General features: G+C 67.5%; 100 protein-coding genes, 4 tRNA genes and 2 pseudogenes. 51 read left to right on the top strand and 55 right to left on the bottom strand.

The annotated features are described in order from the left end of the window. Window positions 1–33: 33 nt before the first annotated feature. Window positions 34–504 (bottom strand): redox-sensitive transcriptional activator SoxR, encoded by a 471-nt coding sequence (gene soxR, locus EV278_RS07880; RefSeq protein ID WP_132089033.1) that lies wholly within the window; start codon window positions 502–504, stop codon window positions 34–36. 76 nt (window positions 505–580) lie between these two features. Here soxR and EV278_RS07875 point away from each other — a divergent pair, with 76 nt between their 5' ends. Continuing rightward, on the top strand, window positions 581–937 hold the full coding sequence (locus EV278_RS07875; RefSeq protein WP_132089030.1) for an antibiotic biosynthesis monooxygenase: 357 nt from the start codon (window positions 581–583) through the stop codon (window positions 935–937). Here EV278_RS07875 and phaC read toward each other — a convergent pair whose 3' ends face one another. Next, entirely contained in the window at window positions 938–2944 is a 2007-nt protein-coding gene (phaC, locus tag EV278_RS07870; protein ID WP_165916562.1) for a class I poly(R)-hydroxyalkanoic acid synthase, read from the bottom strand. A 94-nt stretch (window positions 2945–3038) separates the two neighbouring features. On the opposite strand from phaC, the gene EV278_RS07865 reads away from it, so the two are divergent. The 13 genes from EV278_RS07865 (at window position 3039) to EV278_RS07805 (ending at window position 12633) form a co-directional block, all read left to right on the top strand. After that, the gene (locus EV278_RS07865) at window positions 3039–3512 is read left to right on the top strand and encodes a hypothetical protein (protein WP_132089027.1); all 474 of its coding nucleotides are present in this window, start codon (window positions 3039–3041) and stop codon (window positions 3510–3512) included. Between the two features lie 109 nt (window positions 3513–3621). Beyond that, entirely contained in the window at window positions 3622–4842 is a 1221-nt protein-coding gene (locus EV278_RS07860) for an LL-diaminopimelate aminotransferase (RefSeq protein WP_056760040.1), read from the top strand. A gap of 43 nt (window positions 4843–4885) precedes the next feature. Next, entirely contained in the window at window positions 4886–6175 is a 1290-nt protein-coding gene (locus EV278_RS07855; RefSeq protein WP_132089024.1) for a homoserine dehydrogenase, read from the top strand. A 52-nt stretch (window positions 6176–6227) separates the two neighbouring features. Beyond that, window positions 6228–7181 (top strand): class II fructose-bisphosphatase, encoded by a 954-nt coding sequence (glpX, locus tag EV278_RS07850; RefSeq protein ID WP_132089021.1) that lies wholly within the window; start codon window positions 6228–6230, stop codon window positions 7179–7181. Between the two features lie 146 nt (window positions 7182–7327). Beyond that, entirely contained in the window at window positions 7328–8305 is a 978-nt protein-coding gene (locus tag EV278_RS07845; RefSeq protein WP_132089019.1) for a class 1 fructose-bisphosphatase, read from the top strand. A gap of 243 nt (window positions 8306–8548) precedes the next feature. Next, window positions 8549–10363, top strand: a complete 1815-nt coding sequence (gene recJ, locus EV278_RS07840) for a single-stranded-DNA-specific exonuclease RecJ (protein ID WP_132089016.1) — start codon at window positions 8549–8551, stop codon at window positions 10361–10363. A gap of 69 nt (window positions 10364–10432) precedes the next feature. Next, window positions 10433–10507: transfer RNA gene (locus EV278_RS07835), tRNA-Glu, on the top strand. 54 nt (window positions 10508–10561) lie between these two features. Continuing rightward, window positions 10562–10636 (top strand) — tRNA-Glu (locus EV278_RS07830). A gap of 173 nt (window positions 10637–10809) precedes the next feature. Beyond that, window positions 10810–11412 carry a stationary phase survival cold shock domain protein CspD gene (cspD, locus tag EV278_RS07825; protein ID WP_132089013.1) on the top strand — a complete coding sequence of 201 codons (603 nt, stop codon included), beginning with the start codon at window positions 10810–10812 and terminating at the stop codon, window positions 11410–11412. Between the two features lie 92 nt (window positions 11413–11504). Further along, window positions 11505–12017: a DUF192 domain-containing protein gene (locus tag EV278_RS07820; protein WP_132089010.1), complete on the top strand. Its 513-nt coding sequence runs from the start codon at window positions 11505–11507 to the stop codon at window positions 12015–12017. 76 nt (window positions 12018–12093) lie between these two features. Further along, a tRNA-Pro gene (locus EV278_RS07815) sits at window positions 12094–12170 on the top strand. 47 nt (window positions 12171–12217) lie between these two features. Continuing rightward, window positions 12218–12523: an ETC complex I subunit gene (locus EV278_RS07810; protein WP_132089007.1), complete on the top strand. Its 306-nt coding sequence runs from the start codon at window positions 12218–12220 to the stop codon at window positions 12521–12523. A 33-nt stretch (window positions 12524–12556) separates the two neighbouring features. Next, window positions 12557–12633: transfer RNA gene (locus EV278_RS07805), tRNA-Arg, on the top strand. Between the two features lie 300 nt (window positions 12634–12933). Here the strand turns inward: EV278_RS07805 and EV278_RS07800 are convergent. Further along, window positions 12934–13581 carry a glutathione S-transferase family protein gene (locus EV278_RS07800; protein ID WP_132089005.1) on the bottom strand — a complete coding sequence of 216 codons (648 nt, stop codon included), beginning with the start codon at window positions 13579–13581 and terminating at the stop codon, window positions 12934–12936. Between the two features lie 7 nt (window positions 13582–13588). Next, a complete protein-coding gene (locus EV278_RS07795) occupies window positions 13589–14344 on the bottom strand; it encodes an ABC transporter ATP-binding protein (RefSeq protein ID WP_347812821.1) in 756 nt (251 codons plus the stop codon). A 410-nt stretch (window positions 14345–14754) separates the two neighbouring features. Here EV278_RS07795 and EV278_RS07790 point away from each other — a divergent pair, with 410 nt between their 5' ends. Continuing rightward, complete coding sequence (locus EV278_RS07790) at window positions 14755–15630, top strand: fatty acid desaturase (protein ID WP_207905458.1); 876 nt, start codon at window positions 14755–14757, stop codon at window positions 15628–15630. Window positions 15631–15701: 71 nt separating this feature from the next. Next, window positions 15702–16487 (top strand): PhnD/SsuA/transferrin family substrate-binding protein, encoded by a 786-nt coding sequence (locus EV278_RS07785; RefSeq protein WP_165916561.1) that lies wholly within the window; start codon window positions 15702–15704, stop codon window positions 16485–16487. A gap of 6 nt (window positions 16488–16493) precedes the next feature. On the opposite strand, the gene EV278_RS07780 is transcribed toward EV278_RS07785, so the two are convergent. From EV278_RS07780 to EV278_RS07725, 12 genes are all read right to left on the bottom strand, one after another. Continuing rightward, window positions 16494–17096: an alpha/beta hydrolase gene (locus tag EV278_RS07780; protein ID WP_132089000.1), complete on the bottom strand. Its 603-nt coding sequence runs from the start codon at window positions 17094–17096 to the stop codon at window positions 16494–16496. Window positions 17097–17098: 2 nt separating this feature from the next. After that, window positions 17099–18049 carry an NAD(P)-dependent oxidoreductase gene (locus EV278_RS07775; RefSeq protein ID WP_132088997.1) on the bottom strand — a complete coding sequence of 317 codons (951 nt, stop codon included), beginning with the start codon at window positions 18047–18049 and terminating at the stop codon, window positions 17099–17101. Continuing rightward, window positions 18046–19239: an acyl-CoA dehydrogenase family protein gene (locus tag EV278_RS07770; protein WP_132088994.1), complete on the bottom strand. Its 1194-nt coding sequence runs from the start codon at window positions 19237–19239 to the stop codon at window positions 18046–18048. The genes EV278_RS07775 and EV278_RS07770 overlap by 4 nt, the downstream gene beginning before the upstream one ends. A 5-nt stretch (window positions 19240–19244) precedes the next feature. Further along, window positions 19245–20279 carry an ABC transporter substrate-binding protein gene (locus EV278_RS07765; protein WP_132088992.1) on the bottom strand — a complete coding sequence of 345 codons (1035 nt, stop codon included), beginning with the start codon at window positions 20277–20279 and terminating at the stop codon, window positions 19245–19247. Then, entirely contained in the window at window positions 20276–21361 is a 1086-nt protein-coding gene (locus EV278_RS07760) for an alkene reductase (protein WP_132088989.1), read from the bottom strand. The genes EV278_RS07765 and EV278_RS07760 overlap by 4 nt, the downstream gene beginning before the upstream one ends. Before the next feature lie 10 nt (window positions 21362–21371). After that, window positions 21372–22715 (bottom strand): LLM class flavin-dependent oxidoreductase, encoded by a 1344-nt coding sequence (locus EV278_RS07755; protein ID WP_132088986.1) that lies wholly within the window; start codon window positions 22713–22715, stop codon window positions 21372–21374. Window positions 22716–22903: 188 nt separating this feature from the next. Then, window positions 22904–23923: an NAD-dependent epimerase/dehydratase family protein gene (locus EV278_RS07750; protein WP_207905457.1), complete on the bottom strand. Its 1020-nt coding sequence runs from the start codon at window positions 23921–23923 to the stop codon at window positions 22904–22906. 26 nt (window positions 23924–23949) lie between these two features. After that, entirely contained in the window at window positions 23950–24708 is a 759-nt protein-coding gene (locus EV278_RS07745) for an SDR family NAD(P)-dependent oxidoreductase (protein ID WP_132088984.1), read from the bottom strand. Further along, complete coding sequence (locus EV278_RS07740; RefSeq protein ID WP_132088981.1) at window positions 24620–25711, bottom strand: FAD-dependent oxidoreductase; 1092 nt, start codon at window positions 25709–25711, stop codon at window positions 24620–24622. Before EV278_RS07740 ends, EV278_RS07745 begins: the two co-directional genes overlap by 89 nt. A 401-nt stretch (window positions 25712–26112) precedes the next feature. Beyond that, window positions 26113–27333 (bottom strand): membrane dipeptidase, encoded by a 1221-nt coding sequence (locus EV278_RS07735; RefSeq protein WP_132088978.1) that lies wholly within the window; start codon window positions 27331–27333, stop codon window positions 26113–26115. 24 nt (window positions 27334–27357) lie between these two features. Continuing rightward, window positions 27358–28044, bottom strand: coding sequence for a DOPA 4,5-dioxygenase family protein (locus EV278_RS07730; RefSeq protein WP_132088975.1), 687 nt, complete (start codon window positions 28042–28044; stop codon window positions 27358–27360). Between the two features lie 167 nt (window positions 28045–28211). After that, complete coding sequence (locus EV278_RS07725) at window positions 28212–29165, bottom strand: ABC transporter substrate-binding protein (RefSeq protein WP_207905456.1); 954 nt, start codon at window positions 29163–29165, stop codon at window positions 28212–28214. Between the two features lie 311 nt (window positions 29166–29476). Here EV278_RS07725 and EV278_RS07720 point away from each other — a divergent pair, with 311 nt between their 5' ends. After that, entirely contained in the window at window positions 29477–30271 is a 795-nt protein-coding gene (locus EV278_RS07720; protein ID WP_132088969.1) for a class II aldolase/adducin family protein, read from the top strand. A 375-nt stretch (window positions 30272–30646) separates the two neighbouring features. After that, entirely contained in the window at window positions 30647–33187 is a 2541-nt protein-coding gene (locus tag EV278_RS07715; protein WP_165916560.1) for a TonB-dependent receptor, read from the top strand. A gap of 478 nt (window positions 33188–33665) precedes the next feature. Here EV278_RS07715 and EV278_RS07710 read toward each other — a convergent pair whose 3' ends face one another. Continuing rightward, on the bottom strand, window positions 33666–34328 hold the full coding sequence (locus EV278_RS07710) for a peroxiredoxin (protein WP_132088963.1): 663 nt from the start codon (window positions 34326–34328) through the stop codon (window positions 33666–33668). Window positions 34329–34400: 72 nt separating this feature from the next. Continuing rightward, window positions 34401–35738, bottom strand: a complete 1338-nt coding sequence (locus tag EV278_RS07705; protein WP_132088960.1) for an LLM class flavin-dependent oxidoreductase — start codon at window positions 35736–35738, stop codon at window positions 34401–34403. A gap of 270 nt (window positions 35739–36008) precedes the next feature. Between EV278_RS07705 and EV278_RS07700 the strand changes: the two genes are divergently transcribed. Continuing rightward, window positions 36009–36866: a TauD/TfdA family dioxygenase gene (locus EV278_RS07700; RefSeq protein WP_132088958.1), complete on the top strand. Its 858-nt coding sequence runs from the start codon at window positions 36009–36011 to the stop codon at window positions 36864–36866. A gap of 167 nt (window positions 36867–37033) precedes the next feature. Here EV278_RS07700 and EV278_RS07695 read toward each other — a convergent pair whose 3' ends face one another. From EV278_RS07695 to EV278_RS07675, 5 genes are read right to left on the bottom strand one after another with little or no spacing between them, the layout of a single operon-like run. Then, window positions 37034–38572 carry an AMP-binding protein gene (locus EV278_RS07695; protein WP_132089525.1) on the bottom strand — a complete coding sequence of 513 codons (1539 nt, stop codon included), beginning with the start codon at window positions 38570–38572 and terminating at the stop codon, window positions 37034–37036. Further along, a complete protein-coding gene (locus EV278_RS07690) occupies window positions 38550–39344 on the bottom strand; it encodes an SDR family oxidoreductase (RefSeq protein WP_132088955.1) in 795 nt (264 codons plus the stop codon). The genes EV278_RS07695 and EV278_RS07690 overlap by 23 nt, the downstream gene beginning before the upstream one ends. Beyond that, complete coding sequence (locus EV278_RS07685) at window positions 39337–39630, bottom strand: EthD domain-containing protein (protein ID WP_207905454.1); 294 nt, start codon at window positions 39628–39630, stop codon at window positions 39337–39339. The genes EV278_RS07690 and EV278_RS07685 overlap by 8 nt, the downstream gene beginning before the upstream one ends. Window positions 39631–39674: 44 nt before the next feature. Beyond that, entirely contained in the window at window positions 39675–40472 is a 798-nt protein-coding gene (locus tag EV278_RS07680; protein ID WP_035075128.1) for an enoyl-CoA hydratase/isomerase family protein, read from the bottom strand. Window positions 40473–40514: 42 nt separating this feature from the next. After that, on the bottom strand, window positions 40515–41195 hold the full coding sequence (locus EV278_RS07675; RefSeq protein ID WP_207905453.1) for a carboxymuconolactone decarboxylase family protein: 681 nt from the start codon (window positions 41193–41195) through the stop codon (window positions 40515–40517). 208 nt (window positions 41196–41403) lie between these two features. On the opposite strand from EV278_RS07675, the gene EV278_RS07670 reads away from it, so the two are divergent. From EV278_RS07670 to EV278_RS07645, 6 genes are all read left to right on the top strand, one after another. Then, window positions 41404–42642: an acyl-CoA dehydrogenase family protein gene (locus EV278_RS07670; protein WP_132088947.1), complete on the top strand. Its 1239-nt coding sequence runs from the start codon at window positions 41404–41406 to the stop codon at window positions 42640–42642. Further along, on the top strand, window positions 42639–43721 hold the full coding sequence (locus tag EV278_RS07665) for a phosphotransferase family protein (protein WP_132088944.1): 1083 nt from the start codon (window positions 42639–42641) through the stop codon (window positions 43719–43721). Before EV278_RS07670 ends, EV278_RS07665 begins: the two co-directional genes overlap by 4 nt. 88 nt (window positions 43722–43809) lie before the next feature. Then, window positions 43810–46245, top strand: coding sequence for a TonB-dependent receptor (locus EV278_RS07660; RefSeq protein ID WP_132088941.1), 2436 nt, complete (start codon window positions 43810–43812; stop codon window positions 46243–46245). A gap of 9 nt (window positions 46246–46254) precedes the next feature. Then, window positions 46255–47589 carry an FAD-dependent oxidoreductase gene (locus EV278_RS07655; RefSeq protein ID WP_132088938.1) on the top strand — a complete coding sequence of 445 codons (1335 nt, stop codon included), beginning with the start codon at window positions 46255–46257 and terminating at the stop codon, window positions 47587–47589. Further along, the gene (locus tag EV278_RS07650; RefSeq protein ID WP_207905452.1) at window positions 47586–48902 is read left to right on the top strand and encodes an MFS transporter; all 1317 of its coding nucleotides are present in this window, start codon (window positions 47586–47588) and stop codon (window positions 48900–48902) included. Before EV278_RS07655 ends, EV278_RS07650 begins: the two co-directional genes overlap by 4 nt. Further along, a complete protein-coding gene (locus EV278_RS07645; protein ID WP_132088936.1) occupies window positions 48895–49782 on the top strand; it encodes an SDR family NAD(P)-dependent oxidoreductase in 888 nt (295 codons plus the stop codon). Before EV278_RS07650 ends, EV278_RS07645 begins: the two co-directional genes overlap by 8 nt. Before the next feature lie 30 nt (window positions 49783–49812). Here EV278_RS07645 and EV278_RS07640 read toward each other — a convergent pair whose 3' ends face one another. From EV278_RS07640 to EV278_RS07600, 9 genes are all read right to left on the bottom strand, one after another. After that, the gene (locus tag EV278_RS07640) at window positions 49813–50838 is read right to left on the bottom strand and encodes an NADP-dependent oxidoreductase (protein WP_207905451.1); all 1026 of its coding nucleotides are present in this window, start codon (window positions 50836–50838) and stop codon (window positions 49813–49815) included. Then, window positions 50835–51884 carry an acyl-CoA dehydrogenase gene (locus EV278_RS07635; protein ID WP_132088933.1) on the bottom strand — a complete coding sequence of 350 codons (1050 nt, stop codon included), beginning with the start codon at window positions 51882–51884 and terminating at the stop codon, window positions 50835–50837. Before EV278_RS07635 ends, EV278_RS07640 begins: the two co-directional genes overlap by 4 nt. 3 nt (window positions 51885–51887) lie before the next feature. Next, window positions 51888–53060: an acetyl-CoA C-acetyltransferase gene (locus tag EV278_RS07630; protein ID WP_132088930.1), complete on the bottom strand. Its 1173-nt coding sequence runs from the start codon at window positions 53058–53060 to the stop codon at window positions 51888–51890. A 15-nt stretch (window positions 53061–53075) separates the two neighbouring features. Continuing rightward, on the bottom strand, window positions 53076–54254 hold the full coding sequence (locus EV278_RS07625; RefSeq protein ID WP_132088927.1) for an acyl-CoA dehydrogenase family protein: 1179 nt from the start codon (window positions 54252–54254) through the stop codon (window positions 53076–53078). Between the two features lie 2 nt (window positions 54255–54256). Then, entirely contained in the window at window positions 54257–55402 is a 1146-nt protein-coding gene (locus tag EV278_RS07620; protein ID WP_132088924.1) for a thiolase family protein, read from the bottom strand. Beyond that, complete coding sequence (locus tag EV278_RS07615) at window positions 55399–55815, bottom strand: OB-fold domain-containing protein (protein ID WP_132088921.1); 417 nt, start codon at window positions 55813–55815, stop codon at window positions 55399–55401. Before EV278_RS07615 ends, EV278_RS07620 begins: the two co-directional genes overlap by 4 nt. Window positions 55816–55873: 58 nt before the next feature. Then, the gene (locus EV278_RS07610; protein WP_132088918.1) at window positions 55874–56647 is read right to left on the bottom strand and encodes a helix-turn-helix transcriptional regulator; all 774 of its coding nucleotides are present in this window, start codon (window positions 56645–56647) and stop codon (window positions 55874–55876) included. Window positions 56648–56658: 11 nt separating this feature from the next. Continuing rightward, entirely contained in the window at window positions 56659–57279 is a 621-nt protein-coding gene (locus EV278_RS07605; protein ID WP_207905450.1) for a TetR/AcrR family transcriptional regulator, read from the bottom strand. A 69-nt stretch (window positions 57280–57348) separates the two neighbouring features. After that, window positions 57349–58104 (bottom strand): glucose 1-dehydrogenase, encoded by a 756-nt coding sequence (locus tag EV278_RS07600; RefSeq protein ID WP_132088912.1) that lies wholly within the window; start codon window positions 58102–58104, stop codon window positions 57349–57351. 80 nt (window positions 58105–58184) lie between these two features. Between EV278_RS07600 and EV278_RS07595 the strand changes: the two genes are divergently transcribed. Further along, a complete protein-coding gene (locus EV278_RS07595) occupies window positions 58185–58940 on the top strand; it encodes an SDR family NAD(P)-dependent oxidoreductase (protein ID WP_132088909.1) in 756 nt (251 codons plus the stop codon). A 6-nt stretch (window positions 58941–58946) separates the two neighbouring features. Here the strand turns inward: EV278_RS07595 and EV278_RS07590 are convergent, their stop codons facing one another. Next, on the bottom strand, window positions 58947–59636 hold the full coding sequence (locus EV278_RS07590; protein ID WP_132088906.1) for a carboxymuconolactone decarboxylase family protein: 690 nt from the start codon (window positions 59634–59636) through the stop codon (window positions 58947–58949). A 121-nt stretch (window positions 59637–59757) separates the two neighbouring features. Here EV278_RS07590 and EV278_RS07585 point away from each other — a divergent pair, with 121 nt between their 5' ends. From EV278_RS07585 to EV278_RS07570, 4 genes are read left to right on the top strand one after another with little or no spacing between them, the layout of a single operon-like run. Continuing rightward, window positions 59758–60510, top strand: coding sequence for a glucose 1-dehydrogenase (locus EV278_RS07585; protein WP_132088904.1), 753 nt, complete (start codon window positions 59758–59760; stop codon window positions 60508–60510). Further along, entirely contained in the window at window positions 60507–61697 is a 1191-nt protein-coding gene (locus tag EV278_RS07580) for an acyl-CoA dehydrogenase family protein (protein ID WP_165916559.1), read from the top strand. The genes EV278_RS07585 and EV278_RS07580 overlap by 4 nt, the downstream gene beginning before the upstream one ends. Next, window positions 61697–62770, top strand: coding sequence for a phosphotransferase (locus EV278_RS07575; RefSeq protein ID WP_132088901.1), 1074 nt, complete (start codon window positions 61697–61699; stop codon window positions 62768–62770). The genes EV278_RS07580 and EV278_RS07575 overlap by 1 nt, the downstream gene beginning before the upstream one ends. Next, on the top strand, window positions 62767–63567 hold the full coding sequence (locus EV278_RS07570) for an enoyl-CoA hydratase-related protein (protein ID WP_132088898.1): 801 nt from the start codon (window positions 62767–62769) through the stop codon (window positions 63565–63567). The genes EV278_RS07575 and EV278_RS07570 overlap by 4 nt, the downstream gene beginning before the upstream one ends. A gap of 13 nt (window positions 63568–63580) precedes the next feature. Here EV278_RS07570 and EV278_RS07565 read toward each other — a convergent pair whose 3' ends face one another. From EV278_RS07565 to EV278_RS07540, 6 genes are all read right to left on the bottom strand, one after another. Further along, window positions 63581–64369, bottom strand: coding sequence for an enoyl-CoA hydratase-related protein (locus tag EV278_RS07565; protein ID WP_132088895.1), 789 nt, complete (start codon window positions 64367–64369; stop codon window positions 63581–63583). 38 nt (window positions 64370–64407) lie between these two features. Further along, window positions 64408–65304: a 3-hydroxyisobutyrate dehydrogenase gene (gene mmsB, locus EV278_RS07560; RefSeq protein ID WP_132088892.1), complete on the bottom strand. Its 897-nt coding sequence runs from the start codon at window positions 65302–65304 to the stop codon at window positions 64408–64410. Then, window positions 65301–66371, bottom strand: coding sequence for an enoyl-CoA hydratase/isomerase family protein (locus EV278_RS07555; RefSeq protein ID WP_132088889.1), 1071 nt, complete (start codon window positions 66369–66371; stop codon window positions 65301–65303). Before EV278_RS07555 ends, mmsB begins: the two co-directional genes overlap by 4 nt. Further along, window positions 66368–67114, bottom strand: coding sequence for an SDR family NAD(P)-dependent oxidoreductase (locus tag EV278_RS07550; RefSeq protein ID WP_132088886.1), 747 nt, complete (start codon window positions 67112–67114; stop codon window positions 66368–66370). Before EV278_RS07550 ends, EV278_RS07555 begins: the two co-directional genes overlap by 4 nt. 51 nt (window positions 67115–67165) lie before the next feature. Beyond that, window positions 67166–68302, bottom strand: coding sequence for an isobutyryl-CoA dehydrogenase (locus EV278_RS07545; protein WP_132088883.1), 1137 nt, complete (start codon window positions 68300–68302; stop codon window positions 67166–67168). Window positions 68303–68389: 87 nt separating this feature from the next. After that, window positions 68390–69886, bottom strand: coding sequence for a CoA-acylating methylmalonate-semialdehyde dehydrogenase (locus EV278_RS07540; protein ID WP_132088880.1), 1497 nt, complete (start codon window positions 69884–69886; stop codon window positions 68390–68392). A 91-nt stretch (window positions 69887–69977) separates the two neighbouring features. Between EV278_RS07540 and EV278_RS07535 the strand changes: the two genes are divergently transcribed. Next, entirely contained in the window at window positions 69978–70856 is an 879-nt protein-coding gene (locus EV278_RS07535) for a LysR family transcriptional regulator (protein WP_132088877.1), read from the top strand. A 47-nt stretch (window positions 70857–70903) separates the two neighbouring features. Then, window positions 70904–71049: pseudogene (locus EV278_RS07530) on the top strand (IS3 family transposase); the annotation flags it as partial. Window positions 71050–71217: 168 nt separating this feature from the next. Here EV278_RS07530 and EV278_RS07525 read toward each other — a convergent pair. From EV278_RS07525 to EV278_RS07510, 4 genes are all read right to left on the bottom strand, one after another. After that, the gene (locus tag EV278_RS07525) at window positions 71218–72186 is read right to left on the bottom strand and encodes a nucleoside hydrolase (protein ID WP_132088874.1); all 969 of its coding nucleotides are present in this window, start codon (window positions 72184–72186) and stop codon (window positions 71218–71220) included. A 7-nt stretch (window positions 72187–72193) separates the two neighbouring features. After that, window positions 72194–72862, bottom strand: coding sequence for a phosphoribosylanthranilate isomerase (locus tag EV278_RS07520; protein ID WP_132088871.1), 669 nt, complete (start codon window positions 72860–72862; stop codon window positions 72194–72196). A gap of 425 nt (window positions 72863–73287) precedes the next feature. After that, entirely contained in the window at window positions 73288–74310 is a 1023-nt protein-coding gene (locus EV278_RS07515) for an esterase-like activity of phytase family protein (RefSeq protein ID WP_165916558.1), read from the bottom strand. Window positions 74311–74406: 96 nt separating this feature from the next. Next, window positions 74407–75405, bottom strand: coding sequence for a LacI family DNA-binding transcriptional regulator (locus EV278_RS07510; protein ID WP_243692125.1), 999 nt, complete (start codon window positions 75403–75405; stop codon window positions 74407–74409). A gap of 255 nt (window positions 75406–75660) precedes the next feature. Between EV278_RS07510 and EV278_RS07505 the strand changes: the two genes are divergently transcribed. Together EV278_RS07505 and EV278_RS07500 are read left to right on the top strand one after the other, a co-directional pair. Beyond that, on the top strand, window positions 75661–78030 hold the full coding sequence (locus tag EV278_RS07505; protein WP_132088861.1) for a TonB-dependent receptor: 2370 nt from the start codon (window positions 75661–75663) through the stop codon (window positions 78028–78030). A gap of 101 nt (window positions 78031–78131) precedes the next feature. Further along, window positions 78132–78992, top strand: coding sequence for a carbohydrate kinase family protein (locus EV278_RS07500; protein WP_132088858.1), 861 nt, complete (start codon window positions 78132–78134; stop codon window positions 78990–78992). Window positions 78993–79054: 62 nt separating this feature from the next. Here EV278_RS07500 and EV278_RS07495 read toward each other — a convergent pair whose 3' ends face one another. Continuing rightward, on the bottom strand, window positions 79055–80272 hold the full coding sequence (locus tag EV278_RS07495) for a nucleoside transporter C-terminal domain-containing protein (RefSeq protein ID WP_243692124.1): 1218 nt from the start codon (window positions 80270–80272) through the stop codon (window positions 79055–79057). A gap of 144 nt (window positions 80273–80416) precedes the next feature. Here EV278_RS07495 and fsa point away from each other — a divergent pair, with 144 nt between their 5' ends. Both fsa and EV278_RS07485 read left to right on the top strand, forming a co-directional pair. Next, window positions 80417–81067 (top strand): fructose-6-phosphate aldolase, encoded by a 651-nt coding sequence (gene fsa / locus EV278_RS07490; protein WP_132088852.1) that lies wholly within the window; start codon window positions 80417–80419, stop codon window positions 81065–81067. Window positions 81068–81075: 8 nt separating this feature from the next. Continuing rightward, a complete protein-coding gene (locus EV278_RS07485; RefSeq protein WP_132088849.1) occupies window positions 81076–82101 on the top strand; it encodes an adenosine deaminase in 1026 nt (341 codons plus the stop codon). 62 nt (window positions 82102–82163) lie between these two features. Here the strand turns inward: EV278_RS07485 and EV278_RS07480 are convergent, their stop codons facing one another. Continuing rightward, on the bottom strand, window positions 82164–84344 hold the full coding sequence (locus EV278_RS07480; RefSeq protein WP_165916556.1) for a TonB-dependent receptor: 2181 nt from the start codon (window positions 84342–84344) through the stop codon (window positions 82164–82166). 848 nt (window positions 84345–85192) lie between these two features. Here EV278_RS07480 and EV278_RS07475 point away from each other — a divergent pair. Beyond that, window positions 85193–86509 (top strand): PLP-dependent transferase, encoded by a 1317-nt coding sequence (locus tag EV278_RS07475; protein WP_132088844.1) that lies wholly within the window; start codon window positions 85193–85195, stop codon window positions 86507–86509. A 16-nt stretch (window positions 86510–86525) separates the two neighbouring features. After that, complete coding sequence (locus tag EV278_RS07470; RefSeq protein ID WP_165916555.1) at window positions 86526–87020, top strand: RES family NAD+ phosphorylase; 495 nt, start codon at window positions 86526–86528, stop codon at window positions 87018–87020. A 101-nt stretch (window positions 87021–87121) separates the two neighbouring features. Here EV278_RS07470 and EV278_RS07465 read toward each other — a convergent pair whose 3' ends face one another. Both EV278_RS07465 and EV278_RS23935 read right to left on the bottom strand, forming a co-directional pair. Beyond that, a complete protein-coding gene (locus EV278_RS07465) occupies window positions 87122–89566 on the bottom strand; it encodes a TonB-dependent receptor (protein ID WP_207905449.1) in 2445 nt (814 codons plus the stop codon). Window positions 89567–89675: 109 nt separating this feature from the next. Continuing rightward, window positions 89676–89945 (bottom strand): hypothetical protein, encoded by a 270-nt coding sequence (locus EV278_RS23935; RefSeq protein WP_165916552.1) that lies wholly within the window; start codon window positions 89943–89945, stop codon window positions 89676–89678. A 1-nt stretch (window position 89946) separates the two neighbouring features. Here EV278_RS23935 and EV278_RS07460 point away from each other — a divergent pair, with 1 nt between their 5' ends. Genes EV278_RS07460 through EV278_RS07450 form a run of 3 tightly spaced genes read left to right on the top strand, consistent with a single transcriptional unit; the run spans window position 89947 to window position 92721 of the window. Then, entirely contained in the window at window positions 89947–91563 is a 1617-nt protein-coding gene (locus tag EV278_RS07460) for a sulfatase-like hydrolase/transferase (RefSeq protein WP_243692123.1), read from the top strand. Further along, window positions 91563–92465 carry a formylglycine-generating enzyme family protein gene (locus tag EV278_RS07455; protein ID WP_132088839.1) on the top strand — a complete coding sequence of 301 codons (903 nt, stop codon included), beginning with the start codon at window positions 91563–91565 and terminating at the stop codon, window positions 92463–92465. Before EV278_RS07460 ends, EV278_RS07455 begins: the two co-directional genes overlap by 1 nt. A 7-nt stretch (window positions 92466–92472) precedes the next feature. After that, on the top strand, window positions 92473–92721 hold the full coding sequence (locus EV278_RS07450) for a hypothetical protein (protein WP_207905448.1): 249 nt from the start codon (window positions 92473–92475) through the stop codon (window positions 92719–92721). Between the two features lie 145 nt (window positions 92722–92866). Here EV278_RS07450 and EV278_RS07445 read toward each other — a convergent pair whose 3' ends face one another. After that, a complete protein-coding gene (locus tag EV278_RS07445) occupies window positions 92867–94207 on the bottom strand; it encodes a M20/M25/M40 family metallo-hydrolase (RefSeq protein ID WP_132088836.1) in 1341 nt (446 codons plus the stop codon). A 34-nt stretch (window positions 94208–94241) separates the two neighbouring features. Beyond that, on the bottom strand, window positions 94242–96533 hold the full coding sequence (locus tag EV278_RS07440; protein ID WP_132088834.1) for a TonB-dependent receptor: 2292 nt from the start codon (window positions 96531–96533) through the stop codon (window positions 94242–94244). A gap of 247 nt (window positions 96534–96780) precedes the next feature. Here EV278_RS07440 and EV278_RS07435 point away from each other — a divergent pair, with 247 nt between their 5' ends. Genes EV278_RS07435 through EV278_RS07425 form a run of 3 tightly spaced genes read left to right on the top strand, consistent with a single transcriptional unit; the run spans window position 96781 to window position 100896 of the window. Next, the gene (locus EV278_RS07435; protein WP_165916554.1) at window positions 96781–97305 is read left to right on the top strand and encodes a sigma-70 family RNA polymerase sigma factor; all 525 of its coding nucleotides are present in this window, start codon (window positions 96781–96783) and stop codon (window positions 97303–97305) included. Beyond that, on the top strand, window positions 97302–98339 hold the full coding sequence (locus EV278_RS07430; RefSeq protein WP_132088828.1) for a FecR domain-containing protein: 1038 nt from the start codon (window positions 97302–97304) through the stop codon (window positions 98337–98339). The genes EV278_RS07435 and EV278_RS07430 overlap by 4 nt, the downstream gene beginning before the upstream one ends. Beyond that, window positions 98323–100896 (top strand): TonB-dependent receptor, encoded by a 2574-nt coding sequence (locus tag EV278_RS07425; RefSeq protein WP_132088826.1) that lies wholly within the window; start codon window positions 98323–98325, stop codon window positions 100894–100896. Before EV278_RS07430 ends, EV278_RS07425 begins: the two co-directional genes overlap by 17 nt. A gap of 406 nt (window positions 100897–101302) precedes the next feature. On the opposite strand, the gene EV278_RS07415 is transcribed toward EV278_RS07425, so the two are convergent. From EV278_RS07415 to EV278_RS07400, 4 genes are read right to left on the bottom strand one after another with little or no spacing between them, the layout of a single operon-like run. Next, entirely contained in the window at window positions 101303–102805 is a 1503-nt protein-coding gene (locus tag EV278_RS07415) for an aldehyde dehydrogenase family protein (protein ID WP_132088823.1), read from the bottom strand. A 29-nt stretch (window positions 102806–102834) separates the two neighbouring features. Then, window positions 102835–104460: a GMC family oxidoreductase N-terminal domain-containing protein gene (locus tag EV278_RS07410; protein WP_132088821.1), complete on the bottom strand. Its 1626-nt coding sequence runs from the start codon at window positions 104458–104460 to the stop codon at window positions 102835–102837. A gap of 5 nt (window positions 104461–104465) precedes the next feature. After that, the gene (locus EV278_RS07405; RefSeq protein ID WP_132088818.1) at window positions 104466–105668 is read right to left on the bottom strand and encodes a cytochrome P450; all 1203 of its coding nucleotides are present in this window, start codon (window positions 105666–105668) and stop codon (window positions 104466–104468) included. 4 nt (window positions 105669–105672) lie between these two features. Then, the gene (locus EV278_RS07400) at window positions 105673–108009 is read right to left on the bottom strand and encodes a TonB-dependent receptor (RefSeq protein WP_132088815.1); all 2337 of its coding nucleotides are present in this window, start codon (window positions 108007–108009) and stop codon (window positions 105673–105675) included. Window positions 108010–108155: 146 nt separating this feature from the next. Here EV278_RS07400 and EV278_RS07395 point away from each other — a divergent pair, with 146 nt between their 5' ends. Beyond that, window positions 108156–108845 (top strand): TetR/AcrR family transcriptional regulator, encoded by a 690-nt coding sequence (locus EV278_RS07395; RefSeq protein ID WP_132088813.1) that lies wholly within the window; start codon window positions 108156–108158, stop codon window positions 108843–108845. Window positions 108846–109122: 277 nt separating this feature from the next. Here the strand turns inward: EV278_RS07395 and EV278_RS07390 are convergent, their stop codons facing one another. After that, complete coding sequence (locus EV278_RS07390) at window positions 109123–109743, bottom strand: TetR/AcrR family transcriptional regulator (RefSeq protein WP_132088810.1); 621 nt, start codon at window positions 109741–109743, stop codon at window positions 109123–109125. Between the two features lie 141 nt (window positions 109744–109884). Here EV278_RS07390 and EV278_RS07385 point away from each other — a divergent pair, with 141 nt between their 5' ends. Genes EV278_RS07385 through EV278_RS07370 form a run of 4 tightly spaced genes read left to right on the top strand, consistent with a single transcriptional unit; the run spans window position 109885 to window position 113736 of the window. Next, complete coding sequence (locus EV278_RS07385) at window positions 109885–110889, top strand: phosphotransferase family protein (RefSeq protein WP_207905447.1); 1005 nt, start codon at window positions 109885–109887, stop codon at window positions 110887–110889. An 11-nt stretch (window positions 110890–110900) separates the two neighbouring features. Further along, window positions 110901–112199 (top strand): acyl-CoA dehydrogenase family protein, encoded by a 1299-nt coding sequence (locus EV278_RS07380; RefSeq protein WP_132088805.1) that lies wholly within the window; start codon window positions 110901–110903, stop codon window positions 112197–112199. Beyond that, entirely contained in the window at window positions 112196–112963 is a 768-nt protein-coding gene (locus EV278_RS07375; protein ID WP_132088802.1) for a glucose 1-dehydrogenase, read from the top strand. The genes EV278_RS07380 and EV278_RS07375 overlap by 4 nt, the downstream gene beginning before the upstream one ends. Then, entirely contained in the window at window positions 112960–113736 is a 777-nt protein-coding gene (locus EV278_RS07370) for an SDR family oxidoreductase (protein ID WP_132088800.1), read from the top strand. The genes EV278_RS07375 and EV278_RS07370 overlap by 4 nt, the downstream gene beginning before the upstream one ends. Here the strand turns inward: EV278_RS07370 and EV278_RS07365 are convergent. Beyond that, window positions 113712–114278 (bottom strand): MarR family winged helix-turn-helix transcriptional regulator, encoded by a 567-nt coding sequence (locus EV278_RS07365; RefSeq protein ID WP_165916553.1) that lies wholly within the window; start codon window positions 114276–114278, stop codon window positions 113712–113714. The genes EV278_RS07370 and EV278_RS07365 overlap by 25 nt on opposite strands. A 128-nt stretch (window positions 114279–114406) precedes the next feature. On the opposite strand from EV278_RS07365, the gene cysQ reads away from it, so the two are divergent. Continuing rightward, window positions 114407–115216, top strand: a complete 810-nt coding sequence (cysQ, locus tag EV278_RS07360) for a 3'(2'),5'-bisphosphate nucleotidase CysQ (protein ID WP_132088795.1) — start codon at window positions 114407–114409, stop codon at window positions 115214–115216. Further along, a pseudogene (locus tag EV278_RS24340) lies at window positions 115213–115343 on the top strand (hypothetical protein); the annotation flags it as partial. The gene cysQ and the pseudogene EV278_RS24340, both read left to right, overlap by 4 nt.

Here is a 115343-nt window from a genome sequence, read left to right as displayed (position 1 = left end):
TGTGGAGGCGCCGCCGAGCCGGCGTGCAAGAGCCTAGCCGGCTTCGGGTTCCAGAAGGCGAGGGCCCGCGCCCTGGCTGGCCAGGACGTCCCGCGGATTGCGAAGCGGGCAGGCCTTCAGCGACAGGCACCCGCAGCCGATGCAGTCGTCTAACTGGTCGCGCAGCTGGGTGAGGCGGAGGATGCGCTCGTCCAGCTCGGCCCGCCAGGCCCGCGACAGCGCCGCCCAATCCTCCGCCGTGGGCGCGCGGCCGTCGGGCAGGCGGGCGAGGGCGGCTTGGATGGAGGCGAGGGGGATGCCGGTGCGCTGGGCGACCTTGATCACCGCCACCCGGCGCAGGATCCCGCGCGGATAGCGCCGCTGGTTGCCCTCGGTGCGCAGGCTGCGGATCAGGCCCTTGGCCTCGTAGAAGTGCAGGGTCGAGACCGCCACGCCGCTGCGCCTGGCCACCTCGCCGACGCTCAGCGCGCCACCGGGAAAGACAGGTTCATCGGGCTTGGACATTCGCGCTTGACCTCAACTTTGGTTGAGGTTCTACACGGGAGGCTCCTCTCACGGCAACGCCTTTCCAGGAGCCTTCATGGCCACGCTCACCGTTCCCGATCGCGCCACGGTCGCCGCCGCTCTGTCTGATCCGCCGGTCTTCAGCATCAGCATCATCCAGGCCAAGCCCGGCAAGTTCGACGAGTTCGTCGCCCTGCAGCACGCCCAGTTCATGCGGGTGCGCGGTCAGGTCCAGGGCGTGCGCGGCAGCCGGATGCTGAAGTCGCCGGCCACGGGCGTGGTGGTGCTGATCTCGTCGTTCGAGACGGCCCAGGACGCCGAGCGTTTCCGCCGGGACCCACGGTTCACCGAGCATCTGGAGCGCGTGCAGCCGCTGATCGACCGCGCCGAGGCGATGCCGGTCGAGCTGGCCTACGAGGTGGGACTGATCTAGCTAACCCGCCGGGGTCGAGCGCACCCGGACATAGCTGCCTGGGGCGTCTTCAAGCGGCTTCAGCGGTCCCTTGGCCGGGTCGCGGGCGGGGACCTGCTTGCCGGACTTGGCTTTCAGCCAGGCCGCCCAGTGCGGCCACCACGAGCCGGGATGCTCGACCGCGCCGGCCCGCCAGCCCTCGACCGAGCCGGGCAGATGCTCGTTGGTCCAGTGCTGGTACTTGTTGGCGTCCGGATGGTTGATCACCCCGGCGATGTGGCCCGAGCCGGCCATGGTGAAGGTCACCGGCCCGCCGAACGCCCGCGCGCCACGATAGACGCTGCGGTAGGGCGCGATGTGGTCGTCCTTGGACGACTGGACGTAGATCGGGATCTTGACCTTCGACAGGTCCAGCGTCTCGCCGCCCAGGGTCAGGCGGCCCTGGGTCAGGGCGTTGTCCTTGTAGAAGTTGCGCAGGTAGTAGAGGTGCAGCACCTTGGGCATGCGGGTCTGATCGGCGTTCCAGAACAGCAGGTCGAACGGCCGCGGCTCCTTGCCCATCAGGTAGTTGTTGATGAAGAACGACCAGATCAGGTCGTTGCCGCGCAGGCTGTTGAAGGTGTCGGCCATCGACTGGCTGGGCAGGTAGCCGCCCTGGCGGTCGATCTGCTCCTCGATGGTCTTGATCCAGGCCTCGTCGGTGAACAGCAGCAGGTCGCCGGCCTCGGAGAAGTCCTGCTGGGCGGCGAAGAAGGTGGCCGAATTGATCCGCTTGTCGCCCTTGGCCGCCATGTGGGCCAGGGCGCAGGACAGCAGGGTGCCGCCGATGCAGTAGCCGACGGTGTTGACCCGGTCGACGCCGGTCTGGGTCATCACCTGCTGGCTGGCGTCGTAGATCCCCTCGAACATGTAGTCCTCGAAGGTCTTGTCGGCCTGGCGGCTGTCGGGATTGACCCACGAGGCGACGAACACCGTGAACCCCTGGCCGGTCAGCCAGCGGATCATCGAGTTCTCCGGGCGCAGGTCCAGGATGTAGAACTTGTTGATCCACGGCGGGAAGATCAGCAGCGGGATCTCATGCACCGTCTCGGTGGTCGGGGTGAACTGCAGCAGCTGCAGGATGTCGTTCTGGTAGACCACCTTGCCCGGCGCGGTGGCGACGTTCTCGCCCACCTTGAACTTGGCCAGGTCGGTCTGGCTGATCGCCAGCTGGCCGCCGCCGCGTTCCAGGTCGGCGGCGAAGTTCTCCATGCCGCGCACCAGGCTCTCGCCCTTGCTCTGCATCACCTCGCGCAGGGCGGCGGGGTTGGAGATCAGGAAGTTCGACGGCGAGAAGGCGTCGGTCAGCATCTTGGTGAAGAACTCGACCCGACGCTTGGCGCTGGGATCGACGCCTTCGGCCTGCGAGACCAGGTCGTTCAGCCAGTTCGACGACAGCAGGTAGCTCTGCTTCATCATGTCGAACATCGGGTTGGAGGCCCAGTCGGGATCGCTGAAGCGCTTGTCACCGTGGGCGGGGGCGACCACGGGCTGGGTCGGCTCGCCGGTCATCTTGCGGGCCGCCGACTGCCAGAGGTCCATGTAGCGGCTGAACAGGTCGGCCTGGGCTCGCAGCAGGCGGTCGGGCTGGGCGGCCAGACTGGTCATCACCTCGTTGAAGGCCGGGCCGACGTGGAAGGGATCGGGGCTGAGGGCGGCGGGACGGTCGGCCTGGCGCAGGGCGGCCTCGGCGATCGCGCCCTGGGCCGTGACGGCGGCCCGGGCCAGGTTGGCCGACAGCGTCTCCAGCATCTGGCGCTGGTCGGGCGACAGGAAGGCCTCGAAGTCGGGCAAGGCGCTGGCGGCGGGCGGCGGATCCGGCCGTTCGGGCCGCGCGACCGATTCGGCCGCCTTGGCGCGGGAGTCCGGAGCGGAATTTGGCGAGGCCTTCGGCGCGGCCTTGCCGCCAGCCTTGCCGGCGGACGGCGCCGCATCCGCCTTGGCCGCCGGCTTTTTGCGCGTTTTGGGGGAGGTTTCGGTCGTGGCCATGGACTTCCTTCCGCCGTCTTGTCGTGAGCCATCTCGCCTTGGCGCGCGGATGGCCTTTCGCTCGACGCGATCATCGCATAAGACCTGAGACAAGATGAACGACGAAACCGGTAAAATCGTACGTCTTGGCGTACTCTTTCGCGGCGCGGCTCTGGTGGGCCTGCTAGCGGGACTGACCGCGTGCGCCTCGTCGATCTCGCCGTTCAATCCGCCGCCGGCTGATCCCAGCTCGCCGGTGGCCGCCGCGGCCAACGCCGCCGCCAGAGATTCCAAGGACGCCGTCGCGCCGCGTTTCATCGACATCCCGGCGATCCCGACCGACGTGCGCACGCCCGTCCAGTTCAAGAAGGCCGTGGGCGCCGAAAAGATCGCCGCCGACAAGCTGAAGCGCGAGACCGCGCCCAGCACCTGGACCCTGTCGGACACTGAAGGCTATGCGGCCAAGGCCCGCAAGATCGGCAAGGCGCCGCCCAGCGACATCCCCACCGACGCCGATCGCGCCGCGACCGAAGCCTTCGCCAAGGCGGCGCGCGAGCGAGCTACCGCGCCTCCGTCCAAGCCCCAATAGGGCGACGGAGGCATAAAATCCCCATAACTGGCTTGGCTAGGCCCCGCCCGGGGTCTATCCATGCCCGACATCCGCTCCCGGCGCGCCGCTGTGGCGCAATGAGCATTTCATGACCTCCGATTTCCATCGCATCCGTCGCCTGCCGCCCTACGTCTTCGAAGAAGTCAACAAGATCAAGGCGCGGCTCCGCGCCGAGGGCACCGACATCATCGACTTCGGCATGGGCAATCCCGACATGCCCACGCCCAAGCACATCGTCGACAAGCTGATCGAGACCGCGCGCGACCCCAAGGCCGGCCGCTATTCGGCGTCCAAGGGCATCGCCGGACTGCGCAAGGCCATGGCCGGCTATTACGGCCGGCGGTTCGGCGTGAAGCTGAATCCCGACACCGAGGTGATCGCCACCCTGGGCTCCAAGGAAGGCTTCGCCAACCTGGCCCAGGCCCTGACCGCGCCGGGCGACGTGATCATCTGCCCCAACCCGGCCTATCCGATCCACGCCTTCGGCTTCATCATGGCCGGCGGCGTGATCCGCCACGTGCCGGCGCTGTCGCCCGAGCAGTACCTGTCCAACATCAGCCGCGCGGCCAAGCATTCGGTGCCCCCGGCCAGCGTGCTGATCCTGTCCTATCCGTCCAACCCGACGGCCCAGTGGGTGGACCTGGACTTCTACAAGGACGCCGTGGCCCTGGCCAAGAAGCACGAGCTGCTGGTGATCAGCGACGTGGCCTATGGCGAGATCTATTTCGACAACAACCCGCCGCCCTCGATCCTGCAGGTCGACGGGGCCAAGGACATCGCCGTCGAGGTCAATTCGCTGTCGAAGACCTACGCCATGGCCGGCTGGCGCGTGGGCATGGTGGTCGGCAACGCTCGCATCTGCGCCGCCCTGGCGCGGGTGAAGTCCTATCTGGACTATGGCGCCTACACCCCCGTGCAGGTGGCCGCCGCCGCCGCCCTGAACGGCCCGCAGGACTGCGTCGACGAGATCCGCGGCATCTACAAGAGCCGTCGCGACACCCTGGTGTCGTCGATGAAGCGCGCCGGCTGGGACATTCCCAACCCGCCGGCCTCGATGTTCGCCTGGGCCAAGATCCCCGAACAGTTCGAGGCCGCCGGCTCGATGCTGTTCTCGCGCCTGCTGATCGAGGAGGCCGGCGTCGCCGTCGCCCCGGGCATCGGCTTTGGCGAATACGGCGAGGGCTATGTCCGCATCGGCCTGGTCGAGAACGAACAGCGGATCAAGCAGGCCGCCCGCAACGTCAAGAAGTTCATCGCCAACGCCGATACGATCCTGGCCAAGGCGCACAACAAGATGGAACAGGTCTAGGGCGCGGACGCGCTGCCCGGCCGCAGAGTTTAGGAACGCGAACATGACCCAGAAGACCTGGCGCGTCGGCGTCGCCGGCCTCGGCACCGTCGGCGGGGGGCTGTTGCAGTTCCTGGCCGAGCAGCCCGACTTCGCCCCGGCCGGCGACCGGGCCGTGGTGACGGCGGTTTCGGCCCGGTCGAAGTCGCGGCCGCGCACGGTCGATATCTCTGGTCTGGCTTGGTTCGACGACCCGGTCGCCCTGGCCTCGTCGCCGGACGTCGACCTGTTCGTCGAGTTGGTCGGCGGCAGCGACGGTCCGGCCAAGGCCGCGGTCGAAGCGGCTCTGAAGCTGGGCAAGCCGGTGGTCACCGCCAACAAGGCGCTGATCGCCGAGCACGGCGCCGAGCTGGCCGCCCTGGCCGAGGCCAATCAGGCCCCGCTGCTGTTCGAAGCCGCCGTGATGGGCGGCACGCCAGCGGTGAAGATGCTACGCGAGGCCATGGTCGGCGACGAGGTGGTCGGCGTGGCCGGCATCCTCAACGGCACCTGCAACTTCATCCTCAGCGAGATGGAGAAGACCGGCCGCGACTTCGCCGACGTGCTGCGCGAGGCGCAGGGGCTGGGCTACGCCGAGGCCGACCCGACCATGGACGTCGGCGGCTTCGACGCCGGCCACAAGATCAGCATCCTGGCCGCCCTGGCCTTCGGCTGCGCGCCCAAGTTCGACGCCGCCGAGATCGAGGGCATCAGCGATGTCGAGCTGCTCGACATCAAGCTGGCCAAGGACCTGGGCTACCGCATCAAGCTGGTGGCCAGCGCCGCGAAGACCGCCGATGGCGTGGCCGTGAAGGTCCATCCCAGCCTGGCCTCGCTGGAGCATCCCCTGGCCCAGGCGGGCGGGGCGCTCAACGCCCTGTTCATCGAAGGCAAGCGCATCGGTCGGATCTTCATCCAGGGGCCGGGCGCGGGGGCGGGCCCGACCGCCGCCGCCGTGGCCGCCGACATCGCCGACGTGATGACCGGCGCCCGGCGCCCGGTGTTCCAGGCCCCAGCAGGCCAGCTGAAGCCGTTCGTCGCCGTCGATCCGGCCCGCTCGGTGGGCAAGGCCTATCTGCGGATCATGGTCCGCGACGAGCCGGGCGCCATCGCCGCCATCTCCGAGACCCTGGCCGAGTGCGCCGTGTCGATCGACAGCTTCCTGCAGAAGCCCGTCGAGGGGGCAGGGGGCGTGCCGATCGTGCTCGTCACCCACGCGACACCCGAATCCAATCTCCTGGACGCGATTAGTCGCATCGAAAAGCTGCACGCCGTGCTAGAGCGTCCCCGCCTTTTGCGCGTCGCGCGCATCTGAGAACCGTGCAAAGGGGTCGGACCAAAAGCCTCGCATAGGCTGGGAGACGTTGATGAGTTCGAAGACCCTGGACCGCGCTCTGGTTCTGGACGCGGTCCGCGTGACCGAAGCCGCCGCCATCGCCTCGTGGACCATGGTGGGCCGGGGCGACGAAAAGGCCGCCGACCAGGCCGCGGTCGACGCCATGCGCAACACGCTCAACGAACTGGCCATCGACGGCGAGATCGTGATCGGCGAGGGCGAGCGCGACGAAGCGCCCATGCTCTATATCGGCGAGAAGGTCGGCACCGGGCAGGGCCCCGCCATCGACATCGCGCTGGACCCGCTGGAAGGCACCACCCTGACGGCCAAGGCCATGCCCAACGCCCTGGCGGTGATGGCCTGGGCGCCCAAGGGCAGCCTGCTGAACGCCCCCGACACCTATATGGACAAGATCGCCTGCGGCCCGGGCCTGCCGGCCGGGGTGATCGACCTGGACAAGTCGCCCGCCGACAACATCCGGGCCTTGGCCGCGGCCAAGGGCGTCGCGCCCGAACAGATCACCGTCTGCGTGCTGGATCGGCCGCGCCATGCCGAGATCATCGCCAGCGTCCGTTCGGTCGGCGCGCGGGTCAACCTGATCACCGACGGCGACGTGGCCGGGGTGATCGCCACCACCGATCCGTCCACCGGCATCGACCTCTATGTCGGATCCGGCGGCGCGCCCGAGGGCGTGCTGGCCTGCGCGGCCCTGAAATGCGTCGGCGGTCAGTTCCAGGGCCGCCTGCTGTTCCGCAACGGCGACGAGCGCGCCCGCGCCGCCAAGTGGGGCATCACCGAGCTGGACAAGAAGTACGACCTGCACGAGATCGTCCGCGCCGACGCCATCTTCGCGGCCACCGGGGTCACCTGGGGCAACCTGCTGGACGGCGTGACCTTCAAGGACGGCTTCGTCCACACCCACACGCTGGTGATGAACTCGTCGACCGGCACGGTGCGCGAAGTGTGGATGAAGCGGAAGGCTTAGACCTTCCGACCAAGGCCGACGCCGATCCACCGCCGCAAAATGCGTCACGACAACATCCTAGAGCAGGGCGGCGATCCAACCGGATCGGAAAATGCTCCGCGCGCGCTAAGGTCGCGCCGAATCCCTTCCGTAGTACGAGGCTCTTCATGACCACGCTGACCGATCTGGCCGGATGGCTCGCCAACGAACCGGCGAGCGACGATGTGAAAGCCGTCGTGGCCGTGGTCGCCGGCGCCTGCGCCCAGATCAGCAAGGTGGTGGCGTCCGGCGCGATCTCGGGCAGCCTGGGCGCGGCCGGCCAGGTCAATGTCCAGGACGAAGAGCAGAAGAAGCTGGACATCATCACCAACGACATCCTGCGTGACGCGCTGAACGGCTGCCCGCTGGTGGCCGGCCTGGCGTCCGAGGAGCTGGAGGTGATCGAGACCACCGGCGCGGTCGGGGGCTATCTGGTCACCTTCGACCCGCTGGACGGGTCCAGCAACATCGACGTCAACGTGTCGGTCGGCACGATCTTCTCGATCCTGCCCGCGCCAGCCGGGGTGGCGCCCAGCGAGGCGGACTTCCTGTTGCCCGGCCGCCGCCAGGTCGCCGCCGGCTATGCGGTCTACGGCCCGCAGACCATGCTGGTGCTGACCCTGTCGAGCGGCGTCGTCGGCTTCACGCTGGACGCAGACGGCGTTTGGCGGCTGACTCACCCGACGATCGCCATTCCGGCTGACACCGCCGAGTTCGCGATCAACATGTCCAACCAGCGCCACTGGGCCGAGCCGGTGCGGCGCTATATCGACGGCTGCCTGCAGGGCAAGGCCGGCCCGCGCGGCAAGAACTTCAACATGCGCTGGGTGGCCTCGATGGTGGCCGACGTCCACCGCATCCTGATGCGCGGCGGGATCTTCCTTTATCCGTGGGACGCCCGCGAACCCGACAAGCCGGGCAAGCTGCGCCTGCTGTACGAGGCCAACCCGATGTCGCTGATCGTCGAGCGGGCGGGCGGCAAGTCGACCGACGGCGTGACCCCGATCCTCGACCTGCAGCCGACCAAGCTGCACCAGCGCGTGCCGGTGGTGCTGGGCTCGGCCAATGAGGTGGCGCTGGTGGCGGAATTGTCGGCGGCAAACTGAACTGCGCCGGGGACACGCCCTTGCGGCGAGTCCCCATGAACAAGCGCCGTGCCCGTCGGTGGGGACACGCCGCAAGGGCACGTCCCCGTTTTGGTGTTGGCGTCCGCTTCTGACGCATGCGGATCCCATCTTCCAATCTCGCGCCACATGGAGCGAATCCGCCGAAGCGCGTAGGCTTGGGAGATGACCACGACAGCCAAGTTCCGTATTGCGGGCGCCTCCGCCACCGAGGAGGGCTGAACGATGGCCGATGGACACGCACCGCTGGCCACCAGCCACTTTCTCGACGTCTCCCGCTCGATCAGCGGCCGGGCCTGGCGCGAGCGGCCGGGCGACGCGACGGTCGCCCGCAGCCATCAACTGGCTCACGGTCTGTCCGAGCCCCTGGCCCGGGCTCTGGCCTCGCGCGGTGTCGGCGTCGATCACGTCGAGCACTATCTGCGTCCCACCCTGAAGGCGCTGTTTCCCGATCCCTCCAGCTTCACCGACATGGACCGGGCGGCCGAGATCCTGATCGACGCGCTGGAAAGCGGCCGGCCGACCATGGTGTTCGCCGACTATGACGTCGATGGCGCCACCAGCGCCGCCCAGCTGGTGCGGTGGTTCCGTTACATGGGCGTCGAGCTGCCCATCTACATTCCCGACCGTTTGACCGAAGGCTATGGCCCCAGCCCGGCGGCGTTCAAGACCATCCGCGACGGCGGGGCCGAGCTGGTCGTGACCCTGGACTGCGGGGCGGCGGCTTATGACGCCATCGCCAGCGCCGCGACCATCGGGCTGGAGGTGGTCGTGATCGACCACCACCTGATGCGCGAGGACCCGCCGGCCGCCGCCGCCGTGGTCAATCCCAACCGTCCGGGCTGCCAGAGCGGGCAGGGGGTGCTGGCCGCCGCCGGCGTGACCTTCGTCCTGCTCGCCGCCCTGAACCGCGAGGCCCGCAAGCGCGGCCTGTTCAGCGACGAACGCCCGCAGCCCGACCTGCGCCAATGGCTGGACCTGGTGGCCATGGGCGAGGTCTGCGACGTCACCCAGCTGGTCGGCTTCAACCGGGCCCTGACGACGCTCGGCCTGCGGACGATGTCCAGCTGGGGCAATCCGGGCCTGAAGGCCCTGTTCGAGGTCGGCAAGGGTTCGGGGCCCGCCTCGGTGTTCCACGCCGGCTTCATCCTGGGGCCGCGGATCAACGCCGGCGGACGGATCGGCCGCTCGGACCTGGGCGCGCGCCTGCTGTCCACCGACGATCCGCTGGAGGCCCGGGCCCTGGCCGAGGAGCTGGACGGCCTGAACACCGAGCGCAAGGCGGTCGAGGCCGCCGTGGTCGAGGAAGCCGCCGCCATGCTCGAGCGCGGCAGCAACTTCAATCCCGACGCCCCCGTGATCGTGGTGGCTGGGGACGGGTGGCACCCCGGGGTGATCGGCATCGTCGCCGGCCGCCTGCGCGAGCGCTACCGCAAGCCGGTGGTGGTGATCGGCGTCGATCGCGCCGCCAATGTCGGCAAGGGCTCGGGCCGTTCGCAGCCTGGCGTCAACCTGGGCGCGGCGATCCAGGCGGCCTTCGAGGCCGGCCTGCTGATGGCCGGCGGCGGCCACGCCATGGCGGCGGGCCTGTCGATCCGTCCCGATTCGATCCCCGAGTTCCGCGCCTTCCTGGAGGAGCGTCTGGCCGGCGAGATGGAGGCTGTGGGCGTCGAGGGGGTCGATATCGACGCCCTGGTTCAGCCGCGCGCCGCCAACCGCGCCCTGTGGAGCGAGTTCCAGCAGTTGGCGCCGTTCGGTCCCGGCAATCCCGAGCCGATGTTCGCCCTGGCCGGCGTGCGCCCCGAGCGAATGATGGCGATGAGGGGCGGCCACGTGCGGGTCGACCTGGTCGGGCCGTCGGGCGATCGAATCAAGGCGATCTCCTGGCGCTCGGCCGAGACCCCGCTGGGCGAGCGCCTGCTGGCGGGCGGCGGCGCGCTGCACGTGGTCGGTCGTCTGAAACCGGACGATTACATGGGCCGCGAAGGCGTCCAGCTGGAGATCGAGGACGTCGCTGACCCCCGCATGCGCACGACCTGAAAAAACTGCTCTTCGTCGCTTGCGCCCCGGGGGGAAGCTTTGTATATCGCCTGCTCTTCGCGGCCACGTGGTCCCTTCGTCTATCGGTTAGGACGCCAGATTTTCATTCTGGAGAGAGGGGTTCGACTCCCCTAGGGACTACCACCGCGAAGCGTACTTGGACTTTACATGCGAATACCCGCCTAATGCAGGCGCCGTGGTCCCTTCGTCTATCGGTTAGGACGCCAGATTTTCATTCTGGAGAGAGGGGTTCGACTCCCCTAGGGACTGCCACCCACCACGGACATTTCAGGTTGATATCGGTCTAGCTGCTGCGACGAAATGTCGCGCTGTGGTTATGGCCGTCCCGCGCCGTCAATTGGTTATTGACGGCGCTCGCCTCGCGAGAACAGTGTTATTCTGTGGTGCTCGCCCCCTGGGCTGTCTGGGCGAGCCAGAGGGGCGGAATGTCTGGTTTCGATTTCGAGGACTCGGGATCGCATGAGGAATTCGTGCGTATCAGCGGTCGCGTAAAGTGGTTTGATACGGGCAAGGGGTACGGCTTCATCGTCCCCGACGATCCGGGCCAGACGGGCCTGAAGGACGTGCTGCTGCACGTCACCTCCCTGCGCAACTGTGGTCGGGAGACGGCGCTGGAGGGCGCGATCATCGTCTGCGACGTCGTCAAGCGTCCCAAGGGCTGGCAGGTTTCCGAGGTGGTGGATCTCGACGAAAGCGCCGCCAGCGTCCCCGTGGAACGGCCCAGGCGCTCATTCGGCGACGGCGGCATGGGGCTGCGTCGCGATGGATTCCGGTCCGGAATCGACAGCGGCCGCCAGGCGCTGGAGCCGATGGGGCCAGCCGAGCGCGCCAAGGTGAAGTGGTTCAATCGCACCAAGGGCTACGGCTTCGTCGTCCGCGACGGACAGCCGGGCGACATCTTCGTGCATATCGAGACCCTGCGTCGCGGCGGTCTGGAAGACCTGCAGCCGGGCGAGGACGTGATGGTGCGCTTCGCCGAGGGCCCCAAGGGACTGGTCGTCGCCGAGATCACGCCCGGCGACGACTGAGAATCGCAGGCCGGCTTTCGCCCCTGCATCACGACGTCGTAGGATCCCTGCGGGGCGGATGCAGCGACGATGATGAGGCGCGAGTGACCTTGATGACGACGATCGGAGGGCAAGCCCGAGCTTTCGCCGCCCTGGTGCTAGCTGCGGGCCTCCTGGCGGCAGCCCCAGCCCAGGCGTGGCAGGCACGAGCCAAGCCGACCGCTGTCGCCTCCACGCCATCGAGCAAGCTCGACACGGTCGAGATCCTGACCAGCCGGGGACGGGTCAAGTTCACGGTCGAGCTGGCCGTGACCAGGGCCGAGCAGGCCAGGGGCCTGATGTTCCGCAAGGCCCTGGCCCCGGACCGCGGCATGCTGTTCCCCTACAAGCCGCCCCAGCGGGCGGCGTTCTGGATGAAGAACACCCTGATCCCGCTGGACATCCTCTACATCGCGCCGGATGGCCGGGTGCTATCGATCGCCCGCAACGCCGTGCCGCACGACGAGACGCCGATCCCCTCGGGCGGCGTCGTCGGCGGCGTGCTGGAGATTCCCGGCGGCCGCGCCGCGCAACTGGGCATCCTGCCGGGCGACCGGGTGCTCAACAAAATCTTCCCGAAGGGCTGACTTCATTTTCGGGTTTTGGGCGCCCGTTCCGTTTGCTCCCGGCGACGAAGCCCTGTAGAGCAGCCGCTCGGTGTTTCGGAGCGTAGCGCAGTCTGGTAGCGCATCTGGTTTGGGACCAGAGGGTCGCAGGTTCAAATCCTGCCGCTCCGACCACCTAGGTCCCCTTTCGAGGGGGCGATGATCGACCTGGAGAGGCTTTCATGCTCGCGCGCATCTACCGCCCCGCCAAGACCGCCATGCAGTCCGGCAAGGCCAAGACCAAGGACTGGGTGCTGGAGTTCGAGCCGGCCTCGGCCAGACGTCCCGACCCGCTGATGGGCTGGACCCAGTCGAGCGACATGAAGGGCCAGGTGCGCCTGAGCTTCGAGACCCGCGACGAAGCCGTCGCCTACGCCCAGCGCCACGAAATCTCGTTCCAGCTGTTCGAACCCAAGACGCCCAAGCGGATCATCAAGGCCTACGCCGACAACTTCGCCGCCGGCCGCAAGCAGCCCTGGACCCACTAGGGTTTCCACCTCAAGCTCCCCAAACGGGGTTGCGCGCCCTTAGCTCAGCTGGATAGAGCACTCGCCTTCTAAGCGAGCGGTCGCTGGTTCGAATCCAGCAGGGCGCGCCAACGGCTTCTCCTGAGGTTTTGTGGTTTCTAGGAGCTTGAACGGTAAGGATAAATCGGCGGTTCGAAAGCCTTCCAAACGGCTGTAGCGCGAAGCGCTTGCAAAGATATTTGCCGAAACACGTGCGGAGGCGGACGGACCTCATCGAGGGCTGGACCTTTTCGGCGGCCGTTGCTCGCAAGTGGCGCTTTCCGCCTGACGACGAGGTCGACAGCGCCAGCTGAGGCTTGATGTCGAGCCGACACCACGTCTCGCGCGCCAACGTCACGCGCGGGGTCTGACCTTCTGAACCCTTGGTCCGGTCACGCGACGGGCGTCAGGCTCTCCTGGCGCAGGGCGCGCTGAACCGAGGGGCGGGCCAGGGCGCGGGCGGTCTTGGCGCTCCAGGCCCGATAGGCGGTCGTGTCGATCTTGCGACGCTCCGCCCAGCGCCAGATGACCAGGGCGTAGGCGTCGACGGCGCTGAAGGTCTCGCCCAGCAGCCAAAGGCCGGGCCCCTGGGCCCGGCGCTCGATGTCGGACAGGGTGCGGTGGAACCGCGCCTCGCCCGCGGCGGCCAGGGCGGCCTTGACGTCGTCGTCGTCGGCGAAGCGCTCGGGGCGGGCGATCTGCGAGAAGGCCACATGCACCGTGCTGGCGAACCAGCTCATCACCTCATAGGCGTGGGCCAGCTTCAGCGGGTCGGCCAGGGGGAGAAGCTCGCTGTGAGGGTAGGCGTGGGCCAGGTAGGTGAGGATCGCCAGCACCTCGGTGACAGGCTCGCCGTCCACGACCAGGGTCGGCACCCGACCACGCGGATTGACCTTCAGATAGGCCGGCTGGCGTTGCTCGCCGGCCGCCAGATCGACGCGGTGGACGTCATAGGCAACGCCCAGTTCTTCCAGGGCGATCAGGGGCGCGAAAGCCGAGGAGCCAGGCGCGAAGTAGAGTTCGGGTCGTGTCGCGGGCATGAGCGTCCTAGTTGACGGTCACGCCGATCGGGAAGGCGATCAGCGCGCCTGGATGCGGACCAGGGCTCGGCGTTGCGCCCTGCGTCGACGCGATCTCGACGCCGAGCTTGCCCAGCAAGCGGCGGCGAATGGCGTGGAAGGCGGCGTCGACCTGACGAGGGCGGCTCAGGGGGATGCGCTCCTCGGCGGCGATCTTGCCCTTGTCCAGCACCAGCACGCGGTCGGCCAAGGCGATGGCCTCATCGACGTCGTGGGTGACCAGCAGAACCGACGGTCGGTGCTCGCGCCACAGCGACAGCACCAGGTCGTGCATCTTCAGCCGGGTCAGGGCGTCCAGGGCCGCGAACGGCTCGTCGAGCAGCAGCAAGGCCGGTTCGCGCACCAGGGCGCGGGCGAGCGCCGTCCGCTGGGCCTCGCCGCCCGACAGGGTGGCGGGCCAGGCGTCGAGGCGATGGCCCAGGCCCACCTCCTTCAGCGCCGCCTGCGCACGGGCGCGGACCTCCGCTCCGTCCAATCCCAGGGCGATATTGCGCCAGACCTTCTTCCAGGGCAGCAGGCGCGCGTCCTGGAACACCACGGCCCGGGCCTGCGGCGTGGTGACGTCCTGGCCGGCCGCGGAATCGAGGCCCGCCAACGTGCGTAGCAGGGTGGTCTTGCCCGAGCCGCTGGCGCCCAGAAGGGCGACGAACTCGCCGGGCGCGATGGTCAAATCCAGGCTGTCGATGACCACGTTGTCGCCAAAACGCCGGGTGAAGCCCTTCAGCCGGACGGTCGGTGGGGCAGGCGCGGCCGGTTCGGCGACGCGAGAGGCTGTTTGCGATGGCGCGCGCGAGGTCCGAGACGATCGAGCCGGTGGTTCCTGCAAGGACAAGGTCGATCCTCCTCTGCGACGCCCGACGCCAGCCACAAAGCGCCGGGCGTCAGCCGCGCTCAATGGATTAATCCTCAGGCGCCATATGAGCGCCGCTGAAGGGAGAGGATTTGCGTGCGGCGCGGCGTCGCAAGGCGCCAGTTTATCTTAATTCCTACCGATTTGATCTGAATTGATCGCGGCGCGGAGGCCCGGCTTGATCACAGTCGGGGGCCGGCTTGCGCGTCAGTGGATCGGATCGACTATTGGTGGACTTGAACTTTGGGGCCGCAACCGAGCGGCGGAGGGGTCTGGCGGGTGGCGTGGAATGGCCGACCCTTTGCTTGGCGGGGGTGATCTACGGTCTGTGGACCGCGGCGACCTTCTTCCATGACCGGCTGCCCTGGCCGTTGCTGGGCTTGGTCGGGGGCTGGATCATCGCCTGGCAAGGGTCCCTGCAACACGAAATCATCCATGGCCATCCGACCCGCTCGCGACGGCTCAACACCTTGATCGGCTTTGCGCCCCTGTCTCTGTGGCTGCCCTTCGAGGTCTATCGCCAGTCGCACCTGGCCCATCACGCCACCGAGCACCTGACCGATCCGCTCTACGATCCAGAAGCGCGCTACCTTCCCGCCGCCGCGCCGCTTGCCCGGCGTTGGGCGGCGGCGCTGCAAGCCACCTTGCTGGGGCGTCTGGTCCTGGGTCCGTTCATCGAGATCGGCGTCTTCTGCCTGGAGGAGGTCGGCCGGATCATTCGCCGGGAACCTGGTCGCCTGCGGCTGTGGGCCTGGCATGGCCTGGCGGCGGCGCTTATTGTCGGGTGGCTTGTCCTCATGTGCCACATGTCCCTGTGGCTCTATCTGGGCTGCTTCGTCTATCCGGGCGCGGCCCTGTCGCTGCTGCGCTCCTATGCCGAGCACCGAGCCGACCCCACGCCCCAGCATCGGGTCGCCGTCGTCGAGCGCGCCCCGATTTTGGGCCTGCTCTTTCTAAACAACAATCTGCATGCCGCTCATCATGACCAGCCAGGCGTGTCCTGGCGCCATTTGCCGACGCTCTATGCGCGCGATCGCGAGCGCCTGCTGTGCGCCAACGGCGGCCTTGTCTATGACGGCTATGGCGAGATTGTACGGCGGTTTCTGCTCAAGCCCCACGACCACCCCATCTATCCCTCGACGGGCGGAGTCGCCCCATGAGCGCCCGGTCCTCGCCGCGTGGCGCTCCGGTCCGACCCGCGGAGCGGGGGCTACGCAAGGCGGCCTTGTCGATGTACGACCTGCCCGAACTGCAGGACGCCAATGACGCTTTGTGGGCGGCGATCGTTGATCGGCTCCGCGCCCGCAACCTTTTCGACGTGCCTGATCAGCTGACGCGCGATGTCGCGCCGGAAGTGCTGTGGACCGACCCGGATCTGCTCTTGGCCCAGACCTGCGGCCTGCCGCTGGCCACGCGGCTGGAGGGAAAGGTGCGCGTGGTGGCTACGCCGCGTTATCGCGCTCGGGGCTGTGACGGCGTCGACTATCGCAGCGCCGTGGTCGTGCGGGCCGATAGCGCCGTCAACTCGCTTCACGACCTGCGCAGCGGCCGCTGTGCGGTCAATGACCTAGCGTCCAACAGCGGCATGAACCTGCTGCGCGCGGAGATCGCGCCCCTCGCGGCGGGCAAGGCCTTTTTCAAATCGGTGCTGGTCACCGGCAGCCACTTGGCCAGCGCCGAGGCCATTGTCCAGGACGAGGCCGACGTCGCGGCGCTCGATTGCGTCACATGGGCCCATCTGCAGCGCTGGCGGCCGAGCCTGACTGATCATCTGCGGGTCTTGACCTGGAGCGTTCGCAGTCCGGGGCTGCCCTTGATTACCAGCTTGGGAACCAGTTCGAGCCAATTGGCCGCGCTACGCGCCGTCCTCAACGAGGTGGCGGCCGATCAGAGTCTGCGAGAGGTTCGCCAGGTCCTTTTGCTCGAGGGCTTTAGCCTGACGTCGGCCGAGCACTATCGCGCCGCGCTGCGCTTGCAGGACATCGCCGTGGGTCTGGGCTATCCCAACCTGGCGTGAAGGCGCTCAGCCCAAGGGCGTGCGTTCGTCCTTCGTCGCGCGGGCGATCAACCGACGAAGCAAGACTTGGCCGCCGACCCAGGGGCCATAACCCGACTCGACATTGATGTGCCCAGCGCGGCCAAGGTCCACGAAATCCGCGCCCCAGCCTTGGGCGAAGGCGTGAGCCCGGTCGATCTCGACATAAGGATCGTCGCGGCTGGCGACCACGAGGCTGGGAAACGGCAGGCGTTGGCGCGGTAGCGGCGAGAAACCTTCAAGCAGACGGCCGACCGGGCCTTGGCGATTGACATCGGCGGGCGCGACCAGCAACGCGCCGGCTATGCCCCGGTCGCCGCGAATGCCGGCCAGGTGCGCGATCAGCGCGCAGCCCAAGCTGTGACCGACCAGGATTGCGCCGGGGCGTCGCCGGACGGCCTCCATCAGGCTGGCGGTCCAGTCGCCGAGCGTGGGCCTTTGCCAGTCGGACTGTTCGACCCGCTCGGCGGTCGGCAGCGCTCGTTGCCAATGGCTCTGCCAGTGCTCCGGCCCAGAATTGAACAGGCCTGGCACGATCAGGATTGGCGGGTCGCGCCGAGCGCGCGCGGGCTGGCGCCCCGTCCCGACCACGGTTAGTATCCCAGGGCCCGATCGACGAGATCGGTCAGGCTGTCGCCACGCGCGAAGCGGTCGAGATTGGCCGAGACCTTGCCCAGGAGGACATCGCGCACCAGCGTGTGGTTGGAGGCGACGTGCGGGGTTAGACGCACCCGGGGATGGGTCCAGAGACGATGGCCGGCCGGCAGGGGCTCGGGTTCGGTCACATCGAGGGTGGCGAAACCCAGGGCGCCGGCGTCGAGCGCCGCGACCAGGGCGTCGTGATCGAGCACGGAGCCACGTCCGACATTGATCAGGTGCGCGGTCGGCTTAGCCTTGGCCAGCACCGTCGCATCGATCAGGCCCCGAGTCTGGTTCGTGCCGGGCAGGGCCAGCACCAGATGATCGGCGCTGGCGACGACCTCGTCCAAGGTATCGAGCAGATCGACGCCGGGTACGGCGCTGGGCAGGTCGCGCCGCCGTCGCGCCGCTGTCACTCGCGCGCCCAGGGCCAGGGCCCGGCGGGCGACGGCCTGGCCGATCGCCCCAAAACCGGCCAAGCCAATCGTGCTGCCGGCGACGCGGCCGAGCGGGACGTTGATCCATTCGGCGGGCGAGCGCGCACGCACCGCCTCCAGGTCCTTGGCTTGAAGGAAGATGGCGGCGATCACGTAGTCGGCGATCTCCTCGGAGGCCACCCCGCGGCCACAGGTGACGATCGGCGCTTCCAGCAGCCAGGGTGGATAGAAGTCCACCCCCGCCGAGGCGCTGTAGACCCACTTCAAGCGTCCGGGCCAACCGAGCGGCCTGGGCTGGGTCTTGGCGCCGCGCCAAGCGGGACTGGGCCGCGCGATCAGCACGTCGGCGTCGGCCGCCGTGCTCCACGGCTCGACTTCGGGCGCGACGACCAGGGTGGGGCCAAGAGGATGGAGGCGAAGCTGGGCGTTGAAGCCCTCTTCCATCTGGCTGGCGATAACCAGGCTCATGCCGAAACTCCAAGGCCGGCGCGGCCGGCGGCGACCAGGATGGTGTCGTTCTGCGGGGAATGAATCCGGCTGCACAGCACGTCGCGATAGTGGCGTTCCAGCGGATTCTTGCGGCTGATCCCGGGATTGCCGGTCAGTTCCAGGCCGATTTCCACCGCCTTGATGGCGTTTCCCGTGGCGACGAACTTGATCAGGTTGGTCTGCACGGCGCTCAAGCCCTGGCCCGCGTCGGCCCGGGCGGCCGCGTCGCCGATCAGGGCGGCGTTGACCTGCAGCAGGGCCTCGATCTCGCCGAACTTCTCCTGGGTACGGGCCAGGGTGGCCAGCGATGCGCCCAGGTTGGTGGGCACGCGCTCCTTGAGCCAGCCGGCCAGCCAGTCGCGCGCGGCGCGGGCGACGCCGTCATAGATCGTCGCGATGGCCAGGGCGTTCCAGGTCCCTTGGACGTTGTCGCCAGGCTTGGGCGCCCAATCGGCCGGCGCACGCACGTCGACCGCATGATCGGAGGGTGTGGGCGTATCTTGGAACACCACTTCGTGGCTCACCGTGGCGCGCATGCCCAGGTGATCCCAGGCGGGCAGGATGGTGACGCCGGGGCTGTCGGCGGCGACCAGGAAGTTGCCCACCCTGGGCGTTTCCTCGTCGGTCTTGGCCCAGACGGAGAACCAGTCCAGACCCGTCGAGCCGGTCGAATAGATCTTGGTCCCGCTGATCGACCATCCGTCGGCGGTGCGTCGCGCGATGGTCTTGGGTAGGCCGCCGCGAACCGGCGTGCCAAGTTCTGGTTCCACCCGCAGGCCGCCGATCAGGCCGCCGCCGGCCGCGGCCTGCCGCGCCAGGCGTCCGTAGATATGGGCGGGCCAGGAGCGGCCCCGGTCGGTTTGGGCGTGATAGGCGTAGGTCATGAACAGGATCAGGGCCGTCGACGGCTCGCCCTTGGCCACCGCGCCCAGGACCCTCAAGGCCTCGGCCAGGCCCGCGCCGCCGCCGCCGTGCTCCGGCGCGACGGTCAGGCCGATAAGGCCCTCGGTCGCCAGCAGGTCGAAGTTGGCGCGAGGAAACTCGGCGCTGCGGTCATAGGCCTCGGCGGTCTGCGCCAGTCGCCGCGTCAGATCGTCGAGGCGATCCTGGTCGATCGGCCCAATCGAGCCAGGGGTCGAACGCGGAGCCGGCGCAAGCGCTGCGGGCATGGCGGTTACGCCTTTCGTTGGAGAATGGCGTTGAAGCGATCGTCCCAGAGCGGACGCACATCGACCGCCCTGGGGATCAGGCCGGCGCTGGCGAAGACGTCGGCGACTTCCTGCTGCGAGGCGATGGCCGCCGCATCGACCGGGCGTAGCGCGTAGCTGGCGCTCTTGCGCGCGAACTGGTCGCGGACATAGGCCAGAGGCACGCCAATCTCCTGGGCGATCGCCGCGGTCCACTCGTCCTGATGGCTGGTCGCCCAGGCGTAGGCCTGGCGGGTGACCTGCAAGTACCGGCCGATCAGCTCGGACGTCTTGGGATCGGCCAGGGCGTCAACGTGCGCCGAGATGATGTAGTTGCCGGACAGGAAGCCGAGCGCCGTCTTGAGGATCCGTGCGCCTTGGGTGGCCAGGGCCCGCTGGATGGGAAAGCCGTAGATCGCCCAGGCGTCCAAGGCTCCGCTCGAGAAGGCGGCCGCGCCGTCCGAGACGCCCATCGCCACGGGCGTGATGTCCTTCCAGTCCAGGCCCACCGAGCGGAGCATCCGAATCAGGAAGTACTGCGAGGTGGTGGCGCGGACATAGCCGATCCGCTTGCCCTTCAAGTCCGCCAGGGTCTGGATGGGCGAACCCTTGGGAACCAACACGACCTGATTGTTGACGTCGCCATGCAGCACGGCGATCTGGCGGAAGCTTTGAGTGGTCGAGGCTGCGGCGAAGATCGGTGGGATCTCGCTCATGCTCCCATAGTCGAGAGCGCGGCTGTTGAGCGCCTCGATGACCAGGTGGCCAGATTCGAAATGGGCGAAGCTGACCTTGAAGCCAGGGGTGGTGAGGCCCGCCAGTTGCTGCAGCCGTTCCTGATCGCCCTCGCCCTTGCCGGTGATCGAGACACGGAGCGTCGGCTCGGGGACTTGCTCATGTCGACCACAGCCGCTGAGCAGCAGGCCGCCCCCAAGGGTCAGGCCGGCGCCCAGCAGCAGGCGTCGGTTCCAGCGCGGCTCCGGCTCCCCGACGGCCCAGGCCTGTCGTTCCTGATCGGTCACGATACCGCCTCCGCCACCGGCGCTAGCACAGGGTAGTCGACATAGCCGGCCGCCCCGCCGCTGTAGAAGGTGCTGGGGTCGGGCGCATTCCAGGGCGCGTCGCGCCGGAGCCGTTCGACGAGGTCGGGATTGGCGATGAAGCCCGCCCCGAAGGCGATCAGGTCGGCGCGGCCCTCGGCCAGGGCGCTCTCGCCCGAAGCCTTGTCGAAGCCGCCGCAGAGGATCAGTGGTCCGGCGAAGGCTTGCCGAACAACCGGGGCGATACGGTCGGCCGGCGCGATGGTCGCCGGCTCGACCAGATGCAGATAGGCCAGGTCTCGGGCGGCCAGCCGCTCGGCGACATAGCGATAGAGGCGGCGAGGCGCGGCGTCCTGCGTGCCGTCGGGATGCGGGTGCGGCGACAGGCGCACGCCGACCCGGTCGGCGCCCCAGTGCGGCGTCACCGCCTCGACGACCTCAAGCAGGAAGCGCGCGCGGCCCTCGACGTCGCCGCCATAACGGTCGTGACGCAAGTTGGAGCCATCGCGCAAGAACTGGTCGATCAGGTAGCCATTGGCGCCATGGATCTCCACGCCGTCGAAGCCGGCGCGGCGGGCGTTGGCGGCCGCCAGGCCGAAGGCCTCGACGATGCGCGCGATGTCGTCATGTTCCAGGGCGCGCGGCACGGGGAAGGGCTTGGGGCCCTGGGGCGTGGCGAACTCGGCGCGCGCGGCGATCGCCGAAGGCGCGAGCGGCCAGGCGCCGGTCGGAAGCAGGGCAGGGTCGGCCTTGCGGCCCAGGTGGAAGAGTTGCTGGACGATCCGGCCGCCGGCCTCGTGCACGGCGTCGGTGACCTTGCGCCAGGCCGCGACCTGGCCTTCGGTATGGATCGCCGTGGTGCCGCGCCGGCTGACCGTGTCGGCGGAGACGTGGGTGGCTTCGGAGACGATCAGACCGGCGCTGGCGCGCTGGACATAATATTGGGCGACCAGCGCCGTGGGCTCGCGCGAGGCCGGCGTGCCGCGCGCGCGGCCCAGCGGCGCCATCACGATCCGATTGGACAAGGTGAGCGCGCCCAGCTTTTGGGGTTGGAACAGCGACATCGGCGCGGGGCTATTCGGCGGCGATCTGATCGGAGCGCTCGGCCCAGCGGTGCTGGGGAACCGGCAGGCCCAGGTGGCCGCGCAGGGTGTCGTGCTCGTATTCGGTGCGGAACAGGCCCTTGGCCTGCAGCAACGGCACCACCTTGTCCCGGAACTGGGCGAAGACGCCGGGCCGGTCGACACGCAGGATGAATCCGTCCACGGCTCGGCCGACGAACCAGCGTTCGATCTCGTCGGCGATGGTCTGGGGCGAGCCGACGAAGTTCGAACGCCAGCGGCCGAACCGCTCCGCGGTCTGGCGCAGGGTCAGGGCCTCGGCCTTGGCGACGGCGACGATCCGCTCGGCTCGGCCCTTGTAGCTGTTCAGGCTCAGCTCGCTGACGTCCGGGAAGGGGCCGTCGAGCGGATACTTGCGGAAGTCGTGGTAATTGAACGCCCGTCCCAGTTCGACCAGGGCCTTGTCGATTTCGCGCGCGCCGGCCTGGGCCTCGGCGACGGCCCGGGCCTCCTCGTCGGTGTCCGCGATGATCGGGGCCAGACCCGGCAGGACGCTGATGTGGTCGGGGTTGCGGCCCAGGGCGGCGGCGCGGGCCTTGAGATCGGCGTAATATTCCACCGCCTCCTCGAAGGTCTCGACCCCGGCGAATACGCCTTCGGCGATCTTGGCGCCCAGGTCGCGGCCCGCACCGCTGACCCCGGCCTGGAAGATCACCGGCTGGCCTTGCGGCGAGCGGCTGAGCGCCAGCGGCCCAGCCACCGAGAAATGCTTGCCCTTGTGGTTCAGCGCATGCTGCTTGGTCTTGTCGAGGAAGACGCCGGCGGCCTTGTCGCGCGGGAACGCGTCGTCCTCGTAGCTGTCCCACAGGCCCTGGACCACCTCGACGAACTCGCCGGCCCGCTCGTAGCGCTCGCCATGCTCGAAGTGCTCGTCGCGGCCATAATTCTTTGAGGCGCCTTCCAGGCCCGTGGTCACCACGTTCCAACCGGCGCGGCCCTTGCTGATGTGATCCAGCGAGCCGAACTGACGCGCCACGTTGTAAGGCTCCCAGTACGAAGTGGTCAGGGTGCCCACCAAGCCGATCTTCGACGTGCTCACCGCCAGCGCCGACAGCAGGGTCAGGGGCTCGAGGCGGTTGAGGAAGTGCGGCGCGGTATCAGGGGTGATGAACGGGCTGTCGACGATGAACACCAGGTCGAACTTGGCCGCCTCGGCCAGCCTGGCATTGTCGATGTACCAGTTGATGTCGATGCTGGCGTCGCCCGCCAGCTCGGGATCGCGCCAGCTGGTGTGGTCCATGCCCACGCCGCCCAGGATCGCGCCGAGTTTCAGTTGCCGGTTGGGTTGCTGCGTCATGTCGAAGCCCTCGAATTGGAGCTGGACGCTAGGACGCGCGCGCGAAGGCGGATAACGAGCAGTGCTGAACTGTTCGATTTCCGATGATCAACTGGCGTCTAAAAATTCAATAGAAACAATAAGGCTTGAGAATTCTCGCACCTCGTTGAAGAAAAACTGCGGCGGTCCTAGACGAGCCGCGGCGAATATCACAAAGCAGCATCTTCCGCCGAATAGTCGAAATGTTCGTAGGCGTAGCTTGCCAGGACTGGGAAAGCTTGCCTCCAGTCTTCGCGCGCGGCCCTGCGGATCAGGTCCTTGCAAATCCCGCCGACGGTCTGGGCGTAGGACGTGACCGGTTTGTAGCCGAGCGCCTGGGCCGCGCGGGTGTCCAGGACGAACGGGCGCGGGACCGACCAGGGCGTTCGTCCAAGCTTGGCTGGAAAAACGGGGTCGGGCAGGGGTTTGAAGGCGCCGGCATAGTCCATGGCGCCTCCGATCGCATGGCCGATCTCGGCCACGCTCAAGGCTTGCGGATCGGCGATGTTCAGGACTCGCGTGTCCGGATGTTCGGCGACCAGGCGCGCCAGCTCGGCAAGGTTCGGGGCGGACGTGGTGTGGAACCGGCTCAGCCCGTCATAGGCCAGCGGTATGACTCTGCGTCTGTCCAGTATGCGTTTGACGAACCACCATTCCCTCGGATGCAGGGAGCCAGGGCCGGATATGGCGGCGGGGCGCAGGATCGTCAGTGGGATCTGGGCCTGGTCCAGCAGCAGGTTTTCGAGCGCCACCTTGCGGGTTGAATAAGTCGCTTCGCCAGGTGCGACGGTGGCTTGGACTTCGCTGATAGGTTCCGGAAGCTCGGGGAATCCGTTGCTGACGGCTTCGTCGAGCGTGCGGCCGAGTCCGTCGCGATAGACACTGGACGAGGAGACCACCACCAGCGCGCCGACCCGGTCTTGCACGGCGATGAGCTGACGCCCGTGGTCGGATCCGTAGGCTGTGACATCGATCAGCGCGTCGGCGCCGCTCCGCAAAGCCCGGGTGAGTTCGCCCGGCGTGTCGCGGTCCAGGAGGACGGCCTTGGCCCCGCGCCGGTTCAGAGCGTCCGGCAGCGGTCGCAAGCCTCGGGAGGCGATCGAGACCGCCCAGCCATGCCCCAGGAGGTTTTCAGCGACGGCGCGGCCGATCTGACCCGTGCCGCCAAGGATCAAAGCATGGCGCGACATGCGAAGGCCTCCGGTGCGTCGACGGTCTAGTATCCGATGACCCTGGGCGTGCCGCCGCCCGCGGCGATGGTTTCGCCATTGATCGCGCCGCTCAGCGGCGAGGCCAGGATGGCGACCAGCCAGGCGATCTCCGAGGAGTCGACGATCCGACCGATGGTGTTGCTGGCGGCGATCCTGGCCTCGGCGTCGGGCGTGGTCTTCTCGGTGCGGGTGCCGCCCGGATGGATGACGTTGGCGGTGACGCCGTGCGGGCCCAACTCGTCGGCCAGGTTCTTGGTCAGGGCCGAGACGGCGACGTTACGGATCGAGGCGACGTAGTGGCCTGTGCTGCGTGCGGCCAGACCGCCGATATTGATGATGCGGCCCCAGCCGGCGGCGGTCAGGTGCGGCGCCAGGGCCTGGGCCGTGCGCAGATAGCCGGCGACCTTGACGTTGACGTCCTCGAGCACCGCCGCGCCGCTGGCCTGGGCGACGGTTGCGGCCGGCGCCGCCCCGCCGGGCGTGGCGGCGTTGTTGACCAGGATGTCGATCCCGCCGAGTTCGACGATCGCCTTCTCGACCAGGGCCCTGACCGAGGCGTCGTCGCCGGTGTCGACAACCAGCGGCACGATGCGACCGCCGGTGGCTTGCGTCAGCTCCAGGGCCGTAGCGCTGAGGGTCTCGATGTTACGCGCGGCGATCGCCACGTCGACGCCTTCATTGGCCAGGGCAAGGGCGATGGCCTTGCCAATGCCTCGGCTGGCGCCGGTGACCAGGGCGCGCTTTCCATCCAACTGCAGATCCATGGGATGTCTCCAGGCAGGGCGATCGAACGATCGCGAAAGGAGAACGAGGCGGTCCCACCGTGCGGCGATCGCGGATCGCGACCTCGGCGGCCTTGTCGGTCTGACGCAGGGCGGTGACCTCCGCGCTTAGGATCGGCGGCGTCTTCAGGGCCTTGGCCAGGGCTTTGGGAATGGCGTCCATGCCGCCCGTGGGCTCCAGCATGGTGGCCTGCATGAGGATGTTGTCCTCGAACAGGGCGTAGGGCAGGGCTTCGTCGGCCAGCAGCTCCCGCAGCGGCAGGGGCGCTCGGGCTACGCCCTTCTGGTCAGCCGCGCCGGGCGCGATCACGTAGCCCGAGCGCTCCGAACCCTTGTAGGCGCCGCTGACGTCCAGGTCGCCATAGATCTTCAGGAAGCCCAGCAAGGCTTGGCGGTCGTCGGCGGTCAGGTCCTGGTCCAGCGCCCCGCCGCGCGTGGCCTTGGCCAGGAGCTCGGACAGGCCGCCGCGCAGGTCGTTGACCGCTTGGCGCTGCTGGATCGGCTTTCCGCCGAACGCCTTGTCCGATTGCAGCAGGCTGGAGCGGCTGGAATTGACCTCGACTTCCAGCGGTACGCCCAGGGCCTTGGCGTAGGACAGGACGCCTTGGTGATGGCTGGGCAGGCGCGCGGGGCCGGCGTTGAAATAGAGGCCCTTGGAAAAGCCCGCCGTCTGGGTGGGGCGATCGAGGGTTTCGACGGTGTCGCCGCCACGGATCGTCCAGTTGCGGCCGCCGACCCGATCGCGGGCCTCGATGACAGTGACCGAAAAGCCGGCGCGTTCGAGTTCATAGGCGGTCACCAAGCCGGCGATCCCGGCGCCCAGGACCAGCACCGAGCGGCCCTGGCCTAGACCATGCGGCGGCGGGGCGAAGTCCTCGGCGAAAGCGGTGGACGTCAGGCCCAGGCCCTGCAGAGCGGCGTAACCGGCGGCGAACCCGCCCAGTGCGAAGGCGCGCGACACAAACGAGCGACGACTGACACTCAAGACAACTTACCCCCGATCAAGGCGCTTCCGAGAAGGCGGCCGCCGCGTGAGCGGCGGCCAGTTGGATGCGGAAGATCGCCTGAAAACTCGAAGGCCCGGATCGCTCGGGGCCTTGCGAGGTCTCATTGCTGCGGTGCGGCGAGGATTATGGGTACGTAGAAAAACTAAACAGGAGTTGCCTGGAATCTGAGCGATTCGGCTTAAGCGGAAAAATATTCAAGCTTAGTTATTGAATATAAAAGATATAATATTTCTATGGTGTGTCTTGTGGGTGGCAATATTTTTCATGAGTATTTCAAAATAGGCTTATTAAACTTATATTTATTAACGATTATTATATCGAGTATTAGAAATATGACGATGGAGAGCATTCGTTGAGCTCTCCATCGTTGGCCTGATCGTTAGCGCTTGGCCTCGGTCTCGACGGCCTTGAAGACGCGCAGGTAGTTGCCGCCCCAGAGCTTGCCGATGTCGGCCTCGCTGTAGCCATGGCGGACCAGCTCGGCTGTGACATTGGCGGCCTCGCCCTCGTTGGTCCAGCCGACCACGCCACCCCCATGGTTGAAGTCGGAGGACAGGCCGACATGGTCGATCCCGATTCGCTTGACCGCGTAGTCGACGGAAACGATCAGGTCCTGGACCGTGGCCTTGGGCAGCAGGGCGTTGATGGCGTGGCTGTAGTCGGTGCGCTTTTCGGGTGTCAGGGTCTCGGTCCCGTCCGAAGTCTTTGCGTAGGCGGCCGGCAGGCCGAACTGGACGCGGATCGGCGCGACCTTGGCGGCGAAATCGGGACCGGGTTTGACCAGATAGGGGCCGAAGGCGACGATCTGGACGACGCCGCCATTGGCCTCGATGGCGTCGAGTTCGGCGTCCGACAGGTTGCGCGGCGCGTCGACTGCTCCCTGGACGCCGGAATGGCTGGCCACCACGGGCGCTCGGCTGAGCTTCAGCGTCTGGAAGACGCCGTCGGGTGTCAGCTGCGAGACGTCGATGATGATGCCCAGGTCGTTCAACTTGCCGACTGCCGCTTTGCCCAGGGTCGAGAGGCCGCCCCATTCGACCTTTGGGCCGGCGCCGCTGGGCCGCGAGGAGTCGGCATAGGCGTTGTTGCCCGCGTGGACGAAGCCGAAGCTGCGCACGCCGGCGCGGTAATAGGCGTCGATGGGTTCCAGGCTCTCGCCGAACGGATAGGCGTTGAGGAAGCCGACGATAATCGCCCGCTTGCCGGCCTTGGCGGCGGCCTCGACATCGGCGGCGCTCAGGGCCAGCACGGCGCGGTCCGGATGGCGCTCGGCAATGGCGCGGATGGCCGCCAGCTTGGTGTCGGCGTCGGCTCGCGCCTTGGCGTAGCCTTCGGGCGTGCGTGGCCCTTGGGGGACGAACGCAGCCAGCACGGCGGCGTCGACCTGGCCGCGCTCCAGCTTCGGCAGATCGATCTGGCCGTCGCCATCGACGCCGGCCTCGTGTGGGCCGACCCCCAGGTCCAAAGGCACGTCCACATGGCTGTCCAGAACCAGGGCGCGGGCGTGGATGGCCGCCGCATCGGGCTGGGCGGCCAGGGCGGCGGCCGGGTCTGAAAGGGCGAGGACGGCGGCCGAGGCGAGCAGGAAGAGCTTGGTCATGGCGGTCTCCAAGGGCGAGCGCCCTTAAGCGGTTTCGATCGGCACGTGGGGTTTGGTGTTGGGATAGATCAGCTCGACCGCCGGCTCGCCTTCGCCAGGCTTGTGCATGGCATAGGCGTTGACCGGCTGGGCGCGGTTGATCCAGGCAGTGTAGTAGAGGTGGTCGGCGCGCGGATCGTCGGTGTTTGGGTGCAGCAGGATGGTCAGGCCCAGGCTGTTAAGCTGCAGCCAGGGCAGGATCACGTGCAGCAGGTCGTTGGTGAAGCCGAAGTAGAACGACGGCGTCACGTGTGGTCCGCGCGGCGTCAGGTTCCAGTCGCCCAGTTCCACCAGGAAGCGCTCGGCCACCCAGCCGCGCAACAGGGCCGCCTTTTGGGCGGTGTCTTCGTCGAAATAGATATGGGCGTGGTAGCTCTTGATGTCGGTGTAGGGGCGTGGATGGGTCGGTATCGGCGTCTCGCCCGGACGCACCGAAACGGGTTTTGGCGTGGCTTGGTTGAAGGTCTCGTAGCCCCAAGGGCTCTTGCCGCCGACGGGCGCGCGGGGCTGCGGCGCCGGCGGGGGAACCGGACTTGTAGAGGGTTCGGCCTTGGCCTGGCCGGTGGTCAGGCTGGCGGTGGCGGCGGCGAGGCCGCCCCCTAGCAACATGGCGCGGCGATCGGCGTCCGGCGAAGCGGACCGGGCGGTGGCGCGGGGTTTGGTCGGTGGCATGGGCGTGTCCAGAGGAGGGGTGGCGCGCGAAACGTCCAGGTCGTGGGCATGGGCGAGCGGGCGGATCGCTCACAGCCAAGCCTTGATCGGCGCCAATCTCAATTCAGATAGATTTAGTAGGAATATAGAGAAGCTGACGCCACCACTATGACCGAGGGGCCGCGGCCCTAGACCGCAAACAGCGTGGCGTCAGCCAGGGCCGCGGCGTTGACGGTCTTGGGCAGAAGCCCAGCCTGGAAGAAAGTATCGGCGACCGTCTGCAATTTGCCGGTCACGGCCGGGGTGACAGGCCTTAGCACCGGGTTCTCGCGTTCGACCACCAGCTGGGCCACCGCTAGCGGGGCGCCGGTCACCTTGGCGAACACTGCAGCATATTGGTCCTTGTGGGCATTGGCCCAGATATTGGCCGCCGCGAACTGCCCGAGCGCGTCGGCGATGGCGCGCCGCTTGCCGGGCGAGGCCAGGGCGCGTTGCGAGGCGGTGATGAAGTTCAAGCCCTTATTGATGCCGACTCCGTCGCGCAGCACGCGAGCGCCGCGGTATTCGGCCAAGGCCTGATAGAGGCCGAACGTCGCCCATACCTCGATGCGCTTGGCGTCGAACGCGGCCTGGGCGTCGCCGGGCAGCATGAAGCCGATCGTGACGTCGGAAAGCTTGAGGCCGGCTTCCTTCAGCGCGCCCAGCAACAGGTAATGGGCGACGCTGCCGCGCGCCGATGAGACGATGACGCTTCGGCCCTTGATGTCGTGGACGCTCTTGATCGGCGAGTTTGGCGCGACGAGCAACGCCACGCCCCGCCCTGAAGACTGGCTGGCCGCGACCAGGCGGATTGGCACGCCGGCCGCGGCCGCCGCCAAGACCGGGGTGTCGCCGGCGGGCGCGGTGTCGACCGCCCCGGCCATGACCGCTTCGAACAGTGGAGCCGCGCCGGCGAAGTTGGCCCAGCGGAAGGCGTAGGGGCGACCCTTCAAAAGCCCCGCGGCCTCGACCTTGGCCCGGGTGAGGTTGGCCTGGTCGCCCAGAACCAGGACTTCGTCGGGCGTGTCGGCGCCGCAGGCGCAAAGCAGGGCGCCGGCCAAACCGGCGCCAAGCACGCCGCGACGGGAGGGGGCGTCAATCATTGGCGTCTCCATCCCTAAAGCCGAGGCGGCGGTCGAGAGCGCCGCTTTGAAAGCTGAAGGACGCGCCGATGAGCATGCAACTCTCCGCCAAGCATGCGACCGGTTTGCTGTCTATTTTCCTGCCTGACAAATGAGATTAAGCGACATCTCGGATAGCTTATCTCTAATCATGATCTCAAGGCGGAAGTCGTATTTCGATCTTGTTGTCCGGCGGGGTGGAATTTTGAATGTAAATAAGCTTGTTGATTAATGATCGTTTGAAGGCAGGGCCGGCAATTGCGTTAGATAAGCTTTTTGCGGTGGAGGCTTGCGTGGCGGACGGTTTCATTCCTGGTGTCGAACCCATCCGGCACAAGGTCAGTGAAGACGAATGGCGCGTGCGTGTCGATCTGGCCGCGCTCTATCGCCTTGCGGCGCTGGAGGGGTGGGATGATCTGATCTTCACCCATGTCTCGGCGCGCGTGCCGGGGCCCGAGCACCACTTCCTGATCAATCCCTATGGGCTGCGGTTTGGCGAGGTGACCGCCTCGAGCCTAGTGAAGATCGACCTAGATGGCGAGCTGGTCGAGCCGAGCGCCTATGGCGTCAACTATGCGGGTTTTGTCATCCACTCGGCGATCCACGCCGCGCGCGAGGACGCCCATTTCGTCATCCACTTCCATACCGACGACGGCATCGCGGTCTCTTCTCAGAAGGAAGGGCTGCTGCCGCTGAACCAGCGCTCGCTCGCGGTCATCCCACGGCTGGCCTATCACAACTATGAGGGCGTGGCCCTGCACCTGGACGAGCGTGAGCGGCTGGTGGCCGACCTGGGCGACAAGTCCCTGCTGCTGCTCCGCAATCACGGCACGCTGGCCCTGGGCGCTTCGCCTGGCGCGGCGTGGCTGGGAATCTATCAGCTGGAGAAGGCTTGCACCGCGCAGATCCGCGCTCTCAGCGGTGGACGCGATGGAGTGTTGATCGCGCCCCAGGCCGCCCAGGACGAAGTCGCCCGCCTCGTGGCCGGTCAGGGGCGCGGCACGAGCGATCGGGCCAGCACCGCGGATCTGGCCTGGGCGGCGCTGCTGCGGCGCGTTGACCAGGAGTCACCGGGCTACGACCGCTAGCGGCCTATCAGAGAGGTCGCTAGGGCGTTGGTCATACGAAGGCGCGCTCTCAGGGGTAAGGGAGTCAGATCCCGAGACTCTACCATTGGCTATAGAATACAGATAAAATTTCAGAAGCACTTATCTCGGGGTGGCGGAGTGATCGTTGGGGCGATTGTGTGCGGTGTAGCTTAATGCGTAAATTTGTATATTGAAACTACACACATAAAACCGGTAAATATATCGAATAGGTGGTATTTGTGGATGAAATATACAAAAATCTAACTTAATATGTAATTTATCTCATTTTACCAATGAGTATTAGGTGCGCCTTATCCCGGCGAGGATTTTTGGGGGTAAGGAATGCGCAGTAGCTTTTTCAAAGCGTCACTGATCATGGCGGGATCCATCCTGGCTTTTGCTTCGGCGGCGCGCGCCGAGACCGAAGTGGCTGGTGGCGTAGTGGCGGCGGCGGATGCGGCAGAGGCGGAGACCGCTGTCGAAGCCGTCATCGTCACGGGGTTGCGCGGTGGTGCGCAACGCACGGTCGCCGACAGTCCTGCGCCGATCGACGTGCTCGACGCCAAGCAACTGAACTATACCGGCCGAGCTGAGTTTTCCGAGGCCCTGTCCAAGCTGCTGCCGTCCGTGAACTTCGGCACCAACCAGGCGGGCGTCAATTCGATCGTCCGGCCGATCACCAACCGAGGCCTGGGCCCGGCCTATACGTTGGTCCTGGTCAACGGGAAACGGCGGCACAACAGCTCGCTGCTGACCAATGGCGGCGGCGACACCAGCGGCGTCAACGCCGTCGATCTGGACCTGATCCCGACCAGCGCCGTGCAGCGGATCGAGGTGCTCAAGGACAGCGCCGCCGCGCAATACGGCTCCGACGCCATAGCCGGCGTGGTCAATGTCGTGCTCGACAACAGCGCCAAGGGCGGCAGCTTGTCGGTCACCTATGGCGGGCTCTATGGCGGCGAGGGAGACCCCGACACCTACAAGATCCAGGGTGATTTCGGCTTTGCCCTGGGCAAGCAGGGCGGCTTCGTCCACCTCGGCGGCGACTACCGCAAGCGTGGCCTGGCCTGGTGGAACCTCAAGGCGACCGACACCAATCTCTACGGCCTGCCGACCGGCCGCACCGCCGCCCAGGTCATCGCCACGGCGGGCATCACCCAGGCCCAGTTCGACGCCAATGTCGCCGCCGCCAGCGCCCGCAACGCGGCCTGGAACGCCGACGGCGCCCACAATGGCGATCCCGAGGTCGAGGCGTTCAACCTGACCTACAATGCCGAACTGCCGCTGAGCGAAGACCTGACGGTCTATTCCTACGGAACCTATGGCCAGCGCGACACGGTGATCGGCAACAACTTCCGCCGGCCCAACAGCAACGCTAGCTTCTCGGCGCTTTTTCCCAATGGCTACTATCCGCTGAACAACACCTCGGAGACCGACTATCAGTTCGTCGGCGGCGGGCGCGGCAAGCTGGGCGCCTGGGACTGGGACTTCAGCCTTTCCCAGGGGCGTAATCGCAATCACCAGTTCAGCGATCTGGCGATCCGGCCTGCCCTGGGGCCGACCTCGCCGACCAAGTGGCCCAACCTGGCCACCTTCCTGTTCGAGCAGACGACCGCCAATCTGGATGTGACGCGCGAGATCGAGATCGGTTGGGCCAAGCCCCTGAGCCTGTCCTTCGGCGCGGAAGCCCGCCGCGATCATTTCCAGACCTTCGCCGCCGATCCCCTGGCCTATACGCCGGCCGCCTATGTGATCCAGAAGGGCGACCAGCAGTATGACTGGAATGTCGGGGTCCTGGCCTCGCCGGTGGTCCAGGCCGCCGTCGTCCTGACGCCCGACGACGTGGTCGACCTGAAGCGCGATGTGGTCGCCGGCTATGTCGATCTGGGACTCAGCCCAACCGACAAATGGTATGTCGGCCTGGCGGTGCGCGGCGAACAATATACTGGCAGCGCCGGCGGCACGGTCGGGGTGAAGGTCAATTCTCGCTACGACTTCACCGACAAGGTGGCGGTGCGCGGCACCGTCGGCACCGGCTTCCGGGCCCCGTCCCTGACCCAGCTCGGCTACGCCCAGACCGACGGCCGCACCGCGGTGATCAACGGCGTCCTGCAGCCCAATGTCGCCAAGCTGGCGCGCAACGACTCGCAGGTCGCGCGGTTGCTGGGCGCGCAGGATCTCAAGCCCGAGGAAAGCTGGAACGTCGGCCTGGGCGTGGTCTTGCGCCCGACCGCCAACGTCAACCTGACCATCGACGCCTACCACATTGTCATCGAGGACCGCATCGTCCGCACGGGACGGCTGTTTGGCCCGTCGGTGACGCCCATCCTGGTCGCAAACGGCCTGAGCCAGATCCAAAGCGTGGAATATTTCACCAACGCCGTCGACACGCGGACCGACGGCGTCGACGTGGTGCTGGACACGACCCGGCGTCTGGGCGACTGGGGACGGCTGCGGCTGAGCGCGGCGTTCAACTACAACAAGACCGACGTCACCCACATCATCGACGCCCCGGCCCAGCTGTCGAGCCTGTCGGCCGGCTCGGCCTTCTTTGGCGCTGACAAGGTTGGCGAGCTGACTGTGCTCAACCCGCACACCAAGCTGATCTTGGGTGGGAATCTCTCGTTCTGGCGGGCGGAGATCAATCTGCAGACCAGCCGCTACGGAAGCTATGTCGCGCGGCAGATCCCGCCGACGACCGACCGTGAATTTGGGTCCAAGTGGATCACCGACCTGGACGTCACGCTGTCGATCACGGAGCGGGCGCGTGTGGCGATCGGCGCCTCCAACCTTTTCGACGTTCGGCCGGAGACCAACGGCGTCGGCAGTCCGCAAAGCGGCGCGGGCTATTATGCTCCCTCGCCCTACGCCCCGAGCGGCGGGTTCTACTACACGCGCCTGTCGCTCGATTTTTAGGCGGCTGGAGTGGTTGAAATGACGGACTTGAAAGACTTTCGTTCGACCGCTCCCCTCAATCCCAATCGACGCGCCTTGCTCGTCGGCGGCCTCGCTGGGTTTGCTCTTCAGGGCTGCGCGAAGCGCCAGGCGACCCCGCGACCGGTCCTGACGATCGGCGATCAGCGCGGGGGCGTCCGCGCCCGGATGGCGGCGGCGGGCGCACTGGAGGGCGCCGTTCGCCTTCGCCTATGCCAATGGGGCCAAGGTCAAGGCGGTGTTGGCTGCGCGGATCGTCAACGCCGACCCGTCCGCCGATCGCGTCCCAGCGGTCCGGCAAAACAGGCTTACGCGGCGCGCGAAGTCCCAGGAGCACGCGTCCGGCCTCATTGACGAGTAGTCCCATGGATGCGCGAAGCATCGGCCCTGGATCATCGTTGAGGGGCGAAGGCTTGGGTGACCGCAGAAGGACCGGGCATCGATCCTGGCCGGTCGCACGTCAGCCCTGGGGCTGGGGCACGATGCGGATGTAGGGCTTGGGCTCGCGCCAGCCCCCTGGATAGAGCGTCTTGGCCTCTTCGTTCGACACCGAGCCGGCGATGAACACATCCTCGCCCTGAGCCCAATCGGCGGGTGTGGCGATACGATGCTTGGCCGTCAGTTGCAGGCTGTCGATCACCCGCAAGATTTCATCGAAGTTGCGGCCAGTGGTCATGGGGTAGGCGAGGATCAGCCTGATCTTCTTGTCCGGGCCGATGACGAAAACGTTGCGGACGGTCTGGTTGTCGGCGGCGGTGCGGCCGGCCGAGGCGCCTTCGACGCTGGCGGGGAGCAGGCCCCAGGCCTTGGAAATCGAAAGGTCCGTGTCGCCGATCAGCGGATAGTTCACCGCGTGGCCTTGGGTCTCGGCGATGTCGGCGGCCCATCGGGCGTGATCGGCGACCGGATCGACGGAGAGACCGATCACCTTGACCCCGCGTCGGTCGAATTCGGGCTTCAGACGCGCCACGGCGCCGAGCTCCGTCGTGCAGACCGGCGTGAAGTCCTTGGGGTGGCTGAACAGCACGCCCCAGCTGTCGCCGAGCCAGTCGTGAAAGTCGATCGGCCCTTGCGTAGTTTCGGCTGCGAAGTTGGGAGCGGTGTCCCCGAGCGCGAGCGACATGGCGGTCTCCAAATAGGCGATAGTGAGCGCGGTAGATGACCGCTTCGTCGGGACGAAGCGAGCCCCTGTGTTTCAGGCGACGGCGCGTTCAGACTTGGCGGTGGTGAACCGATTGGCCGGAACGTCGATCCCCAGACTTTCGCGGAAGGTCGCGCCCTCGTAGTCTTCGCGAAAGATCCCACGCTTCTGCAGCAGCGGCACCACCTCTTCGACCAGCAGTTGGAACTGCCCTGGGAGCGATTGGCCGATCACGAAGCCATCCGAGGCGCGGCTGTCGAGCCATAGCTCGAACTTGTCGGCGATCTGCTCGGGCGTGCCCACCAAGTCGCCGCGCGGCGTGGCGAAGCGCAGGGCCACCTGGCGCAGGGTCAGGTTCTCTTCCTCGACCGCCTTGGCGATCTTCAGCGTCGCCGACTGCGAGCTGTTGACGCCACGGCTGAACACGTCGGGGAAGGGGGCGTCGAGGTCGTAGCCTGTGAAGTCGTGGTCGTTGAAGCCTCGGCCCAGCATGGCCAGGGCGGATTCGATCGACACCAGCTCGGCGCGTTCGCGCCAGCGAGCGTCGGCCTCGGCCTCGGTGGAGCCGATGATCGGCGCCGCGGCGGGCAGGATGAACAGGCTGTCGGGATCGCGGCCAAAGCCGGCGGCGCGGGCCTTGACGTCGGCGTAGTAGGCGCGCGCCTCCTCGATGTCGCCATGGCCGACGAAGATCGCGTCGGCGCGCTTGGCGGCCAGGTTGCGGCCGTCCTCCGAGGCGCCGGCCTGGAAGATCACCGGCTGGCCTTGGGCCGAACGGGCGATGTTCAACGGGCCCTTCACGGAAAGGAATTCGCCCTTGTGGTCCAGGGTGTTGAGCTTGTCGGGATCGAAGAACACCCCGCTGGCCTTGTCGTGGATCAGGGCGTCGTCCTCCCAACTGTCCCAGAGGCCCTGGACGACGTCGAGATATTCGGCCGCCAGCTTGTAGCGGACGTCATGGGCCAAGTGCTCGGCCTTGCCGAAGTTCTCGGCCGAACCTTCAAGCCATGACGTCACCACATTCCAGCCGGCGCGGCCGCCGCTGATGTGATCCAGCGAAGCGAACTGGCGGGCGACGTTGAAGGGCTCCGAATAGGTGACGCTGAGCGTCGCCACCAGGCCGATGTGCTCGGTCACCGCGGCTAGGGCCGACAGGATGGTGATCGGCTCGAAGCGGTTGAGATAGTGCGGGCTGGACTTGGCGTTGATCGACAAGCTGTCGGCGATGAACAGGAAGTCGAACTTACCCTGTTCGGCCAGTTTGGCCGCGCGGGCGTAGTACTTGAAGTCGGTGCTGGCGCCGGGCTGGGCGTCGGGATGGCGCCAATCGGTCCAGGTGCGGCCAGCGCCCTCAATCATATGACCGAGTTTCAGTTGTTTGCGTTTCGCCATGGCGGCTGCCTCCGATATGTCGCCGGAATGACTGTCACCGTGCGTGGGCCATCGCAATGGAGTTTAGAAAATACATCATATTAGTATCTCCGGATAATACGGGCGTTATTATGATTTCATGAGCCATGAACTATTTGGAATTTAGATATAGGAATCTCTGGCGCGCGTTAGAGGATTACTGTTTCGCCTCGTCAGTGGTGATTACTCATGGTGGCGACAGCGTGTGGCGCTTTTCGCCCACGCCTCGATCCATCAGACGAGGACGGGCCCATGAGCGCCACCATCACTGGTATTCGCGAGACCGCGAGCGACGCGGCGGAATTCAGCACGATCCCGCTCAATCCAACGATTGGTTCGGAAGTCAGCGGCGTCGATCTGCGCCAGCCGCTGGGCAGGTCCCAGCGTGACGCCCTCAAGGCCCTGCTGCTGCAGCGCAAGGTGCTGTTCTTCCGCGACCAGGACATCACCCGCGACCAGCAATTGGCTTTCGCGGCCAATTTCGGCGAGGTCTACGCCCATCCGACCGGCGGGGTCGACACCCATCGCGCGGTGCAGCCGATCTCAGCCGAGGCGTTCAAGCAGTACAATATCCGTGAGAACCACTGGCACACCGACACCAGCTGGCGGATCAACCCGTCATTCGGCGCGGTGCTGAAGGCCGTGCACATCCCCGAGGTCGGCGGCGATACGATCTGGGCCGACGGCCACGCGATCTGGAAAGGCCTGCCAGAGGACCTGAAGGCGGCCGTCGATGATCTCTATGTCATCCACGACTATCAGGACGCTTTGACCAAGTCGGGCGAACGCTATCCGCTCGTGGCTCATCCGGCCATCCGCACCCACCCGGAAACCGGCGAGGAGATCTTCTGGATCAATTTCGGCCTCAAGCCTCGGTTCGTCGACCTGGCGCCGGAAGAGAGCAGGGCGCTGCTGGCCCGGCTCTATGACGAGGTCAAGAAGCCCGAGCACCACGCCCGCTTCCGCTGGCGGCCCAATTCGGTGGCGCTGTGGGACAATCGCGCCGGCCTGCACTACGCGGTGCGCGACTATGGCGACTTCCCGCGGGTGATGGAGCGTGTGCTGATCGGATCCGACGACATTCCGTATCGCGAGCGGCGTTCCACCTGACCCCAGGGCGAGGATGTAAGACTTTCGGCCAGGTCCCAACTCCGCATCTGGTCGTTTTGACCTTTAAAGGTATTTGCTTGCGGGCCGTCCTCCGCCGACGGGCGTTACCAACGCTGGTCGCCAAAGGTCCGGTTTCCGGCGTGGCGCCAATGTTGGAGGCTGGAAAATTAGGCGGCAGTACACCGGCGCCGTGCGATCACGGCCGCCGCGTGGGCGCCCATGGCCTTCTTGTCCAGCTTGCCTGTCGGGGTCACCGCCATGGTGTCGACGAGCACCAGATGCTCCGGCCATTTCTTACGCGACATTCCACTAGCGGCCATGTGGTCGAGCAAGGCTGGTAAGTCCAGGGTTTGAAAACCGGGGCGCAGCTTGCAAACTGCACAGGCCTGTTCGCCGAGTTTGGTCTCGGGCACGGCGACCACGGCGGCCTCGGCGATGGCGGGGTGTTGCAGTAGGGCGGCTTCGACCTCGGCGGGGTCTATGTTGAATCCTCCTCGAATGATCTGGTCCTTGATGCGCCCGACCACGCGGACGAAACCCTCGTCGTCGCGGATGATCTCGTCGCCAGTGAGATAGTAGCCGTCCGGCGTCATACGCTCCTGACCCGCGCCCATGCCCTGAGCGTAGCCGAGAAAAAGGGATGGGCCGCGCACGCCGGCCTGTCCCCGTTTGCCGCGGGGCAGGGCGGTAAGTTCGGCGTCGAACGCTTCTTCCTCCGTGCCTGGGAAGGGCTGTCCGTCGAAACGCTGGCGATGGTCGAGCGGATGGTCGGGCCAGGTCGAGCAATGGCCCATGCACTCGGACATCCCGAACATCCGCAGCGCCTTGACCCCAAGCAATTTGTCGGCGTCCGCGATCAGTTCGGCCGTCATCGCACTGCCGCCAACCGCCATGGCCTTGAGCGGCAGGCGTCTGGTCCAGAGGCCCTGGCGCGCGGCCTCGACCATGGTGAACAGGTGGGTTGGCACCGCGATCGCCCAGCCGCAGCCGAACCGCTCGGCCCGCGCCATCGCTTGGACCGGGTCCCAGGGATCGACGAACACCAGGCGCCGGCCTTGCGACAGCGCGAAATGAGCGGTGAAGGTGAAGCCCGGCGCGCTGTCCAGCGGCACGATCCCGAGCAGAGCGTCGTCGGGCGCCAGGCCGGCGATCGCCGCGCACGCCCTGGTGGCGTAGTTCAGCGCGCCCGCTCCGTGCATGACGCCTTTTGGAACCCCTGTAGACCCAGAGGTGAAACCGATCAGGACAGCGTCCTGGTCGCGGGGATCGTCGGAACGCCCGTCCAGAGGGCGCGGCAAGACCTCCCAGCGATCGGCCTGAGCGCAGACAACGGTCGCGGCGTGGCCCAGCGCGCCGTCCAGGGCCGTCAGTTCCGACGGGCCGAGTTTGGGGGAATAGGGGCAGAAGACGCTGTCGATCGCGGAGACGGCCAGCGCCGCAGCCAGGGTTCCGGCGGTCTTGTGGCCGGCGACCAGCACGCGGTCGCCTGGCCCAACGCCGTGACTCTGAAGCTCGACGGTAAGGGCGGCGGCCATCGCCGCCAGCTCTCCCCGGGTCCAGGGACGGTCGTCGCAATCGACCAGCGCCACCGCTTCGGAATCGGCTCGACGATGGGCTTGGAACTGCGGCCAAAGCCGAGCCTCGGTCCAGGAGAGGGTTTTCAACCCGTTCTCGAACGGAAGCTCAGGCAAGGGATTGTCCTCCATCGACAAGGAAGGTTTGGCCGGTGATGAAGCTGCCGGCCCCCGAGGCGAGTAAGGCCAGAGCGCCGCAGACCTCAAGCGGTGCGCCGAACCGGCCCAGCAGGATGCCGGCCTTGGTCTTGGCCTGGATGTCGGCGTCCAGCGTCTCGGTCATCCCAGTCTCGATGGACCCTGGGGCGATGGCGTTCACGCGGATGCCGTGACCGGCCCATTGGGCGGCCAGGTCACTGGTCAGATGGACGATCGCGGCCTTGGAGGTGGTGTAGGGGACCACCTGCCCGGCGTCCGGATGATAGGACAGGAAGGCGCCGACGGAGGCGATGTTGATGATGACGCCGCCGTCATGGCCGATCATGTGACGCGCCGCGTGACGACTGGCCAGGAAGGTCCCGGTGACGTTGACGTCCATCACCTTCTTCCAGCCCTTCAGCGGTATGTCCTGCGGCAGGCCCCACCAGGACGCGCCGGCGTTGTTGACCAGGATGTCCAGGCCGCCAAGCCGCGCGACGGTCTCGGCGATCGCGGCCTCCACGGAGTTCTCGTCGGTAATGTCGCAGGCTAGGCCGATCGCCTGAACGCCAAAGCGGTCCGCGAGCCGCTTGGCGGCCTCGCCGCAGTCGGCGGCGTTGCGCGAGGCCAGCGCCACGGAACAGCCGAGGTCGGCCAGGGTCGCGGCCATGGCCTCGGCCAGGGCGCCCCGGCCGCCGGTGATCAGCGCCCGCTTGCCGTGCAGGCGGAACAGCTGGCTGACGAAGCCTGGTGTTTGCTCAGTCATAGGCGGCCGCCAGCAGATCGACTTCCTCGGTGACGACGATGATGCGTTTGCCGCCCATGCCCTTGGTCTGCCGCGTGGCGGCTGCCCACTCCGGCGAACCGAGCGCGATGTCCAGCGCCGCCTGGTCGGCAAAGGTCAGGACAGCATGGCCGTCCCAGCCCGGCGCGCCAGGACAGTCGTAGTCCCGCGTCACCGCGCCGTGCCGGTAGGCCTGGAGGCCGGGCAGGACGCGGGCCGCCGCGGCGTGGGGGCCGCGCCACCACGCCGTGAACTGCTCGTGAGTCATGTCCGGCGGCCTGCTGGCCAGGACGACCATGCTGACGGCCATCCTTAAGCGCCCGTCCAGACCGGCTTGCGCTTCTCGAGGAAGGCGCTGACGCCCTCGCGCGCGTCGGCCGAGTGGTGAACCACGTTGCAGGTCATGGTCTCGAGGGTGATCAGCGAGTTGGTGTCGGCGTCCAGCCCGCGGTTGACCGCCATCTTGGTCATCCACATGCAGAACGGGCTGAGATCCAGGAAGGGCTGACAGAATTCGGCGATCAGGGCGTCGAACTTGTCGGCCGGAGCCGAGGCGTTGCACAGGCCCCATTCGGCGCATTCGTCGCCCGACAGCAGCTTGCCCGTCAGCATCAGCTCCTTGGCCTTGCGCATGCCGATATAGCGCGGCAGGCGATAGATCGGACCGGCCCCGCCGAACAGGGCGCGGCGGATATGGAAGTCGCCGATCTTGGCTTCCGAGGCGGCCAGGGCGAAGTCGCAGCTGATCATCAGTTCGAAGCCGCCGGCGACGGCGTAACCCTCGACCGCAGCGATCGTTGGTTTGCGCATGTTGAAGATCTTGTCGTAGGTGCGGGCGGAATCGATCGCCAGCTGCAGCGACGTGCTGGTTTCGTGCAGCACCGGACCGACCAACTGGTCCAGGTCGGCGCCTGAGCAGAAGGTGTTGCCGCGGCCGCGGAAGACGACGGCGAGCGCCTTGGGCTCGGCGGCGACCTTGTCGACGGCGGCTTCCAGTTCGCGCAGCAACTGAGGGCTGACGCAGTTGCGCTTGTGGGGACGGTTCAGCCAGATCGTGGCCAGGCCGTTGTCCGCCAGTTCGTACTGGATGACGTCTTTTTCGAGTTCCATCGTGATCTCCTTGTAAAAATTGAGCGGGGCGAGCCCGGAGGTTCAGGGAGTCTGGGCGTCCGGCGGAGCGAGCATGGCCCCCACGCCCATCCAGGCGGCGATCCCGGCCGATGGCACGGCGCAGAGAACGGCCTCGGCGATCTCCGCGTCGGTGGCGCCGGCATTGCGGGCGCCGCGAACGTGGGTGAGGGCCATCGGGCTGTAGCCGGCGGCCAGGATGGCCAGCAGCAGCAGCTCGCCGTGCTTGGGGCTGAGCGGATTGGCGTCGATGCTGCCGCGCCGCATCAGATAGTAGGCGTCGGCCGCGGGCGGGCTAAGGCGTAGGAGTTGCTGCAGAGGCGCCGGGATCGTCCCGAAATAGGCGGTAAAATTGGCGACCGCCTCGCCATCCGCCGCCGTCGCCAAGGGTTGGGCCGGCGGGGTGTCGACGGCGTCGAACACGATCTGGATCAGCCCGGCGAACTCCAGAGCGGCGCCTTCGCCGCGCAGGCTGCTGAGGACGATGAGCCCCGCGACCGCTTCCTTGACCGTCAGGCCAAGATCCCGGCCTCGGCTCAGCTCGCGCAAGGCCAGCGTTTCGTAGCGGCGGTCGATCGCTGCGACGGCCACGAACAGCGCCTTGAGCCGGCCCGGCACCGCGCCGTCGGCGTCGATGACACCGCGAAACCCGGCGTAGCCCGCCAGGGTGTAGGGTGCGAACCCCTGAAGCAGCGCGACGTCCATTAGCGGACTTGTTGTCATCGTTTCTCTCCTTGCCTCTGTCATGTTCGACCGACTGGTCGGGCGTCAAGCGCAAAAAAAAGTTGGCTGACCAGTTTGACAGCCGACCGGTCGGTCGAGTAGCCATTTGCACGACCAACCGGACGGTCGAGTCTTGTTGGCGGGAATGAAGCCCGGCTGGTGCGGTCAAGCGCGGCCGGAAGGGGTGCAGATGGATTTCGAGCAGTCAGCCAGGTCGCGGGAATGGATGGAGCGGGTCCGATCGTTCATGGACGATCATATCGCGCCTGCGCTTCCGATCTATCACCAGCAGTGCGCCGCGCTCGACCGCTGGAGCGAAATTCCGCCGATTTTCGACGAACTGAAGGCCAAGGCCAAGGCCGCCGGTCTGTGGAACATCTTCATGCCGCCGTCGGATCATGACGACGAGTTCTTCACCAGCGTGGGCCTGACCAATCTCGAATACGCGCCGATCGCCGAGACGATGGGGCGCATCTACATCGCCGCCGAGGTCTTCAACTGCATGGCGCCCGATACGGGCAATTTCGAGGTCCTGCACCGCTATGGCACGCCAGATCAGAAGCGGCGCTTCATGGTTCCGCTGCGGGACGGACAGACGCGTTCGGCCTTCCTGATGACCGAACCGGACGTGGCCTCGTCGGACGCGCGCAATATCCAGACATCGATCCGCCGCGACGGCGACGCCTACGTGATCAACGGCCGCAAGTGGTGGTCGTCGGGCGCGGGCCATCCGCGCTGCGCCTTCTTCATCCTGATGGGCAAGACCGATCCGGACGCGCCGGCCCATGGCCAGCAGTCGATGATCATCGTGCCGCGTGACACGCCGGGCGTCACCCTGGTGCGCCACCTGCCGGTATTTGGCTACGACCACGCGCCGCACGGCCATTTCGAGGTCCGGCTCGAGAACGTGCGGGTTCCCGCCGAAAACATGCTGTTGGGCGAGGGAAGGGGCTTCGAGATCGCCCAGGGGCGGCTTGGTCCGGGCCGCATCCATCACACCATGCGCAACATCGCCACGATGGAAGTGGCGCTGGAGAAGATGTGCAGGCGTCTGGTCCAGCGCCGGGCCTTCGGCAAGACGATCGGCGAACACTCGGTCTGGGAGCAGCGGATCGCGCGCGCGCGGTGCGAGATCGAGATGGCCAGGCTGCTCTGTCTCAAGGCGGCTCATCGCATGGACACGGTCGGCAACAAGGAAGCCCGGGCCGAGATCGCGATGATCAAGATCGCCGCGCCTCGCATGGCCCAGCAGATCGTCGACGACGCCATCCAGGCTCACGGCGGCGGCGGGGTCAGCGACGACTTCGGCCTGGCCGAAATGTGGGCCAACACCCGCATCGTGCGCCTGACGGACGGTCCAGACGAAGTTCACGAACGCCAGCTGGCGCGCCTGGAATTGGACAAGTATCGCATGGCGGTGGCGTCGTGAACGCCGTTCAGCCCGCCGCCTATCTGGGGACCACCCGCGCGGTCGCCGCAGGGACGCGGTTCGACGAAGCCCGCCTGACCCGCTACCTCGAAGCGCATGTGCCCGGGTTCCGGGGGGCGCTGACCGTCGAACAGTTCGAGGGCGGGCAATCCAACCCGACCTATCTGCTGATCACCCCGGATCGTCGCTACGTCCTGCGGTGCAAGCCGGCCGGCGTGTTGCTGAAATCCGCTCACGCGGTGGAGCGCGAATTCCGCGTCACCCGCGCCCTGTTTGAGGCCGGCCTGCCGGTGCCCGAACCTCTCGTCCTCTGTGAAGACGAAAGCGTCATCGGTGTCGTCTTCTACGTCATGCGACACGTGCCCGGCCGGGTCTTCTGGGATCCGAGCATGCCGGATCTCGATCGCGACGATCGCGCGGCGATCTACGATTCCGCCAATGCGACCCTGGCTCGAATGCACTGCGTGGACTACGTCGCGCTGGGGCTGGAGGATTTCGGACGGCGCGGAAACTATTTCGCCCGCCAGATCTCGCGCTGGTCCGGCCAATACGAGGCCTCTCGCACCACCGATCTCCCCGATATGGACCGTCTGATCGCGTGGTTGCCGGGCGCCATTCCCGATGACGGCGATCGCAGCACAGTCATCCATGGCGACTATTCGTTCCACAACCTCATCGTCCATCCGACGGAGCCGAGGGTGGTGGCCGTGCTCGACTGGGAGCTGTCGACGATCGGCAACCCCGTCGGCGACCTGACCTATCACATGATGGAGTGGTTCCGCCCCGCCGGCGTCGACGTCCGTGGAACGCTCGCGGGGGCGGACCTGGCGGCCCTCGGCATCCCCAGCGCGGAGGCCTACGCCGCGCGCTATCGAGACCGGACCGGTTTCGACGTCGACCCGACCCACCCCTTCTACCGCGCCTTCAACCTCTTTCGCGTGGCCGCGATCCTCCAGGGCATCGCCGGTCGCGCACGGGACGGCGTCCAGACCGACGCAAAGGCGGCCGAAATCATCACGCGCATCAAGCCGCTTGCGGCGGCGGCATGGCGCGAGGCCCAGGCGGCCGGAGCGAGCTGACCGCAACGACAGTCAATAGGCGTACTCATCAGCAACAAGGGCGAGATCGGCGACCACAAGCTCGACGCGCCTCAGGAGGGAAACAATCATGTTCAGGAACACGCGTTCTCAGGGATTGTTGGGATTGTTCGCTGGAGGGTCGCTTGCGGCCCTTGCGCTGCCGGCTCTGGCCCAGACCGCAGCGCCTGCCGTCCCGCAGCCGCCGGCCACGGCCCAGGACTCCAACGTGCTCGACGACATCGTGGTCTCGGCGCGTCGGCGCGAGGAGCGGCTGCAGGACGTGCCGGTCGCCGCCACCGTCGTCGGCCAATCGCAGGTCAAGCAATACAACCTGACCTCGGTCGCCAATATCCGCATCGTGGCCCCGGAAATCACCCTGGACCGCGGCTTCACGGGGTCGGCGACCTCGATTTCGCTGCGCGGCGTCAGTTCCTCGGCCATCGACGGCGGCGTCGAGCAGTCGGTGCTGCTGGACTTCGACGGCATGGCGATCAGCCGCGGCCGGATCCTCAATGACGCCCTGTTCGACGTCGACAGTCTGACGGTCCTCAAGGGGCCGCAAGCCGTGTTCTTCGGCAAGAACTCGCCCGGGGGCGTGGTCTCGGTCCGGTCCATCAATCCCGGCTCGAGCTTCGAAGGCTATGCCCGCGTCGGCTACGAGTTCACGTCTGACAACCTGCAGTTCGAGACGGCGGCCGGCGGTCCGATCAACGACCGGCTGGGCCTGCGGCTGGCGCTGATCAGCAGCCAGAGCGAAGGCTATATCCACAACAACGACAAGACCGGCGTCGTCGACGTCGTACGGTCCGCGGCGTCGGGCAGCACCTTCGTGCCGCCCGCTCCCGATCGCCTGGGCGCCGAGCGCAAGCTCGCCCTTCGCGGCACTGTGGTCTACGACAATGGCGAGGGCTTCAGCGCCAATCTCAAACTGCTGTACAGCCGATACAGAGGCCAGGGCCTGCAAAGCTTCAGCGAGGTGATGGGCTGTCCCGCAGGACGCACCCAGCCCCAGACGGTCGGCGGGGTGCTGGACCCCAATGGCGACTGCAAGCTGAACGATCGTTCGTCCCAGGGATGGCTGGCGCCCGAGATCATCGCCAACTGGCCGCAGGTCAACCGCCACGATAACGGCAAGCCCTATTCCAGCAACGACTCTTTCCTGCCGACGCTGACGCTCCAGTACGCCAGCGACACATTCACCCTGACCTCGGTCACGGGCTATTACGACTACGACTATATCAGCCAGGGCAACGCAGACGCGACGTCCTATTCGTACTTCTGGTCGTACAGCAACGAGAAGAACAAGAGCTTCTACCAGGAGGTGCGCGCCACCTCGACGCTCGAGGGACCGCTCAACTTCGCGTTCGGGGGCCACTACGAGAACAACCATCGTGACCTGTTCGTCGGGGCCGCCAGTGGCCCCGCGCCGCGTGATCCGGCGACGGGCAAGTACCACTCCAACGATAACCAGCAGGGCAATCGCTCGGATGCGTGGTCGGTGTTTGGCCAGGTGGTCTACAACATCACGCCCAAGCTCGAGTTGGCCGGCGGCGCGCGCTACACCAAGCAGACCAATGAGCTGGACTCCTTCAACAGCTACGTCAATCCGGTGATCGCGGCGAGCCAACTGCCGGTAGGCAAGCATGTCGTCGGCGAAAAGTCCCAGGACAACGTCTCGCCGGAGGTGACGCTGACCTGGCGCCCGAGCCGCGCCCTGACTGTCTATGGGGCCTACAAGACCGGTTTCCTGGCCGGCGGCTACTCCAACCCAGGCACCCTAAGCGCGATCACCACGATCAAAACCCTGAGCTTCGACGAAGAGACGGTTAAGGGTGGCGAGGTCGGCATCAAGAGCTCGTTGCTGGATGGCCGCCTGACCGCGAACGTGACGGGCTATCGCTACGAATACGAAGGCCTGCCCCTGACGTCGCTGATCGCGCTGAACGCCACGACCCTGACCTACGTCACGCAGAACGCGGCCAATACCATCGCCCAGGGCGTGGAGTTCGAGACGGCCTATCGCGGGCCGGATGGATGGACTCTCCGGGCGACCGCCTCCTACAACGACGCCCATTTCGACCGCTTCGACCGGGCGCAGTGCTACACGGGCCAGACGCTGGCCCAGGGATGCCTGGCCGACCCGGCGAACGGTGGCCGGTACCAGGACCTGTCGGGGCGAGCAGTGTATCGGGCGCCCAAGTGGATCGCCACGACCGGCTTCATCAAGACGTTCAAGGTGTCGGACAAGTTCGACGCGACGGTGAACGCCGATCTTCGCTACTCGTCCTCCTACTTCACCGGCCTGAACCTCAATCCGCTGTCGCGGCAGTCCGGATACGTGCTGTTGAACGCGGGCGTGCGCCTGGACTCGCACGACGGCTGGTCGGCTTCGATCATCGGGCGAAACCTGACGAACGAACGCTATGGCACGCTGGGCATCGACAAGCCCGGCGGCGCCGGCGAGGTGTTCACCGTGGCGGGCGAGCCGCGCGCGGTGGTCCTCCAACTCGAAAAGACGTTCTAGGGTTCGCGGATGGAAGACCACGGCATCGAATGCGATCTGCTGGTGATCGGTGGCGGCATGGCGGGTCTGTCCGCCGCCGCCTGGGCGGCGGAACGCGGCGCCCGGGTGATCGTTGTGGAGAAGGCGGCGGTCCTGGGCGGCTCGGCCGTGCTGTCCGGGGGCGTCTTCTGGACCGCCGTTTCGGCGGAAAAGATGACGCTCTACGGCGGCGGGGATCCGGCGCTGGGGCGGGTCGTGTTCGAGACCTATCCCGAAGCGGTCGCCTGGCTGCGCCGCCGCGGAGTCGACATGACCCCGCGGCTGGACGTCCTCCACGGCCAAGGCTACCAGATCGACATCCACGGCTATGTGCGCGGCTGCGCGGCGCTGGTTGAGCAGCATGGCGGATCGGTGGTCCTCGAGACCGAGACCTTGAGCCTGATCCAGGACGCCAGCGGGGCGGTGGTCGGGGCCCATACGCGGCACGCCGACGGCGAGGTCGTCGTGCGGGCCGCCGCCACGGTCCTGGCGACGGGCGGTTTCCAGGCCTCGCCGGAATTGCGCGCCCGCTACATCCACCCCAACGCCCGCGAGATGCGGTTGCGCTCCAACCCCGTCAGCGACGGGGCGGGCCTGCGCCTGGGCCAGGCCGTGGGCGGCGAGGTCGCCGGCTTCAACCGGGGCTTCTATGGCCATCTGGTCAGCGAAAGCCGGCGCTGGGACGACGAGCGGCTTTATGTCGCCCTGTCGCAGTATCACAGCGAGCACGCGCTGCTGATCAACGAGGCGGGCCATCGCTTCTGCGACGAGACGCTGGGCGATCACACCAACACCTACGAGACCCTGATCCAGCCGGGGGCGCGTGCGATCTGCTTCTGGGACGCGCGCGTGCACGAGGCCTATGCCACTGTACCGGTAGTCTCGATCGGAGAGCCCTTGGACAAGATGCGGACGGCGATCGAGAACGGGGGCCAGGGCGTCGTCGCCGCCACGCTGGATGAGGTCGCCGCCTTCGCGGACGATCAAGGGTTCGACGGCCTTGTCGTACGCGCGACGATCGAGGCCTTCAACCAGGCCGCGCGGCACGGGTGGGAGACCCTGCGTCCGCCCAGGACGGAGGACTGGCGACCGCTCGACAAGGCGCCGTACTACGCCCTGGTCGTCCATCCGGCGATCACCTTCACTTTTGGCGGTCTGACAATCGATACGGGCGCCCGGGTTCTCGGTGTCGATGGAACGCCCGTCCCTGGATTGTTCGCGGCGGGAAGCGATGGCGGCGGGGCCTACGGCCACGGCTATGCCGGCGGTCTCGCGCTAGCGATGACCTTCGGCATGACCGCCGCCCGTACGGCGGGCTGGGCATGAGGGACGTCGCCGACGCCGCGCTGACGCGCCAGGAAAACCGCTCCAGAAACGTGATGCTGCTGGCGCTGATTTCCGTGTCGGCCTTCAACTACGTCGACCGCACGATCATCTCGATCCTGCAGATCCCGATCAAGGCCGAGCTTGGCCTGTCGGACGGCCAGCTGGGAGCACTGACCGGCCTGGCCTTCGCGCTGTTCTACGCCACCCTGTCGCTGCCCATCGCCCGGCTGGCGGACCGATATAGCCGCCGGTGGATCGTGGTGATCTCCTTGGTCGTCTGGAGCGCGATGACCGCGATGTGCGGCTTGGCGACCGGCTTCTTCAGCCTGGTGTTCCTGCGCATCGGGGTCGCGATCGGCGAAGCGGGCAGCGTGCCCGCCAGCGTGTCGCTGATCGCCGACTACTATCCTCCGGCGCGTCGCGCGGCCGCCATGTCGACCTGGGGCCTGGCGCTGCCGATCGGCCTGTTGCTGGGCTACACCTGTACGGGCTGGCTGGCCGAGGCGGTGGGCTGGCGAATGGCCTTCGGCGTCGTGGGCGGCGCGGGCGTGCTGCTGTCGCCGCTGATCCTGCGTATGATCGCCGAGCCGCGCCGTGGCCGGTTCGATCCCGCGACGGCGGAGGTCGCGGCGGCGCCGCCGATCGGAGCGGCGCTCGGCGCTCTCTGGCGCAACCGGGCCTTCCGTTATGTGGTGCTGGCCGGGATGTTCCACGGCTTTACCCAATACGCGATGATGACCTGGAACGCGCCGTTCTTCACGCGGAGCCATGGCTTGTCGCTGGGCCAGGTCGCGCCGCTGATGGCTCTGCTGAGCGGTGGGGCCGGCGCCGTGGGCATCTATGCCAGCGGCTGGATCGCCGATCGCCTGTCGGCGAGCAATGCGCGCTGGCGCCTGTGGATCATGGCCCTTTCGGTCGGCGCCACGGTCCCTTGCGCGCTGGTGCAGTATCTCGTGCCGTCGACCCCGCTGGCCATCGCCGCCGCCGCGCTCGCCGCCGCGCTGATGATCGCCTACTACGGCCCGATCCTGGCGACGACGCAGTCGGCGGTCAGCCCGACGATACGTGCGTTCAGCAACGCGGTTTTGCTGCTCACCTTCAATCTCTTCGGTCTTGGACTGGGACCTTGGGTGACGGGCCTGTTGAGTGATCTGCTGACCGAACGCTTTGGCCACGACGCCCTGCGCTATGCCCTGGTGATCGTGCTGGTCCCTTCGGCCCTGGCGTCGGGAATCTTCTTCTACGCGGCCCGCTTCTGGGCTCCGGACAGCACCGTGCCGCGCGCGGCCGACGGGAGTAGCGATCGTGCATGATTTCAAGGGCAAGTGCGCCGTCATCACCGGCGCGGGCAGCGGCATCGGAGCCGCGCTGGCGCGCCGCGCGGCCGCCGAAGGCATGAACCTCGTCCTGGCCGACATTGCCGAAGACGACGTTCGGGCAGTCGCCGCGAGCCTGGGCGGCGTCGACGCCCTGGCGCTGCGCTGCGATGTCTCCGACGCGGGGAGCGTCGAGGCGCTGGCCGAGGCCGCCTATGACCGGTTCGGCGCGGTCGACCTGCTCTGCAACAACGCCGGCGTGGTTCCCGGCGGCCGCCATCGCAAGGTGTGGGAATACACGGTCGCGGACTGGGACTGGTCGCTGGGCGTCAATCTCTACGGGGTCGTCCACGGCATTCGCGCCTTTGTTCCGCGGATGATCGCGGTCGGGCGGCCCGCCCACATCATGAACACCGCGTCCGTCGCGGGCGTGGTCAGCGGTTCGGGATCGGCCTGTTATGGCGCGGCCAAGCACGCGGTCGTGCGCGCCACCGAGGCGCTCTATGCGGGTTTGAAGGAGGTGGGAGCCCCGATCGGCGTGACGATGCTGTGCCCTGGCCTGGTCAGGACCGGCATTTATGATGCGGAGAAGCGACGTCCCGCACGGTTCGCGAGCGCCGAGGGCGCGCCGAGCGAGTCCGCCGAGCTCGAACAGATGCGCGAGGACCTCTATCGCAACGCCACCACGCCGGAGGAAGCCGCGGATATCGCCTTTCAGGGCGTCATCGACAACCGGTTCTACGTCTTCACCACCACCAGCTTCGACTCCGCGATCGAGAAACGCGCCCAGGACATCCTGGCGCGCGCCGATCCGAGCTTCGAAAGCATCGTCGCGATGAGCCGCAAGGATGCGGGCCTGGACGCCGTGCAGGACTAGGCGGGAGGCGTGGATTGTTCCGGAGTCCGCTCAGGCCTCGACCAACAGTGTTCCGGCGTTGACGCCGGCGAACAGGTCCACGAAGGCCTTAGGCAAATGTTCGAAGCCGCGGCGAAGGTCGGTCCTGACGACCAAGTCGCCCCTTTCGATCCAGCCGCGAAGCCGGTCGCGCGCTGTATTGAGCTGGTCGACATAGTCTCCGACCACGAACCCTTCCATGCGGACCCGGCCGTAGACCAGCTTCATCATGTCACGCGGGCCGGACGCGGGCGCGCCGCTGTCATAGGCGGAGATCTGCCCGCACAGGACCACGCACGCCTTGGGCGCCAGCGCATCGACGACGGCCTGCAGGATCTCGCCGCCGACGTTGTCGAAGTACAGGTTCACCCCGGTGGGGCACAGCGCCGTCAAGCGTGTCGCCACGTCCTCGGCCTTGTAGTCGATCGTCGCGTCAACTCGACAGACCTTGCTCAGCCAAGCGCACTTGTCGGCGCCGCCGGCGATGGCGATGATACGGCAACCCAGGATTCGCGCGATCTGGCAGGCGACCGAGCCGACCGACCCGGCCGCCGCCGAGACGACGACGGTTTCGCCGGGAAGCGGCCGCCCCACCTCGGTCAGCCCGAAATAGGCCGTCAGGCTGTTGGGCGAAAGCGGCCCGAGGGCCTCCTCGAAATCCATGGACGGCGGGATCGGGAATACTGGAACCGGCGCCCGATCGGGAGCCAGCACGCTGAAGTCCTCCCAGCGCGACAGGGCCACAAGGCGGTCGCCCCGCCGGAAGCCGGGATGTCGTGAGTCCAGGACTTCGGCGCCGGCCATGCCTGGAATGGTTCCGCCGATCGGGATCGACCCGCGATAGGCGCGGCTGGGCGTATTGAGTCCGTTACGGATCGTGGGCGCGACGGCGAATAGTCGATTGCGCACCAGGATCTCTCCGGAGGCGAGCGCTGGCCGCGAGAACGACGCCGCCGACAGGACGAAGTCGTCGACGGACACCTTCCCCTCGGGGCGAGACTTGAGCGTCCAGGCGCGGTTCTCGGTCACGTCGCTCACGCCGCCAGTTTGGCCCGCGCCGCGATCGCGCCGCCGAACAGGTGCGAGAGCACCAGCAGCCGACGGTGGCCGCGTCCAACCAGCAGATCCTCGGTCACGCCCATGCCGCCATGCAGCTGGGTCGCGTCCTGCGCCAAGCGCAGCGCCGCATCGGCGACATAGGCGAAGGCTTCGGTCACCGCGGTCGCGAACGCGTCGTCATCGGCCGAGATGGCGCGCAGCAGGAGAGAGCGCGACTGCTCGAGTAAGATGAACAGCCGCGCGACCCGGTGCTGGACCACCTGGAAGGAGCCGATGGCGACGCCGAACTGACGGCGCTGGCGGACATGATCGACCGTGGCCTCGTAGAGGGTCTGCATCAGGCCGATCATCTCGGCGGTGATCGCCAGCTGGGTCATGGCGATGACCCGCCGCCGCCGCGTCGGGGTGACCTGCAGGCGGGCTTCGCAAGCGACCTCGACCGCGTCGAAACGCACGAGCGCGGCCTGTTCGCCATCGGCCAAGGCGTAGGGCAGGATGGCGACGCCCGGCGTCGCCGCCTCGATCAACAGCAGGTGCGGCGCGTCGTCGAGGGCGACGATGAAGGCGCCGGCGCCAGCGCCATGGCGAACCAGGCGGCGCTCACCGTTCAGGATCCAGCCTTCGCCCGCGCGCTGGACGGTCAGATCGCCCAGACCTTCGCCAGGACCGCCATAGGCGACGATCGCCTGACCCGAGGTGATGGCTCCGATCCACTTCGAGGCAGACGCCTGATCGCCGCCGTCGGCGATCAGGCAGGCGCAGAGCACCGCGCATTCCGCCAGCGGACCCATCGCCGCCGCCCGGCCGAACGCCTCGGCGACGATCGCGATCTCCCCGGGACCGCCGCCCAGACCGCCCGCCGCCTCAGGCACGGCCAGGGCGAGAACGCCCAGGTCGCCCAGTGCACGCCAGTCCGCCAAGGGCAGGGAGCCCCGGCCGGCGACGTCCGTCGGCACGTGGTCGGCCAGGAAGCGGCTGACCATGTCGCGCAGCAGCGCCTGTTCCTCGGTCGGCTCAAGCATCATGGGTCAGAGCCGTTCGACGATCGTGGCGTTGGAAATCCCGCCGCCCTCGCACATGGTCTGCAGACCATAACGCTGGCCGCGCGCATGCAGCGCATGGATCAGGGTCGCCATCAGCTTGGTCCCCGTAGCCCCCAGAGGGTGGCCCAGCGCGATGGCGCCGCCGTTGACGTTCAGCTTGCCCGGATCGGCTCCGAGCGCCTTTTGCCAGGCCATGGGGATGGAGGCGAAGGCCTCGTTGACCTCGAACAGGTCGATATCGTCCAGTTTCAGGCCCGAGCGCGCCAGGGCCCTGCGGGTCGCGGGGATCGGCTCCTCCAGCATGATGACCGGATCGCCGGCCGTGACCGTCAGATTGACGATCCGCGCGATCGGCGTCAGGCCGTGATCCGTGACCGCCCGTTCCGAGGCGACCAGGACGCCGGAGGCTCCGTCGGCGATCTGGCTGGCCGTCGCGGCGCTGAGCGTGCCTGTCTCGGTCAGCAGCTTGACCGCACTGATCGACTCGATGGTCGAATTGGCGCGCACGCCCTCGTCGCGATCGTGAATTATCGGGCCGTCCGGCGTGACGACTTCCAGCGGCACAATCTCGTCGGCGAAGGCGCCGGCCTCCGTGGCGGCCGCGGCCTTGAGATGGCTCTCCAGCGCGAACCGATCCATCGCTTCGCGCGTGAACTCATACTTGTCGGCGATCATCTGAGCGCCGACGAACTGGCTGAATTCCGGCACGCCGTAGCGATCCTGAATGCTCTTGGCGAAAGGACCCTCGCCCACGCCGGCCGCCCTGGCCAGCATCAGGGGAGAGCCCATCGGCACGCGGGTCATGCTCTCGACCCCACCGGCGATGACCAGGTCCTGCGTGCCGGACATAACCGCCTGGGCGGCGAAATGCAGCGCCTGCTGGGACGAGCCGCACTGGCGGTCGATCGTCACGGCCGGGACGCTGTCGGGCAGGTGCGACGCCAGCACGACATTGCGGCCCAGCGCGAAGGTCTGCTCGCCCACCTGGCTGACGCAACCGATGATCACGTCGTCGATCGCGGCTGGATCGACCCCGCTCTCGGCTATGAGTGCGTTCAGGACGACCGCGCCCAGGTCCGCCGGATGCCAGCCGGCCAGGCGGCCGTTGCGGCGGCCGGCGGCGGTGCGGCGAGCGGAGACGATATAGGCTTCGGGCATGAGTGGTCCTTGGTGTCAGAGGCCGACGGCGGCCTTGGCGATGAGGGTCAACTGGATCTCGCTGGTCCCGCCGAAAATCGTCCAGGCGCGGCTGTTGAGGTAACGAGCCGCCGCCGGTTGCGCGGCTTGTGGGCCGATCGGCGCGGGCATGCCGGGACCGTAGAAAGGACGCTCGGCGGGGAGCTGCAGGCCGGCGGGACCGAAGGCGTCCACCGCCAGTTCGTCGATCCCCTGGCGGATTTCCGACGCGACCAGCTTGGTGATCAGGCTGCGCGGTGTGGGCGGCGCGCCAGCGTCCAGTTCGATCGCGGTGCGCAGTTCGGTCGTTTCCAGCGCGCGGGCGTCCAGCGAGAGGCGGATCGCGCGGGTGGCCAGTTCGCCCTTGAGCGGGCCCGTGGCATCGAGCAGCCGACGCAGATCGGCCACCAGGCCTGGACCGAAGGACGAGCCGCCCCGTTCGTTCTCAAGCAGGAACTTGGCGATCGTCCAGCCCTGGCCTTCCTCGCCGATCCGGTTGGCGACCGGAACCCTGACGGCGTCAAGGAAGACCTCGTTCAGTTCGTGGTCGCCCGAGGCGCTGAGGATGGGCCGCACCGTGACGCCCGGCGAGGCCATGTCGATCAACAGGAAGCTGATGCCCGCCTGAGGCTTGGCCTCGGGATTTGTGCGCACCAGGGCGAACAATCGGTTGGCGTGATGGGCCTGGGTGGTCCAGATTTTCTGGCCCGTGACCAGGTAGTCGTCGCCATCCCGCACGGCCCTGGTCCGCAGGGAGGCGAGGTCCGAGCCCGATCCTGGTTCCGAGAAGCCCTGGGCCCAGAAGTCCTCGCCCGAGCGCAGCCTGGGCAGATAGTCCGCCTTCTGCGCGTCATCCCCGAAGCTGTAGAGAACCGGCCCGACCAGCTTCAGGCCCATGCCGGGCAGGGCCGGAGCGCCGGCTTCGGCGCATTCCTTCTCGAAGATCCAGCGCTGGACCCTGGACCAGCCAGGGCCGCCGGCCGCGACGGGCCAGTGATAGACCAGCCAGCCCCGCGTTTCGAGGATCGCCTGCCAGGGACGAGCGATGTCGGGTTCGGCGAACACTCCCGACGTCAGGGCCGCGCCGCGCCGCAGGTCAGCGGACAGATGCTCGTCCAGGAAGGCCCGCACCTCGTCGCGAAAGCGAAGCGCTTCGGGCGGCAGCGCCAGGGACATGTTCAGCGCTCCACGATGGCGACGGCGGAGACGCCGGGCGCGCCATAGACGTGGCTGTAGCCGAGACGCGGATCGCCGCTGACCTGCCTGGCGCCGGCTTGGCCCGTCAGCTGGATGAAGTTCTCGTAGACCTGCCTCAGGCCGGACGCGCCGATCGGCTCGCCGCAGGCCAGGCAGCCGCCGTCCGTGTTGATTGGCAGGGCGCCATCAATGCGGGTCTTGCCCTCTGCGATCCAGGCCTCCTGGTCGCCGTCGGCGCAGAAGCCGTTTTCGGCCATGTGCATGATCTCGGCGCCGGTCTCGGTGTCCTGGAGCTGTGCGATGTCGATGTCGCCGGGCGCGACGCCCGCCATCTCGAACGCGGCGCGCGAGGCGAGCGTCGTGGGCGAGGGACCTCGGACGAAGTCCAGGGCGGGCGAGAAGACTTCGAACGATCCCGGCGGCCGGCTGCGAACGGCCGCGGCGCGGAGACGGACACCGTCCAGTCCCAGCCGCCGCGCCCGCGCGGCGCTGGCGAAGACCAAGGCCACGGCCCCCTCGCCAGGCGAGCAGAACATGAACTTCGTGAACGGATCGCTGACCAACGGCGCCGTGAGGATGGTCTCCAGGTCAACGGCCTCGCGCCGCCAGGCGTGCGGGGCCAGTACGCCGTTGGCGAAGGCCTTTTCGGCGACCCGGCCCAGGGTTTCGATCGATATGCCGTGCTCGGCCATATAGCGCTGGGTCTTCATGGCGAAGAACTGGGTGGTCAGCATCAGGCCGGTTTCGCCGTACCATTCGGGAAGACCCCAGTCGGCCGGTTTGGGATCGAAGGCGCCGCGCGGATGCTTGTCGAAGCCGACGGCGATGCCGAGATCGAACTCGCCGGCCTTGATCGTGCTGTAGGCGCCGAACATGGCCGAGCCGCCGGTGGCGCAGCCGTTGGCGACATTGATGAACTGCAGGCCGGTCAGGCCAAGTTCCGAGACCATGGTGTCGGCGTTGCCGGCCGAGTCCGAGCCGCCATAGGCGAACTGGACGTCGCTCCAGTCCAGCCCCGCCACAGCGAGCGCCTGGCGAACGGCGAAGACGCCCTGCTGCAGCCCGGTCAGGCCCGGCGTGCGGCCGAACGGGTGGACGCCGGCGGCGATGATGCGGACGTCGCTCATGCGGACTCCTTCGGCGTGAAGGCGAATGTCAGCCGCGTTTCGCCGCTCTCAAGGGTGAAGGGCTCCGTCGTCAGCCGCAGCGGCAGGCCGATCCGCAGGTCCCCGAACGCCACGCCGATCAGCCGGCTTTCGACGATGATCGCCTCGTCCAGGGCGACATAGCCCACCGCGTAGGGCGCGAACGCCTCGGGTCCCGCATAGGGGGGCGACTTGGGGCGAAACCGCTGGATGGTCCAGGACCACAGCCGGCCATGCTTGGGAAGCTCGACCCGCTCGAAGCGATCGGCGTCGGCGGGCAGGGGAAACACCAGCCGGCCGGTGAGCCGGTCGCGGCCGGCCAGCAGGACCGGCGCGCCCGCGGCGTCGAAGTCCATCAGGCGGTCGGCGATCGGCGGGGCGAGGGTGAGTGACATGGCGGCTCCTGCCGATTCACTACCCCGTCTTCGGGCCGTCGGGCTGCTGACCAAAGGGTCAGCGGATCATGGCCAGGAAGCCCAGCTGCGCGGCCTTGAACAGCGTCTGGTCGCGGTTGACCGCGTCCAGCTTCACCGAGGCGCTGCGGATGTGGAACCGCACGGTCGTGCGCTGCAGGCCCAGGATCGTCCCGATCTCGTCATTGGTCTTGCCCGCGGCCGCCCAGCGCAGGCACTCGACCTCCCGCTTGCTCAGCAGCGCCGTGGCGACGCTGGGCCGCCGCCGCTCGGTCACCTTGACGTAGCTGGCCACGAAGGTCCGGGCCAGCAGGGCCAGCGCCTCGCCGTGCTGCTCGAACGGCGCCGAGAGATCATCGACCTCGGGATCCGGCGACAGGAAGCTGGCGGCGGCGATCTGGCCGAAGGGCAGGTGGACGGGCGCCACGATCGCCGCGCTGGTCAGCGCCCTTTCCCGGAAGTTCGACAGGTCCAGCGCCGACAGCAGCAGGTTGGGCGTCGGGGTGTGAATGCCCTGGGCGTTGCACCAGAATGGTTCGCTCTCGAACCGGCAGGCCATCGGCAGGGGGGAAGTCAGGGCCAGCTGCGGAAACCGCCACCAGCGCGCGTCGTCGCCGGTGGCGAAGCCGAACACGGCGCTGGCCAGGATCTCGCCCGCCCCGTCCTTCATCGGTTCCTGGACCGCGATGTTGTCGGTCACCGCGCAGCGCAGCCCGGTCAGGTCGGCGACGATGTCGCGCAGCGCCTCGGCCGCCGGCCGGATCCGGTCGACGCTTCCGACCCTCACGGCCCCGAGCGTCTTGGCGGGGATCACGCGCGTCTCCGTCAGCCCGGGATCGCCAGGCCCTCGAAGAAGGGCTGGCAAAGGGCGTCGGCCATCTCCTCGGGCGTGCGTTCAGCCGCCATCGGCGGGTACCACTTGTAGGCCCAGTTGCACATGCCCAGGAAGCCGTAGGCGGTCACCGTCGGATCGCAGCGACGCAGCCGGCCGCTTTCAATGCCTTCGGTGATGATGCCCACCACCCGGTCGAAGTATTCGATGCGACGGGCCCGGATCGCGGCGCGCATCTTGCCCTCAAGATCGCCGTAGTGGTCCATGAAGGCGCGCACATAGCCGGGGTGGTCGGCGATCTGGCGCAGAATGTCGACGCAGGCCGATCTCAGCAGGACGATCGGGTCGCGGGTCTCGCCGTCATGGATCTCCAGGCCGTCCAGCAGGGCCCGGATGTGCGTTTCGTGGATCGCGTAGAGGATCGACAGCTTGCTGGGGAAGTAGTGGTAAAGGGTCGGCTTGCCGAGCCCGACCTCGTCGGCCAGCATCTGCATCGAGGCCTTGTGATAGCCGACCTTGTCGAACAGGGTCGCGCAATGCTCGATGATTTCCAGGCGCTTGCCGTCATGCGCCTCGGTGGTTTGCCGCCGCTTCACCGTTCTCTTCGCAGCCACGTGTTCTCTTTCTGTCGCCAATTTCCTGCTCGGCGGGGTTGTCCGACGCGGACGATCCATGAGGCCTCCTTATTGCACCAGGGCGCCGCCGTCCACGCCCAGAGCGACGCCGGTGACGTAGGCGGATTCCTCCGAGGCCAGATAAACGATGGCGGCGACGACCTCCTCGACCTGGGCGAAGCGTCCGGCCGGAATGCGCGACAGTCTCTGCGCCAGGGTCTCGGTATCGGCATAGGTCGCGCGGGCCAGGGGCGTGTCGATGGGACCCGGGTGCACCGAGTTGCAGCGCACGCCGTCTCGGGCGTGCTGGGCGGCGATGATCCGGGTCAGCATGGTCAAGCCCGCCTTGCTGCAGGCATAGGCCGGATCCATGATTCCCGACTGGCCAAGGCCGGCCACCGACGAGACATTGACGATGACACCGCCGCCGCCCGCGCGGAATACCGGCAGAGCCGCCCGGGCGCCCAGGAACGGGCCGCCCAGATTGATCGCCATCATCCGGTCCCAGTCGGCCGGATCCCTCTGCTCGATCGGCACGATCGGCGAGGCGAGGGCGGCGTTGTTGACCAGCACGTCCAGACCGCCCCAGGCGGTTGCGGCGATTTCCATCGCCTTGTTCCAGGCCGGCGGCGCGGCGACGTCCAGGGTGACGAAGACCGTCCTGTCGCCAAGGTCGCGGGCCAGTTGTTCGCCCCGGGCCCGGTCAACGTCACCCAGCAACACGCGCGCCCCGTCGGCGACGAAGCGCGCTGCGATCGCCGCGCCCAGGCCTCCCGCCGCGCCGGTCACCAGCGCCCGCTTTCCCTCCAGACGACCGTTGGGCATCACTCGCTTTCAAATACTCGACCGACCGGTCGAATGACGTTAGACGGCATAACCGATTTGTCCGCGGGAGGAAATTCGAAATGACCGATCTCACCCATCGCGTGGCCCTGGTCACGGGCGCGAGCTCCGGCTTGGGCCGTCATTTCGCGCGGATCCTGGCCGCCAGGGGAGCGACCGTGGTGGCGACCGCGCGGCGGCGGGCGGCCCTGGAGACCTTGACCGACGAGATCGCCGGCTCGGGCGGACGGTGCCATCCGGTGGTCATGGACGTCACCGACGCCCCGTCGGTCGCGGCGGGGTTCGCCCAGGCGCTGGACTTGGTCGGGGGGCTGGACATCGTGGTCAACAACGCTGGCGTGGCCCAGACCCGTCCCGCCATCGACCTGTCGCCGGCCGACTGGCGCGATACGCTCGAGCCCAACCTGACCGGGGCCTTCCTGGTTGCCCAGGCCGGAGCGCGCGCGATGCGCGAGCGCGGCGGCGGGACGATCGTCAACGTGGCCTCGATCCTGGGCGAGCGGGTGTCCAAGGGTCTGGCCGCCTATGCCGCCAGCAAGGCCGGCCTGATCCAGTTGACCAAGGCCCTGGCCCTGGAATGGGCGCCGCTGGGCGTCCGCGTCAACGCCCTGGCCCCGGGCTATGTGGAGACCGACCTCAACCGCGCCTTCTTCGCCACCGAGGCCGGCGCCCGGCTGATCGCGCGCATTCCGCAGGGGCGCCTGGGCCAGATGTCGGATCTCGACGGGCCGCTGCTCCTGCTGTGCTCGGATGCCTCGCACTACATGACCGGGTCAGTGATCGCGGTCGACGGCGGGCATCTGGTCAGCAGCCTCTGACAGGCGTCAGGCGTCCATCGCCGTCGCGCCCACCACCCAGGCCGACAACCCGCTGGTCGGGACTGCGCAAAGCACCGCCTCGGCCACCTCGTGCTCGCTGGCGCCCGCCTTGCGCGCGCCTTGCATGTGCACCGAGGACCAGGGGCTGTAATCGGCGACCAGCACGGTGACCAGCAACAGTTCGGCGTGGCGCGGCTCAAGGGCGGTTCCCGAGAGGGTGCCTTCACGCATCAGGTAGTAGGCGTCCGCCGCGGTCGGAATGAGGTCCAGCAGCTTGCCCAAGGTTGGCGGCATCGTCGTGAAATAGGCCAGGAAGTTGGCCGCCGCCTCGCCGGACGCCACCTCCAGGTCCGCGGCCTCGAACGCCTCATCCCGGGCTTCGGGATAGGCGACGGCGAAGATGGCATTGAACCGCAGCGCCGCGCCTTCGCCCCGCACGCTGGACAGGATGGCCAACGCCGAGCGCGCCTGGGTTTCGGTCAAGCCCAGGTCGCGGCCGCGCCGCAGCTCTCTCAACGCCATTTCCTCGTAGCCCTTCACGCAGGCGGCGCAGGCTACGAACAGAGCCTTGATCGGCGCGGGCAAGGCGCCGTCGGTGTCGATCACGGCGCGAAAACGACGATACCCCGCCACCGTCTTTGGGGCCGATTTCCGCAGAGAGCCGATCGCCAGCAGCGGGTTGTGAGATACGTCCATCAGGGTTCCTCGGAGTCGAAATTGTCGTTCTCGGTGGGCTTGCTCATTTGACTACCGACCGGACGGTCGGGTAGCAAGATGGATATCGGCTCGGTGCGCCGATCTGTCGAGGAGGTGCGAAATGGGCCGATTGGAGGACAAGGTCGCGGTAGTGTCGGGCGCCGCGTCCGGCATCGGCCTGGCCACCGTGCGGGCCTTCGCCAGGGAGGGCGCGCGGGTGGTTCTGCTGGACCGGGACGAGGCACGTTTGGCTGAGGCGATCGACGAACTTTCGGGCGAAGGCCACGAGGCCGTCACGATGGACGTCACCGAGGAGGCGGACTGGGTCGCGCTCGCCGACCGCGTGCAGGACCGGCACGGACGGCTCGACGTCCTGGTCAACAACGCCGGCTTTGGCGCGTTCAAGTCCATCGCCGAGACCACGCTGGAGAGCTGGCGGTCGATCATCGCGGTCAATCTCGACAGCGTCTTCCTAGGCACCAAGCACCTTCTCCCGGCCCTGGCGGCGTCGGGGCGGGGTTCGATCATCAATATGTCGTCGGTTCGGGGACTGACGGGCGCGCCGAACACCGCCTCCTACAGCGCCGCCAAGGGCGGGGTGCGGCTGTTCACCAAGGCTACGGCGATGGAGTGCGCGGCGTTGGGCAACGGCGTGCGGGCCAACTCGATCCATCCCGGCCACATCGCCACGCCGCTGACGGCGCGGTTTCACCAGGACCCCGCGAACTCGGACAAGATCCTGGCCAACATCCCCATGCGCCGCGTCGGGGCTCCCGAGGACATCGCCGACGCCATCCTGTTCCTGGCGAGCGAAGAGTCCCGCTACATGACCGGCGCCGAACTGGTGGTGGACGGCGGGACCACCGCGACATGACGCCTGTGATCCAAGAGCTGTCCGCACCCACAGGCCGGGCGCGAGAGATCGGCGCGCGGGTCGAGGCCTTCGTGCGCGAGGTGGTCATTCCTTACGAGCAGGACCCTCGTCGCACGGGCCATGGCCCGTCAGACGCGCTGGCCTCTGAGCTCAAGGAAAGGGCCCGGGCGGCGGGCGTGCTGACCCCGCATATCCTGGCCGGCGGAGAGCATCTTACTCAGCGCGAGACGGCCTGGGTGCTGCGCAAGTCCGGGCTGTCGCCGCTGGGGCCGGTGGCGGTGAACACCGCCGCCCCCGACGAAGGCAACATGTACCTGATCGGCAAGGTCGGCTCGCCCGCGATCAAGGAGCGGTTCCTCGTGCCGTTGATCGAGGGGCGGGCGCGATCGGCCTTCTTCATGACCGAGCCGGCCTTGGAAGGTGGAGCCGGTTCCGATCCGTCGATGATGAAGACGACCTGTCGGCGGGACGGCCGTCACTGGATAATCAACGGCCGCAAGGCCTTCATCACCGGAGCGGATGGAGCCCAGGTCGGGATCATCATGGCCAAGGGCGACGAGGGGGCGTGCCTGTTCCTGGTCGACCTGCCCGATCCCGCGATCCGGATCGAGCGGGTGCTGGACACGATCGACAGCGCGATGCCCGGGGGGCATGCCATCGTCGCCATGGACGACCTCCGCATCGCCGCCGACCAGATGCTGGGGGAGAGCGGCGAGGGGTTCAAATACGCCCAGATCCGGCTGTCTCCGGCCCGGCTGTCGCACTGCATGCGCTGGACCGGGGCGGCGATCCGGGCGCACGAGATCGCCGTCGACTACGCCTGCCGGCGCCAGGCTTTCGGCAAGCCGCTGATCGACCACGAGGGCGTCGGCTTCATGCTGGCCGAGAACCTGATCGACCTGAAGCAGGCCGAATTGATGACCGACTGGTGCGCCGGCGTGTTGGACGCGGGCTCGCTAGGAACGGCCGAGAGCTCGATGGCCAAGGTGGCGGTGTCCGAGGCGCTGATGCGAGTGGCGGATCGCTGCGTCCAGGTCATGGGCGGCACGGGCGTCAGTGGCGACACCATCGTCGAGCAGGTGTTCCGCGAAATCCGGGCCTTCCGCATCTATGACGGCCCGACCGAGGTCCACAAATGGTCCCTGGCCAAGAAGATCAAGCGCGACCATCGCGCAGGAGGGGACTGATGTCCGCGGCCGCTGCAGAGGCCAACCTCGGCGTCACGCCGGTGCGGGAAGGTTTCGCCTTCGACGTCATGGCGCTGGAGCGCTGGATGGCCGACCATGTCGAAGGCTTCGCCGGCCCGATCCGCGTCGAGCAGTTCCGCGGCGGCCAGTCGAACCCGACCTACAAGCTGGCCACGGCGGAGCGGACCTACGTCCTAAGGCGCAAGCCGGGCGGCCAATTGCTCCAGGGGGCCCACGCCGTCGACCGCGAGGCGCGGGTCCTTGTCGGGCTGGAGAAGGCGAACTTCCCCGTCGCCCACGTGTATGGCGTCTGCACCGACGAGACGGTGATCGGGTCGTGGTTCTACGTGATGGAGATGGTCGAAGGCCGGATCTTCTGGGACGCCACCCTTCCCGAGGTCGATCGCGCGTCGCGCCCGGCCTATTTCGAGGCCATGAACGCGACGATGGCCGCCTTGCATCAGGTCGATTACGCCGCCGTCGGCCTGGGCGACTACGGCCGGCCGGGGAACTACTTCGCCCGACAGATCGCGCGCTGGTCCAGGCAGTATCTTGAGGACGAGGCGGCGGGTCGTAACCCGCACATGGACTGGCTGGTGGCCTGGCTGCCCGAGCACGTTCCCGACGACGGCGACGAGACCGCGATCGTCCATGGCGACTTCCGCATCGACAACATGATCTTCCATCCGACCGAGCCGCGCATCCTGGCCGTGCTGGATTGGGAGCTTTCAACACTCGGCCATCCGTTGGCCGACTTCACCTACAACGCCATGATGTACCGGATGCCGCCGCACATCGTCGCTGGGCTTGGCGGCGCGGATCTCGCCGGGCTGAACCTGCCGACCGAGGCCGACTACCTGGCCGCCTATTGTCGCCGCACAGGGCGGTCCGGAATGCCGGGCTACGGTTTCTATCTCGCCTTCAACTTCTTTCGTCTGGCCGCCATCTTCCACGGCATCAAGGGCCGCGTGCTGCGCGGCGCGGCGGCCTCGGCCCAGGCGGCCGAGCGCGCGGAGGCGTTTCCGGAATTGGCGCGGTTGGCCTGGGTCCAGGCGATGGGGGCGAGTGCATGACCGACACCCCGGCCGTCGCCGTCGAGATCGCAAGGGGCGTGGCCTGGCTGACGCTGAACCGGCCTGAGCGCCGCAACGCCGTCGGGCCGGAGATGGCGCGGGCCCTGCACGAGGCCGCCATCCGTTGCGCCGATGATGGCGACATACGGTGCGTGGTCCTGACGGGGGCGGGACCGTTCTTCTGCGTTGGCGGCGATGTCGACCTCTTCGCCCGGATCGGCGACAAGGCCGAGGAGACGGTGGGCGCCCTGGCGAGGACCTTTCACGCCGGCGTCCTGCGCCTGGCGACGATGGCCAAACCGCTGGTCACGGCCATCAATGGTCCCGCCGCAGGCGCAGGGCTGAGCCTGGCCATTCTGGGCGACATCGCTATCGCCGCCCGGTCGGCCCAGTTCACGGTCGCTTATTCGGCGATCGGCCTGACCCCGGATGGCGGGGCCAGCTGGTTGCTGCCTCGGCTGGTCGGCCTGAGGCGAGCCCAGGAGATGATGCTGACCAACCGCCGCGTCGGGGCCGAGGAGGCCGCCGCCATGGGCTTGGTCACCCGCACGGTGACCGATGACGACCTCGTCGCCACCGCTCGCGAAACCGCCGAAGCGTTGGCCCTGGGGGCCGTCGGCGCGCTGGCGGCCTGTCGTCGATTGCTGCACGGCGGCGCGATCGTCGGACTGGCCGATCAACTGGACGCCGAAGCGGCGTCCATCGCCGCCGCCAGCGGATCCGACGAGGGGCGCGAAGGGGTTGCGGCCTTCATGGACAAGCGTCGGCCGGCCTTTCCCGGCGCGCCGGTCGCCTGACCTTCAGTGTCGACTACTGGCCCGCGAACCGAGGCGGGCGCTTCTCGACGAAGGCCGCCATTCCCTCCTTCTGGTCCTCGAACGCAAACAGGGAGTGGAACAGGCGCCGCTCGAACTTCAGACCCGCGGCGAGCGTCGTCTCCAGCGCGGCGTCGACCATTTCCTTGTTGGCCATCGCCGCCAGGGGCGACTGGGCCGCGATCTTGCCCGCGATGGCCAGGACCTCGCCGTCGAGCGTGGCCGCCGGGAAGACGCGGGACACCAGGCCGCTGCGCTCGGCCTCGGACGCGTCCATCATTCGGCCGGTCAGGATCATGTCCATGGCCTTGGACTTGCCGACCAGCCGCGTCAGGCGCTGGCTGCCGCCGATCCCTGGCGCCACGCCGAGGTTGATCTCGGGCTGGCCGAACTTGGCGGTGTCGGCGGCGACGATGAAGTCGCAGGCCATGGCCAGCTCGCAGCCACCGCCCAGGGCGTATCCGGCCACCGCCGCGATGATCGGCTTGCGGCATTGCTCGACCGCCCGCGCGCCGGCGGTGAAGAAATCTTCCTTGAAGGCCTGGGCGTAGGTCTTGGTCGCCATCTCCTTGATGTCGGCCCCGGCCGCGAAGGCCTTGGGCGAGCCGGTGATTACGATGCAGCGCACGGTCTCGTCGGCGTCGGCCGCCCTCAAGGCGTCGGCCATCTCGACCAACAGCCTCGCGTTCAGGGCGTTGAGCGCTTCGGGTCGGTTCAGGCGGATGCGCAACACGCCTTCGGCGCCGTCCGGAGCGCGCTCGACGAGCAGGGTTTCGTAGGACATCTGGTCGGCTCCTAAGCTCGTCGAAGGCATGGGAAAGTTCAGTTCAGGTCCGCCAGCCGCCCGCGCAGCATCTGCAGGACGGCCGAGAAGTCCTTGCCGCCAAAGCCGTTGGCGTCGAACAGCGCATAGAGGGCCTCCGCCTGGGCGCCCATCGGGGTGGAGGCGCCGGCCCGGGCGGCGGCCTCCTGGGCCAGCTTGAGGTCCTTGAGCATCATCGCCGTGGCGAACCCGCCTTCGTAGCCGCGATCGGCCGGGGTGGCGGGCCCCACGCCCGGGACCGGGCAATAGGTCGACACCGACCAGCACTGGCCCGACGACTTGCTGGCGATCTCGAAGAACCGGTCGGCGGCCAGGCCCAGCTTCTCGGCCAGGGCGAAGGCCTCGCAGGTCCCCAGCATCGACACGCCCAGCAGCATGTTGTTGCAGATCTTGGCCGCCTGTCCCGCCCCGTGGTCGCCGGCGTGGATCGTCGCGCGCGACATCGGGGCCAAAGCCGCCTCGACCGCCGGGAAGTCGGCCGTGTCGCAGCCGACCATGAAGGCCAGGGTCCCGGCCTCGGCGGCCATGATCCCGCCCGACACCGGCGCGTCGGCGAAGCGGAAGCCGGCTTCGGCCGCCTGTTTGGCCACGGCCCGGGCGCTGTCGAGGTCGATCGTGGAGCAGTCGATCAGCAGGGCCGATTTCGGCGCATGGGCCAGCACGTGTTCGCCATACACCGAGCGCACGTGCGGGCCAGCCGGCAGCATGGTGATCACCACCTCCGCGTCCCTGACCGCCTCGGCCACCGAGCCCGCCGCGTGGCAGCCGGCCGCCACGGCCTTCTCCAGCGCCGCCGCCGACAGATCGAAGGCGCTCACCTGATGCTGGGCCTTGGCCTGGTTGGCGGCCATGCCGCCGCCCATGTTGCCCAGGCCGATGAAGGCGATGCGGGTCATGTGAGGGCTCCTTGGACCAGTGGGGTCCATTCCTGGTCGGCGGGGAGGGGGGCGAAGATCTGGTCTAGCAGGGCGTCGGGCACGTCGGCCAGGGACGACGGGGCCCAGCGCGGATCGTTGTCCTTGACCACGATCACGGCGCGCACGCCTTGCTGGAAGTCGTGGCGATGCACCAGCCGCGCGCCGACCCGGTATTCCATGGCCAAGGTCTGGGTGAAGTCGTCGTGCTCGCGGCCATGGGTGAGTTGCCGGAAGGCGACCTTCAGGGCCTGGGGCGATTTGCCAGCGAGAATTTCGGCCTGACCGCGCGACCAGGCGTCGCCGGTCTCCAGGGCGGAGACGATCTCCTCGACGCTGGAACCGGAGAAGGCCGTGTCGATGGCCGTCCGGCAGGCCCTGAGCGGGGCGGGGCCGACATCGAGGGCGGCCTCGACGAGGATCGTGCCGATCGCTTCTGGATTGGCCAGGATCGCTGTCTTAACGACCGGAAGACTGGCGGCGGCGATCGCGTGGCTGGCGAGGCCCAAGGCTAGGCAATCGGCGGTCTTCAGGCGCGCCCCCGTCAAGGCCAGCCAGAGACCGGTCTCGCCCGGCAGGCGCGGCAAGTGCCAGCCGCCGCCGACGTCGGGGAATAGGCCGATGCCGGTCTCGGGCATGGCGAAGATGGTGTTCTCGGTGGCCACGCGGTAGCGGCAGGGCAGGGCGACGCCCGCGCCGCCGCCCATCACCACGCCGTCCATGAAGGCCGCGACCGGCTTAGGATAGGTGAACAGCAGATGGTTCAACCGGTACTCGGTCTTGAAGAACGATCGCGCCGCCTCGCCATCGCCCTGACCGCTCCGGGCCAGCATGCGGATATCGCCGCCGGCGCAGAAGCCGCGCTCGCCCGCGTGGTCGATCATCACCAGGGTGATGGCGGGATCGTCGCGCCAGGTCAGCAGGGCGCGCGTCATGGTCGCGCACATGGCCTCGGTCAGAGCGTGCAGCGCCTTGGGCCGATTGAGGGTGAGCCGGGCGACCCGGCCGTCCTGGCTGACGAGAACCTCGTCCTGGCCGGCGACGGTCATCGCGGGGCCATCCGCAAGGCGCCGTCCAGGCGGATGGTCTCGCCGTTGAGCATGGGGTTTTCGAGGATCGCCTTGACCAGCTTGGCGTACTCGGGGCCCCGACCCAGCCGGTTGGGGAACGGCGCCGTACCGCCCAGGGACTCCTGAACCGCCTGCGGCAGGCCCCGCAGCATTGGCGTTTCGAACAGGCCCGGCGCGATCGTGCAGCAGCGGACGCCCGAAGGGGCCAGATCACGGGCGATGTTGAGGGTCATGCCGGCCACGCCGGCCTTGGAGGCGGCGTAGGCGACTTGGCCTACCTGGCCTTCGAAAGCGGCGACCGAGGCGGTGTTGACGATCGCGCCACGCTCGCCCTCGGCGTCGGGCGCGTTGTCAAGCATGGCCTGGGCGGCCAGCCTGGTCATGTTGAAGGTGCCGATCAGGTTGACCCGGATGACAGTCTCGAACAGCGCCAGCGGATGGGGCCCCTTGCTGCTGGCGGTCTTGGCGCCGGGCGCGACGCCCGCACAATTGACCAGACCCGAAAAGCGACCCAACCCGGTCGCCGTCGCCGTCGCCACGGCGGCGTGGGCGCTGGCCTCGTCGGCGACGTCGCAGGCCACCCACGTGAAGCGTGGGTCATCGCCGGGCTTGAGATCGGCCGCGACCACATGCCCGCCGGCGAGGGCGAGCATGTCCGCGGTCGCCGCGCCCAGGCCCGAAGCCGCACCGGTGACGAGGAAGACATTGTCGTGGATGTTCATGAGGTCCTGCGAAGAGGGAGTGGACGTTGTTCGGGCCAAGGGACGGGGCGGCTAACGGAACATCTCGCGGGCGATGATCACCCGCATGATCTCGTTGGTCCCTTCCAGGATCTGGTGGACGCGCAGGTCGCGGACGATGCGTTCCAGCGGATAGTCCTGCAGGTAGCCGTAGCCGCCGTGCAGCTGCAGGGCGTCGTTGGCCACCTGGAAACCGGCGTCGGTGGCGAAGCGCTTGGCCATGGCGCACAGCTTGGTGGCCTCCGGGTCGCGGTTGTCCAGGGCGGCGGCGGCGCGGCGAACCATCAGCCGGGCGGCCTCCAGCTCGGTGGCCATGTCGGCCAGCTTGAACTGCAGGGCCTGAAAATCCTTCAGCGGACGGCCGAACTGATTGCGGGTCTCCAGATAGGCCTTGGCCGTGTCGAGGGCGAACTTCGCACCGCCCAGCGAGCAGGAGGCGATGTTCAGCCGCCCGCCGTCCAGCCCCATCATGGCGAAGCGGAAGCCCTCGCCTTCGTCCCCGATACGGTTGGCGGCCGGCACGCGGACATTGTCGAAATTGACCTGGGCGGTCGGCTGGCTGTTCCAGCCCATCTTCTTTTCATTAGCCCCGAACGACAGGCCGGCCATCGACTTCTCGACCACCAGGGCCGAGACGCCCTTAGCGCCGGGTCCTCCGGTGCGGACCATCACGACATAGACGTCTGATGCGCCGGCCCCCGAGATGAAGGCCTTGGATCCATTGACGACATAGGCGTCGCCGTCCAAACGGGCGCTGGTGCGCAGATTGGCGGCGTCGGAGCCCGCGCCCGGTTCGGTCAGACAGTAGCTGGCGATCGACTCCATCGTCGTCAGGCGTGGCAGGTAGCGCCGGCGCAGTTCGTCGGATCCGAACCGGTCGATCATCCACGAGGCCATGTTGTGGATCGACAGAAAGGCAGCCGTCGACACATCGCCGTAGCTGAGCGCCTCGAACACCAGCGAGGCGTCCAGGCGCGTCAGGCCGCTGCCGCCGACCTCTTCGGCCACGTAAATGCCAGCCAAGCCCAGCGCCGCGGCCTCGCGTAGGACGTCGATCGGGAAGTGGCGGATCTCGTCCCAATGGGCCGAATGCGGGGCCAGGCGGTCGGCGGCGAAGTCGCCGGCCATGGCCTGGATCGCGCGCTGGTCTTCGGTCAGGGCGAAAGACATTGTGAGATCCGTAAAAGGGCGGTTCGGGATCAAAATCCCGAACCGCCAGTCGCGCGCCGTCACCGGGAGGTGGGCGGCGCACCGAGCCTATTTCATCGTCGGGATGACGAAGGCGTCGCCCTCGTGGTCGCCCTCCGGCCACCGCGCCGTGATCGTCTTGACCTTGGTGTAGAACTTCACGCCTTCGACGCCGTGCTGGTTGGTGTCGCCGAACGCGCTGCGCTTCCAGCCGCCGAAGGTGTGGTAGGCGACCGGCACCGGGATCGGCACGTTGATGCCGACCATGCCGACATTGACTCGGCTGGCGAACTCGCGGGCCGCCCGGCCGTTGCGGGTGAAGATCGCCACGCCGTTGCCGTACTGGTGCTCGGACGGCAGGCTGAGCGCCTCCTCGAAGCTCTCGGCCCGGACGATCTGCAGGACGGGTCCGAAGATCTCCTCCTGGTAGGTCTTCATGCCCTTGGTGACGCCGTCGAACAGCGAGGGGCCGATGAAGAAGCCATTCTCGAAGCCCTGCAGGGCGAAGTCGCGGCCATCGACCACCAGCTCGGCGCCCTCGGCGACGCCCAGCTGGATGTAGTCGGCGATCTTGGCCCGATGCGCGGCGCCGACCACCGGGCCGTAGTGGGCGGCGGGATCGGTGGAGATACCGACCTTCAGGGTCTCGATCTCGGCGACCATCCGCTCGCGCAGCTCGTCACCGGTCTTGCGGCCAACCGGCACGACCACCGGCAGGGCCATGCAGCGCTCGCCGGCCGAACCGAAGGCCGCGCCGGACAGGTCCTTGACCACCTGGTCCAGGTCGGCGTCGGGCATGACGATCCCGTGGTTCTTGGCCCCGCCCATGGCCTGGACGCGCTTCCCATGCGCCGCGCCCGTCTGGTAGACGTAGTGGGCGATGTCGGAGCTGCCGACGAAGCTGACCGCGCGGATCAGCGGATGGGTCAGGATGGCGTCGACGGCGGTCTTGTCGCCGTGCACCACGTTCAGCACCCCGGCGGGGGCGCCGGCCTCCATCATCAGCTCGGCCAGCTTGACCGGTACCGTCGGATCCTTCTCCGACGGCTTGAGGATGAAGCTGTTGCCCACCGCGATGGCGATGCCGAACATCCACATCGGGATCATGGCCGGGAAGTTGAATGGCGTGATGCCCGCGCAGACGCCCAGCGGCTGGCGCATCGAATAGACATCGATGCCGGGACCCGCGCCCTCGGTGTACTCGCCCTTCAGCACGTGGGGGATCCCGCAGGCGAACTCTATGACTTCCAGGCCACGCTGGATGTCGCCCTTGGAGTCGGCGATGACCTTGCCGTGCTCGGACGACAGGATCTCGGCCAGGGCGTTCATGTCGCGCTCGACCAGGCGCTTGAACTCGAACATCACCCGGGCGCGGCGCTGGGGATTTGTGGCGGCCCAGCCGACCTGGGCGGCGGCGGCGGCCTGGACCGCGGCGTCCAGCTCGGCCTCGGTCGCTAGGGGCGCACGGGCCTGGACCTCGCCGGTGTTCGGGTTGAACACATCGCCGAAGCGGCCGGACTGTCCTTCGAGGGCTTGTCCGTTCACGAAATGACTGATCGCCCGCACAGTGCTCTCCCATTGTTGGGACGCACTATCTTCGATATATGCAAGATGGCTATTGCGATTATGCAAAGAGTTTCGGCAAATTTTCACAGCCATGTTCGACTGGGACGATCTTCGCTACTTCCTGGCCGCTGCGCGGGCCGGCTCGTTCAACGCTGCCGCTCAGAGGACGGGTGTCGACACCGCCACCGTCAGTCGGCGCGTGGCGAGGCTGGAGACCGTTCTGAAGGCGACGCTGTTTGTCCGTTCGGCGGCGGGGCTGCGGTTGACTAGCGCCGGCTCACGGCTGCTCGAGGCGGGGTTGCAAGCCGAGACCGCCATGCACGCCGCTGTCCGGTCCGGCGATCCGGAGGCCGCCGGTGGCGCGGTGCGCATCAGTGTCGCCGAAGGCTTCGGGGCGCACGTCCTGGCCCCCGCCTTGCCGGCCTTCCGTCGCGCTCGTCCGACGCTGCGGATCGAGCTGGCGGCTAATGCCGGGTTCCTGTCGCCGGCGCGGCGCGAGGTGGACCTGGCTGTCACCCTGAGCGCGCCCACCGACAGCCGACTGCTGGTCGAGCCGCTGACGGATTATCAGCTGGCCGTCTACACGACGCCGCAGTATCTCGCGGAGATTGGTTCGCTGGATGAGGCCGAGGATCTGCGGCGATGCCAGATCGTCGGCTATGTCGATGACCTGCTCTATTCGCCGGAACTGCGCTATCTCGATGAGGCGGCGCCTGGGCTTGAGGCGGCATTGTCGAGCTCCTCGATCCGGGCGCAGCGCGAGATCATCCTGGCTGGGGGCGGGGTCGGGATTCTGCCCTGCTTCCTGGCGGAGGGTCTAATTAGGGTGACGCCGCGTGTGCTGTTGCAGCGTCGCTTCTGGGTCAGCACCTTGCGAGAGGTTGCCGCGAGCGCCCGGGTGCGGGCCGTGCGCAATTGGCTACAGGACCTGGCCGCGGCGCGTAGCCAAGATCTGCGTCCTTTTCGCTAGGTTCTTGAAAGGTGGCGACTGATGTCGGGGACGAGCGGAAAAATCGCCGTGCTCATCTTCGGGGCGGCCTCCCGATGAAGTTCGGGTTCGTCGATGAGCGCCGCGACGCCAGGCCGTTCGCATGATGTGTCGGGTTCTGGGCCTGTCGGCCAACGGCTACCATGCCTGGCGCGTCAGGCCCGAGAGCGCGCGGGAAAGGGGAAAGGGCGGCCAAATCGTGAGGGCCGCCAGGCTCCGGGCCGCCGTCGCGGCCCAGGACGGATGGCCCAGGGCCTTGGCGAGATGGGCGTTGGCGCAGCCTGGAAGGGAACGACCAATCCAGCCAAGAGCGCCAGAAGCAGGGGCGACAGAAGCGAGCGTGTCACGTCTCGGCCTCGGTCAGGGCGGATTGTCGAACGATGGATTCGCAGAAGAGGTCGACCAGGCCGTCACGGTCAACGCCCACGCAGACATTCCGCGGGGCTGGGGGCGGCTCGTCGGGAAGCCAACGGGTGCGGCCGGTCTGCGGACCGATGGTGTCGACGCCGACCGCGCCGTGGCGGATCCGGAAGAGGCCGCGGTCTATGGCATAGGCGACGGCGGCGACATCGTGCAGGCAGCACCCATCGACGCCATCGGCCCGGTAGGCTTCGACGTAGTGGCGCGTGACATCGAAGATGAAGCGCCCCAGCCATCCCGCCCGCTCTGTCAGGGCCTCGGCCGCCTCGTTGGTCAGCAGACAGTCGAGCGTCACGTCTAGGCCCACGATGCTGATCGGCCAGGGCGCGGCCAGGACGATGGCGGCCGCCTCGGGGTCGTTGAAGATGTTGGCTTCGGCGTGAGGGGTGACGTTCCCGGCGTGTTTTCCGACGCCGAAGGCGCCGCCCATCAGGATCACTTCCCTCGCCAGGATGGCGATCTCGGGATCGCGCGTGCAAGCCAGGGCCAGATTGGTCAGCGGGCCCACTGCGATGATCGTCACCGCGCCGGGCGCGGCCCTGATCCGAGCGATGATCTCGTCGGCGGCGTCGCGAGGCTGGAGCGGCGGCAGGCGAAGGTCGGGGACCGGATAGTCTCCCAGCCCGTTGCCGCCATGGATGGCGACGGGCGAAGGGTTTCGCGCCCGATGCAGCGGCTTGGCGGCGCCCTGAGCGATCGGCGCGGAAATCCCGAAGCGCTGGCAGAGGTAGCGCGCGTTTCGGGTCGTGGTCTCGATGTCGGCATTGCCGAACACCGTGGTCACGGCCAGCAGGTCCAAGCCTGGATGAGCATGGAGGAACGCCAGCGCCAGCGCATCGTCGACGCCGGGATCAGTGTCAAAGACGACCTTCAGAGGGGACTGGAGCGACATCCCGACCTTAGCCCCGCTCGCCATAGACGGCGCGGCAGACCGCACGGCACTTGTCGAGATCGAGCAGGCCGTCGGTGCGGATCTGCGACTCCATGTCGATCCAGTAGATCGCGCCAACCGGCGCGGCGATCGCCGTCAACGCCCCTTCGACGGTCGCCGGGCCCAAGCCTCCGGAAAAGCCGCAGAACGGTCCGCTGTCGGGTAAGGCCGGCCAGGTCGACGGGCGCACCCCCACGCCGAAGGAGACGTCATACAGCCAATCGACCCCCTCCTCGGCGGGGAAGACGTCCTTGGTCTGCAACACCGCGCGCACGCCGACACGGCGACCGTAAAGCCGGGTCGCCGCGATCGCGGCCGGCGAGCTGCCCTCGAAGCTGTGATTGACCTGGACCCGCTGGAAGCCGGTCGGATCGAACCGTGCGGTCAAGGGATCGGCGACGATTTCCCGGGCCAGGGCGCCGCAGACATGGGCCGCCAGGCGCAGGCCGCCGGCCGTGCGCGAGGCGTCGACCAACCGCTCGTCGGCGAAGAGGTGGTCTGCGGGTCTGTCGGGATCAATCAGAAGGCCCCATTCGATCGGATAGGCGCTCGAAAGCGTCTGCATCTCGGGAATGAGGTCGGCGCGATCCACGCCGGTGAACGCGATGAAGACTGGCGGTTGCGAGAACGAGGGCATGGCTTCCTTGTCAGGCCGTGGGGGTTTGCAATGTGGTGGAGAAGAGATCGGACGCGCGTGTCAGGACCGGGTGACGGCTTCGTGGCCGGGGTCAGCGAGCCCCATTGTCGGGGGTCGGTCGATGATGGGGCCGATGGATTGCCTTCCATGGCGCTCCCCCTCGCGTTGATAGCTTAAGTGAAACGTTTCACTTAACATTTGCCGTGTCAATGGGCGCATCGCTGGGGCCGAGGCAAAATAGGAGGGACCGAGTGGAAGTCTTGATCTTCGGCAGCATCCAACAGCGACCTGTCCACGCGCGTGGAAAGCTTTGCACACGTCGGCGAGACGGTGCTGGCGGACCAGGCCGCCGAAGGGCTCGGCGTGGAGTGTCCGGGCGCGACGAGCGCCATGCCCAGTCTCGATGAGGTCGCCGCGCTCGCGAGCTAGCCGGCGGGACAGGCCGGCCGCGCCGGCATGTTCAGGCGCAGGGTGACGAACCGGGTCTTGTCGCCCTCGAAGTTGTTGTCCTCGGCCAGCACCAGGGTTCGCGCGCGTCCGCCCAGCCGCGGCCCCCAGGCCATGGCCTCGAAATTCCGGTCCTGGCCCGCGGCGTGGAAATCGAAGACCAGGGTCTTGGCGGCGGTCGTCACCGCCGCGCCGTCCAGCGAGGCCAGGTCGGCGACATCGGTCGCGCCGCGCAGGTCGGCGACATAGAGCCGCACGTCATAGGAGAAGCGGCCGGGCGACACCTCGACGCCGGATCGTTCGAGAACCAGCAGGCGCTCGGCGTCCAGGGCGAGGATCTCGCTGACGCCGTTGTCGGCGCGCAGGCCTGTTGAGGCGGCCGAGATCGGATCGGTTCGATAGGCGAACTGGACCAGTTGGCCCTGGCGCCCTAGTCGGCTGAGCCGCACCAGGACGCCAGCGGCGCGCGAAGCCAGCGGGCCGTCCTGCTTCAGCGGCGCCTCAAGGCCGATCCAAAGCGCCTCGCCGTCGACCCCGAAGGTCAGGCCTTCGAAGGCGAGATTGGGCCGAGGGCCCTGGTTTGGCGTCTCGATCAGGCCGGGCGGCAGGGTGATGGGACGGCTGAGGCTTCCTGGGCGGCTCTGCCGCCTCAGGCCCGGCGCAAATCCGTCCCGCGCGTCGCCTTCGCTGCTCCAGATGATCGCACCGTCCTTCGGATCGAAGCGCACCGCCTCGGCGTCCACGGCCTCGCGTCCCAGGCCAGGTCTGGGGAAGGGCTGGCCGGCTTGATCCCGCAGGGGCCGTGGCGCGAAAAGTCGAACATCGCCGATCGTCCCGCCCCGGAAAGCGATCCGGGCTTGGTAGAGCCGCGCCGGGGCGCGTTCGGACCGATCGTCGCTGATCAGCAGCCATCGGCCGTGGCGCTGGTCCATGCCCGAAATGCCGCCGAAGTCGCGGGTGGGGCCGCCAGCCGTCGAAGCGACGTCATGGACGCCGCTCAAGTGTGCGACCGGCGCGGGAAGCGCGCAGTTCGGGCGCGGTGAAGCCGCCCCGCCAAGGGCGAGCGTCAGGAGCGCCGATCCCAGGAGCAACGCCATCTATCGTGGCGGCGGGCCCACCGAGGCGCGCTCGATCAGCCCGACATTGAAAACCACCCGCCGGCGCGGCTCGTCAGGCTGGGCGATACGGCGAAGCAGCAGCTCGACCGCCTCGAGCGCCATCTCCTCGCTGGGCATTTCGATGGTCGACAAGGGGGGGGTGTTGAGCGGCGCCCACGGGATATCGTCGAATCCGATGATCGAGACGTCCTCGGGCACCTTGAGGCCGGACGCATGGAGATGGCGGATCGCGCCGATGGCGATCAGGTCGGCCCCGACGACGATCGCGGTGGCGTCCCGGCTGTCGATCGCGGCGAGCACGGCCGGCTCGAGATCCAGCGAGAAAGCGTTGCTGACCTGCCAGGCCAACTGCGCTTCAGTCCTGATCACCTCCGCGGCGGCTTGGGCCCGCTGGCGGGCGCTGGAGGCGGCGACCGGACCGGAGATGACGCCGATGCGCGTGTGGCCCGCAGCGATCAGGCGTCGCGCAGCCAGTTCGCCCCCCTGGGCGTAGTCGGCGTGGATCACGTCGTAGCCGGCCAGATTGCGGTCGAGGACGACGGTGGGCGTTCCGCCGATGGCTTCGCCAACGGCGCTGTCGTCGGAAACGGGAAACCAGATCACCCCGTCGACGCCGCGCTCCGACAGCAGCTGGAGAGATTGCCGCTCGGCGTCGGGCGAGCCCTCGGTGTCGGTGAGGAGCACGCTGTAGCCGCGCTGGCGCGCGGTCTGGATGATTACCTGGGCCAAGCTCGGGAAGAACGGGTTGGTCAGGTCGGGAACGACCAGGCCAATGGTTCCCGTCCGGCCCGTCTTCATCGCCTTGGCGCTGAGATTGGGCCGATAGCCCAGTTGGGCGGCGACCGCCAGGATGTGCTCGCGGGTCTGTTCCCCTACCGAGCCCGTTCCATTGATCGCATACGATGCGCTGGCCACCGAAACGCCCGCCGCGCGGGCGACCTCCTTGAGCGTTGGCCGACGTCCGCTGGTCTCGCTCACGAATTCGCCTCGGGCTCGATTGGTCCTGACCCTTCTTAGGGGCATCGTTCTGAACGAGCAACTTAATGCATTCAGAAAACCGTCATTCCCGACGCGCCATTAGGGGGTGAAGCCCGAGGGTGTCGGTAGCAAAAGGCATGACGTGAAGGCAATTTCATGCCGTCAAGCCTGCCTAGACCGGATTCTTGCAAAAATCTACTAGTGAAACGTTTCAATTTATGCCTTGTATGCGCCGACGCTGACAGGGGAAGTGACATGCGGGGCTATCTGGTTTGGGGTGTTTCGACGATCGCGGTTCTGATGGGGGCGGCCAATGCCAGCGCCCAGGCGACGGTCGCGCCGCAGAGTGACGCCAACACCTTGGAGGAAGTGGTCGTCACCAGCGAACGCTTTGGTTCGGGACTCGCGCGGGCCACGTTCACGGTGGGCGCCGAGGATATCCTGCAGCGCCCGGCCGGAGCCGACATCACCCAGAGCCTAGTCAAGGTGCCCGGGGTCCAGGTTTCGACCGGCGACAGCCGTGGGGGCAGCTTCTCGTTCGAGATCTATCTCCGGGGCCTCTCCGACGAACAGATCGGCCTGACGCTCGACGGCGTCCCGACCGGCGATTCCCGGTTCAATGGCGGTTCGCCGCCGCAGCGCTTCATTGAATCCAGCAACATCGGCAAGATCACCGTGTCGCAAAGCTCGGGCGACATCGGCGCGCCGTCGCGCTTCGCCCTGGGCGGCTTCATCGACTTCGTGACCGACAAGCCCAAGCAGGACTTCGGCGTCACCCTCGAAGGCGGCGCAGGGTCGTTCGACTTCTGGCGAGGCTATGCACGTGTCGACACCGGCGAGATCGCCAAGGGCCTGACCGCCTATGCGACCGCCTCCAAGCAGGAAAACGACATCTGGGCCGGTCAGCGCTCGCGCCATTCCAAGCGCGCGCACTACGAGGCCAAGATCGTCAAGGCGTTCGAGGACGGCTCAAGCCTTACCGGGCGGCTGTCCTACAACGACCAGACGGACAACGACTTCAACATCGTCACCAGGGGGGAATTCCTCGCCAATCCCCACAGCGACCGCGCGCTCGACGACCTCACGGGCGTTCCGGCCCGCGACATCGACTTTGGCGGCGCTCTGGGCGGCAGGCGCAAGGACCTGCTGGCCTATGTCAACGGCCGCTTCAAGCTGGCCGACAATGTGACCCTGGGCGTCAATCCCTACTACCAGACGCTCAAGGGCGAGTCGTATCGCTACCAGGACCGCCGGCGGATCCTGACCGGCGGTGACCCGCGCGCGGTCACCAGCTACAACACGTCCGGCGGCGCCGTGCGCCCGAGCCTGACGACTCTTCGCAACAGCAACGCCGTCGGCGGTCCTGCCGATATGCGCGTCACGCCGCGCGACCGCGATCGCTACGGCCTGACGGCCGAAGTCAAGGCCGACAATCTTTTCGCCGGCCATAGCGTCCGCATCGGCGGCTGGTGGGAAGGCGGGGAGTCGACCGAGAAGCGGAACTTCTATCCGATCATAAACTCGGCCCAGAGCATCGCGTACGATCGATCCAGGCTGAACTATGTCGAGTACGAACGGACGGCCTCGGTCGAGACCCTGATGTTCTACGCCCAGGACGAGATTCGGGCTCTGGACGATCGCCTGAAGGTTGATCTGGGCCTGACCTTCTTCCACCTCAAGTACGACGCCAAGTCGCCGTTGGAATACAAGGCCAACGTCAAGTTCTCGCAGGACTCCAAGGTCAATCCGAAACTGGGCGCGTCCTACAGACTCACGGGCGCCTGGGAGATGTTCGGCGGCTACGCGACTGGCTTCTCGGGCATTCCCGAGGACGCCTTCCTGGGCTCGACGGCGGTGATCAATCCGGACGACCTCAAGCCTGTCGAGACCCGCAACCTCGACCTTGGTCTGCGCTGGGTCCGCGACAACGCCGCCTTCTCGGTTCAAGGCTACGATGTCCACCTGAAGAACAATGTCGGCATCGTGCCGCGCGACCCGACCTCGGCCCTGGATCCCGAAGAGGTCGTGCGGGGCAACGTCGCCACGCGCGCGGCCAACACTGCCGGTCAGAAGTCGCGCGGCGTGGAATTCACCGGCTTCTATGACTTCGGAGCGATCGACGTCTACGGATCGCTGTCGCTGCAGGACGCCAAGCATGACGACCCGCCGGTCGGCAGCACGGCCCGAAGGAACCTGGCCGCGATCGGCATCATCGGCGGCGCGCGCGTGCGCGACATTCCCAAGACCTCGTTCTTCGCCCAGGTCGGCTGGCAGGCCACCTCGAACCTCAAGCTCGATGTCACCGGACGCCATGTCGGCGACCGCGTGGGCGGCCATATCATTCGCCCGGTGACCTTCGACGAAATCGAGGTCGAGACCATCGACGGCTACACCGTCGTAGGCCTGTCGGCCGCCTATGACATCCGTCGCCAAGGGCTGCCGGAGATGCAACTGCAGTTCAACGTCGATAATCTTTTCGACGAGACCTACATCGGCGCAGTGTCGGGCTCGACCGCGACGCAGCCGGAGTTCGGCCTGCAGACCGGGCCGACCGTCCGCACGCTTGACCGCTACTTCCTCGGCGCGCCGCGCACCTACACCGCGTCCCTGCGCGTACGGTTCTAGCGGCGACCTGCCGGAGCGGCGCGCCTGCCGTTGCTCCGGCCTTTCTCCGATCGATCCTGCCAAGAAACGCCTCGTCCTGTTCGAGGCTTTGGGAGAACGAGATGAACAACCCCAGGATCGTCGTCTGCGGATTTGCGACGATCGACTATGTGGTCGAGGTCGACGGCGACTTTCGAGGGCGCGGCACCTTGCCGATGCGCGGCGATCCGGAGTCCTTGAGGCCACGCGCCGGCGCCGCCGCGCTCTATACCAGCGCCGCCTTGGCGGCCGGGGGCTTCGAGGTGAGTCCCGTCACCTGGGTCGGCGATGACGAGGAGCGGCTGATCTTCCTGTCCGGCTGCCGCGCGGCGGGTTTGGATGTGTCCGGCGTCTCAAAGATCTCCGGGGCCCGAACGGCTCAGTGCCTGCTGATCTACAGCGCCAACGGCGCCTATGGTTGCGTGCTGCGCTCGCTGAGCGGCGCGGAGACGGAAGTCCAGCGCGACCTCGTCGCCAGGGCCGATGTGGTAGTGATCGCCGCCGGCGATCCCGAAGTCGCCACCCGGCTGCTGGGAGAAGTTCGCCCCCAGGCGCGGGTGGCGTGGATCGCCAAGAACGATCCGGCCTGCTTTCCCGACGGACTGGTGAAGCAGCTGCTGGCTCGCGCCGACTATGTCTTCTGCAACGGCGCGGAGCGTCCGTGGATCGATGGGCTGCTGGGGAGCGGCGGCGGCGCCGCCGCGCCGAGGGCGATCTTCGAAACGCGCGGCGAGGAGGGCGTCTTGGTCGACCACGGCGGCTACGTCCGTACGGTCCCCACACGACGGCTCAAGGTCTATGACGCCACCGGAGCGGGCGATGTGTTCGCCGGAGCGACCCTGGCGGCGGTGTTGAAGGGCGAGGATCCGGTTGCCGCGGCCGCCGCCGGTTCCGAGGCGGCCTACGCCATGCTCGCCGGACGCGCCCGCGCCCGTCCGGCCTAAAGCCCGTCGCATGAACCCCTCGACTGGGCGCTCGTCTCAAGGCGAGCGCGCCCCTTTTCTGCCTAGAAGGCCGAGAGCAGGCCCATGATCGTGCCGGTCAGGCAGGTGGCCAGGAAGGCCGCGAACAGGGCGCGGAAGCCCAGATCAACCACCTCGGCGACCTTCTCAGGGACCATGGTCGACAGCGAACCGATCATGATCGCCACGCTGCCGAGGTTGCCGAAGCTGCAAAGGGCGTAGGTGGCGATCAGTTCGGACTTGGGGGCCATCGCACCGGCCGGGAGCTCGATCAGGTGGCTATAGGCGACCACCTCATTGGCCATGACCTTCAGGCCCAGCAGGGCCCCGATCTGCTCAAGATCCTTCATCGGCGCGCCCATCAGCCAGGCGACCGGGGCCAGCAGCTTGCCGAACACCAGGTTGAGACTGATCGGCGCGCCGCTGTGGGGGATCAGCGTCAGGCCCTTGTCGACCAGGGCGATCGCCGAGACGAAGACGATCAGCAGGCCCGCGATATTGATGACCATCTTGACGGCGTCGAGCGTGCCGAAGGTCATGGCTTCCAGGCTGCTGCGGTAGGGCGAGCTCAGCTCCATGGCCTGCAAGGGGCTGGGCGGACTTGGAACCATGGCCTTGGCCAGGGCGATCGCCATCGGCGTGGTGACGATCGAGCCGGTCAGCAAATGGGTGAACGCGTCGGGGATGCGGGTCGCCATCATCGCGCCCAGCAGCAGCATGGTCGAGCCGGCCACGACCGACAGGCCGTCGACCATGATGATGAAGAGCTCGCCGCGGGTGAGCTTGGGCAAAAGGGGGCGGACCAGAAGCGGCGCCTCGACCATGCCCAGGAAAATGCAGGCCGAGGTCGAGACGGCGACCGGTCCGCTGACCTGGAAGGCGCGACTGAACAGCCACGCCGCGCCACGAACGATCCAGATCAGGATCTTCCAATGCCAGAGCAGGGCCGAAAGCCCCCCGACCATCAGGATCGCGGGCAGGGCTTGAAAGGCGAAGATGAAGGTCGAGCCGGTCTGGCCGCGCACATAGGGAGGCGGCGCGCCGCCGAGATAGCCGAACATGAAGCTTGTTCCCGCGGTGGCGGCGGACTGGACGCTGTCGACGACGTGGGTGACCCCCTTGAAAAAAGTCAGGGCGACCGGCGCCCGCGTCAGGACGAAGGCCAGGAGAGCCTGGATCGCGAGCCCGATCAGCAAGGTTCGAAGCCTGAAGCCGGCGCGGTTCTCGCAGAAGACCCAGGCCAAGCCCAAGAATGCCGCCACCCCCAGGAGGCCGCGTCCAAACTCTTCGTTCAACACGGAGACCCCCTGGATGAAAAGCTAACTTAAACGTTTCATTATTGCGGTCACGGTGTCAAGGTGATGTTTGTTCCCGCGCTTGGGATCGCCCTTCCGCCGAGCTTCTCCATGCAGATTTTCCTCGACAGTACGGACGCCGAACTGATCCGCCACCTCGCCGCTACGGGACTGGTCGACGGGGTGACCACCAACCCTACCCTGGTCGCCAAGGCCAATCGCTCGATGATCGACGTGATCGTGGAGATTTGCGAGGCGGTCGGCGGCCCGGTCAGCGCCGAGGTGGTGGCCGCCGAGGCCGACGCCATGATCGCCGAGGGGCGCAAACTGGCCGCCCTGGCCTCGAACGTGGTCGTCAAGCTGCCGCTGACTCGTGACGGCCTGATCGCGTGCTCCGCGCTCGCCGCCGAAGGCCTCTCGACCAATGTGACGCTGTGCTTCTCCGTCGGTCAGGCCTTGCTGGCCGCCAAGGCGGGGGCGACCTACGTTTCGCCCTTCATCGGACGGCTGGATGACTATGGCTTCGACGGCTCAAGCCTGATCGGCGAGATCAGGACCGTCTACGACAACTATGCATTCGAAACCAAGATCCTGGCGGCCTCCGCCCGGAGCGTGGCGCACGTCAAGGCCGCCGCCCTCGCTGGAGCCGATTGCGCCACCCTGCCGGTGGCCTTGTTCACTGAGCTCTTCAATCATCCCCTGACCGCCAGCGGCCTCAAGCAGTTCATGGTCGACTGGGCGGCCAGCGGCCAGACGATCTGAGGCGCGCGATGACCCAAGCCCATGACGACGGTCTGGAGGCCTTTGTTCGCGGCCTCCCCAAGGCCGAGCTTCACGTGCACATCGAGGGCACGCTGGAGCCGGAACTGATGTTCCAGCTGGCGGAGCGCAACCGCACGCCGATCCGCTTCGGCAGCGCTGAGGCGGTGCGAGCGGCCTATGGCTTCTCGAACCTGCAAGCCTTCCTGGACATCTATTACGAGGGCGCCGGCTCATTGCGGACCGCACGGGACTTCACCGACCTCGCCATCGCCTATTTCGAGCGTCTGGCCGCCGATGGCGGCGTCCACGCCGAACTCTTCTTCGATCCCCAGACCCACATTGTCCGCGGCGTTCCCATGGCCGAGGTCGTACAGGGCTTGGTCACGGGCATGGACGAAGCCCGCACGCGACTGGGCGTGACCTCCAAGCTCATCCTCTGCTTCCTGCGCCATCTCGACGAGGCCGCCGCCTTCGCGACCCTGGAAGCGGCCATGCCGTTCCTGGCGCACATCGACGGTGTCGGCCTGGACTCCTCGGAGCTGGGCCATCCGCCCGAGAAGTTCGCGCGCGTTTTCACCGCGGCGCGCGAACTGGGGCTGAAGGTCGTCGCCCATGCCGGGGAGGAGGGGCCGCCGGCCTATGTCTGGCAGGCGCTCGACATCCTGCGGGTCGATCGGATCGATCACGGCAATCGGGCCTTGGAGGATCCCGCTCTGATCGCGCGGCTGGCGCGCGATCACGTGCCTCTGACCGTCTGTCCGCTGTCCAATCTCAAGCTGTGCGTCGTCGACAGGCTGGAGGAGCATCCCCTGCGGCGGATGATCGACGCCGGCTTGGTGGTCACCATCAACTCGGACGATCCGGCCTATTTCGGCGGCTATCTCGTCGACAACTACGTGCGGGTCGCCCGGGCGCTTGGCCTTTCCCGCGCCGATCTGGCGCAGCTGGCCCGCAACAGCCTGGCCGCATCGTTCATGTCGCTCGACGACAAGGCCGCGTGGCTCGGCCAGAGCAGGGTCGTCGACCACCCCTGAATGAAGGAGCCCGCCGCGGGCGCGGCGGGCTCCATGGTCAACGCTAAGACGCGGCTTGCCCCTCAGAACCGGGTCGACAGCTGGACGCCGTAGGTTCGCGGATTGGTGAAGACCCCCGCATAGCCGTTGACGGTGACGGCGCTGGTCAGGCGCGAGACATCGGTGATGTTGCGGGCCCACACCGAGATTTCGCTCTGCTTGAAGCGATACCCAGCCCGCGCGCCGCCTTCCCAATAGCCTTCGCCGCGCAGGTCTGGTTGGACGCCGCTGGTCAGCGAGAAGTTCTCGTCGCCGCGATAGGACCAGTCGGTCGCCAGGAAGACGGTGGCGTCATCGTCCAGGGCATGGGCGTACTCGGCCGAAACCGAGCCCGTCCACTTGGACGCGAACGGGAACGGCTGGCCGGTGATGTCGAGCTGGGCGCCGGCGGCGCGCGGATCGGCGATCAGAGTCGGGCCACTGATCTTGGTGTCGACATAGCCCAGATTGGCCGAGACCTTCAGCTCCGAGGTGACGATCAGCGTGCCTTCGAACTCGAACCCGTGACCCTTGCCGCCCTTGGCGTTGATCAGGCTGATGCGATCGACGCCGTTTCCCGTGCGGTTGTAGGCGACCAGCTGCATGTCGTCGTAGATGTACTTGAACACCGACAGGTTGGCCGTCAGCCGCCGGTCGAACCCCTGGATCTTTGCGCCGGCCTCATAGGACGTCACCGTCTCGGGGCCGGCCTTCTGCAGCGGGTCGAACATCGCCTGGCCGGTGATCACGCCCGCGTGGTAACCGCGTGCGACACGGCCATAGAGATTGACCGCGTCGTTGAGCCGATAGGCCAGGCTGCCGTCCCAGGTCAGCTTGCGCCATTTGCCGCCCTCGGCCGAATAGCGAGGCAGGAACCATGGCCCCGGGCCGCGCTCGCCCGCCCGGTAGAACGGATCGGTGGTGAAGTTCGGGACGGCGGTCAGGTCGCTCGCCTTGGGCGTGAACGACGACGAATCCTGGCTGAAGTCGACCTTGTCGGCGGTGTAGCGCAGCCCGCCCGTCACCTTCAGGCTGTCGGTGAGGCTATAGGTGATCTGGCCGAATACGGCCGCGCTGCGGCTCTGTTGCCGCGCCTTCTGATAGGCGCCGAAGCCTGGCTGGCCGTCGGCGGTCTGGAAGGTGTTGTTGGCGGTGAGGTTGGCATAGCGCAGCCATTCCTCGAAATAGTGGCCGCCGACCTGCCAGGACAGGGGTCCGCCGCTGTCGGAAGCCAAGCGAACCTCCTGCGTGAACTGCTGCAGCTTGTCGACCTTGGTGGTGTTGATCAGGGCTGGCCGCGGAGACCCGTCGATATCGCCTACCGAGAACATGTCGCCGTCCACATAGGCGCTGATGCTGGTCAGCTTGGCGCCGCCCAGATCGTAGGTGGCGTTCAGCGTGACGCCGCGCTCGTGGACCTTCTGGTCGCTCTGGTGATCGCTCTCCAGGGCGATGTTGTACTTGTTGAAGGGCAGTACGCCGTACTGGGCGTCGACGCCCCGGCCGTTGAACAGCGTCGAGCTGCCATCCAGCGAACGACCATAGACCTGGAACAGGGCGTCGAACTTCGCCATCGGCGTCCACAGGAGCTGGGCGCGAAACGCCAGGTCGTCGTAGCCGTCCAGCTTGTTGCCGGTGACGATGTTTTTCACCCACGGATCGCGGTGCTGATAGAGCACGGAGACGCGAGCGCTCAGCGTGTCCTGCGCCACCGCCCCGCCGAGGGCGGCTTCCAGGTTGTAGCTGTTGAAGCGTCCATAGCTGACGCGGCCATAGCCTTCGGTCTCCTGCGTCGGCTTGCGGGACACCAGATGAATAGCGCCGGCCGTGGCGTTCTTGCCCCAGAGCGATCCTTGCGGTCCGCGCAGCACCTCGATGCGCTCCAGATCGAAGGCGGGCATGCCCTTGAGGACGGAATTCTCCAGCACGACTTCGTCGTAGTACATCGCCACCGGCTGGGACGCGTTAAGCGTGAAGTCCGAATTGCCCAGGCCGCGGATATAGAAGCGCGGATAGACGCGGCCGAACGTGGATTCGGCGTTCAGGTTGGGAATGCGGCCCGACAGCACCCGAATGTCATCACCCGATGCGGTAACGGCGCGTAGCGCCTCGCCGCTCGTGGCGCTCACCGACAGCGGCACGTCGCGAAGGTTCTGGCTGCGCTTTTGAGCGGTGACGACGATTTCGTCGAGCGCTTGGACGCCCGACGAAGCTTGGTCGGGCATCGCCTGCGCGTGGGCGCTCGACGCCGCGATCATCGCCAGAAGCGATACTGGAAGGGCTGAACGTCTCATGGTCTCTCCCCAAATCCGGGCCGCCACGCGGCGCCCGACCCAACGAAAGTGAAACGTTTCAATAATAACTTCAATCCAAGAAGTCGGAATTTGTTGACGATTTCGCCATGGCTCAGGCGAGTGCCTGTGAAATTGGCGATAAGGTGATGAATCGTTTCATATTGGCGTCATTCCAAACGAAATGCCCAGATCCGCGCGGACAAGCCGTTCGGCCTCGCTCGTCTTGTGTCTCCGGGGGCTGGCGCTGTCGGGCGGCGGCGTGATCACCGATTTGGAATGAGGTGGGGCGAACCCGTCGGCCCGCAGGCTTGATCGTCGGGGCGGGCGGATCGCTCTGCTCCGCTGAGGCGCCCGACCGCGACCTGGGCGGCGCCGGCGCCCTGGCGAGCAGGGTTCAGCTGGCCCCAAGCCTGGGCGCGGCGCTGGCGGCGGTGATGTCGCAAAGCCTGTTGGCGCTGCGGCGCGGGGCCAGCCCACGGCGCAGGACATCTCGATCAGCTTCTTCGCGGCGGGTCGGCTGTTGCTGCTGGCTCTGCCGTGGTTCGTCCGCCTGCCGTTGGGGCTGGGGCGCTCTGAGCGGTCGATCCACGCTCGTGCCCACCAAGGCCTGATCAACCTTGAACGATTGACGATGGACGATGTCGGCCAACGTCAGTTGTTGGCGCTAATCGGCTTGGTGCGAACATAGGTTTTCTACCTGCATGTCGAGAATATCGATCGCGCAAGTAGGGTATTGGCGGCGCTACGCTCAAGGCTCTGTCGAAAGCAGGAGACCCTCGATGTCCGATCGCAAGCTGCATCCCGAGACGCTGGCCCTGCACGCGGGCTGGCGGGCCGATCCGACCACGGGCGCGGTGGCCCCGCCGATCTACCAGACGACCTCGTACCAGTTCCAAAGCACCGAACACGCCTCGGACCTGTTCGCGCTGCGCCAGCTGGGCAACATCTATACGCGCATCGGCAATCCGACGATCGACATCCTGGAGCAGCGCCTGGCCGCGCTGGAGGGCGGCGCGGCGGCCCTGGCGGTGGCGTCGGGCCAGGCCGCCTCGGCCTTCGCCCTGCAGAATCTGGCGCGAACGGGCGACAACGTCGTCAGCTCGACCGACCTCTATGGCGGCACCTGGAACCTGTTCGCCAACACCTTGCGCGACCAGGGGATCGAGGTCCGCTTCGTCGATCCGGAAGATCCGGAGGCCTTCGCTCGCGCCACCGACGCACGCACCCGCGCCTATTACGCCGAGACCCTGCCCAACCCGAAGCTTACGGTGTTCCCGATCGCCGAGGTCGCCGCGATCGGCCGCAAGCTGGGCGTGCCGCTGATCGTCGACAACACCGCCGCCCCGCTGCTGGCCCGGCCGTTCGAGCACGGCGCGGCGATCGTGGTCTATTCGACCACCAAGTACATCGGCGGCCACGGCACCTCGATCGGCGGGGTCATCATCGACGGCGGCAATTTCGACTGGGAGGCCCATCCGGAACGCCAGCCGCTGCTGAACACGCCCGACCCCAGCTACCATGGCGCGGTTTGGGCCCAGGCGGCCAAGCCGCTCGGGCCCATCGCCTACATCCTACGCGCCCGCACAGTGTTGCTGCGCGACCTGGGCGCGGCGCTGTCGCCGTTCAACGCCTTTCAGATCCTGCAGGGGCTGGAGACCTTGCCGCTGCGGATCGCCCGTCACTCGCAGAACGCCCAGGCCGTTGCCGACTTCCTGGCCAGCCGTCCCGAGGTGGTGAGGGTCATCCATCCATCGACCCAGAACGGTTTGCGGCGCGAGCGCGCCGACCGCTACCTTTCCAGCGGCTACGGCGGTCTGGTCGGCTTCGAGCTGGTCGGCGGGCGCGAGGCCGGGCGGCGGTTCATCGACAGCCTCAAGCTGTTCTACCACGTGGCCAATATCGGCGACGCGCGCAGCCTGGCGATCCACCCGGCCTCGACGACGCACTCGCAGCTCAGCGCGGAGGACCAGCTGGCGACCGGCGTCTCCGATGGCTACGTGCGCCTGTCGATCGGGCTGGAGCACATCGACGACATCATATCCGACCTCGATCAGGCGCTGTCGGCGTCGGAAGGTCTGTTGGCCGCAGCGGAGTAGCGTCTGGGGCGAGCCGATGGCGAAGGTGTGGGACGAGATCAGCGGGAGGTTCTATCGCGTCCTGTTCGAAGCGGACCGGTCCGTTGTGCTCGATGGTGCGAAGAGTCCGGAAGGGCGCTTCCACCACGATGGCCAGCCGGCGCTGTATCTGTCGCCGAGCGCGGAATGGGCGGCCAGGGCGATTGATGTTTATCGCCGTGCTGGCGACCCGCCGCGCTCGACGGTCCCTCTCAAGGTTGACCGCGCCAAAATCGTCGATCTGCGCAAGGCGAGCCATTGCGCAGCCCTGTCGATCAACGCCGAGGATGCAGCCATCCCATGGCGGCCCCAGAGGTCGCGCGGCGATCGGGCGGACAGCTGGAAACTGGCCGAGGTCGTTCGGGCGAGCGACGCCGACGGGATGATCTACACGGCGCGTTCGGCCCGGGAGCGCTGGCATCTCGTCCTGTTTCGTTGGAACGGCTCGGGAGGGCCGACGGTCGCGGTGACGGACCTGCCCGCGATCGATTGATTGAGGTTGGCGATTGCGAGGCCGACCGAACATCCGGATCCGGGGCGGATAGGACGCAAGGCAAGCGCCGCAGCCGGCGGATCGACTGCGGCGCCCCAGTTTCAGTATCGGGCCCGGAGCGTCAGACCAAAGGTCCGCGGATCACCCAGCGTGCCGCTGACCGCCCCCGTATTGGCCGCCGCCAAAGACAGGTAATAGAGCTTGTCGAAGACGTTGCGGCCCCAGACCTGAAGGTCCCAGGACCCATCTTCGGCCGTGATGCCCAGCCGCAGATTGACGAGAGCATAGCCGGGGATCTTCGAATATTCGGAGTCCGCCGCGGTGGTGTAGTAGGCCGAGCGATAGTTGACGTCGAAACCGCCATAGGCCTCCAGCGCCTTGTCCTTCCAGGCCCCTGCCGGGCGACGATACTCGCCGCCGCCCGAAGCGGCCCAGAGCGATACGCCGGGCAGTCGGCGACCGGTGAGATCACAGTAGGTGGTCAACTGGATCTCGATCGGGCAGGCCGCCTGCCTGTAGCGGGTATAGCTGGCGTCGTCATAGGTGGCCGAGCCGTAGAGCGTCAGGCCCTCGGCCGGCGCGGCGCGCAGGTCCAGTTCGACGCCGCGGCTGCGCACGCTGCCGGCGTTTGTCAGGAAGCTTGCGTTGTTGATCAGATTGACCTGGGTGGTCTGGTACTGGTCGTCGTTGGTCCAGAACAGCGCCAGGTTCGCTGTCAGGCGACGATCGAACCAGATGCTCTTGAGGCCGGCCTCGTAGCTGTCGATCGTTTCCGGAGCGATCACCGGATCGACGGCGTTGGCCCCGGCGGTGTTGATGTTGGAGAGGTTGAGGCCGCCGGCCTTGTAGCCCCTGGCGTAGCTGGCGTAGGCCAGGACGCCGTCGTCGAATGTGTAGGCCAGGTTGAGGCTGCCGGTGAGGCTGTCCCCCGAGGTCTTGGCCGAGAAGCTGTTGGCCGCGCCGAACCGAGCCCGCAGCGCCCGGACGGCGGCCTGGTCGGCGGCGCTGAGCGCGCTGATGTCCGAGCCCTTGGCCGTCTGCCGGAAGTAGCCGGTCATGCTCTCGTCGGTGTAGCGCAGGCCGCCGGTGACGTCGAAGCGGTCGGTGACGTGCCAGGTGGCCTGGGCGAACACAGCCGCGCTCTTGGTCAGCGGGCTCGAGCGGCTTTCGAAGCGGTAATTGTTGAGCGCCGCGGCCCGCACCGTGGCCGAGCCGGCGGCCGGGGCCAGGAACCAGTCGGCGCCATAGGAGCCATACTGGTTGACGGCCAGGGCCTTGACCTTCTGCCAGAAGAGGTAGCCGCCGGCGACATAGTCGACGGTCCGGTCGCCCTCGGAGCGAATGCGCAGTTCCTGGCTCCACTGCTGCTGGTCGTTGTCCTGGTGGAAGTCGATCGCCGCGGGCAGGGTGGTGCCGTCGGCGTCGTTGTGCGGCCGCCAATGCCAGGCGCGCCAGCCGGTGACCGAGGTGATCGTCGCGCTGGGCAGGGCGTAATCGACGATGGCCGAGGCGCCGCCATGCGTTTCGAAATAGCTGTTCTTGGTGTCGGTCGAGACTTTGCGCGCGCCGGGATCGATGGCCAGCGGCGTGAAGCCGATGCGCGCGGCTCTGGCGTAGTATCCGTTCGGATAGGCCGCGCCGGAGTCGGCGTAGTTGGTCAGCAGGCCGGTCAGCACCGTGGCGCTGGTGTTGGAGATCTGCTGGCCATAGTCGACGCTCAGACGCGCGGTCAGTCGCTCGTTCGGCTTGGCCAGCAACTGCAGGCGACCGCCGAAGTCGTGATAGTCCTGGGTCCTGGAGCCGTCATGGACATTGGTCATGTAGCCGTCGCGCTGGGTGTCGGCCAGGGCGACGCGGAAGGCCAGCTTGTCGGCGATCAGCGGTCCCGAAGCCACGGCGTGGGCCTGGACGTAGCCGAAGTTTCCGACCGAGACGTCGCCGGCGTACTCGGGCGTGAAGGTCGGGATCTTAGTCGACACCACCAACGCTCCGGCCGAAGTGTTCTTGCCAAAGAGGGTGCCCTGCGGACCGCGCAGCACCTGGATCGAGTCGATGTCAGCTAGGTCGAACACAGCCTGTCCCGGGCGACCCAGATAGATCTGGTCGAGATAGACGCCGACGGCGGCCTGCAGCCCGTCGTTGTAAACCGAGACGTTGTTGCCAAGGCCCCGGATGTTGATGCTGGTGTTGCGCGGGTTGGTCACGCTGACGCTCAGGCTCGGCGACAACTGCTGAAGGTCGCGCACATTGTAGGTGCGGGTGGCTTCCAATTGCGCTGCGCCGAAGGCCGACACGGCGATCGGCACGGTCTGGGCGTCTTCGTCGCGCCGACGGGCGGTGACGACCACGGCTTCGAGGCCGGTGCTAGCCTCGGCCGTCTCGGCGGCGATGGTCGTTGCGGTCGGCGCTTCGGCCAAGGCCTGGCCCGCGCCCAGCGTGAGCGCCAGGCATGAAGCCGCGAGCAGCAGGCGGCGTGAAGCCGAACCTACATGAGTGCTCATGCCGCCAGTATTGGACTGGCGGTCGATATATTCTTGTAACGACATCGGATTGATCCCCTTGTAACGCCAAAGAGATCGCAAAGTCCGCTCAAGAACGGATAACGCTGTCGGCGGGCCCCTCGCAGATGCATCCCCCTCGCGATCGATGTCCCTCCTAAATCCAACCAATTCCATCGGCTTTAGAGAAATTCTGCGGGCCGGGCCGGCAATTTTTGCGGCGACGTTCCAGGGGCCAGGAGCTTAGGAACCGAGCAAACATGAGGGTATTGGCGATGATCAACCATCGATCGAAGCTGCGCGGCCGGCTCCTGGCTGGCGCGATGACGGCCGTCTTCGGCCTGACGGGCGCTGCGGCCCTGGCCGCGGAAACCGCGCCGGCGACGAGTGCCGCGTCGGTGGCGAGGCGGCCGAATTTCTTGATCATCGTGGCCGATGACTTGGGCTATTCTGACCTTGGCGCGTTCGGTGGCGAGATAGAAACGCCAAACCTCGACGCCCTGGCCAAGGCCGGAGTGCGCCTGTCCGGTTTCCACACGGCCCCGACCTGCTCGCCGACCCGCTCGATGCTGCTGACGGGCTCGGACAATCACCAGGTGGGCCTGGGCTCGATGGCCGAGGTTCTGACGCCCGCCCAGCAGGGCAAGCCCGGCTACGAAGGCTATCTCAACGACCGCTCGGTGACGGTCGCGGAGCTGCTGCGCGACGCCGGCTATCGCACTCTGCAGGCGGGCAAGTGGCATTTGGGTCTGGCCGACGACCAGTCGCCAGCCGCCCGCGGGTTCGAGCGGTCCTGGGCGCTGCTGCAGGGCCTGCAAAACCACTTCGGCGCCGACCAGGACGAGACCTACAAGGCCGCCGGCGCGGCCTCGACCTTCCGTGCCGACGGTAAGGTCGTCACCTATCCCAAGGGCGTCTATTCGGCCGACTTCTACGGCGACCGGATGGTGGATTTCCTGAACGAGTCCAGGAGCGACAGCCGCCCGTTCTTCGCCTATCTGACCTTTACCGAACCGCACTGGCCGCTGCAGGCGCCGCCCGAGACCATCGCCAAGTACAAGGGGCGTTACGACGCCGGCTACGAGGCGTTGCGCGACCAACGCCTGGCCCGGCTCAAGGCGCTGGGGCTGGTGGCTAAGGAGGTCAAGCCGCACGCCCTGGTCGACACGCCGGCCTGGGCCTCGCTCACGCCCGAACAGAAGAAGACCGAGGCGCGAAAGATGGAGGTCTACGCGGCCATGGTCGACCGGCTCGACCAGAATGTCGGCAAGGTGGTCGCCGCCCTCAAGGCCAATGGCCAGTACGACAACACCGTCATCGTCTTCCTGTCCGACAACGGGGCCGAGGGTACGCGCATCGACACCGTGCGCGGCGTCACCGATCCGGCCAAGCTGGCCAAGCTCGATGTCGACAACAGCTTCGACAACCTGGGCAAGGCCAATTCCCATTTCGGCTACGGCCCCGGTTGGGCTCAGGCGGCGACCGCTCCGAGCCGGCAGGTCAAGGGCTACACCACCGAAGGCGGCATCCACACTCCGGCCATTGTCGAAGGACCCGGCGTGGCCCACAGCGGACGCATCATCGACGCCCTGACGCATGTTTCCGATGTCGAGGCCACCGTGCTGGAGCTGGCGGGCGTGTCGCGTCCGCAGACCTATCGCGGCCGAGCCGTGGCCCCGACTATCGGCCGTTCGTGGGTTCCGGTGCTGACGGCCCAGGCCACGGCGGTGCGGACCGCAAGCGACACCACCTCGTGGGAACTGTTCTTCCGGCGAGCCGTGCGACGCGGCGACTGGAAGGCCGTCTACCTGCCCAGCGCACCGGGCGGGGCGGCCTATTCGCGCGACGCGGTGCTGCCGGCCAACTGGGAACTCTTCGACCTCAAGGCCGATCCGGGCGAGACGACGGATCTGGCCCAGCACCAGCCCGCAAAGCTCAAGGAACTGATCGAGGCCTGGAACCAGTACGCCGCCGACAACGGCGTCGTCCTGCCGCCGGTCGGGCCGGCCGACACTGGCGGAGCGGCCAAGGCGGCTGGGCGGTGATGGGTCGCCTGGCGCTCGCGGTCGTCGCGCTGATCGGTGGCGCGGGAGTGGCGGGCTTCGCGCCGCTCGACCCGGTGAGAACCGATCTGGCCGCGATTCGCACCGATCCGCCGGGCGGATGTCACGTCCAGGACGGCCGCGCCTTCGTGCCCGCCGGATCGACCGATCTCGGCGAGGACGGGCCCAGCCGGCCAGGCCGCTCCGTGCGTGTCGAGGGTTTCTGGATCGACCGGCATGAGGTGACCAATCGTCAGTTCGCCGCCTTCGTGGCCGCGACCGGCTACGTCACTCAGGCTGAGCGGGAGGGAGGTTCGGCGGTCTTCGTCCAGCCCGAGGGGCTTTCGGGCGATGATGCGGGCCAATGGTGGCGGTTCGTGCGCGGCGCGTCCTGGCGCCACCCCCACGGCGGCGCGGCCGACGACCTGGCCAGGGCGGACGAGCCGGTGGTCCACGTCGCCTACGAGGATGCGGCGGCCTATGCGCGCTGGGCGGGCGGTGTCCTGCCCTCCGAGGCCCAGTGGGAGCGCGCCGCGCGCGGCGACCAGGACGGTCCGCGAACGCCCAGCGCTTGGGCCTACGACTCGAAGGGCCTTCCGATCGCCAACACCTGGCAAGGCGAGTTCCCGCTCAGCCAGAGCGGTGAGGATCATTTCACGGGCTTGGCTCCGGTCGGCTGCTTTCCCGCCAACGCCTTCGGTCTTCGGGACATGATCGGCAATGTCTGGGAATGGACCTCCAGCGCCGCAGCCAATCGCGCGGACGAGCGGCTGATCAAGGGCGGCTCGTTCCTCTGCGCCTTCAACTACTGCGCCAATTTCCGGCCAGCGGCCTGGCAGGCGCAGGAAATGGATCTTGGGACCTCCCACGTCGGATTCCGGGTCGCCTACGCGCAGGCTGCATGACCGGCCCTTGGCCGACCACGGCCTTACTGGGCAACTCATCAGTTGTCATCTCCTGGAAGCTGGCGGCCCGCCCCTCGAGGCGCTTTCGCGCGCCGATGCGCGGGCGATCGCGCAAGCCGTCGCAAAGCTGACGCCCGTTGATATCAGCGAGACGACGATTATTGCAGACGGCAAGCCGCTGAAGCTCACCGTCTTGCGTCCAGCAGGCGCCAAGGGCGTTCTGTCGGGATTCATGTTCTTCCACGGCGGCGGCTGAGTCCTCGGCGATTTGCCGGCGAGCGAACGCTTCGTGCGCGATCTCGGGTAGCGCTGTTTAGCCAAAGCGCCCCGCGCGGTTTGTGCGGCGATCGCTGTCGAGGTGCGAGCGGGCCCGAACGCGATCGGGCCCGCTCAGGTGGTCGCTAGTTTGGGGTCGCGGCCATCAGGATCTGCGCCATGGTCGTGGCGATGCTCTCGACGTCCCGCGCCTTGTTGACCTCCATGCCTTCCTCCAGGGAGTGAGCGCGGAAGGTGACGAAACCCGCGCCGAGGGTGACGGCGGGCTTGCCTAGGCTCATCGGGATGTTGGCGTCGGTCGAACCGGCCACATAGCCCATCGGCTTGCCCAGGGCGTCGCCGACGGCCGCGATCCGCTGCACGAACGGGGCGGAGATCGGCGTTTCGCCCACGGGCCGATCGCCGACCATCCTGTTGTCGAGGACGATCGGGCCGCGCTTCGTCGAGCGGGCGGCGTTCTCGGCCTCCACGGCCTTGGGCAGGATGGCCAGGTAGGCGTCCTCGACCGCCTTCAGTTCGGCCGCGCCGGACGAGCGCATGTCGACGGTCATCGCCACCGAGAAGGGGATCGAGTTGACCGAGGTGCCGCCCTCCAGCAGGCCGATGTTGTAGACCGTCCGTGGATCGCTCGGGACTTTCAGTTCGCCGAACTGCTTGGCCGCATCGGCCAGGGCGAAGGCCGGATTGACCGTGCCGAAGTCGCCCATGCTGTGGCCGCCGGGACCCTTGAAGGTGGTCTTGTAGCGCTTGGAGCCGACGCCGCCGTTGACGATGACGGTCGGGCCGCTGGGCTCCAGCGAGATGAAGGCGTCGATCCGGTCCTTGTAGCGCCCCTTGAGGAACAGCTCCTTCATTCCGCGCAGGTCGCCGGGGCCTTCCTCGCCCACGTCGCCGACAAAAAGGATGTCGCTCCTGGTCTGGATCCCGGCGGCGTTGATGGCGCGCAGGATGGCCAGGATCGAGGCCAGGCCCACCGTGTCGTCGCCGACACCGGGCGCGTAGAGCTTGTCGCCGTCGCGGCGGACCTTCACGTCCGTGCCGGCTGGGAACACGGTGTCGAGGTGGGCGGCCACCACCAGCAAGCCGCCGCCGCCGGTTCCTTTGCGCAAGCCCATCACATTGCCGGCCGCGTCGGTCTCCAGATCGGTCAGGCCTTCCTTGGCCAGCATAGCTAAGTAGGCCTTGCCTTTCTCGGCCTCGCCGAACGGCGGGGCCGGGATTTCGGTCAGGGTGACGATGTCGGCCACGGTCTGGTCGTAGCCGGCGGCCAGGGCGTCCTTGGCGACCTTGAAGCTCTTGCTGGCGAGGAGGGACTTGGCCTGCTTGGCGAAGGGGGAGGTCGGCGCGGGCGGGCGGATATTGCCAAACTCCCCTGGGGGCGGGGCTGGCTTGGTCTGGGCGAGGGCCGGGGCGGCGACGGCGCAAAGGAGGGCGATCAGGGCCGCCGAGGTCATGCGTTTACTCATGGAGCGATCTTTCTGTGTGTACGAATGAACGGGCTCAGAAGCTGCGGCGGACCATTACGCCCAGTACGCGCGGCGTGAGACTGACGACCTGGTCGAGCGCGCCAGCGGCCGAGGTGATCGACACCGGGCCGACCGAATTGGTTAGGTTCTGGGCGAAGGCGTAGGCGCCCCAGCCGTCGCCTTCGACGCCCACGCGGGCGCCCAAAACCGAATAGGCCGGAATTTTCTCGTAGTAGACGTAGGTCGGGCGGAACTGCGAGGCGGTCTTGCAGGTGTAGCTGGCGTCGAGGTGGATAAGGCCGTTCAGGCCGTCGCCGATCTGCCACAGATAGTCGGCCCCCAACGAGCCGCTGACCTTGGGTACGAACGGCAGGCGGTCGCCCCGCAGGCCGGTCGAGCCCGACACCGTCACCGACGAGTTGGTCTGGTCTTCGGTCAGCTTGGCGTCGGAGACGCCCAGGGCGCCGGTGATCGTCAGGCCGGTGATCGGGCGCAAGGTCGTCTCCAACTCGATGCCGCGAATGCGGGCCGCGCCGGCGTTGGTGATGATGAAGAAGTTGGCCCCGACATTGGCCTGGGCCTGGACCTGGATATTGCTCCAGTCGATCTGGTAGGCCGACAGGTTCACCGTCAGGCGGCGGTCGAACCAGTCGCTCTTCACGCCGGCTTCGTAGTTCCACAGGCTGTCGGGCTGGAACGGCACGAGACCGCTGGTCAGGCCCGGGATGTTGTTGGCGCCGCCGGGGCGGAAGCCCTTCGAGGCCTGGGCGTAGACCATCAGATTCTTGTCAAACTCATAGGAGACGTTGATCCGTTCGACCCAGCCCTTGGCGCTGGCGTCAACCTGGCTGGGCGCCGTCACCGGCGAATTGGAGATGACGTTGCCGATCGTCACCGCGCCAGCCACGGTCTTGCTGTAGTCGAAGCGGCGGGCGCCGCCGGTGACGGTCAGGGCGTCGGTGAGGTGGTAGGCCAGCTCTCCGAACAGGGCGGTCTGCTTGACGTCGTTGTCGATGTAGCGCGCGCCGAGCGGGTCGAAAGGCCGGACGGCCTCGCCGGTGACGGCGTTGGCGTGGGTCTGGATGCTGTCGACGTGGTCCTTGCGGGTCTCGTAGTAGACACCACCGGTCCAGTCGAGCTTGCCCTCGAACAGGTCGCCGTTAAGGCGGGCCTCATGGGTCCAGGTCTTCAGGCTCATCGGCTGCCAGGAGACAGCCGGGCCGCGCGAGTCCGCCCAGGCGGTGTACTGCGAGAGCTGCGCGCTGCTGCAGGTCGCGCCCGACAGGCCGAAATAGCGGCCGCAGGCGGCGCTGCTGGTGCGGTTGTTGGCGATGTTGTTGGTCCAGTCGCTGTTCCGCAGCATCTTCCACTTGTAGTACGAGGACGTCGCCGTCAGCGTCGCGAAGTGCAGGTCCCACTCGGCGGTGACGTTGTAGAGCGCCAGCTTGGAGTTGCTGGGGGCGATGGTCTTGCGATCGGACCTGTAGCGGCCGGCGGCCTCGGACCAGCTTGCCTGGCCGTCGATCGACTCCTTCTGCTGGGCCGCCGTGGCGCGGATCGTCAGGTCCTCGGTCGGGGTGAAGGTCAGCATCAGGCGGCCGCCGCTGGAGGCCGAGCCGTTGATGTCGTTCTTCTTCAGCGGGACGCTGTCGACATAGCCGCCGCGTTCCTCGCGGTAGAGCACCAGACGCGCGCCCAGCTTGTCCTGGATCAGCGGCACGTTGACCATGCCCTTGGCGTAGTAGCCGGCGTCGCCGCTCTTGGTGGTCGTGGCTTGACCCTCGACCGCGCCGGCGTAGGCGTGGGTGTCGGCCTTGTTGAAGATCACCCGCAGGGTGCCGCCCATCGAGCCCGAACCATACAGCGTGCCTTGCGGGCCGCGCAGCACCTCGACGCGCTGGACGTCGAACAGGTTGATGTCGGGGGTGGTCGAGCCAGCGTCCTGGGTGGTGCCGGTTGGGCCGGTAAGCGGTGTCTCGTCGTAATAGAGGCCGGTGGTGGCCTCGCCGGCGCTGCGCACCCCGCGCAGGGTCAGGCGGCGGTTCGATGGGGTGTTGCCGTCGAGATTGAGGTTCGGAACCTGGCGGAAATAGTCGTTGATGCCCGTCGCGCCCAGTCGGCTCAGCGTCGTCTCGCCGACTGCCGAGATGCTGAGCGGGGTGTCCTGCAGATTGGTCTGGCGCTTGAGGGCCGTCACCACGACCTCGTCGAGCGCGATGGCGGGCTGGCCAGCGTCCTGGGCGCGGGCCTGGGCGCCCAGCAGGGCGGCGAAAGCGGTGGTGGCCAGGGCGGCGCGCCGGAAGGCGCCGGAAGCTGTACGGTTCAAGATCGATCCCCTCTATTGCGTCCGGCCATGAGGCCGGTTCCAGGCGCAAGACGGCCGAGGGGGGATCGCCCTCCAGTCTTTTTTTGCTGTTCTGGTGCTGACGCCAGGCTGGCGGCTGGTGCGCGCCGAATGGGCGTGGTCTGATCAAATCGTGGGCGTCGGGGGTGAATGTCGGAAAAGGCGGTCGCGATGACATCCGCTCGCCGGTCCGTTCGACTAGCCGAAACGCGTGCGATGGGAGAGCGGAGTGTCCGGGCAGTCAGCACTCAGTCGAGTTCAGCTGGGCGATGTCGATCTCGTCGTGCGGCGACACGAGGGGACGTTGCGCCGGTTCGTGGCTTCGCGCATCGGACAGGATGCAGATGTGGACGACATCGTGCAGGAGGTCTTCGTCCGCTTCGCGCGGAGAACCCCGGGCGAGGCGATCGAGCGGCTCGATGCCTATCTTTTCCAGACCGCCGCCAATCTGATCCGCGATCGGGCTCGCCACCGGCAGGTGCGGCGCGAGGCGGCGGCCGAAACCGAGGACGCCAGCGCGCCTCAGAGGCCGGCCAGTCCTGAACAGGCGCTGATCGACCGCCAGACCCTGGCCCTGGTGCGCGAAGCCCTGGCCGATCTGCCTGAGCGGACCCGCAATGTCTTCCTGCTCCATCGGGTGGACGGCATGCGCCATCAGGATATAGCCGGCGCGCTGAACATGTCGGTCAGCACCGTGGAGAAGGATGTGCGGCGAGCTATGGCCCACCTGACGCGACGGGTCCGCAGGCCATGACGCCCACGATCCAGACGCCCGCCAACGATCATGACAGGAGCGATGTCTACGACGCGGCTGCGACCTGGCATGAACGCAAGGCCGCGCCGGGCTGGAGCGCGGCCGACGATCGGGCGTTGACAGCCTGGCTGGAGGCCGATCCGGTGCACGCCCGGGCCTATGACGATATGGGCGAGGTCGGGGGACTGGTCGACGCCGCCGCCGCCATGGGCGGGCTCGACCTGGAACTGGCCAGGGCGCGCCACGCTGTGCGCAGCGGCGCGGTCCGGCGCCCGCGTCGCGCGTTCGGCCTGCTCGCCGCCGGTCTGGTCGGCGCGACTGTCCTGGTTGGCGGCGCGGGCCTGGCGTGGCGGATGGGCCAGGCGCCGGCCGCGGTGACCTATGCCGCCGCGTCGGGAAGGCCGACGAACATCCTGCTGGCCGATGGCTCGCGGGTCAGCCTTGATGGCGGCGCGGAGGTTCAGGCGGCGATGGGGCGACGGACGCGCGAGGTCGCCTTGACCCGTGGGCGGGCGTTCTTCGACGTGGCCCACGACGCGAGCCGGCCCTTCGAGGTCACGGGCGGCGGTCATGTGATCCGAGCCCTGGGCACGGCGTTCGAGGTCGATCTGGCCGCGCCGACGGCGCCCTTGCGGGTCGCGCTGCTGAGAGGGCGGGTGCAGGTGCGGGACGCCGCCGGGGCTGGACGCCCTGTCGAGCTGTCGCCGGGTCAGGTCATGGTCGCCGACGCGAAGGGGCGCGAGCAGGTTTCGTCGGAGGACGTCGCCGCCGCCACGGCCTGGCGCGAAGGACGGCTGGTGCTCCGCGGCGAGACGCTGGAGGCCGCCACGGCGGAACTGAACCGACGCGGTGGGCGGAAGGTCATTGTCACGGGCGCGGCGCGGGACCTGCACATCAGCGGCGCCTTCCGCGGCGACGATCCGGAGGCCTTCGCCCGGGCGGCCGCGGCGGTGCATGACCTTGCGATCGGTCGCGCGGCCGATGGGGCGATCGTGCTCTCTTTGGCCAGGGATTCCGGTGCCACGGCGGACTAGCCGCGTCGCCGCGGTCTGGGTCGCGGCGGGGCTGCTGGCCAGCATTTCTCCCGCGTTCGCCGCCGCCTCCCGCTACAGCGTCCCGGCCGGATCCATGGGCGAAGCCTTGCAGGCCTATGCCAAACAAACCGGCGTCGACGTGCTGTTCGCGCCGGAAGCGGTGGCGGCGTTGAGCTCGTCCGGCGCCCAGGGCGAGGAGGGCGCCGAGCGGGCCTTGCGGCGTTTGGTGCGCGGCAGCGGCCTGCGGGTGCGGCGGATCGGGCCCTCGGCCTTCGTGGTCGCCAGAGCAGCCCCGCGGCGACAGGGCGCCGTCCCGGGGACGCGGGCCGCCTCATCGTTCGCGCCGCCGACCGAACCTCCCGACACGCTGGACCTGGTGATCGTCCAGGCCCGTCGGCGCGACGAGCGGCTGATCGACGTGCCCGCGTCGGTGTCCGTAGTGTCGTCGGCCGATCTTGAACGGTTTGGCGGGGATGGCGTTTTGGCCCTTCGTCAGGGCGCTCTGGGACTGACCGCCGCTGGCCAGATCACCACCGACACGCCGACCCTGGTGATCCGGGGGCAGAGACGCGCGACCTCCGGAGAGTCGGCCCTATCGGTCATCACCTATCTGAACGAGGCGCCGCTGCCCAACAACGGCTCGGTCCTGCCGCTGTTCGACATCTCCAAGGCGCAGGTGTTGCGCGGCCCGCAGGGCGTGCTCTTCGGGCGCAACACGACCGGCGGGGCTCTGCTGATCCGCACCAACGAGCCAGGACAGGACGGCTATCTGCGGTTGGCGACCGGCAGCCGAGACCTGCGCGAGGTCGAGCTGGCCCGGGATTTCGCAGCCGCGGATGGGGTCTTCGCCGGGCGGATGGCGCTCTATGGACTCACGCGCGACGGGCTGGTCGAGAACCTCGGCGTCGGCGACGACCTGGACGACCGCCGCCAGGTCTCGGCCCGGCTGTCCCTGGCCTACCGGCCGGCGGGGCCGCTGTCGGCGCTGTTGGTCCTGGACAGTTTCAGGGCCTGGGAGACCGGTACGGCCAACATCTTGTACGGCGTCTATCCCAATCCTCCGGACGTCACCGGCGGTGGTTCGGCCCGCACCGAAGACGCCACGCCCTATTTCGACTGCGGCCGTGCCGGTTGCGACATCGACCAGGCGCTGCAGGACCAGCGCACCATGGGACCGCGCAGGACCCGCGTCGACCTGGCTCCGCGCTCGAACCGCCGCAACGACGGCGCCACGCTGCGGTTGGACTGGCGGCGCGGTGATCTGGATGTCCGCGCGTTGACCGCGTTCCGACGGATCGCTCTCTACGGCGCGCAGGATATCGACGGCTCGCCGCTATCGCTCAATCAGACCATCCGCCAGATCGACACCCAGCAGTTCACCCAGGAATTGCGCGTGGTCGGGATCCGCGGAGAGACCCGCTGGCAAGCGGGGTTCTTCTATCTGGATAGCCGTCCGAACGGCTTGCAGAAGACCCAGTGGTGGAGCGCGGTGACGTCCGCCAATCCGTCGCAGCTGGAATTCCAGTACCGCTGGGGTGAGAGCCAGGCGGGTTTCGTCGATCTTACACACGCGTTGCCGCGAGATTGGGAGGTCGAGGCCGGCTTCCGCTACACGGTCGATCGTTCCAGCGCCTGCTTTGCGCGCGTCGCCGCGCCCAGTCCGGACATTTCGGCGGCGGCCTGCGGCGCGCGCAGCGCTACGCGCTCGTCGGCGCCGAGCTGGAGCCTGGGCCTGACCTATCGCGGCTGGTCGAACGCCATCCTCTACGCCGTGACCCGGCGAGGCTATCGCGCCGGCGGCGTCAACGCGCCGGTCTTCGCCGCGGCGCTGGCGTCCTACCAGGCCTATGCACCCGAGCGTGTCACTGACGTCGAGCTCGGCTTCAAATGGGCCGCGACGCATGGCGACTGGAGCCACGGCGTCGACGCAGCCGCCTTTGTCGGTCGCTCGGACGGCATCCAGCGCGCGGTCTTTCCGCCGGCCAATTTCGACCTTGATAATCAGTCGAGGAACGACCCGCCCTATCTGATCATCAACGCCGGGGCAGCGACGATCGGCGGCCTGGAGACCGAAGTGCGCGCGCGCCGGACGAACGGGCCGACCTTCACGCTGACGGGAACCTTGACCCGAGCCCGTTTCACCTCTCTCGCCATTCCGGCCGTTCTGGCGAGCTTGACGCCAACCAATCCCACCGGTCTGCGATTTTCCTACACGCCGCCGTACAGTCTGCGCGCGGCCGTGGAATGGCCCGTGATCCGCTCCCCTCGTCTGGGGCGACTGGACAGCTGGGCCGACCTCTATCGCAGTGGCCCCGTCCGCTACGTGGAGCGGGCGCACGACACGAACGGATTGCAGAGGGCCTATTCGATCGCCAGCCTGGGATTGGTCTTCCGGCCGCCCGGCCGCGATGACCTGAAGATCTCGGCCACCATCAACAACCTGTTCGACAAGGCCTACGCCGCGGGAGGAGGGGCCATCACGCCGGGCATCACCGCGACATCAATGATCTATGGCGAGCCGCGTCTTGTGCAGATCGCTATTCGGCAGGGATTCTAACCCGGTGTCGGCCGTCTGGCTCAGAGAAGATCGCCATCGAGGGTCCGCATCGCGCCGTTGTTTGGAAGGCGGAGCGGGGCGCCGCCGACGGCGGCAATTGACGTTGGCGGTCGTCGATCAGCCAAAATCGGAGACGCGGACCTGATTGGCCAGCTGCCGGGTCCGCGCGGCGCCAGAGCACGACTGTCTTGTCCATGGCCGGTGTCTTCGGGGCCGCTCCCGCCGTCGACGCCAACGCGAGCGCTGCGAGGTCCAGGATCGTCTTGAGTGTCCCAACCATGGGAATTCTCCCGTTCAGCAACGCCGGCAGCGCTGGCATGCGGCGACGGGTAGGCGCGCGGCGGATGTTGCTATTGAACGATCTCGCAGCGGCGGCGCGATGAACGGGGATACTCGGTCGATCCGGCTAGGCCGCGACGCTGACGCCGACGCCCTTGACCTTGATGAACTCCTCTAGGCCGGCCCGACCACCTTCACGCCCAAAGCCGGACAGGCCGATTCCGCCGAACGGCGAGGCGCCGAGATTGGATGGCGTGGCCTTGTTCACATAGACGGTACCCGCGTCGAGCCGCCGGATCAAGCGGTTGGCCCGGTTGATGTCGTTGGTCTGGACATACGCCGACAGGCCGTAGGCCGTGGCGTTGGCGATCTGGACCGCCTCGTCCTCGGTGTTGAACTTGATGATCGACAGCACGGGACCGAAGATCTCCTGCTGGGCGATCGCGCTCATCGGATCGACATCGGCGAACACGGTCGGTGCGACGAAATTACCCTTCTCCAGCCCGCCCGCCAGCCGACCGCCGCCGACGACCAGGCGACCTGAGTTGGACGTCTTGGCGTCTTCCACAAAGCCCATGACCCGCGCGATGGCGGCGGTATTGACCATCGGGCCGATGAAGACGCTGGGATCGAGCGGGTCGCCGGTCGGCAGGTTATCCAAGGTGGCGGCGACGATCTCGACGAACGGATCATAGACGGCCTCATGGACCAGGATCCGGGTAGGCAGGGCGCAACCCTGGCCGCTGTTGGAGACGCCGAACACCGCGCAGTACTGGGCCGTGTCCTGGAGATCGACGTCGGGAAACACCAGGTTGGCCGATTTGCCGCCTAGTTCGAAGATCACCGGCTTGAGGCTGTCGGCCGCCGAACGCATGATCGCCTTGGCGCCGATCGGCCCGCCGGTGAACGAGATCTTGTCGACGCCCGGGTGGCGCACCAGCGCTTCGCCAGCAGCGACCGCGCCTGGAACGACGTTGATGACGCCCTCCGGAATGCCTGCTTCCTGCGCCAGCTCGGCGAACAGCTGACTGGTATAGGGGGTGAACTCCGCCGGCTTGATCACGACCGTGTTGCCCGCCGCCAGCGATGGCGGGACCTTCATGCACAGCGACAGCAGCGGTGCATTCCAGGTGATGATGTGGCCGATCACGCCGTAGGGTTCGGGGATGGTGTATTCGAAGTTCTCGCCCGGGTGCAGGCCGGTCACCAGGCCTTCGAGCTTGTCGGTCCAGCCGGCGTAATAGCGCAGCCAGCCGACGCAGCGGTGCAGCATGCCATGCTCAAAGTTCATTGATGGAATGGCGTTCTCAAGCGTGGAGATGGCCTGGAACCGGCCGATGTTCTGTTCGACCAGGTCGCAGAACCGGTCCATCAGCCGCCGCCGGGCATAAGGTTTCATGTCGCGCCAGGCCGGCAGGGCCCGACGCGCGGCCTGGACGGCGGCGTCGATGTCGGCGGCGTCGCCCAGCGGAACCTCGCCCTGCACCTCGCCCGTGGTGGCGCTGACGTGCTGGAACACGCCGGCTCCGCCCGTGCGGCGCTGCTGGCCGCCGATGACCAGGGTCGGGGTCGGCAAGACGGAGCGGGCGGCGAGATGCGCCTCGAAATCGACGGGCACGATGACGGTCATGGGTTACGCTCCAGGTCTGAACCGCTGCATCAGGCGGCGTCTTCGAGAATGAGATCGGCGGCCCGCCAGGCCAGGGCCATGACCGGGCCGTTGGTGTTGCCGGACGGTATGGTCGGCATGACCGAACAATCGACGATGCGCAGGCCGCCGACGCCCCGCACGCGTAGTCGGCTATCGGTGATCGCCTCGTCGCCGGGGCCCATCCGGCAGGTTCCGACGGCGTGATAGCCGGGTGAACCGAACAGCCGATAGGCGGTCAGGATGTCGTCATCCGTCGCCATCTCGGCGCCCGGCACGGTCTCGTCGACGATCAGCTCGGCGAGCGGCGCCTTGGCCGCCATGGCGCGAACGAAACGGACGCCGGCGACGGCGGAGATCCGGTCCTCGTCGGTAGACAGATAGTTGGGCCGAATGGTCATCGGCGCGTCGGGATCGGGCGCGCGGATCGCGACGTCGCCCTCGCTGGTGGGGCGCAGCGGCAGGGTGATGCACTGCAGACCGGGCAACGCCTCGGGGATTGGTCCTTCGGCGCCGGCGTCTTTCAGCGATAGCGAGAACGGCCCCATCAGAAGTTGGACGTCGGGACGGGTCAGGCCGGGGCGCGACCTCAGAAAGGCGCCGGCCTGGTAGGCGGCTTGGGCCATCACGCCGCGCTTCAGAAAGGCGTACTGCAGGACGGCCCCGGCCAGGCGCAGGCCGCTGAATTGGCGGTTCTGGCTGAGCCGGGCGTCCTTCAGGCGAAACTGCATGAACAGCACCCGGTGCTCGCGCATGTGCTGGCCGACGGCCTCCCGGCCCAGGCGCGGCTGAACTCCGGCGGCCTTGAGCGCCTCGGCGGGACCGACGCCCGACAACTGGAGGATCCGGGGGGTGTTCAGCGCGCCCGCCGACAGGATCACCTCGCGGCCGCAGCGCACCTCGAAGGGGCCTCCAGGGCCGCGGCAAGCGGCGCCGTTCACCCGGTTGTCCTCGAACAACAGCCGATCGATCTGGGTGTCGGTGATCACCGTCAGGTTGGAGCGTCGGCGAGCCGGTTTCAGGAAGGCTTCGGCCGCGCTGAACCGCGCGCCATTCTTGATGGTGCGCATGGCGTAGCCGACGCCGTCCTGCCCGGAGGGATCGTTAAGGTCGGTCTTGACGGGCAGGCCCATGGCCGCGCCAGCCGCGATGAAGGCGTCGCAGGTCGCGTTGGGTTCACGGCTCGGTGAAACGTGCAGCGGTCCGCCCACGCCTCGTGTCTCGGCTTCGCCCAGTTCGTGGTCCTCGATGGCCTTGAAGGCCCGGCCCATGCTGGCCCAGTTCCAGCCGGCCAGCCCAAGGTCTTCCCAGGCGTCGTAGTCGCTGGGATCACCCCGAGTGTAGACCATGCCGTTGACCGAGCTCGAACCACCCAGGGTCTTGCCGCGATGCCAGGTGGCCGGGGTGTTGGCGCCGCCCGGCTGGGTGTCGGCTTCGAAACGCCAGACGTGCCTGGGATCATGCAGAAGCTTGCCGAAGCCCTTGGGCATCCGGATCAGGGGACTGGCGTCGGCGGGTCCTGCCTCGATCAGCAGGACGCTATGCTTGCCGCTCCGCGACAGCCGGTCGGCGAGCACGCAGCCGGCGGATCCGGCCCCGATGATCAGATAGTCGTAGTGGTTCGCGAGCGGTGGCATGGCGGTCAGGCCGCGTCGAACAGGATGTCGAGCCGATCCATGGCGATGACATTGCCGGCGCGGATGTGCTGATGGGCGTCCGGCGCCAGGCGGATATTGGTCCAGTGCTTGAAGATTTCCTCGAACAGGATGCGCATCTCGATCCGGCCCAGGTGGCGGCCGGCGCACTTGTGCGGACCACCGCCAAAGGTCAGGTGCTGGTCGGCGTCGGCGCGCTTCGGATCGAACGACCGGGCGTCGGGGCCGAACCTGTCGTCGAGCGCAGCCGCGGCGAAACTGACGAACAGCATCTCGCCCGCCTTCAGTGGCGCACCGTCCAGGTCGACGTCGCGCGCGACGATGCGCTGGGTGCTGGTGAAGGCGTAGCGTCGCAGGATTTCGTCGACCAGGCCCGGGATCAGCGCCGGATCGGCGGCGACCTGGCGCTGCAGGTCGGGATGCTGGGCCAGGTGACGCATGCCGAACGACAGCGCGTTGGCGACCGTGTCCATGCCGGCGATGAACAGCAGCAGGCTCATGCCCATGACTTCGTCGATGCTCAGGGGGCGGCCGTTGACCTCGGACGCCAACAGACGGCTGACGAGGTCGTCTCGCGGGGCCTGCCGACGCTCGCCGATGACCTCGCCCATGAAACCCATGATCCGGCCGTAGATCGCGTTGCGATGGTCGGTGTCGCTGGCCGCGAAGCTTTCGTCGACCCAGGCCCGGAACTCCTCAAGCCGTTCGAGCGGCAGGCCCATCAGCTGCATGAACACCGAAACGGGCAAGACCCCGGAAATCGATCCTACGAAGTCGCATCGGCCCTGCTGGGACACCGCCCGGAGAAGGCGTTGCGACCAGTCGCGGATGTGCGGTTCCAGGGCATGCATGGCCTTGGCGGAAAACATCTGCATCAGGATCTGCCGGTAGGGCGCGTGCTCCGGCGGATCCAGCGTCAGGGGCAGCATGACGGCGGGGGTGTCCGACTTGGGGATCTGCAGGTTGCGGTTGGAGAAGGTCGCCGGATCCTTGAGGACCCGGCTGATCGTCTCGTAGCGCAACGCCACCCAATGGCCGCCGTTCAACGGTGTGTAGAAGACGTCTGGGAGGCGCCCGAGCAGAGCTCCATAGCCGGCCTGCGGATCGGGTTTCAGCCGTTCGTCATCGAAGATGTCGAACGGCACGACCAGTTGGGGCGGAACGTGCGACGGGGCGACCGAGACGGTCATGGTCTCAGCCTCCGAAGCTGTAGCGGAGAGAAACCCCCACGGTGCGCGGCGCGCCGGGGATGCGGGAGGCGAAGCCGATGTCGTTGTTCAGCGTCTGGCCGGCGACATTATATTTTTCGTCAGTGACGTTGCGGACGAATACGCCCAGATCGATCGGTGCGCCGCCAATGTGCTCGAGGTCGGCCCGCAGGCCCAGCGTGCCCCAGCCATTGACGCGGCCCGCCGGCTCGGTGTTGTCGGTCACATAGACGTCGCTCTGATGGTAATAGGTCGCTGAGACCGACAGCGCGCCGAAGCGATCCGGCGTCGGCAGGTTCAGGCGGGCGTTGAGGCTGTAGGTCAGCTTCGGCGTCTGGGCGAAGCGGGCGGTGGCCGAGAGGTCGCGGGTTCCCACGCCGCCCGGGCCGGGAACGACATAGTCGTCATAGGCTGCGTCCGTATAGGAAACGAAGCCGCCTAACGTCAGCGGCGAGACCGGGATGATCGAGAACTCCAGCTCTCCGCCTTGCACGTGCGCCTTGGCGGCGTTGACGACGTCGGTGGTGACGACGCCGCCGATCAGGTTCGGCGCCAGCCGCTGGGCGTCCTTGAAGTCGCTGTAGAACAGGCTGAGATTGGTGCGGACGGGCGCGTCGCCGATCCGCCAGTCCGCCTTGATCCCGCCTTCGACGTCGCGGACCACCTCGGGGCGGAACGGCGTCAATTGATAGGCGAGCTGGGCGCGGGCGTTGAAGCCGCCCGAGCGATAGCCCTGACGCGTCGCGAGATAGAACAGGACGCCGCTGGCGGGCTTGTATTCGAGGCTGAGGTTGTAGCTCAGCTTGCTGAAGTCGGTGCTCAGCGAGACTGAGCAGTCGGGATAGGCGCCGAAGCCGTCGGCCGGGAGGCCCAGGCAGCGCTCGCCAGGCGAGGGGAAGCCAAGCAAGGTTGGCGTGCCTGGCGCGACCCCGACCGCCTGCGTCGACCGAAGGTGGGCGTCGCGCTGGTCCCAGGTATAGCGTGCACCGACGGTGAACGTCAGGCCGGGCGTCAGGCTGGTCAGGTCGAACGTGCCCTGGGCGTAGACGGATTTCGATATGTTCTTGACGTCGAACTGCTGCAGGCGCGGGTTGATGAAGTTGTCCAGCACCGGCGAGCCGGTATAGCTGGTTGTGTCGTTGGATCCTGTCTCCCGGAAATAATAGAGGCCGGTGATCCAGTTCAGAATGCTGTTGCGGCCTGAGAGCTGCAGTTCGTTCGAGAACTGTTCGCCGTCATAGCGGTTGTTGATTTCCAGGATGCGAGCAGCTGACCCATCGATATCGTTGAGATCGGAAAACTTGGTCTTGCGGTAGCCGACGATGTTGCGAAGGGTGAGGTCGCCGAAGTCGTAGGACGTCGAATTCTGGACGTCATAGGTCTTGACCCGCGTCTTGGCGTCTACGTCCTGAGCGGTCTCGTAAAACCCGCGGGCCTTCTGTTGCGCCAGCAGGGCGCGCAAGGGCGCCTCCAAGCCCAGCTGGCGCACGGGCGAGGTGTTCGAGGGGCTGACGTCACTGAGGATGAACGGCGTGCCGCCGCCGTCGGAGTCGAAATAGTTGGCCACGGTGGTGGATTCGAAGCCGCCGGTTGGGCTGAATTTCAGCGACGCCCGCAGCGCCGAATATTTCTCGTTGTCGACGTCGTCGCCGGTCAGGACGTTGGTGACATAGCCATCGCGGCGGAAGGTCATGCCGCCCAGGCGAAGCGCCAGGTCCTTCGCCAGCGGAAGATTCACGACCGCTTCGAACTGCCGGCGGTCATAGTCGCCGACCGTCCCGGCCGCGTAGCCCTCCAGGCGATCGGTCGGCGCAACCGGGCGAATGATGATGGCGCCGCCGGTGGAATTGCGGCCAAATAGCGTGCCCTGCGGGCCACGAAGCACATCGACCGACTGAACGTCGAACAGCGCCTGGTCGACCCCGAACTGGCGCGAGAGATAGAGGTCGCCGAAATAGACGGCGACGGACTGGTCGACGGTCGGCAGGTAGTCCTGCTGGCGTTGGCCGCGAATGGCGAAGGCGGGGGTGGCCCGGCTGGTGGTCGGAGCGATGACGAGGGCGGGCGTCTGCTGGCCCAGCAGAGCCACCGAGGTGACGCCAGCGCGCTCGATGGCCTTTCCGGTAACCGCCGTGACCGCGACCGGAACGCTCTGCACGTTCTCTTCTCGCCGCCGCGCCACCACGATGATCTCGTCGAGGGCGACAGCTTTCTGTTGCGTGGCATCGGACGCGGGCGTCGTCTGGGCGTAGACGTTCGCCGCCGTCATCACGGCGATGGCGGCGGTCGAGACGAGCAGAAGCGTCTTGCGGAAATCGGCCATGGTTCCTCCCCCGGCCGCTGTCGTCGCGGCCTATCGCGTTGTCGGCTGGACCTTGATCGGCCGCCTATTGCCCACCTTTGACGGGTGTGTTGGTAAGGAGAGGCTCTTCCTTCGAGACGCTAATGGCAACACTGGTGTATATTTAGATGGCTGCCAACGCATATGCGATATCGGCGCGCTCCTCCGGTCCGATCCTGAAGCAGCGCGGCCGGCCTAGCGCGGCTGGCGTGGAGACCAAGAACGCCGCCATCCGCGACGCGGCCCTGGAGCTTTTCGCGCTAAAGGGCTTTGGCGGAACATCAATCGTGGAGATCGCCAAGCGCGCTGGCGTCACCCGTCGTACGCTCTATGCCCGCTATCCGGACAAGGCGGCGTTGCTGATCGACGCGGTTAGGGGCGTGATCGACCAGCGGCTTCAGATCTACGATCTGGAGACGGCTACGTCGGCCGAAGCCGCCTTGCTCGAGATCGCCGCGGACATCACCGTGCGTTCGCCGTCCGCGCCGCTGTTGATGCGCATCCTGATCGCCGAGGGTGTCAATTTCTCGCATGAGGGCGAGCCCCTGGGCCGCGCCGGGCGCGACCATCTGCTGTCGCAACTCGAGCTTGTCTTCCTGGCGCTGATGCGTCGCAACCTGTTGCCGCCAGCCGACGCCTTGGAGGCGGCGACGCTGTTCACCGATATGGTGATCGCCTCCGGCATGCTCAGCCTGCTGACCTTTTCTCCGAACGGCTCCGCGCGAGACATCCTGGCCCCGAGAGTGGCCTTCTTTTGCGCGGGCTTCGGCGCCTGGGCCAACCGCGCGGACCCGTCGGCGGCCCGGCGAGACAAATGAACACTTGGCGTCAGCAGCGCGGGCCAAGCCAGATGACGCGGCTCATCTCTGTCGACCGAGGATTGGAAAAGGCAGGCGCCGGGACGACGATGCCGTCTCGGCGCCCCAGGACTGGCAAACCGAGGAGCCAGGTAACAGCGAATGGGAGGAAAGCTGTCGAGGCTTAGGAAAGGGCCAAAGCCAGGCCTCGGCAAGCCGCCGTTCCGTCAGGCGGGCCCATAGCGCGCCTGCGATATCGCGGGATAGCAGGCGCCCTTCGATCCGCGGCGATGCGGGCTCAGCCGCGCAGGAAGGTCGCCAGGTCCTGGGCCAGGATCGCGACACCGGCGTCGAGATCCGCCTCCCAGTCGACAAAGGCGGCGTGCAGGCAGAACTGCTCGATCTTGAACACCAGCAGATGGGCGGCCATCCGCCGGCCGCGCCCGGCGGGATCGGTGTCGAAGCGGAAGGCCGCGTGACGTGCGCCCACGTCGTCGAACAGGGCGTCACGCTCCCGGGCGATCTCGGTGAGGAAGTCCGGGTCGGAGCCGATCACCAGATTGAACAACGACAAGGACGCGCGGCGATCGCTGAAGACCTTCATGTACCGGCGGATCCATTGCTCCAGATCCGCCTGGGCGGGCTCGACGCCCAGGTCGGCGAGGCGATGGTAGAGGCGCCGATGGGCGGTCATGTCCTCGATCAGCAGGTCGCGCAGCAGGTCGCGCTTGCTGTCGTAGTGCAGATAGAAGGTCGCCCGCGCGACCCCGGAGCGCAGGGCGATCTCGTCGATGGTGGCCTCCATGTAGGGGCGCTCAGAAAACAGATTTCGCGCGCCCTGGCGGAGACGTTCGCGGGTTAGGGCGCGCTGGGCCTCGCGAAGGGACGGCGTCTTCGGGGCAGGGGTGGTGGTGTTCACGCGCGGATCCGGGGCAGACGAGATGCGAACATCGCTCACTCGATGGATGCTAGACTGGCATATATTTACTAGACTGTCAGTCTTGCTAAGGCGCGGGGAGGCGCTCACCCTTCCGTCATGACAAGCGATGAACAAGCGCGATTGACCGGCTGGCTCGACGTCCACGCTCCGGATTTGGGGCAAGGGCCGCTGGATGTCAGGGTGCTCAGCGGGGGAGCCAGCAACCTGGTCATGGCGATCCGGCGCGGCGGCTCCGAGGCGGTTCTGCGCCGACCGCCTGAACGGCCGCGTCCCGACAGCGAAAAGATCATTGGCCGCGAGGCGAGGGTGCTGGCGGCCCTCGCCGGGACGGATGTGCCGCACCCAAGCTTCATCGGCTATTGCGACGATCCGTCAGTGATCGGCGTGCGCTTCTATCTGATGGCTCTGGTCGACGGCTGGCTGGGCCATGGCGAGCCGCCGCCTGCGCCGTTCGACCGGCCGGGCAAGAGCCGTCGCGATCTGGGCTTCGCGCTGGTGGACGGCATCGCCCGGCTGGCCAATGTCGACTACCGCGCGGTCGGCCTGGAGGGTTTCGGCAAGCCCGAAGGGTTCCTGGAGCGACAGGTCGAGCGCTGGCGCAGCCAACTGGCTTCCTACGCCGAGACCGAGAATTACGCGGGGCGGGATCTTCCGGGCCTGACCTACGCCGCCGACTGGCTGGCGGCCAATACGCCCGAGGCCTCTTCCCCTGGGATCATCCACGGCGATTACAGCTTCGCCAACTGCCTGTTCGAACGCACGACGCCGGCCCGGGTGGCGGCGATGATCGATTGGGAACTGGCGACGGTCGGCGATCCGCTGCTCGACCTGGGCTGGGTCTGCTACGGCTTCCGCGGGCGGAACGACCCGAACCCCGCCGGCTATTTCGACGCCGCCGACTTCCCCTACCGCGAGGAGCTGGCCGACTACTACGCCGAGAAGAGCGGCCGGTCGGTCGAGCACCTGACCTATTACATGGTGCTCGCCCAGTACAAGCTGGCGGTGATCATGGAGCGCCACTACGCGCGCTTCAAAGCCGGCCGTCAGGCCCACTCCGCCGACTCCGAAAACTTCGTGCTGCGCTTGGCCGCCAAGGCTGGCGAGATGGCGCGCGGTCAAGCCTAGAGGAAGACTCGATGGTCGATTTCAGCATCGCGCCTGAGTTCGAGGAAAAGCTCGACTGGGTCCGCCGCTTCGTCGCCGAGGAAGTCGAGGCGATGGATCTGGTGTTCGACCAGATGAGCGCGCCCTACGACCGCGACAACAAGGCGGCGAGGGCGGCTCTGGCTCCGCTGCAGGTCGAGGTCAAACGGCGGGGCCTCTGGGCGGCGCACCTGCCAGCTCATGACGGCGGGGCGGGGATCGGGCAGGTCAACCTGCTCTATCTGAACGAGATCCTCGGCCGCACCGACTGGGGCCCGGTGGTGTTCGGTTGCCAAGGTCCCGACAGCGGCAATTCCGAGATCCTCGCCGCCTTCGGTACGCCCGAGCAGAAGGCGCGCTATCTGGACCCCCTGGTGGCGGGCGAGGTCTATTCCTGCTTTTCGATGACCGAGCCGACCGGCGGCGCCGATCCCACCCGGCTGAGGACCCGAGCAGTGCAGGACGACAATGACTGGGTGATCACCGGCGACAAATGGTACGCCAGCCACGCCCAGTACGCCGACTTCATCATCGTGGCGGCGGTGACCGATCCCGACGCCCAGCCTCACCAGCGCAACACCCTGTTCATCGTCCCCAAGGGTACGCCGGGCCTGGAGATTGTCCGCGAAGTCGGTTTCTTCGGCGAACCCGAGGGCGTGGGCGGCCATCCTTACATCCGCTTCGACGGCCTTCGCCTGCCGGACAGCGCCCGGCTGGGCGGGCGAGGACAGGGCTTCGCCGTGGCCCAGGCGCGGTTGGGCGGCGGCCGCATCCACCATGCCATGCGCGCCATCGGTCTTTGCCAGCGGCTGATCGACATGATGACCGAACGCGCGGTCAGCCGCGAAGTGGCCGGCGGCAGGCTGATCGACCTGCAGAGCGTGCAGAACGACCTGGCGTCCAGCGCCATCGCCCTGCGCCAGTTCCGGCTCCAGGTGCTGCACGCCGCCTGGATGTTCGACGCCGGCCTGGGCCACGGCCGCGAGGGCCGCCTGGCCGTGGCGATGGTCAAGGTCGCGACCGCCGATATCACCAAGGACATCGTCTGGAAGGCCATGCACCTGCACGGCGCCCTGGGCGCGTCGAACGAGATGGCGTTCGGCAAGTATCTGGGCCTGGCGGCGATGTTCGGCATCGCCGACGGCCCGACCGAGGTGCACCTGGCGTCGGTGGCCAAGGCCCTGGCGCGCGGCGTCGAACCGCATGCCGGCTTCTTTCCCAGCGACCACCTGCCCACCCGGCGCGCGGCGGCGCGCGCCAAGCTGGCGCCCTATCTGGAGGCGGCGGCATGAGCGCCCTGGACCTGACCGGCAAGGTCGCCCTAATCACTGGCGGCACACGGGGCCTGGGCCGCGCCATGGCGCTGGGCTTCGCCCGGGCCGGCGCCGACGTCATCGTCTCCAGCCGCAAGCCGGAGGCCTGCGAGGCGACGGCCGCCGAGATCGTCAGCCTGGGCCGTCGCGCGGCGGCTCTGCCGTGCAATGTCGGACGCTGGGACGAGGTCGGCGCTCTGGCCGAGGCCGCCTGGGCCGCGTTCGGACGCCTCGACGTCCTGGTCAACAACGCCGGCCTGTCGCCGGTCGCCCCGTCCAGCGTCGAGACCAGCGAGGCGCTGTTCGACAAGGTGGTGGCGGTCAATTTCAAGGGCGCGTTCCGGCTAACCGCCCTGGTCGGCGCGAGGATGGCGGCCGCTGGCGGCGGCAGCATCATCAACGTCTCTTCGATCGGCGCCTTGAAGCCTTCGCCCTGGATCGCGCCCTATGCCGGGGCCAAGGCGGCGCTGAACGCCATGTCGATCGCCCTGGCCCAGGAGTTCGCCCCCAAGGTGCGCGTCAACGTCATCTCGCCGGGCGGCTTCCTCACCGACATCGCCGGCGAATGGGCCACGGACGAGGAGGCGCGGCGAAGCACCGCGCTGAACCGCTGGGGCGACCCGGACGAGATCGTCGGCACGGCGCTCTATCTGGCGTCCGACGCCTCCAGCTACACCACGGGCGCGAACATCCGCGTCGACGGCGGCTCCTTCTGGGACCGCAAGACCGGAGCGGACCAATGAGCCTGGACGGCAGGGTCGCCATCGTCACCGGCGCGGCAGGCGGCATCGGCCTGGCGATCGCGCGACGCTATGCCCGCGACGGGGCTCGCGTCGTGATGACCGATCTGCAGGCTGAGCGGGGCGAGCATGAGGCGCTGGCGATCCGGTCGGCTGGCGGCTGGGCTCGTTTCATCGCCTGTGACACCGCCGATGAGGCGGCGGTCGAAGCCCTGGTCGAGACGGTCGAGGCCGAGGTCGGTCCGATCGGCCTGGTTGTCTGCTCGGCGGGGATCAGCAAGGGCGGCCAGCCCTTCTACGACACGCCCCTGGAGGACTTCACCAAGGTGCTGTCGGTCAATCTCGTGGGACCGTTCATCGTCGGCAAGGCCGTGGCGCGGCGAATGATCGCCAGCGGCGTCAAGGGCGCGATCATCCACATCTCGTCCGTCGGCTCGGTGCTGGGAGTCGAAACCTCGCCGGCCTATTGCACCAGCAAGGGCGGGCTTTCGATGCTGACCAAGGTCATGGCCCTGGCCATGGCCAAGCACGGCGTTCGCGTCAACGCCATCGGCCCGGGACCGACCTGGTCGCCGATGACGGAGGCCGCTCTGGACCAGCCCGCCATCGACATGATGCTGTCGCGCACGCCGATGGGCCGCTTCGCCGACGCCGACGAGGTGGCGGGCGTCGCCGCGTTCCTGGCCAGCGAGGACGCCTCCTACATCACCGGCCAGACCCTCTATGCCGACGGGGGGCGTCTGGCCCTGAACTATGTGGTCTCCAAGCCCGACTGATCGTCGGACGGGACCGACGCCAGCAGAAGGTCGAGCAGGTCGGGCAGGACGGCTTCAAGCCTGGCGCGTCGTTCAGGGTCGAGATTGGCGATCGCCCAATATTCCGGCGGCGCCTGGTTTTCGATGATGTCGGTCATCCGGCGATTGCCCTCGGGCGTCAGCTTCACGATAACGCCGCGGCGATCCTCGGGATTGGGTCGCCGCGTGACGTAGCCTAGCGCCTCCAGCCGCGCGATCGGCTTGGTCAGGCCGGGCAGGGTGACCCAGTGGGCGCCCTGGAGCTGGCTGGGCGAGGCCTCGAACGGTGGGCCGAACCGCTTCAACGCGCCCAGGATCGCGACTTCCGCATGGCTGAGGCCGTTGGCGGCCGCCACCCGGTCGACCGACCGCTGCACCAGCTGGCCCAGCTGCAGCAGCTGCCAGCGCACGGTGGCGGCGAAAGGGTCCAGCTGCGGCCACACCTCCAGCCCGCCGACCAGGGCGTCGTGTCCAGGGACCTCTTCGATGGTTCGCGGTGGTGGAGGAGCGATGTCCTGGTTCATGGATCTCCTCGCCATGTTGCGGCGCCGCGATCGCGGACGCGATGAGCCGCGCCGTGGGCGACGCACAGGCTCACCTACCCCAGGAAAAAATACTACACCAGTTTAGTAAATAGCTGGAGAGCGACCCGATGCTGGATGCGCTGATACGGATCGCCAAGTCCGCGGGTGACGTGATCCTCGACATCTACGCGCGCCAGGACGTGGGCGTCAGTCACAAGGGCGACGGCTCGCCGGTCACCCTGGCCGACGCCGCGGCTGAAGCCGTGATCCTCCGCGCCCTGGCTGAGCAGTTTCCCGATATCCCGGTCGTTTCGGAGGAGGCGGCCGAGGCCGGCGAGCTTCCGGATGTCGGCGGCTGCTTCTTCCTGGTCGATCCGCTCGACGGCACCAAGGAGTTCATCAGCCGCAACGGCGAATTCACCGTCAACATCGCCCTGGTCGAGGACGGCGAGCCGCGCGTCGGCGTGGTCTATGCCCCGGCGCTGGGCGTCATCTATGCCGGCGAGGGCGGAGCGGCGCGAACCAGCGTCGTGGACGAGGACGGCGCGTTCGGACCCTGGACGCCGATCGAGGCTGGCCGGCCCTCCGCCGCCGGCCTGCGCGTCGTCGCCAGCCGCAGCCACATGGGCGGGGAGACCCGCGACTATCTGGCAAGGTTCGACGTCGCCGACCTCGTGGCGGCGGGGTCGTCGCTGAAGCTCTGCAAGGTGGCCAGCGGCGAGGCCGACCTCTATCCGCGCCTGGGCCGGACCATGGCCTGGGACATCGCGGCCGGCGACGCGGTGCTCCGGGCGGCGGGCGGCATGGTCCGCTGCCTGGAAGGGCGACCGTTCAGCTACCGCTTGTCGCGCGTGCCGGGCGACACCGCTTTCGCCAACCCCTGGTTCGTGGCTTCGGGGGCGTTCGATCCCGCGAGCCTGGAAAGGGCGACGGCATGACGATGAACGCGCCGATCAACACCGCCGCGATGGCCCTTTCCCCTGCTCGTCTGACGCATCTGCAGCGTCTTGAGGCGGAGAGCATCCACATTCTGCGTGAGGTGGCGGCCGAGTGCGAGAAGCCGGT

Origin of the sequence: Caulobacter sp. BK020, assembly GCF_004342605.1 — a bacterium.
Taxonomy (GTDB): domain Bacteria; phylum Pseudomonadota; class Alphaproteobacteria; order Caulobacterales; family Caulobacteraceae; genus Caulobacter.
Note: the sequence above shows the minus strand (reverse complement) of the source record. Positions and strands in the feature narration are given on the sequence as shown.

Coding starts and splice junctions, on each gene's coding strand:
- soxR (WP_132089033.1), bottom strand. CDS start 504: ATGTCCAAGCCCGATGAACCTGTCTTTCCCGGTGGCGCGCTGAGCGTC.
- EV278_RS07875 (WP_132089030.1), top strand. CDS start 581: ATGGCCACGCTCACCGTTCCCGATCGCGCCACGGTCGCCGCCGCTCTG.
- phaC (WP_165916562.1), bottom strand. CDS start 2,944: ATGGCCACGACCGAAACCTCCCCCAAAACGCGCAAAAAGCCGGCGGCC.
- EV278_RS07865 (WP_132089027.1), top strand. CDS start 3,039: ATGAACGACGAAACCGGTAAAATCGTACGTCTTGGCGTACTCTTTCGC.
- EV278_RS07860 (WP_056760040.1), top strand. CDS start 3,622: ATGACCTCCGATTTCCATCGCATCCGTCGCCTGCCGCCCTACGTCTTC.
- EV278_RS07855 (WP_132089024.1), top strand. CDS start 4,886: ATGACCCAGAAGACCTGGCGCGTCGGCGTCGCCGGCCTCGGCACCGTC.
- glpX (WP_132089021.1), top strand. CDS start 6,228: ATGAGTTCGAAGACCCTGGACCGCGCTCTGGTTCTGGACGCGGTCCGC.
- EV278_RS07845 (WP_132089019.1), top strand. CDS start 7,328: ATGACCACGCTGACCGATCTGGCCGGATGGCTCGCCAACGAACCGGCG.
- recJ (WP_132089016.1), top strand. CDS start 8,549: ATGGCCGATGGACACGCACCGCTGGCCACCAGCCACTTTCTCGACGTC.
- cspD (WP_132089013.1), top strand. CDS start 10,810: ATGTCTGGTTTCGATTTCGAGGACTCGGGATCGCATGAGGAATTCGTG.
- EV278_RS07820 (WP_132089010.1), top strand. CDS start 11,505: ATGACGACGATCGGAGGGCAAGCCCGAGCTTTCGCCGCCCTGGTGCTA.
- EV278_RS07810 (WP_132089007.1), top strand. CDS start 12,218: ATGCTCGCGCGCATCTACCGCCCCGCCAAGACCGCCATGCAGTCCGGC.
- EV278_RS07800 (WP_132089005.1), bottom strand. CDS start 13,581: ATGCCCGCGACACGACCCGAACTCTACTTCGCGCCTGGCTCCTCGGCT.
- EV278_RS07785 (WP_165916561.1), top strand. CDS start 15,702: ATGTACGACCTGCCCGAACTGCAGGACGCCAATGACGCTTTGTGGGCG.
- EV278_RS07775 (WP_132088997.1), bottom strand. CDS start 18,049: ATGAGCCTGGTTATCGCCAGCCAGATGGAAGAGGGCTTCAACGCCCAG.
- EV278_RS07770 (WP_132088994.1), bottom strand. CDS start 19,239: ATGCCCGCAGCGCTTGCGCCGGCTCCGCGTTCGACCCCTGGCTCGATT.
- EV278_RS07760 (WP_132088989.1), bottom strand. CDS start 21,361: ATGTCGCTGTTCCAACCCCAAAAGCTGGGCGCGCTCACCTTGTCCAAT.
- EV278_RS07755 (WP_132088986.1), bottom strand. CDS start 22,715: ATGACGCAGCAACCCAACCGGCAACTGAAACTCGGCGCGATCCTGGGC.
- EV278_RS07750 (WP_207905457.1), bottom strand. CDS start 23,923: ATGTCGCGCCATGCTTTGATCCTTGGCGGCACGGGTCAGATCGGCCGC.
- EV278_RS07745 (WP_132088984.1), bottom strand. CDS start 24,708: ATGGATCTGCAGTTGGATGGAAAGCGCGCCCTGGTCACCGGCGCCAGC.
- EV278_RS07735 (WP_132088978.1), bottom strand. CDS start 27,333: ATGACCAAGCTCTTCCTGCTCGCCTCGGCCGCCGTCCTCGCCCTTTCA.
- EV278_RS07730 (WP_132088975.1), bottom strand. CDS start 28,044: ATGCCACCGACCAAACCCCGCGCCACCGCCCGGTCCGCTTCGCCGGAC.
- EV278_RS07725 (WP_207905456.1), bottom strand. CDS start 29,165: ATGATTGACGCCCCCTCCCGTCGCGGCGTGCTTGGCGCCGGTTTGGCC.
- EV278_RS07715 (WP_165916560.1), top strand. CDS start 30,647: ATGGCGGGATCCATCCTGGCTTTTGCTTCGGCGGCGCGCGCCGAGACC.
- EV278_RS07710 (WP_132088963.1), bottom strand. CDS start 34,328: ATGTCGCTCGCGCTCGGGGACACCGCTCCCAACTTCGCAGCCGAAACT.
- EV278_RS07705 (WP_132088960.1), bottom strand. CDS start 35,738: ATGGCGAAACGCAAACAACTGAAACTCGGTCATATGATTGAGGGCGCT.
- EV278_RS07700 (WP_132088958.1), top strand. CDS start 36,009: ATGAGCGCCACCATCACTGGTATTCGCGAGACCGCGAGCGACGCGGCG.
- EV278_RS07695 (WP_132089525.1), bottom strand. CDS start 38,572: ATGGAGGACAATCCCTTGCCTGAGCTTCCGTTCGAGAACGGGTTGAAA.
- EV278_RS07690 (WP_132088955.1), bottom strand. CDS start 39,344: ATGACTGAGCAAACACCAGGCTTCGTCAGCCAGCTGTTCCGCCTGCAC.
- EV278_RS07685 (WP_207905454.1), bottom strand. CDS start 39,630: ATGACTCACGAGCAGTTCACGGCGTGGTGGCGCGGCCCCCACGCCGCG.
- EV278_RS07680 (WP_035075128.1), bottom strand. CDS start 40,472: ATGGAACTCGAAAAAGACGTCATCCAGTACGAACTGGCGGACAACGGC.
- EV278_RS07675 (WP_207905453.1), bottom strand. CDS start 41,195: ATGGACGTCGCGCTGCTTCAGGGGTTCGCACCCTACACCCTGGCGGGC.
- EV278_RS07670 (WP_132088947.1), top strand. CDS start 41,404: ATGGATTTCGAGCAGTCAGCCAGGTCGCGGGAATGGATGGAGCGGGTC.
- EV278_RS07660 (WP_132088941.1), top strand. CDS start 43,810: ATGTTCAGGAACACGCGTTCTCAGGGATTGTTGGGATTGTTCGCTGGA.
- EV278_RS07655 (WP_132088938.1), top strand. CDS start 46,255: ATGGAAGACCACGGCATCGAATGCGATCTGCTGGTGATCGGTGGCGGC.
- EV278_RS07650 (WP_207905452.1), top strand. CDS start 47,586: ATGAGGGACGTCGCCGACGCCGCGCTGACGCGCCAGGAAAACCGCTCC.
- EV278_RS07635 (WP_132088933.1), bottom strand. CDS start 51,884: ATGATGCTTGAGCCGACCGAGGAACAGGCGCTGCTGCGCGACATGGTC.
- EV278_RS07630 (WP_132088930.1), bottom strand. CDS start 53,060: ATGCCCGAAGCCTATATCGTCTCCGCTCGCCGCACCGCCGCCGGCCGC.
- EV278_RS07625 (WP_132088927.1), bottom strand. CDS start 54,254: ATGTCCCTGGCGCTGCCGCCCGAAGCGCTTCGCTTTCGCGACGAGGTG.
- EV278_RS07620 (WP_132088924.1), bottom strand. CDS start 55,402: ATGAGCGACGTCCGCATCATCGCCGCCGGCGTCCACCCGTTCGGCCGC.
- EV278_RS07615 (WP_132088921.1), bottom strand. CDS start 55,815: ATGTCACTCACCCTCGCCCCGCCGATCGCCGACCGCCTGATGGACTTC.
- EV278_RS07600 (WP_132088912.1), bottom strand. CDS start 58,104: ATGCCCAACGGTCGTCTGGAGGGAAAGCGGGCGCTGGTGACCGGCGCG.
- EV278_RS07595 (WP_132088909.1), top strand. CDS start 58,185: ATGACCGATCTCACCCATCGCGTGGCCCTGGTCACGGGCGCGAGCTCC.
- EV278_RS07590 (WP_132088906.1), bottom strand. CDS start 59,636: ATGGACGTATCTCACAACCCGCTGCTGGCGATCGGCTCTCTGCGGAAA.
- EV278_RS07585 (WP_132088904.1), top strand. CDS start 59,758: ATGGGCCGATTGGAGGACAAGGTCGCGGTAGTGTCGGGCGCCGCGTCC.
- EV278_RS07580 (WP_165916559.1), top strand. CDS start 60,507: ATGACGCCTGTGATCCAAGAGCTGTCCGCACCCACAGGCCGGGCGCGA.
- EV278_RS07575 (WP_132088901.1), top strand. CDS start 61,697: ATGTCCGCGGCCGCTGCAGAGGCCAACCTCGGCGTCACGCCGGTGCGG.
- EV278_RS07570 (WP_132088898.1), top strand. CDS start 62,767: ATGACCGACACCCCGGCCGTCGCCGTCGAGATCGCAAGGGGCGTGGCC.
- EV278_RS07565 (WP_132088895.1), bottom strand. CDS start 64,369: ATGTCCTACGAAACCCTGCTCGTCGAGCGCGCTCCGGACGGCGCCGAA.
- mmsB (WP_132088892.1), bottom strand. CDS start 65,304: ATGACCCGCATCGCCTTCATCGGCCTGGGCAACATGGGCGGCGGCATG.
- EV278_RS07555 (WP_132088889.1), bottom strand. CDS start 66,371: ATGACCGTCGCCGGCCAGGACGAGGTTCTCGTCAGCCAGGACGGCCGG.
- EV278_RS07550 (WP_132088886.1), bottom strand. CDS start 67,114: ATGAACATCCACGACAATGTCTTCCTCGTCACCGGTGCGGCTTCGGGC.
- EV278_RS07545 (WP_132088883.1), bottom strand. CDS start 68,302: ATGTCTTTCGCCCTGACCGAAGACCAGCGCGCGATCCAGGCCATGGCC.
- EV278_RS07535 (WP_132088877.1), top strand. CDS start 69,978: ATGTTCGACTGGGACGATCTTCGCTACTTCCTGGCCGCTGCGCGGGCC.
- EV278_RS07525 (WP_132088874.1), bottom strand. CDS start 72,186: ATGTCGCTCCAGTCCCCTCTGAAGGTCGTCTTTGACACTGATCCCGGC.
- EV278_RS07520 (WP_132088871.1), bottom strand. CDS start 72,862: ATGCCCTCGTTCTCGCAACCGCCAGTCTTCATCGCGTTCACCGGCGTG.
- EV278_RS07505 (WP_132088861.1), top strand. CDS start 75,661: ATGCGGGGCTATCTGGTTTGGGGTGTTTCGACGATCGCGGTTCTGATG.
- EV278_RS07500 (WP_132088858.1), top strand. CDS start 78,132: ATGAACAACCCCAGGATCGTCGTCTGCGGATTTGCGACGATCGACTAT.
- fsa (WP_132088852.1), top strand. CDS start 80,417: ATGCAGATTTTCCTCGACAGTACGGACGCCGAACTGATCCGCCACCTC.
- EV278_RS07485 (WP_132088849.1), top strand. CDS start 81,076: ATGACCCAAGCCCATGACGACGGTCTGGAGGCCTTTGTTCGCGGCCTC.
- EV278_RS07480 (WP_165916556.1), bottom strand. CDS start 84,344: ATGCCCGACCAAGCTTCGTCGGGCGTCCAAGCGCTCGACGAAATCGTC.
- EV278_RS07475 (WP_132088844.1), top strand. CDS start 85,193: ATGTCCGATCGCAAGCTGCATCCCGAGACGCTGGCCCTGCACGCGGGC.
- EV278_RS07470 (WP_165916555.1), top strand. CDS start 86,526: ATGGCGAAGGTGTGGGACGAGATCAGCGGGAGGTTCTATCGCGTCCTG.
- EV278_RS07465 (WP_207905449.1), bottom strand. CDS start 89,566: ATGTCGTTACAAGAATATATCGACCGCCAGTCCAATACTGGCGGCATG.
- EV278_RS23935 (WP_165916552.1), bottom strand. CDS start 89,945: ATGATCAAGAAATTCGGCCGCCTCGCCACCGACGCGGCACTCGTCGCC.
- EV278_RS07455 (WP_132088839.1), top strand. CDS start 91,563: ATGGGTCGCCTGGCGCTCGCGGTCGTCGCGCTGATCGGTGGCGCGGGA.
- EV278_RS07445 (WP_132088836.1), bottom strand. CDS start 94,207: ATGAGTAAACGCATGACCTCGGCGGCCCTGATCGCCCTCCTTTGCGCC.
- EV278_RS07430 (WP_132088828.1), top strand. CDS start 97,302: ATGACGCCCACGATCCAGACGCCCGCCAACGATCATGACAGGAGCGAT.
- EV278_RS07415 (WP_132088823.1), bottom strand. CDS start 102,805: ATGACCGTCATCGTGCCCGTCGATTTCGAGGCGCATCTCGCCGCCCGC.
- EV278_RS07410 (WP_132088821.1), bottom strand. CDS start 104,460: ATGCCACCGCTCGCGAACCACTACGACTATCTGATCATCGGGGCCGGA.
- EV278_RS07405 (WP_132088818.1), bottom strand. CDS start 105,668: ATGACCGTCTCGGTCGCCCCGTCGCACGTTCCGCCCCAACTGGTCGTG.
- EV278_RS07400 (WP_132088815.1), bottom strand. CDS start 108,009: ATGGCCGATTTCCGCAAGACGCTTCTGCTCGTCTCGACCGCCGCCATC.
- EV278_RS07395 (WP_132088813.1), top strand. CDS start 108,156: ATGGCTGCCAACGCATATGCGATATCGGCGCGCTCCTCCGGTCCGATC.
- EV278_RS07380 (WP_132088805.1), top strand. CDS start 110,901: ATGGTCGATTTCAGCATCGCGCCTGAGTTCGAGGAAAAGCTCGACTGG.
- EV278_RS07375 (WP_132088802.1), top strand. CDS start 112,196: ATGAGCGCCCTGGACCTGACCGGCAAGGTCGCCCTAATCACTGGCGGC.
- EV278_RS07370 (WP_132088800.1), top strand. CDS start 112,960: ATGAGCCTGGACGGCAGGGTCGCCATCGTCACCGGCGCGGCAGGCGGC.
- EV278_RS07365 (WP_165916553.1), bottom strand. CDS start 114,278: ATGAACCAGGACATCGCTCCTCCACCACCGCGAACCATCGAAGAGGTC.
- cysQ (WP_132088795.1), top strand. CDS start 114,407: ATGCTGGATGCGCTGATACGGATCGCCAAGTCCGCGGGTGACGTGATC.